Below are 111,646 nucleotides of genomic sequence, written 5' to 3' on the forward strand. Positions count from 1 at the left end.
GCCACCCGCTACGACAAGACCGCCGAGTCCTACCAAGCAGCCGTCACCCTCGCATCGCTCCTGATGTGGGCGTGACATTTGAAGACACCGCCTAGCCCCTCCTCCGCCCCCTTCTCCCCCGTACGACGCGTAAGACCCGTACGACCCGCACGACCCGCACGACCTCCAAGGAGCTGCACCCCCATGCGTATCGGCATTCTCGGCCTCGGCCGCATCGGCGCCTTCCACGCCGAGACCCTGTCCGGACTCGACGCCGTCGAGTCGCTCGTCGTCGCCGACCCGTTCGCCGAGGCCGCCAAGTCCGCCGCCGACCGGTTCGGTGCCGAGGTCGCGGACTCCCCGGAGGCCGTGCTGGCGGCCGGGGTGGACGGCATCGTCGTGGCCGCCGCCACCGACGCCCACCCGGCGCTGATCCTGGCCGCCGTCGACGCGGGCGTGCCCGTCTTCTGCGAGAAGCCCGTCGCGAGGACCATGCGGGAGGGCGTCGACGTGCTCCGGGCCGTCCGGGGCAGGGACGTGCCGATCCAGATCGGCTACAACCGCCGCTTCGACGCCGGGTTCGTCGCCGCGCGCGCCGCCGTGCGCTCCGGTGAGCTGGGCACCCTGCACACCGTGCGGTCGACCACCCTGGACCCGGCGCCGCCGCCGGCCGCGTACGTCGCCGCGTCGGGCGGCATCTTCCGGGACTGCTCGGTGCACGACTTCGACATCATCCGCTGGGTCACCGGCCGCGAGGTGCGCGAGGTGTACGCGGTCGGCGGGAACCGGGGCGCGGACTTCATCAGGGAGGCGGGCGACGCCGACACCACGGGCGCGGTCCTCACCCTGGACGACGGCACGATCGCCGTGGTCTCCAACTCCCGTCACAACGCCCGTGGTTACGACGTCCGCATGGAGATCCACGGCTTCCAGGACTCCATCGCGGTGGGCCTGGAGGACAAGCTGCCGCTGCGTTCGGTGGAGCCGGGTGTGACCTTCCCGGCCGGTGTCCCGCACGACTTCTTCATGGACCGCTTCACCGCCGCCTACCGGGCCGAACTCACCGCGTTCACCGAGGTGGTGGCCGGCACCCGGCCCTCGCCCTGCACGGTCGAGGACGCCCTGGAGGCCGGCTGGATCGCGGAGGCGTGCACGCTGTCGCTGCACGAGCACCGGCCGGTGACGATCGCGGAGGTGCGCGCCGCCTGACCGGCGTACGGGCGGCGGCGGGTACCCGGCTCACCGCCGCACACCTCCCTCGCCTCACCGCCGGCCCTCGCCTCACCGCCGGCCCTCGCCTCACCGCCGGCCGGCTCCCTCACTTCGGGACCGGCTGGGCCGGCAGGTCGAAGACGTGGTCCGGCGAGATGATCTTCGTGATGGCGTTGCCGAAGAGGGTGCTGGGCTCCTCGTTCTTGTAGTTGACGTCGGTGTTCAGCACGACGACGAGGGTGGTCCGCGCCGACGGCAGGTAGACGGTCAGGGACTGGTAGCCCGGCAGGGAGCCGTTGTGGCCGATCCAGCCCTGCACGTCGAAGATGCCGAGTCCGTAGCCCGAGCCGGGGACCGGCATGGACGGCGTGATCAGCCGCTGCTTCTGGGTGGCGGGGCTGATCATCCTTCCTCCGTCGGGGAATCGACCGGTGGCCACGGTCCGCGCCCAGACCCGCAGGTCCTCCAGCTTGGAGATCATCGCGCCGGCGGCCCAGCCCCAGGAGGGGTTCCAGTCGGTCGCGTTCTCGACCTTGCCGGTCGCGGTCTGGTTCGTGTAGCCCTGCGCGTGCGGCTGCGGGAACTCGTTGCCGGTGGGGAAACTCGTGTCGTCCAGGCCGGCCGGGTCGAGGACGTTCTCCTGGATGTAGTCCGCGAGGGTCTGCCCGCTGATCTTCTCGACGACCAGGCCGAGCAGGATCAGGTTGGTGTTGGAGTAGTTGAACTCCGCGCCGGGCTGGAACAGCACCGGGTGCTTGAAGGAGTAGCCGAGGAGTTCCCGCGGCGCGAACGGCCGCTCCGGGTCTGAGGTCAGCGCCTTGAAGAAGCCTTCGTCCATGGAGTAGTTGAACAGTCCGCTGCGCATGCCGGCCAGTTGGCGCAGGGTGATCTCGTCGCCGTTGGGTACGCCGTCGACGTACTTGCCGATGGGGTCGTCCAGGCCGATCTTCCCGTCGTCGACCAGCTCCAGCACGGCCGTGACGGTGAAGGTCTTGGTCTCGCTGCCGATCCGCATGAAGAGGTCCGGCGCCATCTTCCGGCCGGTGTCCTTGTCGGCGACGCCGAAGGACTTCACGTACTCGCCCTTGTCCGGCGTCCAGACGCCGACGGACACACCGGGGATGTTCGCCTGCTTCATGACCTGCTGGACGGCCTGGTCGAGTTGCTGCTTCACCTCGGGCGTGAGGTCGCGGACGTCGTCGCCGGAGGGGGTCGGGGAAGGTGCCGCGGCGACGGTGGTCCCGACGGGGGGCACCGCCCCCGCCGTACCGCCCGCGAGCGGCAGTACCAGGGCCGCCGTCGCGGCGGCGACCACGGCTCCCCTGCGCGCACGGACATGCGGATGGGTCATGGGCTCACTCCCGCCAGGAGACTTCGCCGCAGACCACAGCCGCACCAGGGGCACGGGCCGCGCGCGGCCCATCAGCACCAGGATAGGAGCGGCTGCGGGCCGTCGCCTGTCGGGCGGCCCGCACCCGCCGCCCGGGCGGGGCGGGGCCGGCCACCGGGTCGCTGTCATGACCGGTGCTTGTCCGCGCGGATCGCGCCCGCCCGGGGCGCCGGCGTCCGGGGAGGCCGGGAAGCCGTCCGGCCGGAGGAGGAGGGCAACGGCCCCGGTCGGCCACGGGCGGTGTTCACGCGGGGGTCCGCCCGGTGGCGGCCCGTATGTGGAGGTGGCCGACGGCCGGGAACTCCGGTGGTGCGGGAGGCATTTCGGCGTCGAAGCCGTAGCCGGCCTTCTCCGCGACCCGGCAGGAGGCGGTGTTGGCGGCGGTGTGCAGCAGTCGCAGACGGGTCACCTCGGGGAAGGCGGTGAAGGCCCAGTGCGTGAGCGCGCTCAGCGCGCGCGGGGCCACGCCCCGGCCGCGTACGGGGGCGGCGGTCCAGTAGCCGACCTCCGGCTCGGGACCGTGCGGCGCCTTGAGGACGACGTGTCCCGCCAACCGCCCTTCGCCGCCGTCGGGCCGGGCCTCCAGGACGGCGAAGGCGAGGCGCTCCCCCGTCTCCCAGCCGTCGTGCTGCGTCCGCAGCCAGCTCAGCGCCTCGGTCTCGTCCCGCACGGTCACGGTCGCCCAGCGGCGCAGCACCGGGTCCCGGTACGCCTCGGCCACCCCGGCGGCGTCCTCGGCGCACCACGGGCGCAGCAGGAGTGCGGGTGCCGACGCGGTGGCGCCGGCCTCCAGCCGTACGGCTCGCAGGGCGGTGTCGTCCGTCGTGTCCATGCCCGTCAGGCTAGGCGACGCACCCTCAGGTCTTCTCCCCGCCGCCCTCCGCCGGGGGCGGGGTGAGGTCCCGCTCCTCGGGGAGTTCGTCGACGTCGACGCCGCGCACCTGGGCCAGTTCGTGTTTGAGGGCGGCGAGTTCGGTGCCGCCGGCCATGTGGTGGGTGAGTTCTTCGAGGCTGACCTGGTCGCGGGAGGCGGAGAGTTCCATGGTGCCCAGGCGCAGGACGCTGAAGTGGTCGCCGACCATGTAGGCGTGGTGCGGGTTGTGGGTGATGAAGATGACGCCGAGGCCGCGGTCGCGGGCGGCGGCGATGTACTTCAGGACGACGCCGGACTGCTTGACGCCGAGGGCGGCGGTGGGCTCGTCGAGGATGAGGACGCGGGCGCCGAAGTGGACGGCGCGGGCGATGGCCACGCACTGGCGCTGGCCGCCGGAGAGGGTGCCGATGGGCTGTTCGAGGTCGTCGAGGACGATGCCCATGTTGCGCAGTTCCTCGTCGGCGGTCCGTTTCATCGTCTCGATGTCGAGGCGCCGCACGGGCCAGGGGCCCTTGGTGATCTCGGAGCCGAGGAAGAAGTTGCGCCACACCGGCATCAGGGGGACGGTGGCGAGGTCCTGGTAGACGGTGGCGATACCGCGGTCCAGGGCTTCGCGCGGGGTGGTGAAACGCACCGGCTCGCCGTCGACGAGGAACTCGCCCTCGGTGTGCTGGTGCAGCCCCGAGACGATCTTGATGAGGGTGGACTTGCCGGCGCCGTTGTCGCCCAGCACGCAGGCGACCTCGCCGGGGCGGACGGTGAGGTGCACGCCATGCAGGGCGCGGATGTTGCCGTACGACTTGCCCGCGTTGCGCAGTTCGACCAGGGGGCGGTCGGCGTCGGCCGGGGGGATGTCCGCGAGGACGGCACCGTGGGTGCCGGTCTTGTCGTTCGTCATGGGGTCACCTCCGGGTGGCCGTGCGCTGGACCCACAGATTGATCAGGACGGCGCCCAGGAGCATGACGCCGAGGAAGGCCTTGAACCAGTCGGGGTTCCAGCCGGCGTAGACGATGCCCTGCTGGACCATGCCGAACATGAAGGCGCCGAAGACCGGGCCGATCGCCGAGCCGTAGCCGCCGGTGAGCAGACAGCCGCCGATGACGGCCGCGGCGATGTAGATCAGTTCCTGGCCGACGCCCTCGCCGGACTGCACCGTGTTGAACGTGAACAGCTGGTGCATGCCGACGAACCAGGCGCCGAAGCCGACCAGCATGAACAGGGAGATCTTCGTGAACGTCACCGGGACGCCCACGGCCCGGGCGGACTCCTTGTTGCCGCCGACGGCGAAGACCCAGTTGCCGTACTTGGTGCGCAGCAGGACCCAGGTGGCGAGGGCGGCGAAGACCAGCCACCACACCACCGTGATCTTGACCTGGACGCCGCCGACGTCGAAGGACGAGGCGAAGACCTTCCTGGCCTGGCCGAAGCCGTCCATGTCGCTGATGTCGTCGGTGGCGACGTTCTCGGTGACCAGCTTGGTCACGGCGAGGTTGACGCCCTGGAGGATCAGGAAGGTGCCGAGGGTGACCAGGAAGCTGGGCAGGCCGGTCCTGACGAGCATCCAGCCGTTGAACGCGCCGATCCCGAGGGACACGACCAGCGCGACGACCACACCGACCCAGACGTTCATCGTGAGCTGGTAGCTGAGCATGCTCGCCGTGAGCGCCGAGGTGACGACGGCGACACCGGCCGACAGGTCGAACTCGCCGCCGATCATCAGCAGCGCCACCGGCAGGGCCATGATCCCGATGGTGGAGGACTGGTACAGGACGTTGGCCATCGAGCTGCCGTCGCGCACCGGCGGAGCCGTGACCAGGAAGAAGACGTACACCGCGACGGCACCGAGGAAGACCCCCACCTCGGGCCTGGCCAGCAGCCGCAGGGCCAGTGGGCGTCGGGAGGTCCGGCCGTCGGTCTCCTTCGGGCCGGGGGCCGGCGGTGTGGTCACCGCCGGCCCGGCGTGCTGGGTCATGCTCATCACCGGGTGCCCTTCGCGGCGTACGCGGCGACCGCGTCGACGTTGGACTTGTCGACGAAGGCCGGACCGGTGAGCACCGGCTGCTCCCCGCCGCCCAGGTAGTTGCCGTTGTTCTTGTAGAGCCACAGCGAGTCGATCGCCAGGTAGCCCTGGAGGTAGGGCTGCTGGTCGACGGCGAACTGGATGGTGCCCTGGTCGATGGCGCCCGTGAGGTTCTTGTTCAGGTCGAAGGTGGCGATCTTCGCCTTGCTGCCCGCCTCCGACACCGACTGGACGGCGGTCAGCGCGAACGGGGCGCCCAGGGTCACGACGTAGTCGACGGCGCTGTCCTGCTTGAGCTTGGCGGTGATCGTCGACTTCACCGAGGGCATGTCGGTGCCGTTGACGTACACGGTCTCCGTGGTGCCGGAGAAGGTCTTCTTCACCCCGTCGCAGCGCTGGGTGAGGCCGATGTTGCCCTGTTCCTGGATGACGCAGGCGACCTTCTTGGCGCCCTCGGAGTTCAGCCGGTTGCCGAGCGCCTCGCCGGCCACGGTCTCGTCCTGGCCGAAGAACTCCATCAGACCGAGGCTCTTCCACTCGCTGACACCGGAGTTGAGGCCGACGACGGGGATGTTCGCGGCCTTCGCCTTGGCGACGACGTCCTTGAGGGCGTCGGGTTTGGCGAGGGTGACGGCGATGCCGTCGACCTTCTGGTCGATCGCGTTCTGCACCAGGGTGGCCTGGTTGCCGGCGTTGGGGTCGGCGGAGTAGACCAGCTTGACGTTGTCCTTGGCGGCGGCGGCCTCGGCGCCCTTGCGGACGATGTCCCAGAAGGTGTCGCCGGGCGACTGGTGGGTCACCAGCGCGACGGTCATCCGGGGCGTGGTGGCCTTGCCGGCGGCGGCCTCGCCCCCTCCGTCCTCGGCCTTCTTGCCGCCGGAACTGCTGGAGCAGCCCGCGAGGGTCAGGGCGGCCGCGGCGGCCACGGCCACGACCGGGGCGATTCCGCGGGAACGGGAGGGACGGGAGGGGGAAGAGCTGTCCATCTTTCCTGCACCTCACTGTGCGACAGGGGAACGACGGCGAAAGGGGAGGCGATCACGAGGATCCGGGCCCGGACCGGAAGGTCGGGAACTGCGCGCTGCTGGGACGGGATCCAATCCCCTGGGGCGCCCACTGTCAATACTTTGTTAAGACATCATTTCACAAGCAGGTCCGAATGTAAGAACAAAGTAGGGGCAGGGGGGCGGGCGGGCCTACACCTGAGGGAGCGATCTCTACCCCGTACGGGGGAACGTCATCCGCCCCGAGGAGGCGCCGACACCGAAGCCCGGCGACCGGCGACCACGGTCCGGCCGACCGTTCGCCCGGCCGCCCAGCCGCCCGATACGGCATACAGCAGAACGGGACGCACGTTCACCGTGCGTCCCGTTCCTCCTCCGACTTCCGACGGCTTCCGGCGGCTTCCGGCGACTTCCGGGTGCCGGTCGGCCGGTCAGTGCCCGAGCGTCACCGCGGCGCCATCCGCAGCGCGCCGTCCATGCGGATGGTCTCGCCGTTGAGGTAGTCGTGGTCGACGATCGCCAGGGCGAGCCTGGCGTACTCCTCGGGTCGGGCGAGCCGGCGCGGGAAGGGCACGCCGGCGGCGAGCGAGTCGCGGAACTCCTCGGAGACGGTGGCCAGCATGGGGGTCTCGACGATGCCCGGGGCGATGGTGCACACCCGGATGCCGTACTGGGCGAGGTCGCGGGCGGCGGGCAGGGTCAGTCCGACGACGCCGCCCTTGGAGGAGGAGTAGGCGGCCTGGCCGATCTGGCCGTCGTAGGCGGCGATGGAGGCGGTGTTGACGATCACGCCCCGCTGGCCGTCGCCGTCGGCCTCGGTCTCGGCGATGGCCTCCGAGGCGAGCGCGAGCACGTTGAAGGTGCCGACCAGGTTGATCTGGATCACCTTCGCGTACAGGGCGAGGTCGTGGACGCCCTTCTTGCCGAGGATCCGCATCGACGGGCCGATGCCGGCGCAGTTGACGACGGTGCGCAGCGGCACGCCCGAGCCGGCCGCGGTGGCGACGGCGGCCCGCACCTGCTCGGGGTCGGTGACGTCGGCGGGCACGTAGCTCACGCCGGGCACCTCGGGCGCCTTGTCGATGCCGTCCTCGAGGTCGAGGGCGAAGACCCGCGCGCCGCCCTCGGCGAGCGCCTTCGCGGTGGCCGCGCCGAGGCCGGACGCACCGCCGGTGACAAGGGCGGCGGTGTTCTCGAGCTGCATCATCACTCCTTGCCGAAGACGGTGAGCGCACCGCCCTCGTTCCGGTCCAGCGCACGCGAGATGATCATGCGCTGGATCTGATTGGTTCCTTCGAAGATCTGCATGACCTTCGCCTCGCGCATGTAGCGCTCGACGGGGAAGTCGCGGGTGTATCCGTACCCGCCCAGGACCTGCACCGCGTCCGTGGTCACCTTCATGGCGTTGTCGGTGGCCACGAGCTTGGCGACGGACGCCTCCCGGGTGAAGGGCAGGCCGGCGTCCTTGAGCCGGGCGGCGGTGAGCGCCGTGGCGCGCGCCGACTCGGTCGCCGCCCCCATGTCGGCGAGGACGAAGGCCAGGCCCTGGTGCTCGATGATCGGCTTGCCGAAGGTCTCGCGCTCGCGGGCGTAGCGCACCGCGTGGTCCAGGGCGCCCTGGGCGAGGCCGGTGGCGACGGCGGCGATGCCGAGCCTGCCGCAGTCCAGGGAGGCGAGCGCGATCTTCAAGCCCTGCCCCTCCTCCCCGATCCGCCGTTCGACGGGCACCCGCACGTCGTCGAGGCGCATGGTGGCCGTCGCCGACCCCGTCAGGCCCATCTTCCGCTCGGGCGGGTCGGCGCTGAGCCCCGGGGTGTCCGCCGGGACGAGGAAGCAGGAGATGCCGCGGGCGCGGTCGTCGGAGGTGCGGGCCATGACCGTGTAGAAGTCGGCGTACCCGCCGTGCGTCGTCCACGCCTTGGCGCCGTTGAGGACGTACTCGTCGCCGTCGCGGACGGCGCGCGTGAGCATCGCCGCCGGGTCCGAGCCGGCGTGCGGCTCGGAGAGGCAGTACGCGCCGAGCAGGTCTCCGCCCAGCATCTCGGGCAGCCACTTGCGCCGCTGCGCCTCGGTGCCGAAACGGGCCAGCGGGAAACAGGACAGCGCGTGCACCGAGATCCCCACGGCCACGCTGGACCAGACCGCGGCGATCTCCTCCAGGACCTGGAGATACACCTCGTACGGCTGTCCCGCCCCGCCGTCCTCCTCGGCGAAGGGCAGCCCGAGCAGACCGCTGCGCCCGAGGGTGCGGAAGACGTCCCGCGGGAACGTCCCGTCCGCCTCCGCGTCGGCGACCCGGGGCGCGAGCTCCCTGGCGGCCAGGGTGCGCGTCAGCTCGACGAGGTCGACGGCCTCCTCGGTGGGCAGGGCGCGGGTGGCGGGCATGTCGGCCTCCACGGAGTGATACTGGAAGGAGTACGAAAGTATCATTCACAGTACTGCACGTGGGCGTGCCAGGGCATCCGCGGACGGGAGCGGAGATGCCGGAGCCGCCGGTCTCAGGAGGAGACGGCGTGCACGATGAGCGAGGCGAGCTGCTCGTACGCCTCGGCGTCGGTCAGCCCGGTGCGCGCCTTCAGCTCGCCCTGCTGGATCTGGCGCATGGTGGCGGCGGCGACCTCGCCGACGAAGGCGGTGTGCACCTCGCGGAAGGCGCCGTCGGAGACGCCCTCCGCGATCAGCCGGCGCACCCGCTCCGCCGCCATGCGCGTGTTGGCCTCGTACACCTCGCGCGCGGGCGGGAACTCGGCCACGTCGTCGAGGAAACGGCGGGACAGCGGGCGCAGCTGCTCGGCGACGGCCGTCAGGTAGACGCGGACGCGGTCGGAGGGGTCGTCGGTCTGCGCCACCCGCTTCTCCACGGCCTCGGTCGCCCCCCGGAAGTAGTGCTTGACCGCCTCCACGACCAGCCCCTGCTTGCTGCGGGCCAGCTGGTAGAGGGTGGTCTTGGAGCAGCGCAGCCGCTCGGCGAGATCGTCCAGGGTGAGGTCGGAGAACCCCTGTGCCGTCAGCAGCGCGACGAGTCGTTCCAGCAGGTCGGCCTGTCGGGCGGTGCGGCGGGGGGACGGCATGATCCCAGAATATCCGTGCCCTCGCCACGCCGGCCGCCCGGTCCGCGATCGGCGCGGCCGGACCTCGGGCGCGGCCGGGCCTCGCCGCACGGAATCCGGCCGCCGCGCCTCTCGGCCCCGGCGCGAGGAGCACCGCCCCTCACCGCGCCGGAACATCCCCCGAACGCACCGAAGCCGCCTTCTCACGGATGAGAAAGCGGCTTCCGACCTGCGATGACGCTGGTCGGGACGACAGGATTTGAACCTGCGACCCCTTGACCCCCAGTCAAGTGCGCTACCAAGCTGCGCCACGTCCCGGTGCGCTTCCCGCGGATGCCCGCGTGATCGCGCGAACAGCACTTTACCCCACACCGGGCGCTGCACCGAAAGGGGCACCGGCGCGGGACAATCGCCCCATGGGCAGCATGAGGAACGGCGGGGACGCGCGGGACCGGGACGAGGAGGGGCGGGCGCGCAGCGCGCGGCCCCGGGACGGGCTGGGGCGGCCGCTGCCGTACGGGGCGGCCGGGGTGGAGCGCCAGCCCGAGGGCGTCGTACGCCGTCCGCGGGAGAGCGTCGCCGAGGCGCAGGCGCTGCTGGACGCCGGGAAGCCGTTCCACGCCCACGAGGTGTTCGAGGACGCCTGGAAGTCGGGCCCGGAGGCGGAGCGCGCGCTGTGGCGGGGACTGGCCCAGCTCGCGGTCGGTCTCACCCACGCCGCCCGCGGCAACCTCACGGGCGGGCCGCGTCTGCTGCGGCGCGGGGCGGCGTCCGTGGAGGAGTGGGCCGGCGGCTCCGGGCGGTGGGACCCGTACGGGATGGACCTCGCCGCACTGGCCGACTGGGCGCGGCGGCTGGCGGGGGAGGTGGAGGAGTCGGGGACGGCGGTGGACGCGCGGGCCTCGGCGCCGCGGCTGCACTGACACCCGCCACCGGCACCGCCGGTGGCGTACGGCAGACTCGTGGCCGTGCGAACGATTCATGTCATCGGCATCGGCGCGGGCGACCCCGACCAGCTGACCCTCCAGGCGGTCCGGGCGCTGCGGAGCACGGACGTGTTCTTCGTCCTCGACAAGGGCGAGGTGAAGAGCGACCTCACGCGGCTGCGCCGGGACATGCTGGACACGCACCTGCCGGAGGGCGGTTACCGGGTCGTGGAGGCCCGCGACCCGGAGCGGGACCGCCGCGCGGGCGGCGCCGCCTACTCCCCCGCCGTCGGCGACTGGCGCAGCGCCCGTGCCGGGATCTACGAACGGCTGATCGCCGAGGAACTCGGCGAGGACGAGAGCGGCGCGTTCCTGGTGTGGGGCGACCCCGCGCTGTACGACAGCACGCTCGGCATCCTGGAGGAGGTGCTGGCACGGGGCGCGGTGACCTTCGCGTACGACGTGGTGCCCGGCGTCAGCAGCGTCTCGTCGCTCGTCGCCCGCCACCGCACGGGCCTGAACCGGGTGGCCGGGCCGGTGCAGATCACCACCGGGCGGCGGCTCGCCGAGGGGTTCCCGGAGGGGGTGGACGACGTGGTGGTGATGCTCGACGCCCACCAGGCCTTCCGCCGGTACGCCGACCAGGACATCGACATCTACTGGGGCGCCTACATCGGCACCCCGGACGAGATCCTGGTCTCCGGCCCGCTCGCCGAGGCCGGCCCCCGCATCGAGCGTCTGCGCGCCGAGGCACGCGAACGCAAGGGCTGGATCATGGACACGTACCTCCTGCGCCGCAACCGCCGGGGCGACTAGGGTCTTTCGTTGGGATCAGGCCGGATCAGGGAGCGGCACCGCGTCACGGCGCGTCGAGCCCCAGCCGCTCCAGTGCTCCGGCCACGTCCGGGACCGCCGTCACGCCGTCCGGCAGCGGCGGCCGCCGTACGACCACGACGGGCAGGCCCAGCCGGCGGGCGGCCGTCAGTTTCGCGGCCGTCGCCACTCCCCCGCTGTCCTTCGTGACCAGCACGTCGATGCGGTGCTCCCGCAGCAGCGCCAGCTCGTCGGTGACGGTGAACGGGCCGCGGGCCAGGACGAGTTCGGTGTCCGGCGGCATCGGCGGCGCGGGCGGCTCCACGGACCGGACGACGAAGTGCGGTCCGGTGAGGTGCGCGAAGGCCGCGAGGCCCAGGCGTCCCGTCGTCAGCAGGACGCGTCCGCCGAGGCGGGGCAGCAGTTCCGCCGCCTCCGCCAGGGAGCCCACGCGGTGCCAGCGGTCGCCGGGGCCGGGCCGCCAGCCCGGTCGGCGCAGCACGATCAGGGGCCGTCCGGCGGCGGTCGCGGCGTGCGCCGCGTTCGCGGTGATGCCGGCGGCGAAGGGGTGGGTGGCGTCGACCACGGCGTCCACGGCGTGCTCGGCCAGCCAGGCCGCGAGCCCGTCGGCCCCGCCGAACCCGCCGCTGCGGACGTCCCCCGCGAGGGCCGCGGGCCGGGACACCCGCCCCGCCAGTGACGAGGTCACCCGGACACCGGGGCGGGCCGCGAGGGCGGCGGCCAGTTCGCGGGCCTCGGTGGTGCCGCCGAGGACCAGGACGTGGGCGGACATGGCGTCGAGCGTACGAGGCGGGGGCGGCGGCGGACGCGCGGGGGCCGGTCCCGGACGGCACCCGGGCGCCCCCCCCATGATCCTCGCGGCGGACCGCCGGCCCCGGCGTTATCGTCCCCGTATGGGTGCTGTGCGTGCCGTGCTGATCGACGTCGACGGGGTCCTCACCGTCTCCTGGAAGCCGCTCCCGGGGGCGGTGGAGGCGCTGCGGGCGGTGCGGGAGGCCGGGCTCGGCGTCGTCCTCGTCACCAACACGACCTCGCGGACCCGGGCCTCGATCGCGGCGACGCTGGCGGACGCCGGTTTCCCGGTGGGCGCCGAGGACGTCCTCACCGCGCCGGCCGCGACCGCCGCCCACCTCGCCGAGCGGTTCCCGGGCGCCCGGTGCGCGCTGCTGAACAGCGGTGCCGTCGAGGAGGACCTCGCCGGCGTGAACCTGGTCGGCCTCGACGCGGACGACGTGGACGTGGTGGTCCTCGGCGGGGCGGGTCCCGAGTTCGGTTACGAGGCGCTGGACCGGGTCTTCGGGCACCTGCAGCGGGGTGCGCGGCTGGTGGCGATGCACCGCAACCTGTACTGGCGCACCGACGCGGGACTGCGGCTGGACGCCGGGGCGTTCCTGGCGGGGCTGGAGGCAGCCGCGGGAGTGGCGGCCGAGGTGACGGGGAAGCCGTCGCCGGCGTTCTTCGCGGCCGCGCTGAGGTGCCTCGGGGCGGGCGCCGGGGAGGCGCTGATGGTGGGCGACGACGTCGAGTCGGACGTCCTCGCGGCGCAACGGGCGGGGATCACCGGGGTGCTGGTCAGGACCGGCAAGTTCCTGCCGCGGGCGCTGGAGGCGGCCGACGGCACCCCGGACCACGTCGTCGACTCGTTCGCGGACCTGCCCGCCCTGCTGGCGGGGCCGCGGTCAGCGCAGTAGCAGCTGGAGGCCGCCCACCACGGTCGCCGCGATGACGAGCCGCTCGAACAGCCGCTGGTCGATGCGGTGCACCGCCCACCTGCCGAGCAGCGCCCCGGGGAGGACGAAGACGGCGAGCGCCGCGTCCAGGAGCAGCGAGCGGCCGTCGATCAGGCCGAGGCCCACGCTGAAGGGCACCTTGGAGACGTTGACGACGAGGAAGAAGAAGGCGGAGGTGCCGAGGAAGCCGAGTTTGCGGAATCCCGCCGACAGCAGGTACATCGACATCACCGGGCCGCCGGCGTTGGCGACCATCGTGGTGAAGCCGCCGAGGACGCCGTAGGCGCGGGCCTTGAGGCGGCCGGCGCGGGTCACCACGGCGTCGGGGTCGTCGGCCGCCTCGGCGGCGCGCCGCCGCCACACCGTGACCCCGGCCATGAACAGCAGGATCGCGCCGATGGATGTGCGCACGGCCGCGTCGTCGGCCCGCATCAGGAACAGCGTGCCGACGACGACACCGGCGGCCACCGCCGGGAACAGCCGCCACAGCGTGGGCCAGTGGGCGTGCCGCCGGTAGGTGAGGACGGCCAGGACGTCCCCGGCGATCAGGATCGGCAGCAGGACGCCGGTGGAGGCGCGGGCGGGCAGGACCGCGGCGAAGACCGCCAGGCTGACCGTGTTGGCCCCGCTGACGGCCGTCTTGGAGAAGCCGACCAGCAGGGCCGCGAGGGCGAGGGCGGCGAACTCCCAGCCGGTGATGTGCCACAACGTCATCGTGTTCATGCGGAAACCGATGCTACGCACACGTGACCGGGCCCGGTGAGGAGCCTCCCGCCCGGCGGCCGGGGCCGCCGGGCCGCCGCGTCGTGGTGCGTCAGTGCCGCTCGACCAGCACCGCGCTGCCCTGCCCCACCCCGACGCACATGGTCGCCAGGCCGCGCTCCGCGCCCGTGCGCCGCATCCGGTGCAGGAGGGTGGTGAGGATGCGGGCCCCGGAGCAGCCGAGCGGGTGGCCGAGGGCGATCGCGCCGCCGCTGGGGTTGACCAGTTCGGGGTCGATGCCCAGTTGGTCCACGCAGGCCAGCGCCTGTGCGGCGAACGCCTCGTTGAACTCGGCCTCCTGGAGGTCCTCGACGCTCCACCCGACGCGGTCCAGCGCCTTGCGGGTGGCGGGGACCGGGCCGATGCCCATCACGTCGGGGTGGACGCCGGCGGAGGCGCCCGCGACGTAGCGGCCGAGGGATTCCAGGCCCAGTTCGTTCAGGGCCTCCTCGCTGACGAGGAGGAGACAGGCGGCGCCGTCGTTCATCGGGGAGGCGTTGCCCGCGGTGACCGTGCCGCCCTGCCGGAAGACGGGCCGGAGCCGGGCGAGCTTGTCGTAGGAGGTGTCCTCCCGGACGCATTCGTCGGCGTCGACGACCGCGCCGTCCGGGAGCCGGACCGGCAGGATCTCGTCGTCGAAGTGGCCCTTCTCGCGGGCGAGCGCGGCACGCCGGTGGCTGCGGAGCGCGAAGTCGTCCTGGCGCTCACGGGGGATGCCGTACCGTTCGGCGACCTCCTCGGCGGTCTCGCCCATCGCCAGCAGGCCGTGCAGGTCCTTCATGGCGGGGTTGACCAGGCGCCAGCCGAGCCGGGTGTCGACGGTCTCCAGCCGGTGCGGGAGGGCCTCGTCGGGGCGGGCGAGCACGAAGGGGGCGCGGCTCATCGACTCGGAGCCGCCCGCGAGCACGATCTCGGCCTCGCCGGCGGCGATCGTGCGGGCGGCGGCGGTGACCGCCTCCATGCCCGAGGCGCACAGCCGGTTCACCGTGGCGCCGGGCACGGTCTCGGGGAGTCCGGCGAGCAGGGCGGCCATGCGGGCGACGTTGCGGTTGTCCTCGCCGGCCTGGTTGGCGGCACCCCAGTACACGTCGTCGATCCGGGCCGGATCGAGCGCGGGCAGGTCGGCGACCAGGCCGCGGATGACGCCCGCGGCGAGATCGTCGGGCCGTACGGCGGACAGGGCGCCGCGCAGCTTGCCGATGGGGGTGCGGCGGGCGGCCGCGAAGTGGACGGGACGCACGACTGGGGACTCCTGACCGACGACGACGCTGTGGTCCGACAGATTGATCAGCACGTTGACCAGCACCGCTTAATTAGCAGTGCTAGTTTCGGACTATAGACCGCCGCCGCGTCCCGTGGGAAGGTCACCGGAAGGCCACCGGGCGGCGGTGCCGGCCGCTCCGGAGTCCCGCACGCACCCGCTCCGGAGCCGCGGCCGCTCCCGTCGGAGGCCGCGTTTGCGCCGAATCGCCCTGGGCACCCGCGCCCCCATGGAGTGGTTGCGCAGTGCCGCCTGCATCGGCGAGGACCCCGAACTCTTCTTCCCCGTGGGCACGTCCGGACCGGCGTTGCGGGAGACCGCGGACGCCAAGCGGGTCTGCCGGCGGTGCCCGGTGGCCGCCGACTGCCTGGAGTACGCCCTCGCCGCCGGCCAGACGTCCGGCGTGTGGGGCGGCACCGACGAGGCGGAACGCGCCGACCTGCTCCGTACCGCACGAGACGACGTGAGAAGGAGGACCGCCGTATGACTGTCGTCAAGAGCCCTCTGCCCGAACCGGCCCGCCAGGTCACCTTCGACGCGCTGCAGGGCACGCTCGTCGATCTGCTGGGGATCTCCCTGATCGGCAAGCAGGCGCACTGGAACATCGTCGGCCCGCGGTTCCGCTCGATCCACCTCCAGCTCGACGAGGTCGTCACGACCGCCCGCGCCTTCGCCGACACGGTCGCCGAGCGGGCCGCCGCGCTCGGCCTGCCGCCGGACGGCCGCCCGGAGACGATCGCGTCGGCGTTCACGCTGCCGTCCCCGAAGGACGGCTGGCTGCGCGACGAGGACGTGGTGCGGGTGATCGCGGAGACCCTGGGCGCGGCCATCGACCGGCTGCGGGAGCGGATCGGGACCACCGAGAAGGCCGACCCGGTCACCCAGGACCTGCTGATCGGCATCACCGCCGAGCTGGAGAAGCAGCGGTGGATGTTCGAGGCGGAGAACTGGCCGCGCGAGGACTGACCGCCGGCACGGACCACGCGGGACACCGGCCACGCGGCAGGGGCACGACGCGGGCGCCCGGCTCACGCGCACGCCTCACGCGCACGCCTCACGCGCACGACGCAGTGGCACGACGGAAGGGCACGCCATGACCGACGTTCTCGAACTCGACGCGCTGTGGGAGGACTTCCACCGCGTGGTGAACATGACCTCGCAGGAACTGGCCGCCTGGCTCCGGGTGCGGGACTCCGGCGAGGACGCCGAGGCCCTGCCCGGGGAGGCGGGCACCCCGACCGGCCGCCATGTGCTGGCGATCCTCCAGAAGCGGCGCACCGACCTCACCGGGGACGACCTCCGCGTGATGCGGGAGGTGGTGGAGACGGTCGACGACGAGACGGACGCGGCGGACGAGCCCGCGGCGGAGGACACCGGCCTGCGCCACCGGCTCATGACGATCGGCCACGATCCGCTGAAGCCGTGAGCCGGTGAGGCCGTGAGCCGCTGAAGGCCCGGGCCGGAAGGAGCCCTGGGCCGGACGGAGCCCTGGGCCGGACGGAGCCGGGCGCCCGGGTCAGAGCCCGGTCACCGGCAGATCGAGAAGGCGGACCAGGGTGCGCAGCACCCCGTTGTCGTTGTTGGAGGGAGCCAGGTGGCGGGCCCGCCGGACGACCTCCGGGTGGGCGTTGGCCATGGCGAAGGACCAGTCGGCGGCGTCCAGCATCTCCAGGTCGTTGAGGTAGTCGCCGAACACCACGGTCTGCGCGGGCGTGACGCCCAGCTCGCGCTGGAGCCGGCGCAGGGCGGCACCCTTGTTGGCGGTGCGGTTCATGACGTCGACCCAGTGCTCGCCGGAGACGACGACCTGGTGGGTGTCCGCGAAGGCGGCCAGGGCGGGTGCGGTGGTCTCCGCCGCCGGCCCGAAGTCGAACAGGGCGACCTTGATGACGTCGTCCTCGACGGCGGCGACGTCCTCGACGACCCGGTGGCGCAGGTAGTAGCGGCCGACCTCGCCGAGGAAGGCCTCGTCGGCACGCTCGACGTACGCGGACCGCTTCCCGCAGACGACGGCCCCGACGTCCGCGCCGCCCGCCACGAGCCGCCGTACGGCGTCGACGACGCGGGCGACCACGGCGGGGTCCAGCGGGTCGGAGCTGAGCTCCTCGCCGTCGCGGACGACGTAGCTGCCGTTCTCCGCTATGAAGACCATCCCGTCGGCGACCTCGGCGAACTCCCGCGCCAGCGTCGCGTACTGCCGGCCGCTGGCGGGGCTGAACAGCACGCCCCGCTCCCGCAGCAGCGCGAGGACCTCCCAGAGCCCGTCGGGCGTCCGCTTGTCGTCGTCGAGCAGCGTGCCGTCCATGTCGGTGACGACGAGACGGATGTCGGCGCCGCCGGCCGACGGCTCGGGCGCGGTCAGCTGGGGGGCGTGCGAGTAGGGCATGTCCTGCTTCCTGAACGGGGGTGACCGGATTGTCACCCTACCGGGGGACCCTCGGCCGGCCCCGTGCCCGGGGTCGCGGGTGCGGCCGATCCCGGGACACCGGTGATCGCCCGACGGCACAATGGCGGACGACGGGCAGGGCGCGCGAAGGAGCGGTGACGTGGGCGAGGACCGCAGGCCGACGGGCGGGGCGGCGCGGGACATCGTGCGCCGGATCATGTCGGAGCTCCCGCCGGGCAGCCATCTGGTCCTCACGCACCCCACCCACGACAGCGCGCTGAGCGGCGAGGGCCAGATCCCGGCGATGAGGTTCTGGAACGAGAACGCCACCCCGCCGATCACCGCCCGCACCGGCGAGGAGATCGCCGCGTTCCTCACGGGCCTGGACCTGCTGGAACCGGGCCTGGTGTCCTGCTCCCGCTGGCGCGCGGAGGACGGTGGGGCCACCGTGGTGCCGCAGTACGGCGCGGTGGCCGTGAAACCCTGACCGGCACCGCCCGCGCGCGCCGACGCGACCCTGGAGGCCGACATGACCACCCTCGACGATCCCCTCCCCGGCGGCCGCCCCGGCGACGTCGAACGGGCCAGGGCCCTCAGCGGCGAACTGGCGGGCCGGGGCGTGCACGGGATCGTCCTGGCCTACGTCGACACCGCGGGCGTCGGCCGGGTGAAGACGGTCCCGACGGCCCAGCTGGCTTCCGCGGCCGCCTGGGGCGTGGGGATGTCCCCGGTGTTCGACACCTTCCTCGCCGACGACCGCAGCGTCACCACCGACGTCCTCGGCTCCCCCGACGGCGACCTGCGCCTCTACCCGGACCTGGACCGGCTGGTGGTGCTGGCCGCGCAGCCCGGCTGGGCGTGGGCGCCGGTCGACCGCATCACCCAGGACGGCGAGCCGCACCCGGGCTGTTCCCGCACCTTCCTGCGCCGCACCGTCGCCGGGGCGGCCCGCGCGCACGGTCTCGCCTTCAGGGCCGGCATCGAGATCGAGTGGTCCATGGGCCTGGACTCCGCGCCGCCCGGCGAGTTCGTCCCCGCCACCTCGGGGCCGGCGTACGGCGCGATCCGGCAGGTGGAGCTGAGCGACTGCGCCGCCGAGCTGCTGGCGGCGTGCGCGGCCCAGGGCGTGGACGTCGACCAGGTCCATCCCGAGTACGCGCCGGGCCAGTTCGAGATCTCGGTGGCCGCGCTGGACCCGGTGGCGGCGGCCGACCGCAGCGTGCTGGTGCGCCAGACGATCCGCGCGGTGGCCCGCCGGCACGGCCTGCGGGTCTCCTTCTCCCCCGCGGTGCTGGCACGCGGCGTCGGCAACGGCGGCCACGTCCACCTCTCCGCCTGGCGCGACGGCACCAACCTGCACAGCGGCGGCGACCGCCGGTACGGCATGACGGCCGACGCGGAGGCCTTCGCGGCGGGTGTCCTCGCCCATCTCCCGGCGCTCACGGCGGTGACCGTGCCCAGCCCCGCCAGCCGGCTGCGGCTGCGGCCCTCCCAGTGGGCGGGCGTGTTCACCGCCTGGGGCCTGGAGACCCGCGAGGCCGCGATCCGGCTGGTGCGGGGCACCGCGGGCCGGCGTGCCGAGCTGGCGAACCTGGAGGTGAAGCCGGTCGACCTGGCCGCGAACCCCTATCTCGCCCTCGGCTGCCTCATCGCCGCGGGCCTGGACGGGATCGTCTCGGCCGCGGTCCTCCCCGAGGAGACCACCGGCGACCCGGCCCGGCTGGCCCCGGAGGAGGCCGCGGCGCGGGGCGTGCGCCGGCTGCCGACCTCGTTGGGCGAGGCGGTGGCGGAGTTCAGCGCGGACGAGGTGCTGCGGGCCGCGCTGGGCCCGGTCCTCGCCGACGCGGTGACCGCCGTGCGGCAGGGGGAGATCGAGGGCGTGGCCGGGCTGGACGACGAGCGGGTGGCGGCGGCCTACCGCTGGGTGTACTGACATGGGCGGCGGACCGGTCCACGAGGCGCTCGCCGAGCTGGAGCTGGTCGACCACCACTGCCACGGCGTGGTCACCGCCTCTCTGGACCGGCCGGGGTTCGAGGCGCTGCTCACCGAGGGCGACCGCTGGCCGGGCAGCTCCCCCTTCGACACCCCGGCGGGCGTGGCCGTGCGCCGTCACTGCGCGCCCCTGCTGGACCTGGAGCGGCACGCCCCGGCCGACGCCTATCTGGCGCGGCGGGCCGAGCTGGGACCGCGGGAGGTGAACCGGCGGTTCCTGACGGCCGCCCGCACCGGCGTGTTCTGCGTGGACACCGGTCTGGCGCCGGACCGCCTCACCACTCCGGCCGCACTCGCCGACGCGGCGGGCGGGACGGCCCACGAGGTGGTCCGGCTGGAGACGGTCGCCGAGGCCGTGGCCGCGCGGGGCGTCGACGCGGACGGGTACGGCGACGCGTTCCGGGCGGCCGCGCTGGACGCGGTGCGCGCGCCCGGTGTGGTGGCGGTGAAGTCGGTGGCCGCGTACCGCACCGGCTTCGGCCTCGACCCGGTCCGGCCCGCGGACGCGGAGGTGACCCGCGCGGCCCGGCGCTGGCTGGCGCGCGGCGGACGCCTGGCGGAGCCCGTGCTCGTGCGGCACCTGCTGTGGACCGCCGTCGATCTGGGACTGCCGCTGCAGCTGCACACCGGCTTCGGCGACAACGACGTCCGCCTGCACCGGGCGGATCCGGCCCGGCTGACGGACTGGCTGCACCTCATCGCGGGCACGATCCCGGTGCTGCTCCTGCACTGCTGGCCCTACCAGCGGCAAGCCGCCTATCTGGCCGCGGTGTTCGAGCAGGTGTACCTGGACGTGGGGCTCACCCTGCACCACGTCGGCCCGGTGCGGGCGCGGACGGTCCTGGAGGAGGCGCTGGAGATCACACCGTTCCGCAAGTTGCTGTACAGCTCGGACGCCTACGGCGTGGCCGAGTTCTACGGGCTCGGCGCGCTGGCGTTCCGCCGGGGACTGGGGGATCTGCTCCAGGACCGGGTGGACGCCGACGAACTGGGCCTGCCCGACGCGCTGCGCCTGGCGCGGTGGGCCGGGGCGGACAACGCCCGCCGGGTCTACCGGCTTCCCGACGGACTGAAAGTATGATCAAGCAATGTCAGACTTGACCGATACCACGCCCGGCTGGCTGAGCCAGGACGAACTCGAACTCGCCCGCTCCCGCATGCCGATCCTGTACGTCGAGGCCGTGCCCGTGCGCGTCGACGACAGCGGCGAAGTCACCAAGATCGGCCTGCTGCTGCGGATAGGACCGGACGGCAACGTCAGCCGGACCCTGGTCTCGGGTCGGGTCCTGCACCACGAACGGGTCCGCGACGCCCTGCTGCGGCATCTGGAGAAGGACCTCGGCCCCATGGCGCTGCCCCGCGTCCCGGCGTCCCTGCAGCCCTTCACGGTCGCGGAGTACTTCCCCACGCAGGGCGTCACGCCGTACCACGACCCGCGTCAGCACGCGGTGTCGCTGGCGTACATCGTGCCGGTGACCGGTGACTGCCGGCCCCGGCAGGACGCCCTGGACCTGGTGTGGTTCGACCCGCAGGAGGCGGTCTCGCCCGCGGTGCAGAGCGAGATGCCGGGCGGGCACGGCTTCCTGCTGCGGCAGGCGCTGGCCCACGTCGGCCAGTCGGCGTCCTGACCGGCGTGGGGCCGCGTTCCGCCCCGCCCGTGCCGGCCGCCCGGCGCGTGGCGCTGGTCGGCGCCGCCGCGCGCCGGCCCTGCACCCTGGTGGTCTGCCGGGGCTGCTGCTGCGGCGACGCCCGCAAGCACCCCGGCTACGACCACGCCTGGCAGCTGGAGCGCCTGCGCGCGGCGGCCGCCGCGTCGGCGGGCGCCTTCGCGGTCCGTACGACGGACTGTCTGGGCCCCTGCGAGTCGGCCAACGTCATCGTCGTCCAGCCGTCCGGCGCGGGCCGCCGGGCGGGCGGCCGGGCCACCTGGATCGGTTTCGCGACGGACGACGACTGCACCGAGGAGATCCTGGCCTGGGCGGCGGCGGGCGGCCCGGGTGTCGCCGGGCCGCCGGCCGCCCTGGAGCTCCAGTTCATCAGCCCGCCCCGCCCGGCCCGCACCCGCCGGTGACGGGGCGGGCGGGCCGCCGGCGGCCCCCGGCCCGGCGGCGGCACGGTCAGCGCAGATCGGCCGCCCGGGCCTGGCTGTCGTCGAGGAAGCCGCCCGACTGGTGCTGCCACAGCTTGGCGTAGGCGCCGTCCGCGGCCAGCAGCTCCTGGTGGGTGCCCTGCTCGACGATCCGGCCGCGGTCCAGGACGACCAGCCGGTCCATCCCGGCGACGGTGCTCAGCCGGTGGGCGACGACCAGCGCCGTCCGCCCCTCCATGAGCCGCCACAGCGCCTCCTGGACGAGGATCTCGCTCTCGGAGTCGAGGGCGCTGGTCGCCTCGTCGAGCAGCAGGATCGGGGCGTCCCGCAGGATCGCCCGGGCGAGCGCGACCCGCTGGCGCTGACCGCCGGAGAGTTTGACGCCCCGCTCGCCGACCAGGGTGTCGAAACCCTCGGGCAGCGCGTCGGCGAACTCCGTGACGTGGGCCGCCTCGGCGGCGCGGCGGACCTCGGTCTCGGTGGCGTCCGGCCGGGCGAAGGCGATGTTGTCCCGCAGCGAGCGGTGGAACATCGCCGGGTCCTGCGGCACGTAGGCGATCAGGCTGCGCAGGTCGGCCTGGCGCAGCCGGGTGATGTCCTGGCCGCCGACGAGGATGCGTCCGCCGTCGATGTCCGTCATCCGCAGCAGGAGCCGCGTCAGGGTGGTCTTGCCGCCGCCGGACCGGCCGACGAGGCCGAGCTTCGTCCCGCCGGGCACGGCCAGGTCGAGCCCTTCGAAGAGCGGCCGCGCGCCGTCGTGGGCGAAGGTCACCCGCTCGAAGCGGACGTCGGCGGCGGCGGGCCGCAGCGGTTCCGGCACCCGCGGGTCGAGCACGGTCGGCGGCGACAGCAGCAGTTCGGTGAACTGCGCGGCCTCCGTCATCGAACTCTCCAGGCGGCGGTAGACCTGGTTGAACTCGAACATGATCCGGGTCGCGTTGGAGTAGTACGTGAAGGCCACCACGACCGCCTCCACGCCGTGGCCGCCCCCGCCGAGCGCGACCGCGAGCAGCAGGCCAAGGGCGTTGGTCAGCACGGACATCGGCGCCACCAGGGTGTCGATGCGCAGGTTGCCGTAGTCCCACGAGCGCAGGGTGAGCCGCCGGGACGCCGCGACCCGGGAGCGGTGCTCGGCGGCCTCGCGGTCCTCCGCCGCGAACGCGCGGACCGTGTCCATGTTCATCAGGCTGTCGGCGACGTGGCCGGCGACCCGGGCGATGGCCTCCTCGCGTTCGGCGACGAGCGCCTGCCGGCGGCGGATCAGCGGCACCGCGCACCACGCCGTGAGGGCGATCATCGTCAGCAGTCCGACGACGAGCAGCGGCTCGTAGTGCCACAGCACCACCGAGCCGAACAGCAGGGGCACGAAACGGCCCACGATCTGGAACGTGAGCGTGTCGACGAACTCCTCGTAGCGGGAGGCGAAACTCAGCACGCGCTTGGTCAGCGATCCGGCGAAGTTGTCGTGGAAGAACGCGGCGTCCTTGGCGAACAGCTCGTCCATGCCGATCACGTAGAGATGCTCGATGCCGAGCGCGTCGAGGCGGTTCAGGCAGTGCAGCCCGACCCGCCACAGCGTCTCCGCGAGCAGCAGCACCCCGGCGAAGCCGAGCACGTACGGCAGCGCCGGGCCGACACCGATGCCGGGCTCGCCGGCCAGCCGCCCGACGAGCTTGGCGACGACCAGCGGGGCGATGTAGTTGATGCCGATGTTGCCGAGCGCCGGCAGCAGCAGGGCGGGAGCGGCCAGCCACCGGAGGCGGCCCAGCTCCCGTCCGTAATAGTGCAGTGCCAGCAGTACGGAGCCCTTCCCGGGCCTGACCTCGCGCGCTTCAGACGATCCCATCCCCACCCCGTGCGGTCGTCCGGCAACCGGCCGGGCCGGCCCTCGCAGTGTCCCGCGACGGCTCCGACGGAGTCCAAGGAATAACGCGCCGGACGCCCCCGGTGCTCCCGTGCGCCCCCGGAGGGCGACCGGGACCGCCCCCGGCCGCGGACACGGCGAAGTCCGCCTTCCGGGACGCCTGCCCGGTCGGCGAGGGTCTTTCGGTTGGATCAGGCCGGACCCCGCGAGCCCGGCATGATCACCACGAGAGGCCCTGGGACCAGCCGCCTCTCGGGTGGCCGGGTACACGGACGCGGATCGCGTCCTGTGCGGCGAGTCGTCAGTGCGCCCTCACCGGATGCGTGAGGTTCGCTCCGGTCGCCGGGTCGAACACGTGGGCCTTGGCCATGTCGACCCGCAGCTCCACCGGTTCGCCCTCGCGGGCACGCGTGGCGGCGGCCAGGCGGGCCACGATCTGCTGGGTGTCGGTGCCGGTGTCGCGCAGGCCCGAGTCCTTGGCGAGCTCCTCCAGTTCGGTGCTCGTGGCGGGCCCGCCCTCGGCGGTGAAGTAGACGTACGCGTCGGAGCCCAGCGACTCCAGTACCTCCACGGTGACGGTGCAGACCGGACCCGTCCGGTCCGGGTCGTGGGACAGGGCCACGTCCTCGAACGCCTCCGGCCGCAGCCCGACGATGACCTCGCGGGGCGCGTTCTGGCGTTCCAGCGCCTGCCGCGTACGGTCGTCGAGGGTCAGGTCGCCGAGCGGCGAGCGCAGGGCGCCGTGCTCCAGCGTGGCGTTCAGGAAGTTCATCGCCGGGGAGCCGATGAAGCCCGCGACGAAGATGTTGCGCGGCAGGTCGTACAGTTCGGCAGGCGTGCCGATCTGCTGGACCAGGCCCTGCCGCATGACCACGACGCGATCGCCGAGCGTCATCGCCTCGGTCTGGTCGTGGGTGACGTACACGGTGGTCGTGCCGAGGCTCCGCTGCAGCCGGGAGATCTGGGTGCGCATCTGTACCCGGAGTTTGGCGTCCAGGTTGGACAGCGGCTCGTCCATCAGGAACGCCTTGGGATCACGGACGATCGCCCGCCCCATGGCCACCCGCTGGCGCTGACCGCCCGAGAGGTTGGCGGGCTTGCGGTCCAGGTGCTCGGTGAGGTCGAGGATCCGGGCGGCTTCCGTCACCTTGGCGTCGATGGTGTCCTTGTCCACCTTGGCCAGGCGCAGCGGGAAGCCCATGTTCTCCCGGACGTTCATGTGCGGGTACAGGGCGTAGCTCTGGAACACCATGGCGACGTCGCGTTCCTTGGGAGCCAGGTCGTTGACGACTCGGCCTCCGATGCGGAGGGTGCCCTCGGTGATGTCCTCGAGTCCGGCGATCATGTTCAGGGTGGTGGACTTGCCGCATCCCGACGGACCGACCAGGATCACGAACTCGCCGTCGGCGATGTCGAGGTCCACGCCCTTCACGGCGAGGGACCCGTCGGGAAAGCGCTTGGTGACTCCCTCAAGGATGATCTCGGCCATGGTGGTGCCTCCTTGCCTTCATGCCTTCCGGGTCCGCGCGCCGCGGTCGGTGTCCCGGACCGGTGGCCCGTCCGCCGCGGTCGGTCCGCTCACCCCTTGACCGCCCCGGAGGTCAGTCCGGCGACGATCCGCCGCTGGAAGAACAGGACGAAAACGATGATCGGGATGGTGATGACCACAGCGGCGGCGGCGATCGACCCTGTGGGCTGCTGGAACTGGGAGCTGCCGGTGAAGAACGCGATCGCGGCCGGCACCGTGCGCGCGGACTCGGTGGACGTCAGCGAGATCGCGAACAGGAAGTCGTTCCAGCAGAAGATGAACACGAGAATGGCCGTGGTGAACACGCCCGGCGCGGCCAGCGGCACGATCACCATCCGGAAGGCCTGCGCGGGCGTCGCCCCGTCGACCTTGGCGGCCTTCTCCAGATCCCAGGGGATCTCCCGGAAGAACGCCGACAGGGTGTAGATCGCCAGCGGCAGGGAGAAGGTCATGTACGGGATGATCAGCCCGACCCAGGTGTCGAAGATCCCGATGATCCGCTCGATGTTGAACAGGGGTGACACCAGGGAGATCGGGGGGAACATGGCGATCAGCAGTGACATGCCGATGAGCACCCGCTTGCCGGGGAAGCGCAGCCTGGCCACCGCGTAGGCGGCCATGGTGCCCAGCGCCACCGCGATCACGGTGGCGATCAGGGCGATGCCGATCGAGTTGATCAGTGCGCGGGTGAACTCGGAGGTCTCGAAGATGCCCCGGTAGTTCTCAAGGGTCCAGTCCCTGGGGATGTAGTCGCCGTCCGTGAGGGTGCCGGGGTCCTTGAACGACAGCGCGGCGATCCACCACACCGGGAACAGGGCGTACAGCACCACCACCACGTTCAGGACGCCCCATCGGGCGGCATGCGTCTTTCCCGCCTCGGCCATCAGCGCTTCACCTCCGCGCCGGGTGCGGCGGTGCCGAACAGTTTGACGAAGGTGAAGGCGATGATCCCGACGCAGAGGAAGATCAGGACCGAGATCGCCGACCCGATGCCCAGGTTCAGCGCGGTGAACAGGTTGTCGTACCCGAGGATCGACAGGGAGCCGGTCCCGTGGGCGCCCGCGGTCAGGATGTAGATGTTGTCGAAGATCCGGAACGCGTCCAGTGTGCGGAAGAGCAGTGCCACCAGGATGGCCGGTTTCATCAGCGGCAGCATGACCTTGGTGAACCGCTGCCAGGCGGTGGCACCGTCCACCATGGCCGCCTTCAGGGTCTCCTCGGGGACCAGCGCGAGGCCCGCGAGCAGCAGCAGGGCCATGAACGGCGTCGTCTTCCACACCTCGGCGAGGATGATCAGCCAGAGGGCGGGCCACTGTTGGGTCAGCGGAGCCTCTCCGCTGGGCAACAGCTCGGCGAGGTATCCGAGTTCCGGGGTCCAGGCGTACTGCCAGGAGAAGGCGGCGACCACGGTGACGATCCCGTACGGGATGAGGACCGACGTGCGGACGGCGCCGCGCCAGAAGATCGTGCGGTGCATCACCAGGGCGAGCCCCATTCCGAGGACCAGTTCGATCGCCACGGACACGGCGGTGAGGAAAAGCGTGACCCAGAAGGCGTCCCACCAGAACGGGGAGGACAGCACCGCCCCGTAGTTGCTCAGGCCCACGAACTCCGCTCGTCCGGGAAAGCGCAGGTCGTACCGCTGGAGGGACAGATAGACGGCGTACCCGACGGGGTAGGCGGTCACCGCGATCATGACGACGACCGCGGGCGCGCAGAGCAGCCAGCCGAGCCGCCGCTCCTGCCTGGCACCCGCCGAGAGTGCCGCCCGGTGCGGCTCCGCCTGCTCCGTCTCCGGCTCGGGGGGTGGCGGTGCTCCGGCGGGTCGCGCCCGCGTGCTCATCTCGGGCCCTCCGAGGACGAGGCCCGCGCGCTGCGGCGCCGGCCGGCAAAGTGGTGCGGGAGGAGGTGGTTCACGGGATCACACCCTCGGATCGCAGGGCATCGTCGATCTGCTCCCTGATGGTGTCGACGGACTTCTCCGGTTTGATCCCGGACGGCGGAGACAGCGTGTGGGAGACCGCGATCGACACGTTCTGGTAGACCGGAGTGATCGGGCGCACGCTCGCCGACTCCAGGGCGGCCAGCACGTCCTTGGAGAAGGGGTACTCCTTCATGAACGCGGGCTCGTCGTACAGGGCGCGCAGGGTGGGCGGCAGACCGCCCTCGAGCGCGGCGGTGAGCTGGTTCTCCCGGTTGCGCAGGCACAGCGCCGCCTCGAAGGCCAGGGCGGGGTGGCGCGAGTAGGCGCTCACCGCCAGGTCGATGCCGCCGATGGTGGGCCGTGCCGGGCGGTTCGCGTCGACCTGAGGGTACGGCGCCCAGCGGAAGTCCTTGAACAGCTCGGGGTTGTTCGCCTTCATCGACGGATAGACGAACGGGTAGTTGAGCTCGAACGCCGCCGCCCCCGACTCCATGGCGAGGCGGTTCTGGTCCTCCATCTGGTTGGACAGGGAGGGATCCGCGGCCGGGGACTTCGCCAGATCACGCATGATCCCGGCGGCCCGCACGGCAGGAGGACCGAGGGAGGGCTCGGTCGCGCTCGCGTTGAGGATGGAGCCGCCCGCGCTGTTGATCAGCGTGTTGAACCAGACGGTCAGGCCCTCGTACTGGGCGCCCTGGATCTCCACGAAGTGCGGTTTGCCCTGCCGGGCGAGGGCGCCGGCCATGTCCAGCATCTCGGCCCAGGTCCTGGGTGGGGTGGGCACCAGGTCCTTGCGGTACCACAGGAGCTGGGTGTTGGTGTTGTACGGGACGGCGTACAGCTTGCCTTTCCAGGTCGAGGTCTGCAGCGGTACGCGCAGGGTGCCCTCCACGGCCTGCCGCCTCGCCGTCCCCGTCCATTCCCGGATCCAGCGTGCCTCGGCGAACTCCGCCGCCCAGGTGACGTCCAGGCCCAGGATGTCGAGCGAGTCGTCCTCGGCGGCGAGTCTGCGGACAAGCTGCTGGCGCTGGCCGTCCGCGGCACGCGGGAGCTTGTTGTAGCTGATCCTGTAGCGACCGCCCGACGCCTGGCTGCACCGGTCGGCCGCCTTCTGGAGCGCGCCGGAGTCGTCGGGGAAGTTGTACCAGTTGAGGGTGGGCCTGCCCGAGCCCTCGTCACTGCCACAAGCGGCGAGCACCGACGCCAGCAACGGCAGTACGGCGAACGCCCGCAGCCATCGCGTCCCTCTGGTACGTCCCTTGTGAACCGAAACGGGCCGGCAGCCACACCTCGCGCGCACGGGCTCCACACCTCGCTTCCGGACGGTGACACGGGACTCGAACCTCGCAGCGTTTCCCCCGGCGAACGCTAAAGACCATATAAGTAAAGATCAAGCACATACTGCATCGAATCGCCCAGAACGGACCTCGACGGGCGCTGTTCCGCCTCCGGCCGGCCGACGGGCAGGACGGCCCCACCACCCGGCCTGACCGTGTTCGGCCGGCCCGCGCAGGTCGCCGAAGTGGAAACCCACCCGCGGCAGTCCGGCGCCAGGGCCGCGAGAGCCGGCGGCCGGTGGAGGTGTTCGACGGGGTGAGTCGGCGTCAGGCCGCGCCGGCCACGTCGGACGGCGTGCGCGATGCCCGTCGGAATCAGCTGGTTGCGACGGGCGCGATGGGCGAGCCACCGGCAGGACGGGGGGGACCCAGGCGGCCGCGCGGATGCCGCTCTCCGGAAAGCGGGCGAGGACACGGGGCGCAGGGCGCATGCCGACCGGGTCGAGGTGCGCTTCAGCCCGGTCAAGTGCGCCGGACCCCAGCCGGTCCCCAAAAACGATCAAGAGGCCGTTTCAGATCTCCTCTGAAACGGCCTCTGACCCGCGACTTCGAAAAGTCGGGACGACAGGATTTGAACCTGCGACCCCTTGACCCCCAGTCAAGTGCGCTACCAAGCTGCGCCACGTCCCGTTGCCCGCCTGACCTGGGGTTTCGCCCGGCCGGACGTGCAGGGAAACAATACCGCACTCGGGTCGGTGATCGCGCACGCCTTTGTCGGAGCCGCACTCGCCGAGCGCCCGTCAGCCCTGCGCCGGCACCCCCAGTCGCGGGTGCGCCTCCAGCAGGTGCGCCGGGGCGGCCTGGCGCCAGGAGTCGGCGAGGATGTCCCGCAGCTCGGCCTCGTCCTCCAGGGCGGCCAGCCGGACCCGGACCCAGGCGAACTGGGCCTCGTGGTCGGCGATCCAGAACTTCCCCGGCTCGGCGAGGGCCAGCTCGTCGCGCTCCTCCTTGGGGCAGCGCACGGCGAGGGAGGTCTCGTCCTCGGGCAGGGTGGCGAACATCTTTCCCGCGACCCGGAACGTGGGCATGTTCCAGGCGGTCTTCTCGGCCGTGTCCGGCAGGGACAGGGCGACACGGCGTACGTCTTCGGCGTCCGGCATGCTGCGCAGGTTAGCGGCAGGCACTGACAGTCACACCGGGGCGAGGTGTTTGTAGTACAGGGTCGTCGGCCGCAGGACGCCGGACGGGTCGGCCGCGTAGTCGGGGATGACCCCCGCCCTGGTCCAACCCCCGGTGCGGTAGAGGTGTTCGGCGGGGCTGTCGGTCTCGGTGTCGAGGTGGAGGAGGGTGACACCGGCAGCGGCGGCGGCCTCCTCGGCGGTGGTCAGCAGCCGGCGGCCCAGGCCCTGCCCCCGGGCGTCCCGGTGGACCATCAGTTTGACGAGTTCGGCGCGGTGACGGCTGTTGGGCTTGTCGGGGAGGGCCAGGGTGACGGTGCCGGTGACCCGGCCGTCGTCGTCGAGGGCCGCCCAGACCGCCAGTTGCCCGGCGGCGACCCCCGCCGCGCGCCCCTCCCACCAGGCGAGGGCCTCCGCGCGGTCGAGCGGGGCGAGGAAGCCCACGGAGGCGCCGCCGTGCACCGTGTCGACCAGCAGGTCGGCCAACCGGCCCGACAGGTCCAGGAGCCGGGAGGCGTCGAGCCTGATCGTCGTCACGGCAGCACCACCGCCAGCACGTACCGCGTCTCCTTCCCGCCCGCGCACCGGAACCGCGTCGGCCCCCACACCCGCAGCCGCAGGCAGTCGCCGGCGGCCAGGTGGTGTCCGGTGTCCTCGGCCGTCACCTCCAGGGCACCCTCCAGGACCCAGATGTGCTGTTCCAGGCCCGGCACGGGCGGGCGGTCGTAGGCGAGGTCGGCGCCCGCGGCGAGCCGGCCCTCGACGAGTTCGCCGCGCAGCGCGGGGTGCGGCGGCGACACGGAGCGCCGGACGAACCCGGAGGCCCGGTCCTGCCAGACGGGCTGTTCGCCGGCCCGCACCAGCGGTGCCGGCCCGGCCCCGGCCTCCACCTCGCCGAGCAGCCGGGACATGGTCCGGCCGTAGACGTGGCACAGGCGGTTGAGCAGGGCGGCGGTCGGGCTGATCTCGGCGCGCTCGGCGCGGGACAGGGTGGAGCGGCTCACCCCGGTGCGCTCGGCCAGTTCCCCCAGCGACCAGCCGCGCTCGGCGCGCAGCTCGGCCAGCCGGGCGGCCAGCCGGGCATCGGCCTCTCCCTCGGCGAACTGTTTCATATTTGGGATGCTATCCCAGATATGAAAATCTCAGGCCGGGGTGACCTCCTCCAGCGCCTCCAGCACCGGACGGATCAGCGGATGCTCCTCGGCACCGCGGCGTACGGCCGCGAAGACGCGGCGGGTCGGGGCCGCCCCGTCGACCGGGCGGACGACCACGCCGGTCAGGTCCATGCCGCGCAGGGCCGAGCGCGGGACGAGCGCCACGCCCGCGTCGGCCGACGCCAGCGCCACGACCGCGCGGAAGTCGTCCGAGGAGTGCTCCAGGCGGGGCTGGAACCCGGCGTGTTCGCAGGCCAGCACGACCACGTCGTGGCACGGGTTGCCCGGGTACGGGCCGATCCAGGGGTCCTTGGCCAGCTCGGCCAGCGGCACCTCGGCGCACTCGGCGAGGCGGTGGGTGACCGGTACGACCGCGTCGAAGGGCTCGGCGTAGAGCGGTACGTGCGCGAGGCGCGGGTCGTCGGCGGCGGGCGCCCCCCGGTACTCGACGGCCACGGCGACGTCGACCTGCCGGTCGAGGACCATCGGCAGGCTGGCGTCGCCCTCGGCGTCCTGGACGCGGATCCTTATCCCCGGGTCGGTGCCGGCGAGCCGGGCCACGGCGGGCGCGACGACCAGGGCGATGCCGGTGGCGAAGGCGGCCACGGTGACCGTGCCGGCCGCGCCCGAGCGGTAGGCGGCCAGTTCCGCCTCCGCCCGCTCCAGCTGGGCGAGGACCGCGTGGGTGTGGGCGAGCAGGATCTCGCCGGCCGGGGTGAGCCGTACGCCCCGGGCGCCGCGTTCCACCAGGTGGTGGCCGGTCTCCTGCTCCAGGGCGGTGAGCTGCTGGGAGACGGCGGACGGGGTGAGGTACAGCGCGGCGGCAGCCGCCGTCACCGTGCGGTGGTCGGCCACCGCACGGAGGATGTGGAGCCGCCGCGCCTCGATCATGGGGCGATTATCGCAAGGTGTCCGGCCGGGTCAGGCCTCCAGTTCCGCCCGCGCCGCCACGAAGGCGTCCACCGCACGGTCGACGTCGGCCGTGGAGTGCGCGGCGGAAAGCTGGACCCGGATGCGGGCCTGTCCCTGCGGGACGACCGGGTAGGAGAAGCCGATCACGTACACCCCGCGCTCCAGCAGCAGTTCGGCCAGCCGGCTCGCCCGCGCCGCGTCGCCGATCATCACGGGCGCGATGGCGTGGTCGCCCGGGAGGACGTCGAAGCCCTCGTCGGTCATGCGGCGGCGGAAGCGGGCCGTGTTCTCGGCGAGCCGGACGCGCAGGTCGTCGGCCGACTCCAGCAGGTCGAGGACCTTGAGGGAGGCGGCGGCGATGACCGGGGCGAGGGTGTTGGAGAACAGGTAGGGGCGGGAGCGCTGGCGCAGCAGGGCGACGATCTCGGCGCGGGCCGCGACATAGCCGCCGGAGGCGCCGCCGAGGGCCTTGCCGAGGGTGCCGGTGATGATGTCGACGCGGTCCATCACGCCGTGCAGCTCGGGGGTGCCGCGGCCGCCGGGGCCGACGAAGCCGACGGCGTGGGAGTCGTCGACCATGACCATCGCGTCGTAGCGGTCGGCGAGGTCGCAGATCTCGGCGAGGGGGGCGACGTAGCCGTCCATGGAGAAGACGCCGTCGGTGACGATCAGCCGGCGGCGGGCGCCCCCTTCGACGGCCTCCTTCAACTGCCGCTCCAGGTCGGCCATGTCGCGGTTGGCGTAGCGGAAGCGGCGGGCCTTGGACAGGCGGATGCCGTCGATGATGGAGGCGTGGTTGAGGGCGTCGGAGATCACCGCGTCCTCGGGGCCGAGCAGCGTCTCGAAGACGCCGCCGTTGGCGTCGAAGCAGGAGGAGTACAGGATCGTGTCCTCCTGGCCGAGGAAGGCCGACAGCCGCGCCTCCAGCTCCTTGTGGACCTCCTGGGTGCCGCAGATGAACCGCACGGACGCCATGCCGTAGCCCCAGCGGTCCAGGGCCTCGTGGGCGGCGGCGATCACCTCGGGGTGGTCGGCGAGGCCGAGGTAGTTGTTGGCGCAGAAGTTGAGGACCTCGCCGGGCCGGCCGCCCGCGGTGACGGCGACGGTGGCGGACTGCGGGGTGCCGATGACCCGCTCGGGCTTGTGCAGGCCGGCGGCGCGGATCTCGTCGAGGGTGGCGCGCAGATCGTCGCGCACGGAGTCGAACATCGGGAAGCTCCAGGCTCGTAGAAGGCGGATGGCTTACGCGGTCCAGTCGAGGATGACCTTGCCGCCCCTGCCGCTCGCCGCGTCGGCGAACGCCGCCTCGAAGTCGCGGTAGCCGTAGCGGCCGGTGATCACCGGGGCGAGGTCGAGGCCGCCCTCCAGCAGCACGGACATCGCGTACCAGGTCTCGAACATCTCACGGCCGTAGATGCCCTTGATGGTGATCATCGAGGTGACGATCCGGGCCCAGTCGACCGGGAACTCCTCGGCGGGCAGGCCGAGCATGGCGATCCGGCCGCCGTGCGTCATGTTGGCGATCATGTCGCGCATCGCCTCGGGGCGGCCGGACATCTCCAGCCCGACGTCGAAGCCCTCGCGCAGGCCCAGTTCGCGCTGTCCGTCGGCGATGGTCGCGCCCGAGACGTTCAGGGCGAGGCTCGCGCCGATCTTGCGGGCGAGTTCCAGGCGCTCCTCGCTGACGTCGGTGACGACGACGTTGCGGGCACCGGCGTGCCGGGCGACGGCGGCGGCCATCAGGCCGATCGGGCCGGCCCCGGTGATCAGCACGTCCTCGCCGACCAGCGGGAAGGACAGGGCGGTGTGGACGGCGTTGCCGAACGGGTCGAAGATCGCCGCCACGTCGAGGTCGACGGGGACGCGGTGCACCCAGACGTTGGCGGCGGGCAGCGCCACGTACTCGGCGAACGCGCCGTCGCGGCCGACGCCGAGCCCGACGGTGGCCCGGCACAGGTGGCGGCGCCCGGCGAGGCAGTTGCGGCACCGGCCGCAGACGAGGTGCCCCTCGCCGCTCACCCGGTCGCCGGCCTTGATGTCGCCGACGTCCCGCCCGGTCCCGACGACCTCGCCGACGAACTCGTGCCCGAGGACGAGCGGGGTGCGGATCGTCTGCCGGGCCCAGCCGTCCCAGGACCGGATGTGCAGATCGGTGCCGCAGATACCGGTGCGCAGCACCTTGATCAGTACGTCACCGGGTCCGACGACGGGCTCCGGCACGTCCGCGAGCCACAGTCCCGGCTCCGCCTTCTCCTTGACCAGCGCCTTCAACGCTACGGCTCCTGACGGTGAGACCCCCGCGCCGGGCATGCCGAAGGAGGCCCGCGGCGGGGGAAGGGGGTGGAATCCGGTAGCAATCTGCCGTACGGCGGCGGCGTGGTCCATCGAGACTTTCTTAAGCGGAGCCACAGCTCCGCTTCACACCCCCGCCCCCCGTGCCACCCTGGAGGGAACCGACCGAGGGGGAACAGCCCATGACCACGGCGCAGGACCTGCTGATCGTCTCGCTGGACGTGCCGCCCGCGCGCCCCGTGGAGCGGGGTGAACTCTCCCTCGCGCTCGCGGGGGCCGAGCTGATCGACCTGGTGGAGGCGGGCGTGCTCGTCCTCGCCGACGACCGGGTGACGCCCGGGACGGCGCCGGCGCCGGCCGACCGGCTCCTCGCCGAGGCCGCGGCCTCGGTGGTGCGGCGGGAGCCGTACGAGTCGGTCGAGGAGTGGCTGTGGCGCCGCGGCCGGGGGCTGACCCAGGCCTACACCGCCCGGATGGAGGACGACGGCGTGCCGGCCCGCCCGCGCGGCCGCCGGCTCGCCGGGCGGAGCGGGGCCGCGGACTCACCGGCCCGGCGCCGCGCCGCCGAACGCTGGGCCGCGGGCGAGCCCGTCCTGGCGGGCCTGGCCACCACCACCGGCATCCGCGAGGAGGAGGGCGACGGCTTCCCCGGCCCGCTGACCGACGAGGTGGCGACGGTGCTGGTCGCGGTCGGCGACGCGGTGACGGAGCTGACCGCCGTACGGCAGCGGCGGTCCGTGGAGGACGCCGCCTTCGACAACGTCTGGCGGGGCTTCTGACGGACCCCGGCCGGACCGGCTCACCGGGGCGGACCGGCTCACCGGGACGGTCCTCCCGTCTCCCGGTGTTCCAGCCGTCCGGCGAGGTCCGCGGCGGTCGCCTTGATGGTCGCCAGCCCCGCCCTGCCCCAGGGCCGGGGCGTCAGGTCGGCCACGGACACCGTGCCGAGCACCATGCCGGCGGTGTCGATCAGCGGGGCGCCGAGGTAGGAGTGGATGCCGTACTCCTCGACGACCGGATTGCCCGCGAACCGCGGATAGTCGCGGACGTCCTCCAGGACCAGTGCCTTGCGCCGCGCGACGACGTACGGGCAGTAGCCGTACTCGCGGGCGAGCCGGCGGCCCAGTTCCGGCTTGCCGCCGCGGGCGGCCCGGCCGCCGGGCGGTGTGTGCAGACCGGCGAAGAACTGCCGTTCCACGTCGATGAAGTTGACCATCGCGTACGGCGCGCCGGTCATCTCGGCGAGGCGGTCCGCGAAGGCGTCCAGACCGGGCTCGGCCCGCTCTCCCAGGCCGAGGCCGCGCAGCCTGAGGGTGCGGGCGGGAGCCTCCTCGTCCTCGGGGGTGAGCAGCAGTCGACCGGCCGGGCGGGGCGGGTCGTAGCTCATGGGCGGGCTCCGTCGCTGTGGACGTACGGCATGTGCGGCTCCGGTAGGGGGTGGTGCGGGGTCACCTGTGGGCGCCGTGGCTCGGCCGGGGTACCGCCGGCGCGTGGGCGATGAGGTGGCGGACGAGGGTGAGCAGGGTCTGCACGCCCGAGGCGGAGATGCGGGCGTCGCAGCGCACTATGGGGATGGCCGGGTCCAGGTCTATCGCGGCACGCACCTCCTCGGGGTCGTAGCGGTGGGCGCCGTCGAACTCGTTGACGGCCACGATGAAGCCCAGGCCGCGCTCCTCGAAGAAGTCGACGGCCGCGAAGCACTGCTCCAGGCGACGGGTGTCGGCGAGGACGACGGCGCCGAGGGCGCCCTCGGACAGCTCGTCCCACATGAACCAGAACCGTTCCTGTCCGGGGGTGCCGAACAGGTACAGGACGTGCTGCGGGTCGAGGCTGATGCGGCCGAAGTCCATGGCCACGGTCGTCTCGACCTTGTTCTCGACGCCGTCGAGGTCGTCGGTCGCGGCGCCGGCGGTGGTGAGCAGTTCCTCGGTGCTCAGGGGCGCGATCTCGCTCACCGCGCCGACGAACGTGGTCTTGCCGACCCCGAACCCGCCCGCGACCAGGATCTTCAGCGCGGTCGGGAAGGGGTCGGAGCCGTCGTGGTCAGAGCTGTCGTCGTAGTCCATCGAGCACTGCCTCCAGTAGGGCCCGGTCGGTGGGGTGGTGGTGGAACTCGGGGGGCCCGGTGGTCAGCGCCCCGCAGTCGACGAGGTCCGCGAGCAGCACCTTGGTGACGGCCGCCGGCAGCCTCAGGTGGGCGGCGACCTCGGCGACCGGCACGGGAGCACGGCACAGGTCCAGTGCCTGCGCGTGCTCGGGTCCGAGATGGCCGAAGGGGGTCGTCCCGGTGGTTCTCACCTGTGACATGAGGTCCAGGGCGACGGTGGGTCTGGTGCGGCCGTTGCTGACCGTGAACGGGCGCACCAGCCGTCCGGCCGCGTCGTCGAGCCAGGGCCCGTCGCCGGCCGCCGCCGTCCTCAAGGTTTCATCACCGAGGGTTCGACGGTGTGCTGCCGGGGCGCGGTCACCAGGTAGGGCCGCACGCTCTTGACGAGCATCGCCATCTCGTAGCCGAGCACGGCGGCGTCGGCCTCGCGTCCGGCCAGCACCGCGAGACAGGTGCCCGACCCCGCGGTGGTGACGAACAGCAGCGTCGAGTCGAGTTCGACGACGACCTGCCGCACCTCCCCGCCGTCGCCGAAGCGGAGCCCGGCGCTGCGGCCGAGCGAGTGCAGCCCGGAGGCCAGGGCCGCCATGTGGTCGGCGCTGTCGTGGTCGAGGCCGTGAACGGACTTCACGAGGCCGTCGCAGGAGAGGAGGACCGCACTCCGCGTGTGCGGTACGCGCTGCACGAGGCCGCTCATCAGCCAGTCGAGATCGGATACCTGGCCGGTCGGCGCATCGCTCGCCATGGTGGATCGACTCCTTGGGGTACGAAGGTCAGCGGGAGCGGTGGAGGTGGGGGCAGGGGTGGTGAGGGGGGTGCTCATCCGGCTGGTGCGCTCCCGTCGTGCCGGGTGGTGGACTGGTGGTCGACGCCGCCGGGCCGGCCCTGCGGGGTGTGCGCCCCGGCGTCGGGCCGGGGCGAGGCGGCCGTCGCGTGCGGTACGTCGGTGGCGGCGGGGCCGCCCTGGACCGGCAGGACGTCCGCCTCCCGGCTCTGCTGGGCCTCGGCGAGGCCGACGCCGCGCTGGAAGGCGGCCATCAGACCGGGGTCGTGCCCGGCGGGCCGCTCGGCGTCCGGGCGGGGGGCGGGGCCGCCGCGCAGCTGGGGGGCGATGTGCTCCCGGGCGCGGCGGCGGGGCAGTCGCGGCTTGCCCATGGTGCCGCGCACCGCGCTCGCGCGCGGGGTGGGCACGAGGCCCGCGACCTCCTCCACGGCGGCCCGGTCGGCGGGCCGGATCCCGGGCACCGCCTCGGCCGGATTGGGCCGCTCCTCGTGCGCGCCCCGGACGGGCAGCGGGGCCGGGCGGCCGCCGTTCGGGGCGGCGGTGTCGTGCTGGACGGAGGGCGGGACGGGGAGGTGGTCCTGACGAGACGCCAACGGCACTTCCTGTGAAGCGACTTGATGTGGCATCAATGACTGCGCTCGGGGCAGAAGTTGGGGCTGAGGTTGCGTGCCCGGCCGGGGCTGCATGCCCGGCTGAGGCTGCATGCCCGGCTGAGGCTGCATGCCCGGCTGGGGCCGCGTGCCCGGCTGGGGCTGGTCCTGGGGCCGTGCGCCGGCCTGCAGGGCCAGAGGCGGCCGCTCCCCGCCCTGCAGCACCTGTCCGACCGCCGCACCCGCCGGCACCGCGCCCGCGCCGCTCTCCCCGGCCTGCGGCGACGGTCCGGCCGCACCCAGAAGGGCCTGCGGGACGACGAGTACGGCCTGGACGCCGCCGTAGATGTTGTTCTGGAGCCGGACCCGGATGCCGTGGCGGCGGGCCAGCTGCGAGACGACGTAGAGGCCTATGCGGCCGTCGGCGAGCAGGCGGCCCACGTTGACCTGGTCGGGGTCGGCGAGCAGGGCGTTCATCCGGCCCTGTTCGTCGACGGGCATGCCGAGGCCGCGGTCCTCGACCTCGACGGCCAGCCCGGAGGTGACCAGGTTGGCGCGCAGCAGGACCTGGGTGTGCGGGGCGGAGAACACCGTGGCGTTCTCGACGAGTTCGGCGAGCAGGTGGATGACGTCGGCGACGGCGTGCCCGCGCAGTTCGCCGTCGACCGGCGGGACGAGTCTGACCCGCGAGTACTGCTCGACCTCGGCGATGGCGGAACGCAGCACCTCGGTCATGGGGACGGGGTTGCTCCACTGCCGCCGGGAGACGGCGCCGCCGAGGACGGCGAGGTTCTCGGCGTGCCGGCGGATCCGGGTGGCGAGGTGGTCGACGTGGAAGAGGCCCTTGAGGAGGTCGGGGTCCTCGATCTCGTTCTCCAGCTCGTCCAGGGTGGAGATCTCGCGGTGCACGAGGGACTGAAGGCGCCGCGCGAGGTTGACGAACACCTCCAGCTTCTGTTCGCTGCCCGTCCGGCTGGGGAGCTGGGCGGCCCGGACGACGGCGGTGACGGCCCCGTCGTGGGCGCGGGACAGGTCGGCGGCGAGCAGCTCGAACTCGTCGGCGTCGCCGGGCGGGCCGCCGCGCGGCTTGCGGTGCGGCGGGGTCTCGCCGCGGCGCAGCGCGTCGAGCAGGGCGCGCAGGTCGGCCTCGCCGCGCGCGGTGCTGCGGCGCAGGGCGGTGACGCGTTCGCTGACGGAGCGGGCGGCCCGGTCGGCGGCCACGGCGGCGACGACGATGCCGACGCCGGTCACCGCGACGGCCCCGGCGAGGACGGCCCACAGGGTCGGTCCCGGCCTGGCGCCGGTGGAGCGCACGGTGAACAGGACGGCCGCGCAGGCGCTGAGGGCGACGGCGGTCGGGGGCAGCACGGCGAGTCGCATCAGCTGGGGCCGTATGTGCCTCTCGGCCGGTGCGGGTGCGGTGCCGGCGGCCGGCCTTCCGTGCCGTCCGCCCTCACGGCGGTCTGCGCGTGCGGCCGGTGCGCGGAGGTGAGACATCGGTGTCCTCGTACTGTCCGTCGGGCCCGGGGCTCGCGTGGGGTGCGTTCCTCGGGCTTGCGCCATCGCGGTGCCGGTCGGGAGGGCCGAGGGATTTCGGCACCTTCCCACCCGACGGCGACTCACAGTAGTCGCCGATCCGACAAGCGCGATGGTCAGTTGGCGAAGTCCCCCGGTGAGGGTCCCGCTCTGGTATGAGGCTTCGTACGACAGACCGATAAGCCCGTGAGGTGTCCGGACAGTTGAGGTGAGGGAATCGGTCAGACCTGGTCAGAGGCGTTCACGAACGGTCGACGGGGGCCGGGGGGCAGATGGCTCCCCGGCCCCCGCCGACCGGTGCCCCGGCCCCTCCCGGCGGGCCGGGCCGGGCGGCCGGGACGACCTCCGGGACACCCCACCCTCCGGTGACACCTTCCGGAATGTCACTCACCGTATCGGCCGTGGCCTTGACTTCCGGGTGCGGGCCGGGCCGTCCGCCCGCCACACCGCGCCACACCCCGCCACCGGACCGCGCCACCACGGCTCGGCGGGCACCCTCCCCGCGGTCGGCTAGGGCCTGTTGCGAAAGTGGCGCGGTCGCCCGAAGGGCGGCCACGCGGCAGGCGCCGCTTCGTATCAGGTTCCGGAGGACCGCTGTCCCTGGGAGCCGTGGACTGCGAGCGGAAGACTGCGCAGCGACAGTGCGCTCGGCGCTGGCAGCGCTCCGTGGGCCGCCTCGGCGCGGAACGACTGGAGCAAGTACGCCACCAGACGCCGGGACGCGGCACGGTCATCCGGCAATGCGGTGACCAGACCGCAGTGGGACAACAGGGCCACGGCAATGTCGGAGGGGTGGAAGTCGGCCCGCAGCACGCCCGCCGCCTGAGCCCTGCGGACCAGGGTCATGAAGTCCCGCTCGGCCTGTTCCCGTACCCGCGCGTGTTCTCGCGTGCTGTCCGGGAAGGCCGCGACGAATGCGGCCGGGAAGCCCCGTTCCTCCCGTTGCAGTTCGCAGACCGTCTCGACCAGTCGCTGGAAGCCCTGCCACGGATCGGGGTCGGCCAGCGCCTCGGTGAGCGTCCGGGCACAGGTGTCCATCTGGTGCGCGAACGCGGCCCGCACCAGGGCGTCCCGCGTCGGGAAACGCCGGTACAGCGTCGCCACGCCGACCCCCGCCCGCCGGGCCACGGTCGCCATGGGCGCGTCGATGCCGTGCTCGGCGAAGACCACGCGGGCAGCCGAAAGGATGCGCTGCCGGTTGCGCCGGGCGTCCGCCCGCAGACTGTCCTGCCCCGCGATCCGAGAGGATTCCCCCACCGCTGTCTCTCACCTCCGGTCAAATGGACGATCTCGTCCGCTTGCCAGCCTACGCTCGGCGCCACGATCCCCCGCACGGCCACTGGTGGCGAAGGTGAGAACGCAACGATGGACGACCGCACGATGAAAGCCGTACTGTTCGACCGCTTCGGCGGCCCCGAGGTGCTGTATGTGGGCCGGGTGCCACGTCCCGGACCGGCACCCGGCGAGGTCCTCGTGCGCGTGCGCGCGTTCAGCGTGAACGGCGGCGAACTGGCGGCCCGTTCCGGTCGGGCCCGCCTCGTCACCGGCCGGAAGTTCCCGCAGCGCATCGGGCTGGACTTCACTGGCGAGATCGCCGCACTCGGCACCGGCGCGACCGGCGTAGCGGTCGGCGACCAGGTGTGGGGCGTCCTGGGCCGCAGCTCCGGATTCGGCAGCGCCGCCGAGTACGTGACGGTACGGCCCGAGCGGCTCGGCCGGGTCCCGGACGGACTGGACCTCGTGGCCGCTGCCGCGCTGCCGGTGGCCACCACGGCCGTCACGGCCCTCCGCGACAAGGCCGCACTGCGCCCCGGCGAACGGCTGCTTGTACGGGGCGCGGCGGGCGGCGTCGGCAACGCCGCCGTCCAGCTGGGACAGGCGTACGGTGCCGAGGTCACGGCCCTGGCCCGCGCTGCCAACCTCGACTTCGTCCGTACGCTCGGTGCCCACCACGCCGTCGACCACCGGACCGTGTCCCCTGCGGAACTGGGACTGTTCGACGTGGTCCTCGACACGGCGGGCACCGACCTGCGTACCGTACGGCGGATGCTGAAGCCGGGCGGACGCATGGTCACCATCGCCTTCGACCTGACGCGGCCCGCCGCCTCGCTGGGCTACATCGCGGCCAGCGCCGTCCACGGACGCGGCCGGGTGCGCTTCTTCAGCGGCAACCCCGAACGTGCGCTCTTCGACGACCTCGCCCGCCAGGTGACAGAGGGGAAGCTGCGGCCGGCGGTGGACACGGTCTTCCCGCTGAAAGAGACAGCGGCCGCACACCGGGCGCTGGAGGCGGGCGGTGTGCGGGGCAAGTACGTGGTCAGGGTCGACTAGGGTTTGTTGGGAAGGTGCTGGTCACAGCCACTCGTTGAGGACTGCAACCAACACGGTCGCCTCGTAGCGGACGGCGAGCTTGTCGTATCTCGCTGAGTGACGAACCTGGCCCAGGTGCCATCGCGCTGCCAGCGCCGGAACAGGTCGTAGACCCGCTCCCAGGGCCCGTAGCGTTCCGGCACATCACGCCAGGGAGCACCGGTACGGGTCCGCCACCGAATGCCGTCCATCAGCTGCCGTCGCGTCCACACCGGCGGACGGCCCGGCTTGATGCCCTGCGGCAACAACGGCTCAAGCCGGGCCCACTGTCCATTCGTCAGATCACCACGCCCCACAGGGCGTGATCATCCACGACCAAGATCCACTTTCGCAACAGACCCTAGAAGGACTCGCCGGGGCGGGGCAGGCGCCGCGGGCGGCGGCTCGGCTCCCGCCTCCTCTGCCACGCGGCACACGGCACACGGCACACTCACCGATGTGAGGCCCCGGAAGGAACGGACGGACGGCCCGGCTCGGTCCGGAGAGCACCGCCGTCGGGTCGGGCCGCGTGACCCGGCGGCATGATAGGCCCCGTGTCGGTACGAAGCAGGGAATTCGGAGATTCCTGGCGAACGGCACGGCTGTTGGGTAACCTGCCGCGCACGCGTCATGGCCGGATGTAGCCGTGAGCGAGCACAGGGGAACCCGGCTGTACGAACTGCCCGTCGGCCGGGAGTCGGGGGGCACAGCGATGGACCAGCACACCGGAGACGGCGTGGCGGAGGAGTCCGTACCAGGCCTGGACGGACTCGAGGAACTGCAGCGCCGGTTCTCCCGGCTCACGGCCGGCGCGGACGAACTGGCCGGACTCCTGGAGCACACCGCCGCCGTCGTACGGACCGGGACCGTGCCCGACCAGCGGGTGGACGAAGCCCTGCAGGCGTTCCGCGCGGGATTCCGTGAACTCCGGGAGGCCATCGCCGCTCTGGGCGGGACGACGCTCCCGGCCGGCTCCGCCGCGAGGTCCCTCGCCGGACTGAGCGCGGCCCTCGGCCGTCGTGTGGATGCCGAGGCGGAGGCCGTCCGTGCGGAGATCGCCGATCTCACGGCACAGCTCGAAGAGGCCAGGTTGGACAGGAGCCGCGTCGCACTGAGCACGTTGATCGCGGAGTTGCGCGCGGACCTCGCCCGCCTGGAGGCCTTCCCGGACCTGGATTCCGCGGCCCGGGGTCGTACGGGTGCGGTGCCGCCGCGGCCGCCTGGAACACAGGACGACGACACCGGCGGCACCGACGGATCTGACGGCACCGACGACACGGACGGCACCGCCGAAGCCGGCGGTGCCCGGTCGGCGGAGGAGGCGCCCGAGGAGCGCTCCGGTGTCACGGAGGAAACCCCGCCCGCCGGGGAAGACGCACCGGCCGACACCGCACACCCCTCGCAGGACGGCGACGGCGGCGCGCCCCGTCACCCCGGCGGCGACACCCGGCCGAAGGACGGCCAGCGCAGAACTCCGGTGATCCTGCCCGCACAGGTGGGCGGCAGTTACGTCCTCGGCGGGATGTCACCCGGATTCGCGAGGGCTCCGAAGATCTCGGGTTCGTTCGCTTCCGTCCCGGTCACCGGTGCCGGAGGACAGGGCGGGCAGGCTTCCGGTCCGTCCCCCGCCCCCGTCCCGGCGCCGCCCGCGCCCACGCCCACCCCGGAGCCCGATCCCCTTCCCCCCGGCCGCACGGCGGAGGGCGGCGCGGACGACGCCCCGCGCCGGCCCCGTAACGGCAGCCTGCGCAAGCGCAGAACCGCGGGGGTGCCGGACGCGGACGCGACGGAGGGGGAAGCGGCCGGGGAGGAGCCCGAGCACGACCGCTGCCCGTGGCAGGAGGACCGGGTGACGCGCCTGGTCCGGGCAGGGCGACTCGACAGGGCGTACTGGCTGACCCGCTGTTCGGACGAGCCGGAGGGACGGGCGCAGGCCCTGGCCTATCTGGCGGCGGCCTTCGCGGCCGAGCAGGAGCCGTGGCAGGTGCAGTCCGTCTTCGAAGCGCAGCTGACCGGCACCGGCGACGGCGACCCGGCCCTCCCCGACGGCCCGGCGTGCGCGACCGCGCTCGTCGCCCACCTGAGGTGCTCCCTCGCCCAGGGATGGGGCACCGATCTGCGCCGCGACCTACTGCAGCGGGTCACGCTCGACGAGCCGTGGCAGGAGTTCATGCACAAGGCGTGCGAGGCGCTGAACAGCGGCCGCCCGCTCTTCACGACGGGGGAGCCCGCCGAGGCGGACTCCGTCCTGGCCAGGCGTACGGAGCTGGGGGAACAGGCGCAGGCGCTGATCGAGGACTTCGCCGTACGGAGCACCCCCTACCCTCGCGCCACCAATGTGCTGCACCACCTGCTCGACCAGAAGACCGTGCTCGGTGCCGGGGTGCGGGCGGTGGTGGACTGGGGCGCGCTGGACGACGGCGCGGAATGCGTCGAAGCCATCAGGAAGGCCGCCGCGGGGCTGGCCAAGCCGCGGCAGGTCGACAGCGTCATCGAGGAGACCGACCGGCGCTACCGGTCCAGCAGCCAGGCCCGCAAGCCGATCGAGGCGAAGGCGCTGGTCGCGCTGCAGGACGCGGTGCGGGAGGTCGCCGCGCTGCTGCGTGCCTCGGTCACCGAGATCGAGACGGCGACCTCGCAGCCGTCCCGGACCACCCCGCACACCGACCTGTTCCGGCTCGCGGGGCAGATCACGGCCCAGGACCCCCTCTGCGTCGAGGAGGCGGCCTTCGCGCTGCTGGCCGACTGGATCCAGAGCCCCTCGCGCGACGGCGACGGCCAGGAGCCCGTGCGCCCGGCGGGGGACGGCGGTCGGCCCGCCACCGAACCGGACGCCTCCTGGCTGCTCCTCGCGCCCGAACTGCCCAGGAACGCGGACGGCGGACCGGCGTACGCGGACCCCGCGGCGTACCCGACGGTCGTACGGCTGCTGGACAGTCCGCCCTCCCAGGAGGAGGCGTTCGAGGCGTACGCCGCCGACGGGCGTCTGGACCTGGCGCGGAAACTGCTCGACGCCGGGCTCGCGAGGCCGGGCTCGCAGGACCTGCCCGCCGCGGACCTCATGGGCCGTCTGCGGGAGCAGTGCGCCCTGTGGAACAAGAGGCTCGGCCGCCGGATCGAGATCGCGATCGCGGACTTCGAGACCGCTCGGCGGCAGAACCTCACCCACGTCGACGACGAGCGGATCCGCGCCAGCCTGGACGCGCTGTCCAGCCGGCACCAGGCGCTGAGGGCCTCGGGAACCGCCGTCGACTACGGTGCGATGCTGCGCCGGGCGGACGAACTGGGCCGGCCGTCGGTGGACCGGATCAGGGCCCACCAGGCCGCGCTGGAGGACCGGCTGGACAAGACCCGGCTGGGCGAGGAGGACAAGCAGCGGGTCCGCCGGTTGCTGGAGCGCAAGGACTGGGCGACGGCTTCGGAACTGATCACCGAGGCGGAGCAGAAGAACCGGCTCCCTCAGGAGCGCGACCTGGTCGCCGAGGATCTGCGCGGCTTCGTCGACCTGCTCAACACGGACACCTCCCGCATGGCCAAGGAGAACGCGGACGCACGCTATCTGGCACGACGCGCGTCCCGTCGTGACCGTCAGAGCGCGGAGGCCGAGGTCGCCCTGGAGGCCTGGGAGAGAATCCACGACCGGCGGCCCGGGGCCGCCCGGCAGCGCAGCACCGACCTCAAGAGCGTGCTGCGGCTGCTGGGCCTGAACGCGCACAGCATACGTGCCGACCAGGGCACCAACGGGCTCCAGGGAGTCCTGCGCTACGAGGTCTCCTGCGACATGAACCGGGTCGCCTCCCATGTTCCGGAGTTCGGCTCCGGATCGGGAGGCGTGTTCCAGGTCCTGCTCGCCACCCGGCCCCTCATCGGTCAGAGCCCCGCCGACCTGCTCACCGGACAGGATCAGCTCAGGCCCACCCTGCTGCTCTGCCCCCAGACCTTCACGCTGGCCCAGCGCTTCCGGTTCGCCGACGCGCTGGCCCAGCACGTCACGCCCACACTCGTCGTCGACCACGCCGTCATCGGCTGGATGGCCGCACGGGCGTACGGCTCGTTCCAGCGTTTTCAGCGCGTCACCCTGCCCTGGGCCCGCACCAACCCCTACCAGGACGCCGGTGTCGTCCCCCGGGAGATGTTCTACGGACGCACCGCGGAGGAGGCGACCGTCCTCGACCCCCGCGGCGGGATGTTCCTGTACGGGGGCCGGCAGCTGGGCAAGTCGGCCCTGCTGCGCCGGATCGAGGCGGAGTGGCAGGGCAGGGAGAACGAGATCGCCGTCTACATGGACCTGCGGGGCCTGGGCATCGGCGAGTCCCAGGGGCCCGACCGCATCTGGCAGCAGTTGCGCACCGCGCTCGACCGGCACCCCGGTTTCGCCCGCCTCGGCCGTAACGCCGGGCCGGAGGTCATCGCCCACTCCATCAAGAACTGGCTCGACGCCAACAGTGTGCGCCGGGTGCTGCTGCTGGCGGACGAGGCCGACCCCTTCCTGACGGCGGACTCCAACAAGGTGGCCACCCGCGGCGGCACCTCCGACTTCGTGGTGCTGCGCGCGCTGCGTCAGCTCCGCGACGACACGTCCGGCCGGTTCAAGCCGGTCTTCGCCGGCCTGCACCAGGTGCAGCGGTTCGGCACCATGTCCAACACCCCCACCGTGCAGGGCGGCGTGGACGTGCTCATCGGCCCCCTCGACCCTGATTCCGCGCGGTCCCTGGTCGTCGAGCCGCTCGCCGCGCTCGGCTTCGTCTTCGGACCGTCGGAGGAGGAACGCAACCTGGTCTGGCGGCTGCTGGCGGCGACCAACTACTACCCGCCGCTGATCCAGCTCATGTGCCGCACGCTCGTCACCACGCTGCGGCAGCGGCTGGAGCGCACCGAGTCCCACCCTCCCGTGCTCATCACCGAGGAGGACGTGGAACAGGTGATCACCGCCCGGGCGGTCCTGGACGGCCTGCGGGACAAGCTGCGGATCACCGTCAACCTGGAGGACCGTTACCGGGTGCTCAGTCTGGTGACCGCCCGGATGGCGATCCAGGACAGCTACGCGGCCACCTACTCGGCCCGGACCATCCACGACGAGGCCGCAGCCGTGTGGGAGCCGGGGTTCCCCGAGCACACCGAGCAGGTGACGGCCGGCTACCTCCGGGAGATGGTGGGCCTCGGCATCCTGGTCGAGGGCCCGGAAGGGCCCGAGGGCCGCGGCTACACCATGCGCAGCCCGAACATGGTGAACCTGCTGTGGGCCGTGGACGACATCGAGCGTGAGCTCAAGACCGCCGAGTTCGACGCCCCCTACGAGTACAACCCGCTCCAGGCCCGGCGCACGCTGGAACTGGAAACCGGCGGGTTGCGCCGGTTCAGCCCGCTCACCGACGGCCGGATCGCCGTGCTGACCCAGGGCGCGGGCCCCGTCACCGTGTTCGGCAGCCCGGCGCTCGGCAGCGCCCGGCTGGCCGACGCCCTGCGCTCCAAACTCGCGGCCGACCAGGTCAGCGAGATCAGGACCCGCCGCGGCACCGCCGAGGACCGGGCGCACGACAGCACCGTTCAGGTGGAGTGCGTGCGTCCCGGCGAGCTGGGTGAGTGGATCACCCGCAACTCCGCTCCGGGTGCGGAGACGCGCAAGCCGTCCCTGCTGGTGGTCGACCTGCTCGACGCCGACGAGGCGGAGTGCGCCGAGGTGGAGGCCCGCCTCGGACGGCGCGAGCTGGCCGAACGGTTGCGGTCCGTCCTGCTGCGTTCCAACCGTCAGGACGACCTGCGGTCCGACACCGGCCAGGTGGTGCGCATGGAGCGCTGGACGGTCGAGTCGCTGCGGGCGTGGCCCGAATGCGTCTACGACACGCCCGATCAGCGCAGCCGGCTCATCGCCGCCACCGGCGGCTGGCCGGAGTTGGTGGAGGACGTGGTCGCCCGGGCGGCCTCGCATTCCATGCAGCGCACCGACGCCTGCGCCTGGGGACGCGACCGTCTGACCGATCCGCTGCTGGCCCGGGCCTTCATCGACGCCGTTGGTCTCACCGAACGCCAGGTGGAGGTCCTGCGCGACTGGGTCGAGTACGCCTGCCTCGACGACCGGAGCGAAGGGCTGCCGCTGACGGACGTCGCCGAGCTCCTCGCCGAACGCGTCACCCCCGAGGAGGGCTCTCCGCTGGAGGCCGCCGAGCGCCTGCAGCGAGAACTGAGCGCCCTGCAGGTCCTCGACCCGGTCAAGGACGGAGGGCTCCTGCTGGACTCCGCCGTCTGCACGGCACTTCACACCCTGCACACCGCGGGCACCGGTGGCGCCGCGGGGTGACGCGCCGGATCCGCGTGCGGCACCCGTGGATCCGGAAGACGCGCGGACGGCGGTGCCGGGGCCCGGTGCGAGCGTCGGCCATCCGCTGACGGCGGGGTTGCCCGGCGTCCGGGACCACGTGGGCGCCGTCGCCCACGACCTGCACCACGGCCGCAGCTGCCTGTGGCTCTTTCCCGACCATCTGGTCGAGAACGGCACCGCGGACCGGCTCTTCACCGAGGTGGTCGCCGGTACGGCCGGCGCCCGCGTCGAGAACGTGCACGCCGAGCTCGCGGAGGCGGGGGTTCCCGGGCCGCGGACCGGGGCCCGCCCACCGCGCCGCAGCATCTGGGGTCCGCCCGCTCCGGACGGCTCGCGCGACCTCGCCGCGGTCCCGTCGTTCGGCGCACGTCTCCAGCACGCCCTGGAGGCACGGATGCCGGCGGAGGACGAGGACCCGCTGGAGCGCGTACTGGAGACGCTGCTCACCGGGGGCCGGACAGGAGCCCGCTGGTTCGTCAGCGCGCGCTCCTGGCTCGAACCCGATCTCGACGGCCTGGTGGCGCTGTACCAGCGGCTCACCCACCAGGTACGGGCGGAGCCGCCGCCCGCCGAGTGCACTCCGCGTCTGCTGCTCGCCGCCCGGTACCGGGACATTCCCGCGGACCTCCCCGCCCGGTCGGATCCGGACACGGCACGGATCCACTGGTGGTGGGGCGTCCTGGGACGGCTCGACGGTCTGACCGCGGCCGCGCACACCGAAGCGGTCCGGCCCTCCCCCGAGCCTCTGTCCGAGCGCGACGCCACCGGCGGCGACGGGCCGCCGGCCGCCGGCCTGCGGGCCATCCCCCCTGCCTCACCGGCTGAAGCCGCCTATGCCCGCGCCGTGCGGACGCAGCTGCGCAGAGAGGCCGCGGCCGAGCTGGCCGGCCCGGACCTCGCCCTGCTGCCCGCCCTGCTCGCCGTACCCGGTCTGGGTGTGTGGGAGAACGACGAGGCCGCGGTCAAGTCGATCCGGGACGCCCTGTGCTGTTCCCCGGAAGGCCTCGCGGCCGCCCCGGTCGGCCGCCACCTCGGGCCCGTCACCCCCGCTCCCGCCCAGGACCTCCGGGACGCCTGGGCCGACGGTGCCGTCGACGCCTGGGAGGGGCGACTGCACGTCCGCATCACCGACCGGTTGCGCTCCCCGGGCGGCGGGACGGCGGAACACCAACTGACCGAGGACCTGCGCACCGCGGTGTGGCGGGCCCAACTGCGCGTCGTCTACCCGCTGCTGGCCTCGGGCCGCGGCCAGCTGCAGGACGCGTATCTGCGGCTGAACCGGATGAGTGTGCAGAGTCTGCGCGACCGCGCCCGCCATCGGCTGCGCGGCCAGGGCAGGGACTACCGCGTGCCCTCCTCCCCGTCCCTGATGGAGCTCTCCGAACTGAGCTTCCTCATGAAGCTCTTCGCCGGCTCCTCCACCGATCTGCTCGGCACGCTGTGCGAGGCTCTGCACAAAGCCCGCAACCGTCTGGCGCACCACCGGTGCCTGGGCCTGCAGGACGTCGACAGGGTGTGCGGGGCGCTCGCCCGCCTCGACGGCATCGACGCGGCCCGCCCGCGCCCCCTCCCCCTGCCCGGCCCGCGACCTCCCGCTCCTGGTCCCTGAGGCGTCCCGGCGGGGCCGGCCGGCGGCAGCGGCCCCGCTCCACCGCACCGCCGCCACCGCCACCGCCGGTCCGACCGGGGCGCCCCGGTCGGACCGGCGGTCGAGCGGCTTCTCGCTCGCCGAGCTCGTCCCCGACCGACGTCACCGCTCACCAGCGAGGTCGAGATCCCCCCTGCTCGTCCCGGCCGCACTCTCAGCACCCCGTGGACGCCGCCACGGGTGCGCAATCGGATGGGACATCCCGCGCCACCACGGCTCGGCCGGCAGCTTCCCCCCTGGCTCGAACGGCTCGCCGGGACGGGGGAACGCCACCGCCTGGCCGGCCTCCTCGGCCGCGTCCTTCGTCCACTCCCCCGGTTCCGCCCACGCGTGCAGCGCCAGGTTGAAAGTCCCCCAGTGGATCGGCAGCAGAACCCCGCCCGGACTGCCGCCCTGGAGGTCGAGATGGGCGCGCAGTCCCTCCTCGGGGGTCATGTGGATGTCCGGCCACATGTCCGAGTACGCCCCGATCTGGATCATGGTGGCGTCGAACGGGCCGTGCTCGGCTCCGATGTCCTTGAAGCCGTCGAAGTAGCCGGTGTCCCCGCTGTGGAAGATCCGGTGCTCGTCGCCGGCGACGGACCAGGAGGCCCACAGGGTGTGCTGGCTGTTGCGCAGGCCCCGGCCGCAGAAGTGACGGGCCGGGGTGGCGGTGAGGGTGAGGCCGCCGATCCGGGTCGCCTCGTGCCAGTCCAGCTCGCGCAGCCGGTCGGCGGACACGCCCCAGTGTTCGAGATGGGCGCCGACGCCGAGCGGCACCGCGAACAGGGTGTCCGTGCCCGCCAGCGCCTTGACGGTGGGCAGGTCGAGGTGGTCGTAGTGGTCGTGCGAGATGACGACGACGTCGACCGGGCCGAGCGCGGCCAGCGGCAGGGGGGCCGGGTGCAGGCGCTTGGGGCCCGCGAAGGGGAGGGGGGAGCAGCGCTCGCCCCAGACGGGGTCGAACAGCACCCGGTGCCCGTCGATCTCCGCGAGCACGCTGGAGTGCCCCATCCAGGTCAGGCGCAGGCCCGTGGCGGGCGGCCGGGCCAGGTCGGCGAGGGTGGTGGGGTGCACCGGGACCGTGCCGGTGGGGGCGCGGCGGGGGCGGGTGTCCTTGTCGAAGAAGGCCTTGGCGAGGTCGAGCGGGGAGGCCGAGGGCCGGGTCCTGGCTTCCCCGCCGGGGTTCTGGAAGACCCCGTTCGCGAAGTGGGGTGATCTGCGGATGCGCGCCATGCGCTCACCGCTCGGGTCCGCGCCGAAGGCCTCGGGCTGCAGTGCGCGGAGCCCGGGGCTCAGGGAACGGAATCCGGCCACGGTACCTCCAGGTGGGGTCGCTGAGGTTTCCCATTATGGTCGGCCGGTCCGACAAACCCCCGCTCACCCGTTCAGGGGGGTGGCCGCGGCGCGTTGACACGGCGCCCGCAGGTTCCCGATACTGACCCACTGTTCAGTAAAGGTCCCCGGCGAGGAGCCCGTATGACCGCCCCCCTGTTGTCCCTCACCTGGACCGACCACCTCACCGGCCGCCAAGGTCACCTGGTCGTCGACCGGCTGGTGCGCGGCGTCTGCAGCGGCGGCCTGCGGATGCGGGAGGGCTGCACCCTCGACGAGGTGACCGGCCTCGCCCGCGGCATGAGCCTCAAGGAGGCCCTGCACTACGACCCGGAGGCGCGCTACGTCCCGCTGGGCGGGGCGAAGGGCGGCATCGACTGCGATCCCCGGGACCCGGAGGCGTACGGGCTGCTGGTGCGGTACCTGCGGGCGGTACGGCCGTACGTCGAGAGCTGCTGGACCACCGGTGAGGACCTGGGACTCAGCCAGGACGTCGTCGACCGGGCCGCCGCCGAGGCCGGGCTGGTGTCGTCGATCCAGGCCGTCTATCCGCTGCTCGACGACGAGCACGCGGCCCGCGCACGGCTCGCGGACGCCTTCGCGGTCGAGGTGGACGGCATCGGCCTGGACGAGCTGGTGGGCGGCTGCGGGGTCGCCGAGTCCGTGCTCACGGCCCTGGACCGGGCCGGGGTGCCGTACGCCGGCACCCGGGTGGCCCTCCAGGGGTTCGGCACCATGGGCGGGGCGACGGCGCGCTTCCTCGCGCGCGCGGGGCTGACGGTGGTGGCCGTCGCCGACGTCAAGGGCACGATCGCCGACCCGGCGGGCCTCGACGTGGAGGCGCTGCTGGCCGCGCGGGACGCCCACGGCACCGTCGACCGCGGCGCGCTGCGCCCGGGCTTCGCCGAACTCCCGGGCGACGCCTGGCTGTCGGCCGAGGCGGAGGTGCTGGTGCCGGCCGCCGTGTCGTACGCGATCGGGCCGCGGGAGCAGGAGCGGATCACCGCGCGCTGGATCGCCGAGGCGGCCAACATGCCGGTCCTGCCCGAGGCGGAGGCGCTGCTGCACGCGCGCGGGGTGAGCGTGCTGCCGGACGTCGTCGTCAACTCCGGGACGAACGCCTGGTGGTGGTGGACGCTGTTCGGCGACATCGGCGCGGACGCCGGGGAGGCGTTCGCCCACACGCGCCGCTCGATGCGCGCGTTGGTGGAACGCGTACTGGCGCGCGCGGAGTCCGACGGAACGACCCCCCGCCAGGCCGCGCACGCCATCGCCGGACAGCGGCTGCCGGTCATCGCGGAACGCTTCGGCCACCACCGCTGACGGCGTCCGCGCAGGTCGCAGGCCCTGTGTAGGGTGACGGCGTGGCAAGGGTCCGGTTGAGTGTGGCCGAGCGGCGCGAGGAACTGCTGCGGGCGGCCATCGAGCAGATCGAGGCGCGGGGCGTGGCGGCGGTCAGGATCGCCGACGTGGCCTCGGCGCTCGGCGTGAGCAACGCGCTGGTGCTCTATCACTTCTCCACCAAGGAGCGGCTCGTCGCCGACGCGTTCGCCTACGCCGCCGAGGGCGACCTGGCCCATCTGCGCAAGCTGCTCGGCCGCCGGACGACGGCGCTGCGCCGGCTGCGGTCGGCGGTGCGCTGGTACGCCCCCACCGGGCCGGCCAAGGGCTGGCGGCTGTGGATCGAGGGCTGGGCGGTGTCGCTGCGCGAACCCGCGCTGCGGGAGGTCGCCCGCGATCTCGACCGGCGGTGGAAGGCGGCGCTCGCCGAGGTGATCGCGGAGGGGGTGGCCGCGGGCGAGTTCCGCTGTCCCGACCCGGCCGGGACGGCCCTGCGCCTGACGGCCCTCCTCGACGGCCTCGCCGTACAGCTCACGTCCTACGACGGCGCGGTGTCCCGGAGCCGTGCGCAGGAGTGGGTGGAGGAGGCGCTGACCCGGGAACTGGGGCCGGCGGGACCGTCGGACGCCCGGGGGCGCTGAAGCCGGACCGGCCGGGTCCGCGCACCGTCGCGGGCAGCGCCGGTCCCCCGGTGCCGGTGCCCCGGCACGGGCCACCGGCGGGCCCGTACGCGCGCCCGCCTCGCTCGTGGCACGCCCGCCTCGCTCGTGGCACGCCCGCCTCGCTCGTGGCGCGGCCGGCCGCTCCCCGGGAACGGCCGGCCGCGTCGGCCGGCTCACGCCACCGCGGCGATCCGCATCTTGATGTCGTCGGGCGAGAGGATGCCCTTGGCGGTCACGTGGTCGCCCGAGGACTCCCCCCGCAGCCGGCGCCCGATCCACGGCACCAGGTACTCGCGCGCCCACTGCACGTCGTCGCGCCGGATCTCGAGGGTGCCGCGCGGCGGGAGCTGCGGCCAGGGCTGCTCCGGGTCGGCGGGCACCTCCAGGCCGAGGACCTGACCGGCGCGCAGCGCCACCCGCGTGTGGCCCTCCGCCCCGAGGTGGAGCCGGTCGCCGTCCCAGGCCCGCCGGTCCTGGATGGACTTCAGGGACCACAGGTCGAGGACCGGGCAGCCGTACCGGTCGGCGACGGCGCGCACGTGTCCGTTGTAGGTGGCGATCTTGCCGCGCAGGTGCTTGAGCACGGGGACGCCACGGGTGTCGAAACCGGTCGTCACCATCACGGTGCCGGCCACCGCGGCGAGGGCCGCGATCGCCCGCTCGAAGCGTTCGGCGACCTCGTCGGGGTCGGTGCCGGGCCGGAGGATGTCGTTGCCGCCCGCGCAGAAGGAGACCAGGTCCGGCGCCAGCTCGACCGCTCGCGGAAGCTGGTCCTCCACGATCTGGTCGAGCAGCTTGCCGCGCACCGCGAGGTTGACGTACCGGAAGTCACCTTCGGGCCGCCGGTCCGCGAGGAGTACCGCGAACCGGTCGGCCCAGCCGACGAACCTCCCGTCGGGACCGGGGTCGCCGACGCCCTCGGTGAAGCTGTCCCCCACCGCCACGTACGACCCGATCACTGAGCTGTTGTCATTCTTCGAATCGTCTGCCACAGCCGTTCATGATTCACCTTCGAATGTGACCTACGCGACCGTAGGCAGGGGTTGACGGGCGGTGAGATAAGCCACTCCTAAAGACTTGGCCAATGCGGGAATAAGGCCCTCGTCGCTCGCGCCGCGCGACGACCGCGTCCGGAAGCCGTCGATCCGGAAACGGCTCCGGGGGGCAAGGGAACGCCGAAGGCCGGCCCCGGGGATCGGGGGCCGGCCTTCGGCGGCGCGTCGGACAGCAGGTCGGACGGTGCGTCAGCCGACGGAGACGCCGTGCGAGCGGAGGTAGGCGACCGGGTCGACGTCCGAGCCGTAGTCGGGACCGGTACGGATCTCGAAGTGCAGGTGCGGGCCGGTCACGTTGCCGGTGGAGCCGGAGAGGCCGACCTGCTGGCCGGCGGAGACGGACTGGCCGGCCGAGACGGAGAGCGAGGACAGGTGGGCGTACTGGGCGTAGAAGCCGTCGGCGAGCTTGATGACGACCTGGTTGCCGTACGCGCCGCCCCAGCCCGCGGAGACGACCGTGCCCGCGCCGACGGCCTTGAGCGAGGTGCCGGTGGGGACGACGAAGTCGACACCGGTGTGGTACCCGCTGGACCACATGCTGCCGGACATCTTGTACGGGGTGCCGACGGTCGCGCCGGAGACCGGGAGGGCGAAGCCGGTGGCGGCGGCGGTGTTCTCGGCGGCCTGCGTGGTGGACGCCTTCGAGGAGGACGGCTTCGTGGAGTCCGAGGAGGACGACTTCGAGGACGCCGACGACTTCGCGGTGGAGCCCGAGGACTGCTTCGAGGAGGAGGAACCAGACGAACCGGACGAACCGGACGGCGATTTGGTCGTGCCCGTCGCGCCCGTCGCGGCCTTCTCGCCGATCGACAGCTTCAGACCCGGGTGGATCAGCGAGGGGTCGTCCCCGACGGCCTCACGGTTGTCCGCGTAGAGCCGGGTCCAGCCGCCGCTGACGTTCTGCTCGTCCGCGATCCTGGAGAGGTAGTCGCCGGAACGCACCGTGTAGGTCGTGGCGGACTTCGCGGACTTCTGCGTCACGGGAACGGCCTGGACGGCCTTCTCCGGAGCGGCGGAGAGCGCGGAGGCCGCGGAGACCGCCTGCGTCGCCGACTGCGACGGTGCGGCGTGCGCACCGGTGGCCCCTATGAGCGGGAGGGCGAGCGCGGCGCCGCCGGTTCCGGCGGCGGCGATGGAGCGGGTGAAGCGCTGGGGCTTCGGACGGCGGTGCTTACCCTTGGCGGGCATGGCGAATTCCTCTCCGGCGCCTGCGAGGTGAGCTGTCGGGTGCGGACTGGAGATGTCCGGCCGCGCCGGGGCGCGGCTGTACCCCTAGCCGTTCCGGAGACCGGAACAGGCGGTACTGCCTGTGGGTCCCCCGCTCCTGCCGTTCACGGGTGAGTGTGCGGGCTCCGGGCGGCGGCAGGATTGGGCGTCCGTCCGGATTGGTCTGGAACGTAAGCGACCACGACGCACAGGGACAAGCGAAGGTTGTACTCGTCGAGGCTTTCTCTTGATCCCCGGCGGGAATTCCCGGTCACTTTCCGTGAATCGAGGGGCCGGTTTTCCGATGAACAGCCTTGGAAAACCACCGTATTACGTGAGCATGACAGGCGACTCACGGTCACGGATATGACGCTGCTCACGTGACAGGTCCCCAGAGCCCCTTATTCCACAGCGAGTTGGAATGAAGGATTCAATTCGGACAGAACGCCCAGATGCGGCGTGAATGGACAACCAGCGCGTCAGGGTCACCATGTGCCGGGTGCGCACCGATCGGCCCTCCAGGAGGGACCTCCGCCGGCGGACCGCGCGCCGGACCCTCGGTTCGAACAGGCTCGGCGCAGGTCTCGAACAGGGTCGGCGGCGGTCTCGAAGGCCTGGTCGAGGACCCGTTTGCCCCAGGCATCCATGTCGTATGGTCAGGGAAGTGTTCCGGTGGCCACGTCGAGCCGCGCCGGCCGGGACCGACGACCGGGAGGAGCCCCCGTGACGCAGCAGATCCCGTCGACCGAGCCCGAGCTGGCCGGAGTGCGCAACTTCCGGGACGTGGGCGGCCTGCCGACCGTCGACGGCCGACGGGTCCGCCACGGTGTGCTGTTCCGCAGCGGACATCTCGCGCACGCCACCGACGAGGACGCCGCGTTCCTGGCCTCGCTGGGCCTGCACACGGTCTTCGACTTCCGCAACGCGGCGGACCAGAGGCTGGAGGGCCCGGACGTCGAGCTGCCGGGCGTGCGCAACGTGAACCTGCCGCTCTCCGACCCGGCGGACGGGGCCGAGTTCTGGAAGATGGTCCGCGACGGCGACATCGAGCAGCTGAGGGAGATCCTCGGCGACGGCAAGGCGGCCGGCCGGATGATCGCCTCCTACCGCTCGATCGTGACGGAGCGCACGGGCGAGCACTCGCGCGTGCTGCACTCCCTCGCCGAGGACAGCGTCCCGGCGCTCATGCACTGCGCGGCGGGCAAGGACCGGGCCGGCCTGTCCATCGCCGTGACGCTGCTCGCGGTGGGCGTGGAGGAGGAGGCGATCCTGGCCGACTACCTGGAGTCCAACGCCAAGCACCGCCGCTACAAGGTGCGCCGCAACGGCACCTCCCCCGAGGCGTACTCCGCCGAGGTCATGGAGCTGCTGAGCCCCCTGTTCGACGCCCGTGCGGAGTACCTCGCGGCCGCGTTCCACACCATCGAGGACACCTGGGGCGGTGTCGAGGCCTATCTGGAGCAGGGCCTCGGTCTGGCCCCGGAGACCCGCGAACGGCTCCGGGAGCGCCTGCTCGACTGAGCGGGCACCCCCGGCGTCCGGTCCCCCGCCGCCTACTGCTTGGCGCCGACCTCGAACAGCAGCCAGAGGAACCCGGCGAAGAGGTGCCCCACCGCGATGTAGATGATCAGCCGGATCCACAGGCTCCGGGGGAACTTCTCCTCCATGTCGGTCATGGCGTCTCTCCAGGGGTGGGGCCGAGGCACAGGGCGGCCGTCGGGCTCTGCAACAGGGTGTGGACGAACAACAGGTCGACCCCGTCGGGGTCCTGGGCGGCGATGCGGTGCGGGGTCAGCGAGTCGAAGTGCGCGCTGTCGCCGGGCCCGAGCAGGTGGGTGGCGTCCCCGAGGCGCAGCCGCAGCCGCCCGCGCAGGACGTGCAGCCACTCCTCGCCGGGATGCACCCGCACGATGTCGCCCTGCGAGCCGTGGGGCACCTGCACGTGCAGCGCCTGCATGCCCCGCCCCGGCGCGCCGGACTGCCGGTAGGTCCAGCCGCCCGCGTGGGTGGGCTCCATGTCGGCGGCGCGCACGACGGCGTCCCGGTCGGCGACCCTCTCGCCGAGCAGTTCCGAGACGGTCGTACCGTAGACACGGGCGAGCGCGAGCAGCATCGGCAGCGAGGGCTGGCGCTGCCCGGTCTCCAGCCGGGAGAGGTGGGCCGGCGACAGCCCGGCCGTGCGGGCCGCGGCCTCCAGGGTGAGGGAGGCGCGCCGGCGCAGGGCGCGCAGCTGCGGCGCGACGACGCCGAGGTCGTCCACCGGCCCGGGAGCGGGCCCGGCCTCCTCGGAAGTGGGGTGGCTCATACCTTCATTCAGCCGGAACTTTGCCTCTGCGGCAAATTTATTGCCTGAGAGGCAAAGAGCCCTCGGGGAGGGTCCACCGATCGCTCCACCGGTTTCCCTACCGGTTGGCCACCGCCTGTTTGATCAGCGTCCGGCCGAAGTCCCAGACGAGTCCCCCACCCGTGTGCGCGTCGTCCATCACCTCGGTGAAGGCGTCCACGAACCGGTCCACCTCCCGCTCCCCCACGACCAGCGGCGGGATCAGCTTGATCACCTCCAGATGGTCGCCGGAGACCTGGGTGAGGATGCGGTGCCGCTGGAGCAGCGGGACGACCACCATCTGCGCGAACAGGCCCTTGCGGGCCGCCTGGAGCATGGTCCAGCGGCTGCGCAGCTTCAGCGAGCGGGGCTTGCCGAACTCGATGCCGATCATCAGGCCCCGCCCGCGCACGTCGGCGAGCAGCTCGTACCTGTCGGTCAGCGCCGCGAGCCGGGATTTCAGCAGCTCCCCGGTCACGCGGGCGTTCGCGACGATCTGCTCGTTCTCCATCACGGACAGCACGGCCAGCCCGGCCGCCATGGCCTGCGCGTTGGACCCGAAGCTCGCCGAGTGCACCAGCACCCGGTCCATGGACGAGTAGACCTTCTTGAAGATCCAGTCCTTGCCGAGCGTGGCGCCGACCGGCACATAGCCGCCGGAGAGCGCCTTGGCGACGCAGACCAGGTCGGGTTCGACCCCCTCCTCGTGCTGGTGGGCGTAGAAGTCGCCGGTCCGGCCGAGGCCGGTCTGCACCTCGTCGGCGATGAGCAGCGCCTTGTGGCGGCGCAGCAGCTCCTGGGCGGAGCGCAGGTAGCCGGGCGGGGTCTCGTACACCCCCTTGCCCTGGATCGGCTCGACGATCAGCGCGGCCACATCGCCCTTGCGCAGCTCCCGCGCCAGCGCGTCGAGGTCGCCGAGGGGTACGGCGGTGTCGGGCAGCAGCGGCGCGAAGCCGTCCCGGAACCCGCCCTCGCCGTTGACCGACAGGGAGCCCGTGGTCAGCCCGTGGAAGGCGTGGTCGCAGTACAGGACCCTGGGCCTGCCGGTGGCGTACCGGGCGAACTTCAGCGCGGTCTCCACGGCCTCGGTGCCGCTGTTGCCGAAGAAGACCCGGTCCAGGTGCGGGCTGTGGGCGAGGAGCTTCTCGGCCAGCAGTCCGGGCAGCGGCTGGCAGTCGAAGCGGGTGAGGTCGGCGAGCGAGGCGTCGAGGACGTCGTGCAGCGCCTTGCGGACGACGGGGTGGTGGCGGCCGAGGCCCATCACCCCGAACCCGGCGAGCATGTCCAGGTAGTCGTTGCCGTCCGCGTCCCAGAAGTACGCGCCCTCGCCCCGCTCGTAGACCTTGTCGAAGCCGATGGTGTGCAGCATGCGCGGCAGCTGGTGGTTGAGGTACCTGCCGTGCAGCTCGTAGCGTTCGGCTCCGCGCTCGGCCAGCAGCGCGCCGAGGTCGAACTCCGTGGTCATTCCGCTGTCTCCTCGCCGGGGCCGTCGGTGGTCTTGTCGGAGGTGCCGCCGGCCGTCGCCGTCCCCTCGGCCGGGCCGCCGGCCGGGTTCCCGACGGTGCCGCGCACCGTCTCCCCGGCCGGACCGGCAGCCGCCTCCTCGGCCGGACCGGCAGCCGCCTCCCTGGCCGGGCCGGCAGCCGCCTCCTCGGCCGGGCCGGCAGCCGTCTTCCCGACGGCGCCGTGCGCGTCGGGCGCGTCGCGGGTGTCGGGCGCATCGCGGGTGTCGCGGGTGTCGGGCGCGTCGCGCGCGTCGCGGGCGGCCAGGCTCGCGCTGATCCGTCCGGCGACCTCGACGGGCGTGAGGCCGATGTCGGCGAGCACCTCGGCCCGCTTGGCGTGGGCGAGGAACTGCTCCGGGATCCCGAAGCGCCGGACGGGCACGTCGACCTCGGCGTCCCCCAGGGCCAGGGCGACGGCCGAACCGACGCCCGCGGCACGGCTGTTGTCCTCCACCACGGCGACGAGGCGGTGCCCGGCGGCCAGGGCGGGCAGCGCCGGGTCGACCGGTTTGACCCAGCGGGGGTCCACCACCGTGCAGCCGACGCCCCGGGCCTGGAGCAGTTCGGCGGCGCCGAGGCAGACCGGCGCCATGACGCCGACGGCGACGAGGAGGACCTCCGGCGCCGGGCCGCGGTGCAGGACGTCCATGCCGCCGACGTGGCCGACGGCCGGGATCCCGGGGCCGACCGACTCCTTCGGGAAGCGGACCAGGGTGGGCGCGTCGTCCACGGCGACCGCCTCGCGCAGTTGCGCGCGCAGCTGGTCGGCGTCCCGCGGGGCCGCGATCCGGAGTCCGGGGACGACCTGGAGGACGGACATGTCCCACATGCCGTTGTGGGAGGCGCCGTCGACTCCGGTGACCCCGGCGCGGTCGAGGACGAACGTCACCCCGCAGCGGTGCAGCGCCACGTCCATCAGCAGTTGGTCGAAGGCCCGGTTGAGGAAGGTGGCGTAGACGGCGACGACGGGGTGCAGGCCTGCGGTGGCCAGCCCGGCCGCGGAGACCGCCGCGTGCTGTTCGGCGATCCCGACGTCCCACACCCGGTCGGGGAAGCGGGCGGCGAACGCGGCCAGGCCGACCGGGTGCAGCATGGCGGCGGTGATCGCCACGACGTCGTCGCGCTCCTCGCCGATCCGCACGATCTCGTCGCCGAACACGGACGTCCAGGAGGGGGCGCCGGGCGGGGCGAGCGGCGCGCAGGTCAGCGGGTCCATCACCCCGACCGTGTGGAAGTGGTCCTCCTCGTGCGCGAGGGCGGGCTCGTAGCCGCGGCCCTTCTCGGTCAGGCAGTGCACCAGCACCGGCCCGTGGAAGCGTTTGGCCCGCCGCAGCGCCGACTCCACGGCCCCGACGTCGTGGCCGTCGACGGGCCCGACGTACTTCAGGCCGAGGTCCTCGAACATGCCCTGCGGGGCGAAGGCGTCCTTGAAGCCCTTCTTCGCGCCGTGCAGCGACTCGTAGACGGTGTGGCCGACGACGGGCGTGCGCAGCAGTACGCCCTTCCCCCAGGCCAGCACCTTCTCGTAGCCGTCGGTGGTGCGCAGGGTGGCGAGGTGGTCGGCGAGGCCGCCGATGGTCGGGGCGTAGGAGCGTTCGTTGTCGTTGACGACGATGATCAGCGGCCGGTCCTTGGCGGCCGCGATGTTGTTCAGCGCCTCCCAGGCCATGCCACCGGTGAGCGCGCCGTCGCCGACGACCGCGACGACGTGGCCCTTCCCGCCCTGCACCTGGCGGGCCTTGGCGAGGCCGTCGGCCCAGCCGAGGGCGGTGGAGGCGTGACTGTTCTCGATGACGTCGTGCTCGGACTCCTCGCGCGCGGGATAGCCGGACAGACCGCCCTTGCCGCGCAGCTTGGAAAAATCCTGACGACCCGTCAGAAGCTTGTGCACGTAGCTCTGGTGACCGGTGTCCCACAGGATGCGGTCGACCGGTGACTCGAAGACCCGGTGCAGGGCGACGGTCAGTTCCACCACCCCCAGGTTGGGCCCGAGGTGTCCGCCCGTCCTGGCGACCGCGTGCACCAGGAACTCCCTGATCTCGCCGGACAGTTCGCCGATTTCCGCCTCGGACAGCGCCTTCAGGTCGCGTGGTTGCCGAATCTTCTCCAGGATCGTCACGCTCGGGCCCCCTCTCGGTCCGTGCTGCTCAACTCACGGTGACGGCCGGCTCCCCCGGGGCGACGCCGTCCTGTTCCATCCGTTCGGCGATCTTCATGGCTTCTTCGACGAGGGTCTCGACGATCTTGGACTCGGGGACGGTCTTGATGACCTCGCCCTTGACGAAGATCTGCCCCTTGCCGTTGCCGGAGGCCACCCCCAGGTCGGCCTCGCGGGCCTCGCCGGGACCGTTGACGACACAGCCCATGACCGCGACCCGCAGCGGCACCTCCATGCCCTCCAGGCCCGCCGTGACCTCCTCGGCCAGCTTGTACACATCGACCTGCGCGCGGCCGCAGGACGGGCAGGAGACGATCTCCAGACCGCGCTGCCTGAGACCCAGCGACTCCAGGATCTGGCTGCCGACCTTGACCTCCTCCACCGGCGGGGCCGACAGGGAGACCCGGATGGTGTCGCCGATGCCCTGCGAGAGCAGCGCGCCGAACGCCACCGCCGACTTGATGGTGCCCTGGAACGCCGGGCCCGCCTCGGTGACGCCGAGGTGCAGGGGGTAGTCGCACCGCGCGGCGAGCTGGCGGTAGGCCTCGATCATCACGACCGGGTCGTTGTGCTTGACGGAGATCTTGATGTCGCGGAAGTCGTGCTCCTCGAACAGCGACGCCTCCCACAGCGCCGACTCCACCAGCGCCTCCGGGGTGGCCTTGCCGTACTTCTGCAGCAGCCGCCGGTCCAGCGAGCCCGCGTTCACCCCGATCCGGATCGGGGTGCCGTGCTCGTTGGCGGCCTTCGCGATCTCCTTGACCTTGTCGTCGAACTGCTTGATGTTGCCCGGATTCACCCGCACCGCCGCACAGCCCGCCTCGATCGCGGCGAACACGTACTTGGGCTGGAAGTGGATGTCCGCGATCACCGGCAGCTGCGACTTGCGCGCGATCGTCGCCAGCGCGTCCGCGTCGTCCTGCGTCGGACACGCCACCCGCACGATCTGACAGCCCGCCGCCGTCAGCTCGGCGATCTGCTGCAACGTCGCCCCGACGTCCGACGTACGCGTCGTCGTCATCGACTGCACCGACACCGGAGCGTCACCGCCCACCGCCACGGACCCGACCTGGATCCGCCGCGACACGCGCCGTGCGGCGACCGGCCGGACCGGGACCTCGGGGACGCCCAGGGAGACGGCGGTCATGGCGTCACTCCCGGTTCCCGGAGACCGTCTCGCGCAGGGCGCGCAGCGACTCCTTGAGCGATCCCATGGTGGCGAGGACGGCGGTGGGCTCGTAGCCGCAGTGCGCCATGCAGTTGGCGCAGCGCGGGTCCTTGCCGCGGCCGTACTTGTCCCAGTCGGTCTCCTCGATGAGTTCGCGGTACGTCGGCACGTAGCCGTCGCTCATCAGGTAGCAGGGGCGCTGCCAGCCGAAGAGGGAGTAGTTCGGGATCGCCCAGGCCGTGCACGGGAAGTCGACCTTGCCCTCCAGGAAGTCCAGGAAGAGCGGCGAGTGGTTGAGCCGCCAGCGGCGCCGGTTGCCGCCGGAGAAGGCCTTCTTGAACAGCTCGCGGGTCTGCTCCACGCCGAGGAAGTGCTCCTGGTCGGGAGCCTTCTCGTAGGCGTAGGCGGGCGAGATCATCATCTCGTCGACCTTGAGGTCGTCGTTGAGGAAGTCGAGCACCTCGACGATGGTCTGCGGGGTGTCGGTGTTGAAGAAGGTCGAGTTGGTGGTGACGCGGAAGCCGCGCCGCTTGGCCTCCTTGATCGCCTCCACGGCCTCGTCGAACACACCCTCCTTGGCCACCGACTCGTCGTGCCGTTCGCGCAGCCCGTCGATGTGCACGGCGAACGCGAAGTAGGGCGAGGGCGTGAACTTGTCCATCTTCTTGCGCATCAGCAGGGCGTTGGTGCAGAGGAAGACGAACTTCCTCTTCGCCACCAACTGGCGCACGATCTCGTGGATCTGAGGGTGCATCAGCGGTTCGCCGCCGGCGATCGACACCATGGGCGCACCGGATTCGAGCACCGCGCCCACGGCCTGGGCGACCGGCATACGCTGTTTGAGCACTCCCGCCGGATGCTGGATCTTGCCGCAGCCCTCGCACTTGAGGTTGCAGGCGAAGAGGGGTTCCAGCTCGACGATGAGCGGGAACTTCTCCCGCTTGCGGAGCTTTTGTTCAGCCAAGTAAGTAGCGACCTTGATGGACTGGCGCAGCGGCATGGCCATCTGGCTCACCTCCGGGGGAGCAACACGTTGCGGTGCCATTCGAAGAATGCGGGCAGGACGGAACGAAGGACGCGGAAAGCCGATATTCCACCGCGCACCGTGCCGATCCGGACGAGTTCATGTTCAGGAGCGTCCACGACCACCCGGACGGCCGCAACCGGGCGCGTGCCGGCGCGGACGGCGCTCAGGAGCGTGGCCGCCGACTCCATGTCGACCGCGATCGCGCCGGTGGCAAGCAGGTCGGACCGCTCCGGTCCGCGCACCACGTGGTCGGAGCCGGTCAGGGGGCCGGTGTGGACGGTGCGCCCGGGCAGGGTGCGCACGAGTTCCTTGACGAGCAGTTCGGTGTTCACGCACGGCACGGTGCCGCGCGGGTCGCGGGTCTCCTCGGCGACCACCAGGTCGCCGGGGTGCATCCCGGGGGCCAGTCCCGCGCAGAAACCGGTGGCGAGCACGACCGCCCCGGCGAGCACCGGGTCGGTGAGGACCCGGGTGACGGAACGCTCGGCAGCCTTCGGCCCCATCCCGGTGCGCAGGACCGTCACCGGCCCGCCCGCCCCGCCCCGGTCCCCCATGCGCAGGGCGAGGTGCTCGATGCCGAGCGCGCAGGCGATCAGCAGCGGGGCGGAGGCGGGCCGCGCGTCCATCAGCTCCCCTCGGCCTCGACGGGAACCGGCGCCTTCGGGGCGACGGGCTCGCCGTGGACGTACCGGCCGAGCGCGGTCAGCGGGAAGACCTGCCGGTACAGGTGGTAGTTGATGGAGAAGTCCCAGGGGAAGCCGGTGCCGGTGAACTGGGGCTCGTCCCAGGAGCCGTCCTCGTGCTGGGTCTCGGCGAGCCAGGCGATGCCCCGCTCGACGGCCCCGGAGTCCTTCTCCCCGGCCGCGAGCAGCGCCATCAGCGCCCAGGCGGTCTGCGAGGCGGTCGAGGTGCCCCGGCCGCTCCAGCCCGCCCGGTCGTCGTAGGAGCGCAGGTCCTCGCCCCAGCCGCCGTCGTCGTTCTGCACGCGCTCCAGCCAGGCGACCGCCCGCCGGATCGCCGGGTGCCGGGCGGGCAGTCCGGCGGCGGTGAGCGCGGGCACCACCGAGCCGGTGCCGTAGAGGTAGTTGACGCCCCAGCGTCCGAACCACGAGCCGTCCGGCTCCTGTTCGGCGAGCAGCCAGGCGATGCCGCGCCGGGTGCGCGGGTCGTGGGAGAGGCCCTCGAAGGCGAGCATCTCGACGACGTGCGCGGTGACGTCCGCCGACGGCGGGTCGATCACCTCGCCGAAGTCGCAGAACGGCAGCCGGTTGGGGAAGGGGCTGGTGTTGTCGACGTCGAACGCGCCCCAGGCGCCGTTCCTCGACTGCATGCCGAGGTTCCAGCGCACCCCGCGCCCGATCGCCTTCTCCACCCGCTCCGGGTCGTGGTGGCGGACCCGGCGCAGCGCGAGGACCACCTCGGCGGTGTCGTCGATGTCGGGGTAGTTGTCGTTGTGGAACTCGAACGCCCATCCCCCGGGCGGGAGTCCGGGCCGTCGCACGGACCAGTCGCCGGGCCGCACGATCTGCTCGCCCAGCATCCAGTCGGCGGCCTTGACCAGTTGGGGGTGGTCGGCCGGCACCCCCGCGTCGGCCAGCGCGATGGTGGCCAGGCAGGTGTCCCACACCGGGGACTGGCAGGCCTCGATCATCCGGGATCCGTCCTCGCGCCACACCGCGTACCGGTCCAGCGACTTCAGGCCCTCCCGCATCACGGGGTGTTCGAGGTCGTAGCCGAGCAGGTACAGGGCGATGACCGAGTACACGGCGGGCGGCTGGATGCCGCCCCAGCAGCCGTCGTTCTCCTGCCGCTCGATGATCCAGCGGGCCGCCGAGTTCAGGGCGGCCTTGCGCAGTCTGCGCACCGCGACCGTGCGGTAGCCGCGCACGACCTTGTCCAGCCGCTGGAACAGCCCGTCCCAGCTGGCCGGCGGTGCCGGCGGGGTGGGCGGGTTGGGCTCGGCCGGGTCGGTGTGCAGCTCGTCGAGGGGGAAGGGCGCCGGACGCACCGGGCGCTTCGCCGAGACGACGGTGAGGGGCACGATGGTCTGCCGGGCCCAGCAGCCGAAGTTGTAGATGCTGAGCGGGAACCACTTCGGGAAGTACAGCAGTTCCGGGGGGAGTTCGGGCAGGTCCTCCCACTTCCACCAGCCGAACAGCGCCAGCCAGATCCGGGTGAAGACCCGGGCGGCGGCGATCCCGCCCTGGTCGCGGACCCAGGCGGAGGCCTTCGCCATGTGCGGCGCGTCGGGCTCGTCCCCGGCCAGCCGCAGGGCGACGTACGCCTCGACGGTGGCGGACAGGTCGCCGGGGCCGCCGTAGAAGGTGGCCCAGGTGCCGTCCTCGCGCTGCCGGCCGCGGACGAACAGGGCGGCGGCGCGGGTGGTCGCCTCGTCCTGGATGCCCAGGAACTGGCGGAGCAGCAGGTCCTCGGCGTCCATCGTGACGTTCGTCTCGAGGTCGCCCTTCCACCAGCCCTCGACGTCCTGCCGGGCGAGCAGGAAGTCGGTCGCGCGCCGCATCGCGCGCGCGGCGGCTTCTTGTCCCCCGGCCGCCGCGGGGATGTCGATGTCGATACGGGTTTCGCTGGCCGCGGCAGCGCGGGGCGGGAGGGCCCCGGTGCTTCCGTCGGTCGTCGCTGTCATGGCTTCCCCTTCGTGCAGTGTGCATGGCGTTGCGTCTGCTGTGGGTCCGCCGTCGGCCGGTGCGTCTCTTCCCGCGACACCGGCCGGCGACTACGCGAGGGTTATTCGACCGATAGTGATCATCTCTTTCGTACGACGACGAAGTCGGCGAGCGCCGTGAACCGTTCCCGCACCTGCTCGGGCATGTCGACGGCGTTCAGGGCTTCGATGGCGATGGTGTGCTGACGGCGTGCCTCCTCGGCGGTCCACTCACGGCCGCCGGCCTGCTCGATGAGCGCGGCACGGGCCGCGAACTCCTCCTCGGAGAAGTTCGCGAAGTCGCTGCGCTTGGCGTCGGCGGCGAGCATCTCCCCGAGCCGTTCGGAGGCGGGGCCGCCGGCGTCGAGCGCGGCCACGACCGGCAGGGACTTCTTGCGCTGGCGCAGGTCGCTCCAGGTCTGCTTGCCGGTGGACTCCGGGTCGCCCCAGATGCCGAGGAGGTCGTCGACGGCCTGGAAGGCCAGGCCGAGGTGGTGGCCGTACCGCTCCAGGGTGTCGGCGGTGTGCGCGTCGGCGCCGCCGAGCACGGCGCCGACGGAGCTGGCGCAGGCCAGCAGGGCGCCGGTCTTGTTGCCCTCCATCTCCAGGCACTCCGCGACGCTGACGCGGTCGCGGTGCTCGTAGGAGATGTCCTGGGCCTGGCCGTCGATCAGGGCGCGGCTGGCGGTGGTCAGCCGCCGGGCGGCCCGGCCCGCCTCGACCGTGCCGAGTTCGAGCAGGACCTCGTTGGCCAGCGCGAACAGGGCGTCGCCGACCAGGATGGCCTGGGCGGGGCCGTGGACCTTCCAGACGGTGTCGCGGTGGCGGCGCTGCTCGTCGCCGTCCATCAGGTCGTCGTGCAGGAGCGAGAAGTTGTGGACCAGTTCGACGGCGACCGCGCCGGGCACGCCCACCTCGGGCGCGGCACCGGTGACCTCGGCGGAGAGCACGGCGAGCGCGGGACGCACGGCCTTGCCGCCGTCCCCGTCGGTCGGGTTGCCCTGGGCGTCGATCCAGCCGAAGTGGTAGGCGGCGACCGTGTCCATGGGAGACGCCAGTCGGTCGACGGCCGCGCGCAGGACCGGTGTGGCCAGGGTCCGGCCGCGCTCCAGCAGCGCGGTCACGTCCACCGCGGTCCTCCTTGCGGCCTTCTCGGCCGGGGGCACAGTGGGCACAGTTTCTCCTCTTGTCGCGGTACCGGAGGGGGTGCGGGGGTGTGCCGAGCCGTGCTGATCGAACGTCACCGGGTCCCACCTCGCAGGGGGACACCGGGGCCCTCCGGTTCTCGGCCGGGGTTCCGGCCCGCGGCGCTGCCGCTGCCGGCTGCGGCGTCTCCCGGGACGCCGCGGCGGGCCGCCTCCTCGAACGCGAAGAGGCGGCGGGGGCGGGGCCGTCCGAGGGCGGCGAGGGCGGCGTCCGCCGCGCTCACGCCGCTGCGGACCGCACTCTCCATGGTCGCGGGCCACCCGGTGGCGGTCCACGCCCCGGCCAGGTACAGGCCGGGTGACTTGGTGCGGGCGCCGGGCCTGAGCCGTCCGACGCCGGGGGCGGGAGCGAAGGTGGCCGTGCGCTCCCGGGTCACGAAGAAGTCCCGCACGGTGGCGCCGCGGGTGCCCGGCAGCAGCCGTTCCAGCTCGGGCAGGTAGCGCTCGCGCAGGGCGGCGACGGGTGCGTCGATGTCGTCCTGCGCGGCGGACTGCGACAGGGCGAGGTACTGGCCCTCGCGCAGCCCGGAGGCGTCGGTGCGGTCGAACACCCACTGCACGGGGGTGCCGAGCGCGGCGAGGAAGGGGGCGTCGAGCACCTTGCGGTCGTAGACGACGTGCACGTTCAGGATCGGCGCCGTGCCGATCTCCAGGAGCCGCTCGGGGGCGTCGAGCGCCCCGTCCGGCAGCAGGTCGTGGGCCTCGCGCTGCGGTACGGCGAGCACGACGGCGTCCGCGCGGAGCGTCTCGCCGGGCACGCCGGAGGCGCGGACGGTCCACGTGCCGTCGGCGGCGGCGGAGACGGCGGAGACGCGGGCCCGGACCTCGGTGCGCACGCCCGCCGAGTCGAGTGCCCTGCGGGCCAGCCGGTCGTGGAGTTCGCCCAGCGGGACGTGGGCCCAGCCGATGTCGGCGGCGCCCGGGTCGGACAGCAGGCCGGTCTTGAACACCATCGCGGCCAGGGCCAGGGAGGTGTCGCCGGCGACCGCGTTGAGGGTGGCGACCCCGACCAGGTCCCACAGGGCCTCGACGGCTCGCGGCGACTGCCCGTGGGCCGCCAGCCAGCTGCCGAAGTCCTGCGCGTCCAGGGCCGGATCGGCGAGGTCGAGGCGCTTGAGCGCGAGCGCGGCCCGGCCGACCGAGGCGCGTTCGGCGAGCGAGAGGTGCGGATACGTGGCGAGGCTGCGGCCCAGGTGGAGGGGGACCGGCAGCGCGTCGCGCCGCAGTCTGCCGAGCCGTCGCCCCTCGGGCCTGGCGAGGTCGACGACGGGCACGTCGAGACGGTCCTGGAGCGGCGCCAGCGCGGTGCCCTCGATGCGGTCGAGGAACCAGCGGTAGGCGGTGCAGCAGCGCAGGTAGACGTGCTGGCCGTTGTCGACGGTGAGCCCGCCGCGCCGGAAGGAGAAGGCCAGGCCGCCGAGCCGGGGCCGGCCCTCGAGCAGGGTGACGCGGACGCCCGCGTCGGCGAGTGCGAGCGCGGCGGTGACGCCGGCGAGCCCGCCGCCGATCACGACGGCGTCCCGCCCGGAGGTCTCCGGGACGCCGGAGCGCGGTTCGTCGTTCATCGTGCGCCCTCCCCCGCGGGCCCGCCGTGACGGTCGGACTCCGCACGGCGGTCCGTCGCAGTCAGGGACGCGGCGCCGCGGCGGAGGGTTGCGTGCCGTTCCTCCCCGGTGACGTCACCGGGGTCCGCGTGGTCACCCCGTGGGTCCATCAGATCTGCCTCCTGCCGGTCAGCCGGGACACGTGGCGGGTGTCCAGACCGGAGAGGCCGCGGACGGCGACGTACGCCTTCTCCCGGCCGGGCAGGGAGACCCGGCCGCGCAGGACGGCCTCGGGGTCGCGCTCGATGCGGTCCAGCAGGCGGCGGTAGATGCCGGCCATGGCGGCGACGCAGGCGCCGCTGCGCCGGTCGAGCAGGGGCAGCAGCCGGTAGCCCTCGGCGAACAGGGCGCGGGCGCGCCGCACCTCGAAGTGCACGAGGCCGGCGAAGTCGGAGCCCTCCGGCGGTGTCGGCCCGTCGAAGCCGGCCGAGCAGCCGAACTTGGCGAGGTCGTCGGCGGGCAGGTAGGTGCGCCCGCCGGCGGCGTCCTCGCGGACGTCCCGGAGGATGTTGGTCAGCTGGAGGGCGAGGCCGAGGGTGTCGGCGTACTCCGGCGCCCGTTCGGCGCCGCGCGCTCCCGGTTCGGTGCCGAAGACGCCGAGGGAGAGCCGTCCGATGGCGCCCGCCACACAGCGGCAGTACGTCTTCAGGTCGTCCCAGGTCTCGTAGGTCTCGCCGCGGACGTCCATCAGGACGCCGTCGATCAGCTCGTCCAGGCCGCCCAGCGGGATCGGGAAGGTCCTGGCGGCGTGCGCGAGGGCGACCGCGACGGGGTCGGTGTCGTCCTCCTCGACCTCGCCCGCGCGGACCCGGGTGAGCAGTGCCCGGGTGTCCTCCAGCCGGGCGCTCTTGACCTCGCCGTCCAGCGCGCCGTCGCCGATGTCGTCGACGCGGCGCGAGAACGCGTACAGCGCCGACATGGCGCGGCGCTTCGCGGTGGGCAGCAGCCGGATGCCGTAGGCGAAGTTGCGCGCCTGCTGTCCGGTGACGGTCTCGCAGTAGCCGTAGGCGGCGAGTACCGGTGCGGACACGGGTGGCGGAGAGTCCACGGTCCGGATCACCCCTCTCCTCGCAGGGTCACGCCCACCTCGCGCAGCAGCCGGAGCTTGCCGGGCTTGGGCGGGCCGGGAAGAACGTCGTGGTGGGCGGCGGCGATCGCGTGGAGCGCCGCCCTTCCTCCCGCCACGAAGCCCGCGAGCAGCAGCCTCAGCCTTCCGTGGACGCTGCCCACGAGGGGGGCGCCTTCGTCCAGGAGGTCGCGGGCGCGCTCGGCCTCGAAGGCGACCAGGGCGCGCACCGACGCCCCCGCGGTCGCCGCGGCGAGATCCGCCTCCTGGACGTGGAAACGCTTCATGTCCGTGGCGGGGAGGTAGACGCGGTCGCGGCCGAGGTCCTCGGCCACGTCCTGGAGGTGCTCGACGATCTGGAGGGCGGTGCAGACCGCGTCGGAGCGGCGGACGCGCTCGGGGGTCGTGGTGCCGGTGACGGCGAGGACCAGCCGGCCCACGGGGTTGGCGGACAGCTCGCAGTAGGCCAGCAGGTCGTCGTAGGTCTCGTACCGGGTGACGAGCTGGTCCTGGCGGTTGGCGGCGATCAGGCCGAGGAAGGGCTCGGGGGTGAGCGAGCGGCGGCGCACGGCCGGCTGGAGGCGGCGCAGCAGGGGGTGGCGGGGCGTGCTGTCGAAGACGCGCCGCAGGTCGGCCTCGAAGGCGTCGAGGAGGACCAGCCGGTCCTCGGCCTCGGCGGCCGGCACGCCGAGCAGGCGGGCGTCGGCGCCGCCGGGCGCGAGGTCGCCGTCACCGATGTCGTCGACGAGGCGGGCGAAGCCGTACACGGCGACCAGGTCCTCGCGCCAGTCCCGGGGCAGGAAGAAGGGTGCCACGGGGAAGTTCTCGTGCGCGGCCTTGGCGAGGGTGGAGCGCTCCGTGTCCGCGACGTCCGGCGCCGTCATCGTCGGCTGCCCGGGGCAGGGACGGCGCATGCTGCGTTGAGCAGGGGAGTTTCCGTAGCCATCGCCGTCACATCTCCCGTTCTACACCGACAACCCGACACCCACTATTTCGGACACGCCGCCCGGCCGCCCGCGCGGCGTCGGCGCTCGAGGGTGTCGCGCATTATGGCCCCACTTGCCGCGTTTCGGGACCGGTACAGCTTACGTTGTACAACGCACCGGGGCCCGCGCGGGTGTCCCGGACATCACAACAACACACCGATCGGCGTCAAGATTCCTACGACCGGCGGGAGTTGACGCTTCCTTTGCAGACGCGGGGCCCCGCCGGAGGGTTCCGGCGGGGCCCCGACGGCACCGGTTCACTTCCCGGTGAACTTCTCGTACTCCCGCAGGACCTCTTCGGTCGGTCCGTCCATGCGCAGTTCGCCGCGTTCCAGCCACAGCACGCGGTCGCAGGTGTCGCGGATCGACTTGTTGCTGTGGCTGACCAGGAACACCGTCCCGGCCTGCCGGCGCAGCTCGCGGATCCGCTCCTCGGAGCGCTTGCGGAACTTCGCGTCGCCGGTGGCCAGCGCCTCGTCGATCATGAGGACGTCGTGGTCCTTGGCGGCGGCGATGGAGAACCGCAGGCGGGCCGACATGCCGGAGGAGTAGGTGCGCATGGGCAGGGTGACGAAGTCGCCCTTCTCGTTGATGCCGGAGAAGTCGACGATCTCCTGGTAGCGCTCCTTGATCTGCTCCCGGGACATGCCCATGGCGAGTCCGCCGAGGACGATGTTGCGCTCGCCGGTGAGGTCGTTCATGAGGGCGGCGTTGACACCGAGCAGGGAGGGCTGGCCGTCGGTGTAGACCTTGCCGCTCTCCGGCGGCAGCAGGCCGGCGATGGCGCGCAGCAGCGTGGACTTGCCGGAGCCGTTGGAGCCGATCAGGCCGATCGCCTCGCCGCGGTGAGCGACGAAGGAGACGCCGCGCACCGCGTGCACCTTGCGCACGCCCCGGTCCTCGCTGCGCCTGACGATGCGGCTGAGGGCGGCGGTGGCGCTCCCCTTGCCCGTCCGGGCGCCGTTGACGCGGTAGACGATGTGCACGTCGTCGGCGATGACGGTGGGGACCCGGGTGCCCGGCTGCTGGTCAGCCACGGCCGTACCTCTCCTCCGCCTGCCAGAAGTAGACGAAGCCGCCGATCGCGAACAGCGCGGCCCAGCTACCGGCGACCGCCCAGACGTGGTCGGGGAGGTTCTCGGCGCCGTACTCGTCGATGAGGGCGAAGCGCATCAGGTCCATGTAGATGGCCGCCGGGTTCCACTGGAGGACGTTGGCCACCCAGGCCGGCTTGTCGGCGAGGAAGACCGGGATGGAGAACATCACGCCCGAGGCGTACATCCAGGTCCGCATCACGAACGGCATCAGCTGCGCCAGGTCCGGGGTCTTCGCGCCGGCCCGCGCGAAGATCAGGGCCAGACCGGTGTTGAAGCAGAACTGGAGCACCAGCACCGGGACGATCAGTGCCCAGGAGGCGTCCGGGTAGCTGCCGAAGCCGATCACCACCAGGAACAGTACGACCATCGAGTACAGCAGCTGCTGGAGCTGCTGGAGGGCGAAGGAGATCGGCAGCGAGGCCCGCGGGAAGTGCAGGGCGCGGACCAGACCGAGGTTCCCGGAGATCGCGCGGACCCCGCTCATCACCGAACTCTGCGTGAACATGAAGACGAACACGCCCGTGACGAGGAACGGGATGTAGACGTCCTTCGGCATGCCCTTGCTGGCGTTGAGGATCACGCCGAAGATCATGAAGTACACGGCGGCGTTCAGCAGCGGGGTGGCCACCTGCCACAGCTGCCCCAGCTTGGCCTGGCTGTACTGAGCCGTCAGCTTCGCCTGCGAGAAGGCCAGGATGAAGTGACGGCGCCCCCAGAGCTGGCGGACGTACTCCCGCAGAGTGGGCCGGGCACCGCTCACGGCCAACCCGTACTTGGCGGCCAGCCGCGCCGCCGTGAGGCCCTCGTCGGGCGACGGCGGCGCGCTCACCGCGACTGCGCCGTCATGCGTTGTCTCACTCACCAGTAGGAAACTTTCGTCTTCGGGATGCGCGGCCTGAACCGGGCCGGCACGTGCCGGGGGGCCGCAGAACGGCCCGGGCCCTCGGGGACGAGCTTGTCAGATGACGGGAGGCCGGCCCAGTCGGGTCAGCCGCCACACCGTACGCCACTTCATGGGCCTGCGCGGCCCGCACGATGTGGTCCACCCTTCCCGGAAACCACCGAACCACGCCTTCAGGGCCGGGCGCGAGGGGCGGCGCAGTAGAGTGAGCAGCAGCCACACGCCGAGATAGACCGGGACGAGGGGCGCGGGGAGGTTGCGCCGGGCCAGCCAGACCCGGTTGCGGGCGACCATGCGGTGGTAGACGGCGTGCCGCGAGGGCGCGGTCGTCGGGTGGTGCAGCACCATGTCGGACCGGTAGTCGATCATCCAGCCCGCGTCGAGGGCCCGCCAGGCCAGGTCGGTCTCCTCGTGGGCGTAGAAGAACGCGTCCGGGAGGGCGCCGACCTCGGCGAGGACCTGGGTGCGCACCGCGTTGGCGCCGCCGAGGAAGGTGGTGACGCGGGAGGAGCGCATCGGGTCGGAGGCGCGCAGCCGGGGCACGTGGCGGCGCTGGGTGACGCCGGTCTCCGGGTCGGCGATGCGGAAGCTGATGATGCCGAGCCCGGGGTCCTCCTCGAAGGCCCGGCGGCACAGCTCGGCGGTGTCGTGGTGCGCGAGGAGGCCGTCGTCGTCGAGGAAGAGCAGGACGTCGACGTCGCGGCCGCTCGGGCCGAACGCCTCGATGCCCACGTTGCGGCCGCCGGGGATGCCGAGGTTCTCGGGCAGCTCGATCGTGCGGACGCCGTCGGGGACGTCCGGGACGGGCGAGCCGTTGCCGACGACGACCACCTCGACCCGGTCGCCGTCCTGCTTGGCGATCGAGTCGATCAGGGCGCGCAGTTCGTCGGGGCGGTTGCCCATGGTGATGATCACCGCGCCGACCTTCACCGGGGTGCTCATCGCAGCCTGCTCGACGCGAGGATGGACACCAGGTGCAGCACGGTCTGGAGCAGCGCGATGCCCGCGAGGACGGCGACCCCGAGCCGGGTGAAGAAGAGGTCGCCGCGCGCCTGGTCCACGATCGCCAGGACCAGGATGAGCAGGGAGGCCTCGATGCCGAGGATCAGGCGGTGGAACTTCAGCATGGCGGCGGCCCTGCGGGCCAGTGCCATGCCGGAGGAGCGCATCTCCGAGGCCGCCTCCTGCACCGGCGGCTTGCCCGTCTGGTGGCGGGCGACGCCGACGAGGTCGGTCTCCGCCTTGATCAGGATCGCGCCGAGCGCGGCGAGCGTGCCGAGGAAGGCCCACAGCCAGTCGATGCGCCCGGTGCCCCACGGGTCGGCGGCGCGCAGGCCGAAGCCGGTGAGCACGGCGGCGTCGGTCAGGTAGGCGCCGACCCGGTCCAGGTAGACGCCGCCGAGCGAGTACTGCTTCTTCCAGCGGGCGATCTCGCCGTCGACGCAGTCCAGCAGCAGGTACATCTGGACGCAGACCACGCCGAGCACCGCGCCCGTGATCCCCGGCACCAGCAGGGCCGGGGCCGCGAGCACGCCGAAGACGGTCATCAGGTACGTGAGCTGGTTGGGCGTGACCCTGGTGTTCACCAGATAGCGGTCGACCCGCAGGGACACCTCACGCATGTAGAGGCGTCCCATCCAGTGCTCACCGCTGCGCCGGTCCTTCACCCCCGCGGGGTGGACGACCGGTCTGAGTTCAGCTACTGATGGCCTTGACATAGTCGGCGTAGGTGTCCTTGATCTGTTCGGTCTTGAGGTCGAGGTGTTCGAGGATCGTGTAGCGGCCGGGGCGGGTCTGCGGGGCGTACTCCACGACCTTGACGAACTCTTCCGTCGTGAAGCCGATCTCGTCGGGCAGCACCGGCAGTCCGTGCCGGCGCAGCACCTCGGCCATGTACGCCGACTCCTCGTGGGCTCCGCGCAGGTACATCGCGAAGGCCGCGCCCAGTCCGCACTGCTCGCCGTGGGCGGCGGCGCGTCTGGGGTACAGCAGGTCGAAGGCGTGGTTGATCTCGTGGCAGGCGCCGGACGAGGGGCGGGAGTCGCCGGACACCGACATCGCGATGCCGCTGAGGACGAGCGCCTCGGCGAGCACCTGGAGGAAGCCGGTGTCGCCGACGCCGCCCGGGTGCCGCAGGACCGCCTCGCCGGCCTGCCGCGCGATGGCGGCGGCCAGTCCGTCGATCTTCTCGCCCTTGACGCGGTGGGCCAGCTCCCAGTCCGCGATCGCGGAGATGTTGGAGACGGCGTCACCGATGCCGGCCCGCACGTAGCGGACCGGCGCGTCCCGGATGACGTCCAGGTCGATCACGACGGCGATCGGGTTCGGCACTCCGTAGGAGCCGCGGCCCGCGTCGTTGTCGAGGGTGGCGACCGGGGAGCACAGCCCGTCGTGCGCGAGGTTCGTCGGTACGGCGACCAGCGGCAGGCCCACCCGTGCCGCGGCGAACTTGGCACAGTCGATGATCTTGCCGCCGCCCAGGCCCACGACGGCGTCGTAGTGGCCGGCCTTTATGTCACCGGCGAGCCGCACGGCGTCGTCGAGGGTGCCGCCGTCCACCTCGTACCAGGTGGCGCCGGACAGGGCGGGGGTGAGGCGCTCGCGCAGCCGGGCGCCCGAGCCGCCGCTGACGGCGACGGCGAGCTTGCCCGAGTGCGAGATGCGTTCGTCGGCGAGGACCCCGACGAGGTCGTCGAGGGCACCCGGACGGATGTCGACGACGACCGGCGAGGGGATCAGCCGGGTCAGTAGTGGCACGCGATCTCCCGTCCACGGGCGAGATCGTCGTGGTTGTCGATCTCGACCCACTCGACGTCGCCGATCGGCGCCACGTCGATGCGGAAGCCGCGGTCGGCCAGCTCCTGGTAGCCGTGCTCGTAGAACTGCTGGGGGTCCTTCTCCCAGACGGTCTTCAGCGCGTCGGCCAGGTCGGGGGCGGCGTCGCCCTCGATGAGGGTGACGCCGATGTACTCGCCGGTGGCCTCGGCGGGGTCCATGAGCTTGGTGATCCTCGTCATGCCCTTGGCGGGGTCGACGACGACCTTCATCTCCTCGTCGGCGAGGGACTTCACCGTGTCGAGCGCGAGGATGATCCGCTTGCCGTCGCCGCGGGCGGCGAGCAGGGTCTTCTCGACGGAGACCGGGTGCACGGTGTCGCCGTTGGCGAGGATCACACCGTCCTTGAGGGCGTCACGTCCGCACCACAGGGAGTAGGCGTTGTTCCACTCCTCGGCCTTGTCGTTGTCGATCAGGGTGAGCTTGAGGCCGTACTTCGCCTCCAGGGCCGCCTTGCGCTCGTACACGGCTTCCTTGCGGTAGCCGACGATGACCGCGACCTCGGTCAGACCGATCTCGGCGAAGTTGCCGAGGGTCAGGTCCAGCACGGTGACCGCATCGGGTCCGCCCTCTATGCCCGCGGGCCCCACCGGCACCAGCGCCTTGGGAAGGCTGTCGGTGTAGGGGCGCAGACGCCGTCCGGCGCCGGCCGCCAGCACGAGGCCGATCATGCGGGTTCTCCTTCGTCGTGTACGGACGGGGCGCCTGCCCGGTGGGCGGCGACCCAGAAGTGGATGCTCTCGGCGAGCACCACGAGGGCGACGGCCACGGCGAGGACCGTGAGCGCGACCGTGAACTGCCCGGCGGTGAGCACCGCGGCGAGCACGGCCACGAGCAGCGTCCGCCCCTCCTGCCCCCCGACGGCGCGCACCAGCCAGGCCGGCGGCGCTCCGGCGTTCCCGCGGATGCGGTACACCGTGTCGTAGTGATGGTAGGCGACGGCGGCAACCAGCCCGAAAGCGGCAGGCAGCGCTCCGTTCACGTCGGCCTTCGCCGCGAGGAGCAGCACCGTGCCGTACTCGGCGGCGCGGAAGAGCGGGGGGACGAGCCAGTCGAGGGCGCCCTTGAGGGGGTGGGCGACGGCCTCGGCGGACAGCAGGACGTAGGCGCCGGCCATCAGCACGACCCACCAGCTCGGTCCCCACAGCCAGGCGCCGAGGGTGACGAGGACGGCGCCGACGGCGGCGCTCAGGGGCGCCGTGGGACGGGGCCTGCCGGGCAGGAAGCGGACGAGCGCGCCGGTCAGCGGCCCGCTGTCCGCGAGGTCGGCCAGGGCCTGCGCGGCCCGGTCGGTACGGCTGGCCCTGCGGGTCAGCGAGCGCAGGACGCGGCCCGCGGTCGTGTACGTCGCGGCCAGGGCGCAGCCGACGAGCAGGACGGAGAGGGTGACGCGCGGGGTGGTGGCCGCGGTCAGGACGGCGATCATGGCCCATCGTTCGCCGATGGGCAGCACTATCATCCGGCGCGCCCAGACCGTCCAGCCGACGCTGTCCAGCTTGCCGGAGAGGGCGGCGGTGGGGCTGGTGTTCGCGGTGGCGTCGTGATTGGCCTCGTTGAAGGAGAAGTCCACGACGTGCCGGCAGGTCTGCAGGATCATCGCGCCGAGGGCGAGCGCCCATACATCGTCATGGCCGCCGCCGCGGGCCGCCCCGAGGGCGAGGCCCGCGTAGTAGGCGTACTCCTTGGCCCGGTCGAAGGTGGCGTCCAGCCAGGCCCCGAGGGTGGAGTACTGGAGCGAGTAGCGGGCGAGCTGGCCGTCGGTGCAGTCCAGGACGAAGGAGAGGATCAGCAGCAGTCCGGCGGCGACGTAGCCGGCGCGGGTGCCGGTGGCCGCGGAGCCCGCCGCGATCAGCGCGGTGACCAGCGAGGCGGTGGTGACCTGGTTCGGGGTGAGGCCCCGGCGGGCGCACCAGCGGGCGAGGTAGCGCGAGTAGGGGCTGATGCAGAACGTCGTGAAGAAGCCGTCGCGGGCCTTCACGGCCGACTTCAGGCGTACGGCCTCGTCGTCGACGGCGCCGACGGCCTGCCGCGCCTCGTTGCGGGCCTGCGGGTCGGCGGGGACGGCGGCGACCAGGCTGCCCAGCTCGGGCCGGTGGACCTCGCTGCCGTCGGCGTCGAGGGCGGTGGCGATGCGGTCGGCGAGGCTGTCCGCATCCCCCGCGTTGCCCACGCTCGGCTTCGCTCGCGCGGGGGCACCCCCCTCCGCGGTGCCGCCGCTCGCGGAGTTCTCGCGGGCCATCGCGCGGGTCAGGGCCTGGCGGCCGGCCGGCTGGGCGGTGACGGCGCCGGGGACCGCGGCGAGCGGGAAGCGGGGGTCGGTCAGACCGAGGCGCAGCGCGTGCTGATGGCCCACGAAGCGGGTGTCGACGACGGCGACCCGCTGGTCCGCCGGGACGGCGGCGAGAAGCGTCTCCGTGTCGGCGGCGTCGGCGGCGGTCCGGACGTCGAAGCCGAGGGACCGCAGGTCGGCCTCGATCGACGAACCGGGGACCGGCTGACCGGTGAGGATGGCGGTCGACAACCGAACTCACTCCCTGGTCCGGCGCGTGTGCGCCGGTCTTCTGCATGGTGGGCTCTGCATGGCGGGCGCCCCTGTACGGCACCGGTGACGGCACCGGGCGCGCGGCATTCGGCAGAGGTTATCGGATGCCGGGAAGGCCGCGTTCACCGGCCGTTCAGGTCGGATCCACGCGGCCCGGACCGGCCTTCGCCGAGATCATCATGTGCGATCGGCGGCCCCGCCCACAAACCGCGTTCCCCCACGGCAGACATCCGGGACATTGCGCGCGGACCCGGGACCTCGGCATAGGGTGGGCGGCCATGACGTGGCTGATCACCGGCGGGGCCGGATACATAGGGGCACATGTGGCGCGGGCCATGACCGGCGCCGGCGAACGCGTCGTCGTGCTGGACGACCTGTCGGCCGGCGTGCCCGCGCGGCTCCCGGCGGACGTGCCCCTCGTCGCGGGTTCGGCGCTCGACGCCGGCCTGCTCGAGCGGGTCCTGGCCGAGCACGCGGTGACCGGGGTGGTGCACCTGGCGGCACGCAAGCAGGTCGCCGAGTCGGTGGCGGAGCCCACGCGCTACTACCGGGAGAACGTCGGGGGCCTGGCCACCCTGCTGGAGGCGGCAGCCGGGGCCGGTGTCCGGCGGTTCCTGTTCTCCTCGTCCGCGGCCGTCTACGGCAACCCGGACGTGGACCTCATCACGGAGGACACCCCCTGCGCCCCGGTCAACCCGTACGGCGAGACCAAGCTCGCCGGGGAGTGGCTGGTGCGGGCGGCGGGCGAGGCGCACGGCATGGCGACGACGTGCCTGCGCTACTTCAACGTGGCCGGGGCGGCCGAGCCCGGACTGGCCGACACGGGCGTCTTCAACATCGTCCCGATGGTCTTCGACCGACTCACCCGCGGCGAGGCCCCGCGCATCTTCGGCGACGACTACCCGACCCCGGACGGCACCTGCGTACGGGACTACATCCACGTCGCCGACCTGGCCGAGGCGCATCTCGCGGCGGCCCGCCGGCTCGGCGCGCCGGACGCGCGCGGCGATCTGACGGTGAACATCGGCCGCGGCGAGGGTGTCTCGGTGCGCGAGCTGGTCACCCTGATCGGCGAGGTCACCGGCGACACCCGGCCGGCCGTGGTCGAGGGGCGCCGCCCCGGGGACGCGCCGCGCGCGGTGGCGTCGGCCGCGCTGGCCGCCCGGGAGCTGGGCTGGACCGCCTCGCGCGGGATGCGCGAGATGGTCGGGTCGGCCTGGCGTGGCTGGCAGCTGCGCCAGTCGGCCGAGCTGCCGTAGGGCGCGCCTGACCTGGACTTCGTTTCCGCAGGTCAGGGCAGATGACAACGGTGTTCAGTGCCGCGTTGCCGGATACCCCCCGCCCGTAGTTCACTGGGTTCCCGGGCCGATCACAGGAGGCTGTTTCCCATGGGGGCTGGGCACGACCACGGGCACGGTCACACGCACGTGCCGGCCACGGGTACGGCCGCGGCGGCGTACCGCGGCCGGCTGCGTGCCGCGCTGGCGATCACGCTCACCGTCATGGTGGTGGAGATCGTCGGCGGTGTGGTCGCCGACTCCCTCGCCCTGATCGCCGACGCCGCGCACATGGCGACCGACGCGCTCGGGCTGGGCATGGCGCTGCTCGCGATCCACTTCGCGGGCCGCCCGCCGACCGGGAACCGCACCTTCGGGTACGCCCGCGCCGAGATCCTGGCCGCCCTCGCCAACTGTCTGCTGCTGCTCGGCGTGGGCGGGTACGTGGTGTACGAGGCCGTCCAGCGGTTCCTCACACCGGCCCCCACCGAGGGCGGACTGATGATCGTGTTCGGCGGGATCGGCCTGGTCGCCAACATGATCTCGCTGACGCTGCTGATGCGCGGGCAGGCCGACAGCCTCAATGTGCGGGGCGCGTTCCTGGAGGTGGCGGCGGACGCGCTGGGCTCGGTCGCGGTGATCCTGTCGGCGGTGGTGATCCTGACGACGGGCTGGCGGGCCGCCGACCCGGTCGCCTCGCTCGTCATCGGTCTGATGATCGTGCCGCGGACCGTGAAGCTGCTGCGCGAGACGCTGGACGTGCTGCTGGAGGCGGCCCCGAAGGGCGTCGACATGGCCGAGGTGCGGGCCCACATGCTCGCCCTGGACGGGGTCGAGGACGTGCACGACCTGCACGCCTGGACGATCACCTCGGGGATGCCGGTGCTGTCGGCGCACGTGGTGGTGCGCTGGGACGTGCTGGACGCGATCGGCCACGAGAAGATGCTGCACGAACTCCAGGGCTGCCTGGGCGACCACTTCGACGTGGCGCACTGCACCTTCCAGCTGGAGCCGCACGGCCACGCGCAGCACGAGGCGCGGCTCTGTCACTGAGGGCCCGGGCGGCTCGGCGTTCGCACATCCGTTCCGGACGGTTCCGTGCGCGCGGCGCCGGGCAAGATCACCCACCGGGCCCCGTTTCCGGCGACGGAGCGGCGACGGCCGCGGTCACGCCGTGCGGCAGGACATGCGGGCGTTCGCGGGGAAGTGCCGGGAGCGCCGTGCGCGTACGGCAGACTGGGGGCGCGAGGACCGATGTTAAGGATGGGTATGCCGATCACACCTGCCACCGCGACGACCGGCTCGTCGAACGGCACCGCGGACGCGATTTTGCTGGAACTGGTCGATGAGGACGGCGTGACCATCGGTACCGCGGAGAAGCTCGCGGCCCATCAGGCGCCGGGGCGGCTGCACCGGGCGTTCTCGGTGTTCCTCTTCGACGAGCGGGGCCGGCTGCTGCTTCAGCAGCGGGCGCTGGGCAAGTACCACTCCCCCGGTGTCTGGTCCAACACGTGCTGCGGTCACCCCTACCCGGGTGAGGCGCCGTTCGCGGCGGCCGCGCGGCGCACGTTCGAGGAGCTGGGGGTGTCCCCCTCGCTGATGGCGGAGGCGGGCACGGTCCGCTACAACCACCCGGACCCGGCGTCGGGCCTGGTGGAGCAGGAGTACAACCACCTGTTCGTGGGGATGGTGCAGTCCGCGCTGCGGCCGGATCCGGAGGAGGTCGGCGACACGGTCTTCGTGACGCCCGCCGAGCTGGCGGAGCGGCACGCGAAGGACGTGTTCTCCTCCTGGTTCATGACCGTGCTGGACGCGGCCAGGCCGGCGGTGCGGGAGCTGACGGGTCCCTCGGCCGGCTGGTGAACCGGCGCCGGCTGGTGAGCTAGCGGTTCCCCGCGGGTTTGAGCGGCAGGGCGGCCCAGATCACCTTGCCGCCGCTCGTGGTGTGTTCGACGTCGCACACCCCGCCCGCCTCCCGGGCGATCTCCCGCACCAGCAGCAGTCCCCGGCCGCCCGTCCGGCCGTGGTCGGCCTCCAGGGCGGTCGGGCGGTAGGGATGGCTGTCCTCCACGGACACCCGCACCCACTCGGCCCCGACGGCCACCTCCACCGCGAGGACCGGCGACAGCAGCGCCGCGTGCCGTACGGCGTTGGTCACCAGCTCGGAGACGATCAGCAGCAGGCCCTGGAGCAGGTCGTCCGAGGCCGGCACCCCCTGCCGGTGCAGCAGGTCCCGCACGGCGTGTCTCGCCTGCGGGACCGAGGCGTCCACAGCGGACGCGGTGAACCGCCAGACGCCCTCGTACGGCAGCGGCAGCGGTTGCGGTTGCGGTTGCGGCACTCTGCCGGCCGGGGGGTCCTCCGGCGTTCCGGGGGGCGCACCCGCCTCGCCCTCCGGGCGTGGGCCGGGCCCGCACCCCTGGTTCTCCATCGTCCGGTCGCCGTCCTTGCGCTCGATTGTCACCACACGTCGAGTGTTGGTAACGCGACGCTTCCCCTCGGATGCCTGAACAGAAGTCAGCCGATATAGAGCGTTCCCGACCGCCTCGGCCTCCTTCTGCCGGAAAACCGACCACTTTTGTTGTGCTCACGTCGCCTTCGCTCACTCTTCGGGTTGTACGGGTTCGGCGGGGCGCCCGCCCGGTGCGTCCCCGGCGCCGGTCCCGTCGGCGACGCGCTCGGAGACCGTGCGTTCGGAGACCATGCCCACGATGCGCCGGCCGCCGAAGCCGGTGGCGAGCAGGCCGAGGCCGTCGAAGAGCAGGGCGAGGGAGAAGAAGCAGCCGATGACGTACTGGCTGCTGCTCGGCCAGTCGATCAGCACCAGGACGCCCAGCAGCAGGTCGAAGGCGCCCAGCAGGAGCGTCCAGCCGAACTGCGGGCCCCGTACGACCATGCTGCCGACCAGTCGGAAGAGGCCGCCGGTGAGGAACAGCAGGGCGGCGAACATGGTGAGCGCGGCGGCGGCCTCGTCGGGCTTGCGGATGATCACGACACCGGCGGCGATGTTCAGGGCGGCCACGATCACGCCGAGCCAGAAGAAGTTGGTGCCCCGGGCCTGGGTCGCGTGCAGCAGGCCGACGACGCCGCCGATCAGGAGCAGCCAGCCGAACAGCAGCATCGACGTCAGGGTGGCGATACCGGTGTAGACGAGCCCGACGAGCCCGGCCACCACCAGGATCACCCCGAGCACGGTGAGCCGGCTGAACTCCCTGCGCAGTCTGGCCGCCTCGCCTCGGGGCCGGGTGGACGTGTCCATGGGCGCCTCCTCGTGCCGTCCCCCTTTTGGTCACCTTTGCCCCCGATGCCGTGACGCTCACCCCACCGGGCTCGATCGGGTGCGCGGCCGCACGGTTAGCATCCGGGCCATGGAGCCCGAACTGCTGCACGGTGTCACCGACGCCGTCGCCACCGTCGTCCTGCACCATCCGGCCAAGCGCAACGCCATGACGGCCGCGATGTGGCGGGCGCTGCCGCCGCTGCTGGCGAAGCTGGCCGCCGATCCCGGCGTGGGGGCGCTGGTGCTGACCGGGGCGGGCGGCACGTTCTGCGCGGGGGCCGACATCTCCACGCTCCAGGGCTCGCCGGACGAGGCCCAGGCGCTGGCCGTGCGGGCCGAGGAGGCCCTCGCCGCCTTTCCCAAGCCGACGCTGGCCGCCGTGAAGGGGCACTGCGTGGGCGGGGGCGCGCAGCTGGCGGCCGCCTGCGACCTGCGGTTCGCCGAGGAGGGCGCGCTGTTCGGGGTGACGCCGGCCAGGCTCGGGATCGTCTACCCCTCCTCCGCCACCCGGCGGCTGGTGACGCTGGTGGGGCCGTCCGCCGCCAAGTACCTTCTGTTCTCCGGCGAGTTGATCGACGCGACGCGGGCGCTGCGCACAGGCCTGGTCGACGAGGTGCTGCCGGCCGGCGAACTCGACGGCAGGGTGCGGGAGTTCACGCGCGTGCTGGTGTCCCGTTCGCGGCTGACGCAGGCCGCGGCGAAGGAGTTCGCCGACGGCCGCACGGACCGCGACGCCCACTGGGCGGCGCAGGCGCGCGGCAGCGGCGACACCGCGGAGGGGGTCGCCGCCTTCCTGGAGCGCAGGGAGCCGCGCTTCACCTGGACTACGTCAGGATGAACCGGCTCTTGGCGCGGAACTCCTCGACGAGGTGGGCCGGTGCCTTGTGCGGTGATCCGGCGTCGTAGGGCGGCCGCGGGTCGTACTCGGTGAGCAGCTGGACGGCCTGGGCGTGTTCGTCGCCGGCGATCCGGCCGAGCAGGGTGAGGCCCATGTCGATGCCCGCGGAGACGCCGGCCGCGGTGACGTACTTGCCGTCGGTGACGACCCGCTCCCCGGTCGGTTCGGCGCCGTACCGCCGCAACTGTTCCAGGGCGAGCCAGTGCGAGGTGGCCCGGCGGCCCTCGAGGAGTCCGGCGGCGGCCAGGAGCAGGGAGCCGGTGCACACCGAGGTCGTCCAGGTGCTGGTGGCGTCGGCGGCGCGCAGCCAGTCCAGCAGCAGGGGGTTGTCCATCTGCGGGCTCTGGCCGGGGCCGCCGGGCACGACGACGATGTCGGGGCGCGGCACCTCGGCGAGGGCCCGGTCGGCGGTGAGGGCGAGGTTCCCGGTGTCCGCGCGCACGGGGCCGGGGCGCTCGGCGACGAAGACGGTCCGCGCGTCGGGGAGGCGGCCGAGGGTCTCGTAGGGGCCTACGGCGTCCAGGGCGGTGAAGCGGTCGAAGAGGACGATGGCGATCTGCATGCGCTGCCTTCCGGAAGGGCCGGTGGACTTTCAGGTTCAGGGGTCGGGGACGGAGGCCGGGACGAGGGCGGAGGCCGCGGCGGGGACGGGAACCGGTGAGGCAACGGGGTCCGGCGCGGGAGCGGGAGCAGGGCCGGAGGCGAGGTCCGCGGCGGGGCGGAAGCGGCGGCGGTACTCGGCCGGGGAGACGGCGAGCGCCTTGACGAAGGCCCGCCGCATGGCCTCGGGGGTGCCGTAGCCGCTGGCGCGGGAGACTTCCTCGACGCCCTCGCCGGTGTCCTCCAGCAGCCGGCGGGCGTGCTCGAGGCGGACCCGGTCGACGTAGCGGCCCGGGGTCGTGCCGGTCTCCGCGCGGAAGACGCGGGCGAAGTGGCGGGGCGACAGCGCGGCGCGGGCGGCCAGCGCCTCGACGCCCAGGTCGGCCTCCGGGTGCTCGGTGATCCAGTGCTGGACCTCCCGCAGCGGCTCGCGGCGGGCGGTCTGCGCGGCGAGCTGGGCACTGAACTGGGCCTGGTTGCCGGGCCTGCGCAGGAAGACGACCAGGTGGCGGGCGACGTCGAGCGCCACCTCCCGGCCGAGGTCCTCCTCGACCAGGGCGAGGGCGAGATCGATGCCCGCGGTGACGCCGGCCGAGGTGGAGACCCGCCCGTCGCGCACGTAGACGGGGTCGGGGTCGACCTCGACCGCCGGGTGGTCACGGGCGAGGGTGGCGCAGTAGGCCCAGTGGGTGGTGGCGCGGCGGCCGTCCAGCAGGCCCGCGCGGGCGAGCAGGATCGCGCCGGTGCACACGGAGACCAGCCGCGGGGCGTGCGGGCCGTGCTCGCGCAGCCAGTGGGTCAGCCGCGGGTCGGGCCGGCGGGTGCCCTGCCCGCCCGGCACGAGGAGCGTGTGCGGTTCGGGCGCGTCGGCGAGAGCCGTGTCGGGCACCAGGGCCAGGCCGCTGGAGGTGCGCACGGCACCGCCGTCCAGGGACGCGGTCCGCACGCGGTACGTGCCCGGAGCGTGCCGGTCGGCCCCCGCGAAGACCTCCACGGGGCCGGTGACGTCGAGGCTCTGGACGTCGTCGAAGAGGACGACGAGGACGGTTCGCTGGGCCATGCGGTCGATTCTTCGCGGGCCGCGCGACGGCCGCAACGACGAGTTCCCCACCTTTCCTGCCATGGGCGGCCGGCCGCCCGTGGACAGCCGCGCGGGCGATCAGGGACGAAAAGGGACGAACACCCTGGTCGCGAGGACGGCGGCAGCCGGACACGCATGATCGGCCGCGGCCGAGGTAGACGGAGGGTCCGGCCGCGACGGCCGGGAGACGACAGGGTCCGGCCGTCGCGGCCGGGGACGAGAGGAGACTTCCGTGTTCCGTGCGATCGCAGATGTACTGCGGCAGATCGGTGGAGCCATCGCCACGGTGGTGACGCTGCCCTTCCGGGCCGTGGCCCGGCTGTTCGGCGGGGCCTCCGCGAGCACGCGGCACGGCCGGGCCTGAGACCCGCCCGGACCCGCCCCGATCCCCGGGTGTCGGCACCGCCTGCCACAATTGCCGCGCAACCCCAGTGGAGAAGGCGGTACGGGATCGTGACGACACCCGGGTCCATCGAAGTAGGGTCCATCGAAGGCAGGATCGCCGAGGAACTCGGCGTACGGGAGCGGCAGGTGAAGTCCGCCGTGGAGCTGCTCGACAGCGGCTCCACGGTGCCCTTCATCGCCCGCTACCGCAAGGAAGCGACCGAGATGCTCGACGACGCGCAGCTGCGCACGATCGAGGAGCGGCTGCGCTACCTGCGGGAGCTGGAGGAGCGCCGGACGGCGATCCTGGAGTCCGTGCGCGAGCAGGGCAGGCTCAGCGACGAGCTGGAGGCGCGGATCCGGGGCGCCGAGACCAAGGCGCGGCTCGAGGACATCTACCTGCCGTTCAAGCCGAAGCGGCGGACGAAGGCGCAGATCGCGCGGGAGGCGGGCCTGGTGCCGCTCGCCGACGGACTGCTGGGCGACCCGTCCGTGGAGCCGCTCGCCGCGGCGGCCGCCTTCGTCGACGCCGACAAGGGCGTCGCCGATCCGCAGGCCGCCCTCGACGGCGCCCGGGCGATCCTCACCGAGCGGTTCTCGGAGGACGCCGACCTGATCGGCGAGCTGCGCGAGCGCATGTGGGTGCGGGGCCGGCTCACCGCGCGGGTGCGGGAGGGCAAGGAGGAGACGGGCGCCAAGTTCGCCGACTACTTCGACTTCGCCGAGCCGTTCACCGAGCTGCCCTCGCACCGCGTCCTGGCGATGCTGCGCGGGGAGAAGGAGGAGGTCCTCGACCTCGTCCTGGAGCCCGAGGAGCCGACGGACGGACCGTCGTCGTACGAGGGGATCGTGGCGCACCGGTTCGGCATCGCCGACCGGGGGCGGCCGGGCGACAAGTGGCTGAAGGACACGGTCCGCTGGGCCTGGCGCACCCGCCTCCTGGTGCACCTCGGCATCGACCTGCGGCTCAGGCTGCGCACGGCCGCCGAGGACGAGGCGGTGAACGTCTTCGCGGCGAACCTGCGCGACCTGCTGCTCGCCGCCCCGGCGGGCACGCGCGCGACGCTCGGCCTGGACCCCGGCTTCCGTACGGGCGTGAAGGTGGCCGTCGTCGACGCGACCGGCAAGGTGGTGGCCACCGACGTCATCCATCCGCACGTCCCTGCCAACAGGTGGGACGAGGCGATCGCCAGGCTCGCGCGGCTGGCGAAGGAGCACGCGGTCGAGCTGATCGCGATCGGCAACGGCACCGCGTCCCGCGAGACCGACAAGCTGGCCGGGGAACTCATCGTCAAGCACCCGGAGTTGAAGCTCACCAAGGTGATGGTGTCCGAGGCCGGGGCCTCCGTGTACTCGGCGTCCGCGTTCGCCTCGCAGGAGCTGCCCGACATGGACGTGTCGCTGCGCGGCGCGGTCTCGATCGCACGCCGGCTCCAGGACCCGCTCGCCGAGCTGGTGAAGATCGACCCGAAGTCGATCGGCGTCGGGCAGTACCAGCACGACCTGTCCGAGGTGAAGCTGTCGCGTTCGCTGGACGCGGTGGTGGAGGACTGCGTGAACGGCGTCGGGGTCGACGTCAACACCGCCTCGGCCCCGCTGCTCGCCCGCGTCTCGGGCATCACCTCCGGCCTCGCCGAGAACATCGTGGCGCACCGGGACTCCAACGGGCCGTTCACGTCACGGCAGTCCCTGAAGAAGGTGCCCCGGCTGGGCCCGAAGGCGTACGAACAGTGTGCGGGCTTCCTGCGGATCCGCGGCGGCGACGACCCGCTGGACGCCTCCAGCGTGCACCCCGAGGCCTACCCGGTGGTGCGGCGGATGGTGAAGACGTCCGGTCAGGAGGTGGCCTCGCTGGTGGGCAACACGGCGGTGCTGCGTTCGCTGCGGCCGGCCGACTTCGTGGACGAGACGTTCGGTCTGCCGACCGTGACCGACATCCTCAGGGAGCTGGAGAAGCCGGGGCGCGACCCGCGGCCGGCGTTCAGGACGGCCTCGTTCAAGGAGGGCGTGGAGAAGATCTCCGACCTGGAGTCCGGGATGGTCCTGGAGGGCGTGGTCACGAACGTGGCGGCCTTCGGGGCGTTCATCGACGTCGGCGTCCACCAGGACGGACTGGCGCACGTCTCCGCGTTGTCCAGGACGTTCGTCAAGGACCCGCGGGACGTGGTCAAGCCCGGTGACATCGTCAAGGTGAAGGTCCTGGACGTCGACATCCCGCGCAAGCGGATCTCGCTGACGCTCCGGCTGGACGACGAGGCGGCCCCGAAGGGCGATCCGTCGGGCGAGGGCCGGCCGCAGCGCGGCGGTCGTCCGCCGCAGCAGCGCCGGCAGGGCGGGCAGGGCGGGCAGCGCGGCGGGGGTGGACGGGCCGACGGCTCGCGTCAGGCGCCGCCGCCGGCCAACAGCGCGATGGCGGACGCCCTGCGCCGGGCGGGCCTGACCGACGGCCCGAAGGGCAAGCGGTAGGACGCGTGTGCCGGGCCCGGTCCTCCGCGCTGCGCGGGGGCCGGGTCCGGCGCCGGGTGAGCCGGTCCAGTGCCGCGGCAGGCGACGTCTGCCCGTCGAGGAGCGGCGTCCGGTGCGTGCTCTGGGGGTGCCCCCGGCCGAAGGGCGGGGGACGTCGGCAACCGACGACAACGCCGCTGGGGGCACCCCCTCCGGGGGAGGGCGTGCCGGATCCCGCGTCTGCGGCATGATCCGCCGGACAGGCCCTAGCGTTCCGTCACCTTGCCGTCGGTGACCTCCAGGCGCCGGGTGACGTGGACCGCGTCCAGCATGCGGCGGTCGTGGGTCACCAGCAGGAGGGTGCCCTGGTAGGCGTCGAGGGCCGACTCCAGTTGCTCGATGGCCGGCAGGTCGAGGTGGTTGGTGGGCTCGTCGAGGACGAGGAGGTTCACCCCTCGGCCCTGGAGGAGCGCGAGCGCCGCGCGGGTGCGTTCCCCCGGTGACAGGGTGGCCGCCGGGCGCAGCACGTGCTCCGCCTTCAGGCCGAACTTGGCCAGCAGCGTGCGCACTTCCGCCGGTTCGGTGTCGGGGACGGCCGCGCCGAACGCGTCCAGCAGCGCCTCGGGTCCGTGGAACAGCTTGCGGGCCTGGTCGACCTCGCCGACCAGGACGCCCGAGCCGAGGGCGGCGTGTCCGGCGTCCAGCGGGACCCGGCCGAGGAGCGCGCCGAGCAGGGTCGACTTGCCCGCGCCGTTGGCGCCGGTCACCGCGACCCGGTCGGCCCAGTCGATCTGGAGGGTCACCGGGCCGAGGGCGAAGTCGCCGCGCCGCACCTCGGCGTCGCGCAGGGTCGCCACGACGGCGCCGGAGCGCGGGGCGGACGCGATCTCCATGCGCAGCTCCCACTCCTTGCGCGGCTCGTCGACCACCTCCAGGCGTTCGATCATGCGCTGGGTCTGGCGGGCCTTCGCGGCCTGCTTCTCGCTGGCCTCGCTGCGGAACTTGCGGCCGATCTTGTCGTTGTCGTTGGCCGCCTTGCGGCGGGCGTTCTTGACTCCCTTGTCCATCCAGGAGCGCTGGGTCTGCGCGCGGTCCTGGAGGGCGGCCTTCTTGTCGGCGAACTCCTCGTAGTCGTCGCGGGCGTGCCGGCGGGCCACCTCCCGCTCCTCCAGGTAGGCGTCGTAGCCGCCGCCGTAGAGCCTGATCTGCTGCTGGGCGAGGTCGAGTTCGAGGACCTTGGTGACGGTCCGGGTGAGGAACTCGCGGTCGTGGCTGACGACGACGGTGCCGGCGCGCAGACCGGTCACGAAGCGCTCCAGGCGCTCCAGGCCGTCCAGGTCGAGGTCGTTGGTGGGCTCGTCGAGGAGGAAGACGTCGTAGCGGGACAGGAGCAGGGAGGCCAGGCCCGCGCGGGCCGCCTGGCCGCCGGACAGGGAGGTCATCGGCTGGTCCAGGTCGACGCCGAGGCCGAGGGAGTCGGCGATCTCCCCGGCGCGCTCGTCGAGGTCGGCGCCGCCGAGGTCGAGCCAGCGCTCCAGGCTGGTCGCGTACGCGTCGTCGGAGCCCGGCGCCCCCTCGACGAGGGCCTGGGTGGCCTCGTCCATGGTCCGCTGGGCCTCGGCGACGCCGGTGCGGCGGGCCAGGAACTCCCGCACGCTCTCGCCGGGGCGGCGCTCGGGCTCCTGGGGCAGGTGGCCGACGGTCGCGGTCGGCGGGGACAGGCGCAGCTCGCCCTGCTCGGGTGCGGTGAGCCCGGCGAGGAGCGTCAGCAGGGTGGACTTGCCCGCGCCGTTGGCTCCGACCAGCCCGATCACGTCACCGGGGGCGACGACGAGGTCGAGCCCGGAGAAGAGGGAGCGGTCGCCGTGGCCGGCGGCGAGGTTCTTGGCGACGAGGGTGGCAGTCATCAGACGGTAGATCCTAGTCGGCGGCCGGTGCCGGGATCGCACCGCACCGTCGCCGGTGGGCCGGGCATCGGCTACCGTCCGGGCGTGGAGACTCAGCGCGGTGGCGAGGTGGTCGTGGTCGGGGGCGGGGTCGTCGGGCTGGCGACGGCGGTCGTCCTCGCCGAGCGGGGCCGGCGGGTCCGGGTGTGGACGCGGGACCCGGTGGAGCGGACCACCTCGGCGGTCGCGGGCGCGCTGTGGTGGCCGTACCACATCGAGCCGGTGGCGGCGGCGCGGACGTGGGCGCTGCGCTCGCTGGAGGTGTACGAGGAGCTGGCGGAGCGGCCGGAGTCGACCGGGGTGCGCCTGGTCGAGGGGGTGATGGGCGAGACCGACCTGGACGACGTCGAGGGCTGGGCCGTCGGCCGGCTGGCCGGGCTGCGCCGGGCGACGGCCGCGGAGTACCCCGGCGGCACCGCCGTCCGGGCCCGGCTGCCGCTGATCGACATGGCGGTGCACCTGCCCTGGCTGCGGGAGCGGCTGCGGCGGGCGGGCGGCACGGTCGAGGAGCGCACGGTGCGGGATCTGACGGAGGCCGACGCGCCGGTGGTGGTGAACTGCACCGGCCTGGGCGCGCGCGATCTGGTCCCGGACCCTTCGGTACGGCCCGTGCGCGGGCAGCTGGTCGTCGTGGCGAACCCGGGGGTGCGCACCTGGCTCGTCTCCACCGCGCCGGACGGCGGGACGGCCTACCTCTTCCCGCAGCCGGGGCGGCTGCTGCTGGGCGGCACGGCGGAGGACGGCGTGTGGTCCCTGGAGCCGGACCCGGCGGTGGCGGCGGCGATCGTGCGGCGGTGTGCGGCGCTGCGGCCGGAGGTGGCCGGGGCGCGGGTCCTGGAGCATCGGGTCGGGCTGCGGCCGGTCCGTCCGGCGGTGCGGCTGGAGCGGGAGGTGCTGCCGGACGGCCGGGTGGTGGTGCACCACTACGGGCACGGCGGTGCCGGGGTGACCGTGGCGTGGGGCTGCGCGGAGGAGGCGGCCGGGCTGGCCGCCCCCTCCTGAAGCCGCTCCCCCGGGGTCCGTCCGGGCACGACGTCCCTTCCTGAAGCCGTTCCCCCGGGGTCCGTCCGGGCACGACGTCCCTTCCTGAAGCCGCTCCCCCGGGGTCCGTCCGGCACGATCCGCCGGACAGGCCCTACGGGACTACGGGACCGCGGGACTACGGGACGCGCTGTGCGTGCCGCGGGGCCGCGGCGCCGTCCAGCGGCCCGGAGGGCGCGGCGGCCGCCGGCGTGCCGGCCGTGGGGCGGCCGCGAAGGCCCGGGCGCCGCCGCCGACGACGAACGGGATGTTGGCGGTGGTGCGGGACAGGTCCGGGGTGAGGGTCGGGGTGTCGGCGGGCGGGTCGCCGAGGTCCTTGTCGGGGCCCGCGACGATCGGCGCCAGGCGGTGGCCCGCCGGGACGACGTGGTCGGTGGCGGCCGGGTCGAGAGTGATCGTGTACGCCCCGCCCGGTGTGAGCGGGACGGTGCAGCGGCCAACTCCCCTGCGGAAGAAGGCGATGGGGCAGCGGCCGGTGCGGGCGGCTCAGCGGGCGGGGCTCTCCCGGTCCGCCCCGGCGAGGAGTTCGTCGCGGCCGATGGCGGCCGCCTGCGTGGAGGGGACCGTGCAGGCGTACGCCCCCGCGACCGCGCCGTACCGGGCGCACCGGTGCGGGGGTTCGCCGGTGAGGCGGCCGTAGAGGAAGGCGGCGGCGAAGGCGTCGCCGGCGCCGTTGCTGTCCACCACCGGGGCCGGGGGCGTCACGGGCGGTACGTGGGTCAGCTCGCCGTCGGCCAGCAGGTACGCGCCCTCGGCGCCGGCCGTGGCGACGACCGCCTCGGCGCGGCCCCGTTCGGCGATGCGGCGCATGGTGCGCTCGGGGTCGGCCAGGGCGGTCGTGGAGAGGAAGACGACGTCGGCGGTGTGCGCGAACGACTCGTGGTAGGGGTTCTCGCCGTCCCAGTTGTGCAGGTCGGTGGAGAGGCTCACGCCGCTCTCGCGCAGGGCGGGCAGGGCGTGGGCGCAGGGCTGGGTGATGGACACGTGCGCGTGCCGGCTGGCGCCGGCGAGGGTCCGCAGGGTGTCGTCCGGGAACCGGTCGTCGGGGTGGGCGCGGCTGGTGTCGTACAGGGAGAGGCGCCTGCCGTCCGGGCCGACCAGGTTGACCGCGCGCTTGGTGCCGGCGGGCTGCGGGACCGCGGTGAGGGCGATGTCCCGGTCCTCGTGCAGGGCGCGCACCAGGTCGCCCTCGGGGTCGTCGCCGAGGAAGTCCAGGTGGTGGGTGCGCAGGCCGAGGCTGCTCAGCCCCAGCGCGACGAAGTCGCCCGTCTGTCCCGCGCGGGTGCGGACCCCGCTGTCGATCATGTAGCTGTCGGCGTACGGGAGCGGCAGCTCCGGCACGTGCACGATGGTGTCCACCCCCGCGCCGCCCAGCACGAGCACGTCGATGTCCCGACTGTCCCGGCTCACTTCTGCCCCTCCCCGTGGTCGTGGACCGTGGCGGCGGTCCCTCGTGCCGGGAGCCGCCCGGCGACGAGCGGCTCCACGCGGGACCGCTTGCCGGCGGCCGGACCGCAGCCTAGCGTTCCGCCGGGCGTAAGGGGGTTGAGTGATCGCCCTGTTCCGGGCCCGCGGCCGTGGTGCTCCGTGGGCCGGTGCGGCCGTTCGACGGCACGCGTCGCGGAGGGTCCCCGCGCACGAGGTGGTCTCCGGGGCGTGGGCACGGGTTTCACAGCACTGGTGTGACAGCGATACTGCTGCACATGACGATCGAGACCGAGGAGCCGGCCCTCACGGTCGACGAGCTGGCCGCTCGTGCGGGGGTCACCGTGCGGACGGTGCGGTTCTACAGCACCAAGGGGCTGCTGCCGCCGCCGGTGATCGGTCCGCGCCGGGTGGGGCGGTACGGGCAGGAGCACCTCGCGCGCCTCGCGCTGATCGAGGAACTTCAGCGGCAGGGCCTGACGCTGGCGGCGATCGAGCGCTACCTGGACCGGCTGCCGCCCGGCCTCGACGCCCGTGACCTGGCCGTGCACCGGGCGGTGGTGGCGTCCTGGGCGCCGGACGCCGTGGAGACGGTGTCGCGGGAGGAGCTCGAGCGGCGGGCGGGGCGGGCGCTGGACGACGAGGACGTGGCGCGGCTGACCGCCATGGGCGTGCTGGGCGAGCGGGCCGGCGACGGCGCGTACCGCGTCGACGCCGGGCTGCTCAGGCTGGGCGTCCGCCTCCTCGACGTAGCGCTGTCGCAGGAGGCGATCCTCGCGGCCCGCACCGTCCTGGTGGACCATGCGCGGGCGGCGGCCCACGAGCTGTCGCGGCTGCTCCGCGAGGACGTGGCGGAGCGGGACGCGCGGGCGGTGCGGTCGCTGTCGGCGCACATGCAGCCGCTGGTCGTGCAGGCGCTGCTGACGGCCTTCCAGCGGTCGCTGACCGAGGAGGTGCGGGAGTGGCTCGGGGAGCCGCCGGAGACCGACGGCTCCCCGTGACCGGCGGATCCCCGCGAGGTGCGGCTCCCCGTGACGGGCGGACCGCTCAGCGGGCGTCCGTGAAGGTCTCGCCCTTCTCCGCCTTGGCCACCAGCAGCGCGGGCGGGGTGAAGCGGTCGCCGTAGCGCTCGGCGAGTTCACGCGCGCGTGCCACGAATCCGGGCAGGCCGCCGTCGTAGCCGTTGATGTACTGCAGGACGCCGCCGGTCCAGCCGGGGAAGCCGATGCCGAACAGGGAGCCGATGTTGGCGTCGGCGACGGACGTCAGGACGCCCTCCTCCAGGAGGCGGACGGTGTCGAGGGCCTCGGAGAACAGCATGCGTTCCTGCATGTCCTCGAAAGGCACGGTCGCGGAGGGGCTCCGCGCGCCGTCGCGGGTGAAGTGCTCGCGCAGGCCCGGCCACAGTCCGGTCCGCTTCCCGTCCTCGTCGTAGTCGTAGAAGCCCGCTCCCCCGCTGCGGCCGGTGCGGCCGAACTCGTCGACCATGCGGTCGATGACGGCCTCGGCGGGGTGGCCGGGCCAGGTGCCGCCGGCCTCTTCGACGGCCCGCTTCGACTCGTTGCGGATCTTTCGCGGCAGGGTGAGGGTCAGCTCGTCCATGAGGGACAGGACCTTGGCCGGGTAGCCGGCCTGGGCGGCCGCCTGCTCCACGGACGCGGGCTCGATGCCCTCGCCGACCATGGCGACGCCCTCGTTGATGAAGTGGCCGATGACCCGGGAGGTGAAGAAGCCGCGCGAGTCGTTGACGACGATCGGCGTCTTCTTGATCTGCCGGACCAGGTCGAAGGCACGGGCGAGGGCCTCGTCGCCGGTGCGCTCGCCCTTGATGATCTCGACGAGCGGCATCTTGTCGACGGGCGAGAAGAAGTGCAGCCCCACGAAGTCGCCCTGCCGCTCGACGCCCTCGGCGAGGACGGTGATGGGCAGGGTGGAGGTGTTGGAGCAGAGCAGGGCGTCGGGCTCGACGATGTGCTGGATCTCCTGGAACACCTTGTGCTTGAGCGAGGTGTCCTCGAAGACGGCCTCGATGACGGCGTCGCAGCCGGCCAGGTCCTGCGGGTCCGCGGTGGGCGTGATGCGGGCGAGGAGGGCGTCCGCCTTCTCCTGGCTGGTGCGGCCGCGGGAGACCGCCTTGGCGCAGAGCTTCTCGGAGTACGCCTTGCCCTTGAGGGCCGCTTCGAGGGAGACGTCCTTGAGGACGACGTCGATGCCCGCGCGGGCGCACGCGTAGGCGATGCCGGCGCCCATCATCCCGGCGCCGAGGACGGCCGCCCTGCGGACCTGGCGGGGCTCGACGCCCCGGGGCCGGCTGACCCCGGAGTTGACGGCCTGGAGGTCGAAGAAGAACGCCTGGATCATGTTCTTCGACGTCTGTCCGGCGGCCAGTTCCACGAAGTAGCGGGCCTCGATGACCTGGGCGGTCTCGAAGTCGACCTGGGCGCCCTCGACGGCGGCGGCGAGGATGCCCCGCGGCGCCGGGTAGGGGGCGCCGCCGGTCTGCTTGCGCAGGGTGGCGGGGAAGGCGGGCAGGTTCGCCGCGAACTTGGGGTGGGCGGGGGTGCCGCCGGGGATGCGGTAGCCGGGCCGGTCCCAGGGCTGCTGCGACTCGGGGTGGGCGTCGATGAAGGCGCGGGCCTTGTCGAGCATCTCCTCGTGGGTGTCGGCGACCTCGTCGACCAGGCCGTTCTCCAGGGCGCGCCGCGGGCTGTACTGGGTGCCCTGGAGGAGGACCTTGAGGAGGGCGTCCGCGATGCCGAGCAGGCGGACCGTGCGCACGACGCCGCCGCCGCCGGGGAGCAGTCCGAGGGTGACCTCGGGGCAGCCGATCTTCGAGCCGGGCGCGTCGAGGGCGACGCGGTGGTGGCAGGCGAGGGCGAGTTCGTAACCGCCGCCCAGGGCGGCGCCGTTGAGGGCGGCGACGACGGGCTTGCCGAGGGTCTCGATGCGGCGCAGGTTGCGCTTGATCTCCAGGCCGCCGTCGAACAGCTCCTGGGCGGTGTCGGGGGTGACGCGGATCAGGTCGCGCAGGTCGCCGCCCGCGAAGAAGGTCTTCTTCGCGGAGGTGACGATGACGCCCCGGACGGTGTCCTTCTCGGCCTCCAGACGGTCGGCGACCCGCGCGAGCGAGGCGCGGAACGCCTGGTTCATGGTGTTGGCGGACTGGTCGGGGTCGTCGAGGACGAGGGTGACGAGGCCGGTGCGGTCCTGTTCCCAGCGGATGGTGGTGCTCTGTGTCATGACAGGGTCTCCGTAGCAGTCTCTTGGTTCCGCCGGGGTGGTCAGACGCGTTCGACGATCGTGGCGATGCCCATGCCGCCGCCGACGCAGAGGGTGGCGAGGCCGTAGCGCTTGTCCTGGCGTTCCAGTTCGTCGACGAGGGTGCCGAGGATCATGGCGCCGGTGGCGCCGAGGGGGTGGCCGAGGGCGATCGCGCCGCCGTTGACGTTGACCTTGTCCAGGGACAGCCCCATGTCCCGGGCGAAGCGCAGGACGACGGCGGCGAAGGCCTCGTTGATCTCGACGAGATCGATGTCGTCGATGGTCAGTCCGGCCTTGGCCAGCGCCTTGCGGGTGGCGGGCGCGGGCCCGGTGAGCATGATGGTGGGCTCGGAGCCGGAGACGGCCGCGGAGACGATCCGGGCCCGCGGGGTGAGGCCGTTGCGCTCGCCGGCCGCCTTGCTGCCGACGGCGACGAGCGAGGCGCCGTCGACGATGCCGGAGGAGTTGCCCGCGTGGTGGACGTGGTCGATCTTCTCCACCCAGTGGTACTTCTGCAGCGCCACCGCGTCGAAGCCGCCCAGTTCGCCGATGTCGGCGAAGGAGGGCTTCAGCCGGGCGAGGGAGTCGGCGGTGGTGCCGGGGCGCGGGTGCTCGTCGTGGTCGAGGACGACGAGGCCGCTGCGGTCCCTCACCGGCACGAGCGAGCGGTCGAAGCGACCCTCCTTGACGGCGGTGGCCGCCCGCTCCTGGGAGAGGGCGGCGTACTCGTCGACGTCCCGGCGCGAGAAGCCCTCGATGGTGGCGATGAGGTCGGCGCCGATGCCCTGCGGCACGAAGTTCACGGCGAGGTTGGTCATCGGGTCGTTGAACCAGGCGCCGCCGTCGGAGGCCATCGGCACCCGCGACATGGACTCCACGCCGCCCGCGAGGACGAGGTCCTCCCAGCCGGAACGGACCTTCATGGCGGCCAGGTTGACGGCTTCGAGACCGGAGGCGCAGAAGCGGTTCTCCTGCACGCCCGCCACGGTGTCGGGCAGTCCGGCGGCGATGGCGGCGATCCTCGCGATGTCGGAGCCCTGGTCGCCGACCGGCCCGACGACGCCCAGCACGATGTCGTCGATCGCCGCCGGGTCCAGGTCCGGGAAGCGCCCGCGCAGCTCGTGGATGAGCCCGACGACGAGGTCGATGGGCTTCGTGCCGTGCAGGGCGCCGCCTGCCTTGCCGCGCCCGCGCGGGGTGCGGATCGCGTCGTACACGTACGCTTCGGTGCTCACGGGGAGGCCTTTCGGTGAGGGTCGGGGGGCTGGGTGTCTCGGGGGTCGGTGAGCCGGGGCACGCCCCAGTCGCGGGCCACGGCGGCGGTGTCGGCGCCGGGCCGCGCGGGCCCGCTGCGCACGGCCGTCGGGGTGGCGGAGAAGCGGGGGGCGGGAGCGGGCTGGGTGAGGCCGCCGTGGTCGGTGAAGGTGCCGCGGGCGGCCAGGTGCGGGTGGTGCGGGGCCTCGTGCAGCGACAGCACGGGCGCCACGCACGCGTCGGTGTCCGCGAAGACGGCCGTCCACTCCGCGCGGGTGCGGGAGGCGAAGCCGGCCGCGACGGCCTCGCGCAGCTCGCCCCAACGGGTCCAGTCCGTGCGGGCGTCGGCGAAGTCGTCGAGGCCCAGGAGCCGGACGAACTCGTCGTAGAAGCGCGGTTCCAGCGCGCCGACGGCCATGTGGCCGCCGTCGGCGGTCTCGTAGGTGCCGTAGTAGGGGCAGCCGCCGTCGAGGAGGTTGGCGGCGCGGCGGTCCTGCCAGCTGCCGGCGGAGAGCATGCCGTGGATCATGGCGGAGAGGTGGGCGGTGCCGTCGACGACGGCGGCGTCGACGACCTGTCCGGTGCCGGTGGCGCGCGCGTGGTGCAGCGCGGCGAGGACGCCGACGACGAGGTAGAGGGAGCCGCCGGCGTAGTCGCCGAGGAGGTTGGCGGGGGCGGGCGGGGGCGTGCCGGGGGTGCCGATCATGCCGAGGGTGCCGGTGAGGGCGATGTAGGTGATGTCGTGGCCGGCGCGCCGGGCGAGGGGGCCGTCCTGGCCCCAGCCGGTCATCCGGCCGTAGACCAGCCGGGGGTTGCGGGCGTGGCAGGCCTCGGGGCCGACGCCGAGGCGCTCGGCGACGCCGGGGCGGTTGCCCTCGATGAGGACGTCGGCGCGGGCGGCGAGGTCGAGCACGCGCGCGGGGCCGTCCGGTGCCTTGAGGTCGACGAGCACCGAGCGCTTGTTGCGGTTGGTGACGTCGTGGTCCGGGTCGATGCCGAGGGAGGGGCCGCCGGGGCGGTCCACGCGGACGACGTCGGCGCCGAGGTCGGCCAGCAGCATGGCCGCGAAGGGACCGGGCCCGATGCCGGCCAGCTCGACCACGCGCACCCCGGCGAGCGGGCCGGGCCCCGCTGTGTCTGCCGTCGTCGTCATCCGGCTCCCTCGCTGTGACACAACCGATGTAACACCAGTGATGCTAAGAACGTGTTCCAGCGGACACAAGACATGGCGAGCAAGCGCTTGGCCAGTTTCCGGGGGCCGGCGTCGTTCCCCGGCACCGCGGTCGGCGGGCCCCGCCGTCCTCACGCTAGCCTCAGCCGGCGACAGCGGCACGGGCTGCGGGACCAAGGAGTGTCATGAGCAGGCTGAAAACGACGGACCGTCCCTACGACATCGTGCTCTTCGGGGCCACCGGCTTCGTCGGGACGCTCACCGCGGAGTACCTGGCCGCCCACGCGCCCGGGGACCTGCGCTGGGCGATCGCCGGCCGCGACGAGGAGCGGCTGCGGCGGCTGCGCGACCGGCTGCCGGGCGGCGCGGAGCCCGGTGTGCTGCGCGCTGACGTGTCCGACCCGGCCTCGCTGCGCGCGCTCGCCGGCCACGCGCGCGTGGTCGCCACGACCGTCGGCCCCTACGTGACGTACGGCGAGGAGCTGGTGGCCGCCTGCGCGGACGCCGGCACCGACTACCTCGACCTCACCGGCGAGCCGGAGTTCGTGGACCTGACGTACGTGCGGCACGACGCCCGCGCACGGGAGACGGGCGCCCGGCTGGTGCACGCGTGCGGGTTCGACTCGGTCCCGCACGACCTGGGCGCGTACTTCACCGTCCGGCAGCTGCCGGAGGGCGTGCCCCTGACGGTGGACGGCTACGTCACCGTCGACGCCGCGTTCTCGGGCGGGACGTTCGCCTCCGCGCTCGGTCAGTTCGCCCGCGGCCGGCAGCTGGCGGCCGCGGCCCGCGAACGGCACCGGCACGAGCCGCGGCTGATGGGCCGCCGGGCCACGGCACCGCTGGGGACGCCCCGGTTCGCGCCGGAGGTCGGCGCCTGGGCGCTGCCCCTGCCGACGATCGACCCGCAGATCGTGCGCCGGTCGGCGAGGGCCCTGGAGCGCTACGGCCCCGACTTCCGCTACCGCCACTACGCGGCCGTACGACGGCTGCCCGTCGCGCTGGGCGGGACCGCGGCCGTCGGCGCGCTGCTCGCCGCCGCACAGGTGCCGCCCGCCCGGCGGTGGCTGTCGGACCGGCTGAAGCCCGGGAAGGGCCCGAGCGCCGAGAAGCGGGCGCGCAGCTGGTTCTCCGTCCGGTTCGTGGGCGAGGGCGGCGGCCGGCGGGTGTGCACGGAGGTCTCCGGCGGGGATCCCGGCTACGACGAGACGGCGAAGATGCTCGCCGAGGCCGCGCTGGCCCTGGCCCTCGACGACCTGCCGGAGACGGCCGGGCAGGTCACGACGGCGGTGGCGATGGGCGACGCGCTGACCGGGCGGCTGCGCGCGGCGGGCATCCGCTTCCGGGTGGCGGCGAGCCGCTGACGGCGGGCCGGTCCCCGGCCTTCCGGTACCGCTCCCGGGCCGTCCGCTCCCGGGCCTTGCGGTCCGGAGCCTTCCGGTTCGGAGCCTTGTGGTCCGGATCCTTGCGGTCCGGGGCCTTTCGACGGGTCGTGCGCTAGACCGGCCACTCCACCAGCGTGTAGATCATCCCGGCGATCCAGCCGAGTCCGGCCAGGACGGCGAGGACCAGCGCGGCGTTCACGGCGCGCTCGACGGGCCGGTCGGGGTCGGCGAGGGGCTTCGGGGCTCGGTGTGTCGTCATATGGTCAGACTGCCCGGAGTCCGCCGGACCTCACATCCGTACGGGTACTCAGTTCGATGCGCACGGACCTCATGGACCCCGACCACCCCGCGCCGACCCCCGGTTGAGGCTTCCGGCGCATCCCTCCCCTCGCCTCCTGGGCCGTCGGGCGGCCAGGTTTCACAGGGCGGTTCAATGAAACGATGGAAGGGCGCGAGCGGAGGGAGGTGAGCGGCGTGAAGTTCGTTCTCGAAGTCGCCGTCGACGAGGGGGCGTCGGCCGAGGAGCGGGCCCGTGAACTGGGCCGCGTTCTGAGGTACTGGGGCGGGAACCTCGGTCACTACGCCCTGGATCCCGGCGACGGGTCGCCGGTGTACGACTCGGAGTACCGCGAGGTCGGTCAGTGGCGGGTGGTCGCCTCCTGAAGCGCCCTGCGGCACAGCGCGTCCGCCCGCCGGGTCGACTCCGGCAGGCGGAACTCCGGTGTCAGGGCCAGGACGTGGGCGCAGGCGTTGTCCAGGCTCACCCGGTGGCCGACCGAGACGAAGACCGGCTTGACGCCCGCGCGCGTGCGCAGGGCCCGGCCCACCTCCTCGTCACCGGCCAGCAGCGGCGCGGCGGATCCGCGCGCGGCGGCCGGATCGGCGTACGAGAAGGCGAACGGGTTCTTGGCGACGCCGATCGTGGGCAGGCCGGTGAGGACGCCGAGATGGCTGGCCAGGCCGAAGCGGCGCGGGTGGGCGAGGCCGTAGCCGTCGCAGACGACCAGGCCGGGCTCGCGGGGCAGGGCGTCCAGGGCGGCGAGCACGGTGGGGATCTCGCGGAAGGCGAGCAGGCCGGGGACGTAGGGGAAGGAGATCCTGCCCACGGCGGTGGCCTCGGCGATCACGTCGAGGCTCGCCGCGTCCAGCACGACGGCCGCCGCCGCGACGACGTCCCGCTCGTCGTCGTAGGCGACGTCGACGCCGGTCACCCGCCCGGTGCCGGGCGGCGGCCCCGCCTCGCCGAGCACCACCCGGGCCCGCAGCTCGTCCTGGACGGCGCGGGCCTCCTCCTCGGTCGCGGGCCAGCCCGCCGGAACGCTTACGGTCGTCATGGTGGGGACGAGCCTACGCGGGCTCCCCCGGACGGCGTAGGCTCGCGATCATGTTCGTACTGGAACTGACCTACACGGCACCCCTGGATGCCGTGGACGCCGTCCTGCCGGACCACGTGGCCTGGCTCGACGAGCAGTACGCGCGCGGGGTGTTCCTGGCGTCCGGGCGCAAGGTCCCCCGCGAGGGCGGCGTGATCCTCGCCGTCGCGGAGGACCGCGCCACGATCGAGGGGATCGCCGCGGGCGACCCCTTCGTCCTGGCCGGTGTGTGCGCGTACCGCGTCACGGAGTTCGCGGCGACCAGGACGGCTCCCGAGCTGGAGCGGCACCGGGAGACGCCGGGCTGACCGCGTCGGCCGCGTCCTCAGTCCTTGCCCAGGGCGCGCTGCAACTGGCTCTTGTTCATGTCCGAACGGCCGTGCACGCCGCGGCGCTTGGCCTCCTCGTACAGCTGGTCGTAGGTGGGACCCCCGGAGCCCTTGCCGGACCGCTGTCCGCCCCGCTCGCCGGACGACACGTCCTGCGTGGAGGTGCGGCTCGCGGTCTTCGACTCGCCGGACCGGGCACGCTCCTTGTTCACCGTGCGGGCGGCGATCTCCTCCGCCCGGCCGGCGCTCTCCCCCCGTTCCCGCGCGCTCTCCTTGATGTGCTCGTACTGCCGCTCCCGCTCGGGGCTGGAACCGCGTGGCATGTGCGCTCACTCCTCTCGTGTCCGTACCACCCGGGTACCCCCCGAACCGCTCATCTCTCCAGGCGTGCCGCCCGCCCCTGTTCACCGGCGGCCCAGCAGCCGTGGTCCGGGGCGCAGTCGACGGTGTCGTACGAGCCGGTGTCGAGGGTGCGCCAGGTACGGCCGGCGTCGGTGGTCAGGTCGGTGCCGGTGGGGCCGACCGCGAGGGCGGCGGTGCGGCTGTGCGGCAGCCAGGCGACGCCGGAGCGGTAGGCGGGCGGGGGCGTGCCGGCGGGCCGCCAGGTCCGGCCCGCGTCGCCGGTCGTGGCGGCGGCCGACGGGGAGGGCTGGTCGGCGCGGTAGTCGCCGCCGACCGCGAGGCCGTGACCGCGGTCGCGGAAGGCGAGCGCGAACACCCCGCGCGCGGGGTCGCCCGCCGGGATCGGGGCGTCGGCGACCGTCCAGGTCCGCCCCCGGTCCGCGGAGTGCAGCACGCGCGCGCGTGCGGCGCCGCCGGTGGCCAGCCACACGTCCCGGGGACCGGCCGAGACCAGGCACTGGCCGCTCGCCGCGAAGCCCGCCTCGCCCGGCAGGGCGGGCGGCATGCCCGCGTCCGGCAGCACCGTCCAGGAGCGGCCTCCGTCGCTGGTGGACAGGATGCGGAACCTGCCGTCCACCGGGTCGCTCATCGCGAGGCCGTGGCGGCGGTCGAAGAAGGTCAGGCAGTCGTAGAAGGCCCGTGCGTCGGTGTTGCGGAAGGACTCCGTCCAGGTCGTCCCGCCGTCGGCGGTGCGATAGACCCGGGAGGCCTCGCCCTCGCCGATGGCCAGCACCACGGCGTGCCGCGCGTCGAAGGCCTCCACGTCCCTGAACTGGAGGTCGGCGGCGCCGGGCGGGGAGACGTTCCGCCAGCTCGCGCCGCCGTCGGTGGTGCGCAGGACGGTGCCCCGCGTACCCGCCAGCCAGGCGGTGTCCCGGTCGACCGCGGCCAGCCCGCGGAAGCGGACGGCCGGGGTTCCGGTGTCCTTGGGCGCCCAGGCGGGCGCGTGGCCGGCCCGCCCGGTGGCGTCCGCCTGCCCGGTGGCGTGCGCCTGCCCGGTGGCGTCCGCCTGCCCGGTGGCGTCCGCCTGCGCGGGTACGGCCGTCAGCACGGCCAGCACCGCCGCGCAGGCCGCTCCCACCGCCGCCGTCCGCCCCGCGCGCCTCGCCGGTGCCGTGCGTGCCATGCGAATCGTGGGTGCCGTGCGGATCGTGCGTGCCGTGCGGATCGTGTGTCGCGTCTTCCCCGAGGGCCTCATGGCGGGGGAAGCTAGTCCACGGTCCCGGTGGCGTCCAGATGCCCTCCGTCGCCTCACCGGTCCGCGGGGCCACGGCAGGAGAGGTGGGTCACTCGTGTGCATGAAAGGCGGTGACCGAGGTCACCCGGACTGTGTGTGCACGCATCGGCCGGTTCCGGCGTCTCTTCCAGTGTCCGGCCCCACCCACCCGGTAGTCCGCCCCGCCGTCACAAGGGAGCAAGGCGTTGTCCATCGTCATCGAGCAGCCCGTCGAGGCGCGCCTGGTCGCCGCCGCGCCGCGGATGCAGAGCATCCCCGCCACGCTGCACTACGACCGTCGTGACCCCTTCGCCGTCCGCATGACCTTCCCGGCCCCGGCCACGCTGGAGGGCGTGGACGTCTGCTGGACCTTCGCCCGCGACCTGCTCACCGCGGGTCTGCACGACGCCGAGGGCGACGGGGACGTACGCGTGCGGCCGTACGGGTACGACCGGACGGTGCTGGAGTTCCACGCGCCGGAGGGCACGGCGATCGTGCACGTGCACTCGGCGGAGATCCGGCGCTTCCTCGAGGCCACCGGCGAACTCGTGCCGGCCGGTCTGGAGCACCTGCAGCTCGATCTGGACCGCGACCTGGCGGAGCTGATGGGGGACGCCCTTTAATCCGTTGACAGCCCCTCCCGGCGCCTCCTACGGTCTGTCACGCATCTGTTGCCGCCGATAGGAGAAGGACGTTGCTCGTCTGAGGTCCTGAGACACCACGCCGCACACCCCACGGGTGTGGGCGTCGCGTGCGACCTCGGCGTTCGAGCCGTCCTTGCGGAGCAGGGCCTTCCCACGGGTTCCCGTGGCGTTCTCCACGGCCCCGCTCCCCCGCTCCCGCGGTGGTCGCCGCCCTCCGGTGTCTCGACACGCGTCGTCCTGACCGCACACGCGACCGCGAGGCCCCCTTGTCACCTTCGATCACCTGTACGTCCCTCTCCTTCGCCTGGCCCGACGGCACCCCCGTCCTCGACGGGCTCGACGTCGCCTTCGGTCCCGGCCGGACCGGACTCGTCGGCGTCAACGGCGCCGGCAAGTCGACCCTGCTGAAGCTGATCGCCGGCGAACTCACCCCCTCCGACGGCACCGTCCGCACGGCGGGCGAGATCGGCCACCTCCCGCAGAACGTCACGCTCGACACCTCCCTCCGCGTCGACGAGGTCCTCGGCATCGCCGCCCGCCGGGCCGCGCTGCACGCCATCGAGGGCGGCGACGGGGCCGAGGAGCACTTCGAGACCCTCGGCGACGACTGGGACGTCGAGGAACGCGCCCTGGCCACCCTCGGCGAACTCGGACTCGGCCGCATCGGCCTGGACCGCACCGTCGGCGAGGTGTCCGGCGGCGAGTCCGTCCTGCTGCGGCTGGCCGCGCTGCTGCTGCGCCGGCCGGACGTCCTGCTGCTCGACGAACCGACCAACAACCTCGACCTGTACGCCCGACGGCGGCTGTACGCGGCCGTCGAGGGCTGGCCGGGCGTGATGGTCGTCGTCAGCCACGACCGGGAACTGCTCGAACTCGTCGACCAGATCGCCGACCTGCGCGCCGGGGAGGTGGCCTGGTACGGCGGCAACTTCTCGGCCTACGAACAGGCGCTCGCCACCGAACAGGAGGCCGCCGAGCGCATGGTGCGCGCCGCGGAGTCCGACCTGCGCAAGCAGAAGCGCGAACTGTCCGAGGCCCACATGAAACTGGCCCGGCGCAAGCGGTACGGCCAGAAGATGTGGGACCAGAAACGCGAGCCGAAGATCGTGATGGGGGCGCGCAAGCGGGCGGCGCAGGAGTCCGCCGGCAAGCACCGCATCCTGCACGAGGAGAAACTCGCCGAGGCCAGGGACCGCCTCGACGAGGCCGTCGAGGCGGTCCGCGACGACGACGAGATCCGCGTCGACCTGCCCCACACGGCCGTGCCGCCGGGCCGTGAGGTGCTCACCCTGCTGGACCTGCGGCTCGCGTACGGCGCGCGCGTGGAGGGCGGTCTCGACCTGCGCGGGCCCGAGCGGGTGGCGCTGGTGGGGCGCAACGGCGCGGGCAAGACGACGCTGCTGCGCACGATCGCCGGGGAGCTGGACCCGGTGGCGGGCGAGGCACGCGCGCACGTGCCGCTGCGTTTCCTGCCGCAGCGGCTGGACGTCCTCGACGACGGGCTGACGGTCGCCGAGAACGTGGCCCGCTTCGCGCCGGACGCCACCAACAACCGGATCCGGGCCCGGCTGGCCCGGTTCCTGTTCCGGGGCGCCCGCGCCGACCAGAGGGCGGCGACGCTGTCCGGCGGCGAACGGTTCCGGGCGACGCTCGCGGCGCTGATGCTGGCCGAACCCGCGCCGCAGCTGCTGATGCTCGACGAGCCGACGAACAACCTCGACATGGCGAGCGTGCGGCAGCTCACCTCCGCCCTGGAGTCCTACGAGGGCGCGCTGATCGTGGCCGGCCACGACCTGCCGTTCCTGGAGTCGATCGGGATCACCCGCTGGCTGCTGCTGGACGGGGAACTGCGCGAGACCTCGGCACAGGAGCTGGCGGACCCGGCGTAGTGCCGCGGCAAGCAACGTCTGCCCGTCGAGGAGCGGCGTCCGGTGCGCGCTCTGGGGGTCCCCCGGCCGAAGGCTGGGGGAGTGCCGGCCGGAAGCCCTCGTACCGGACGTACTCGGGCTTTCGGCCGGTGCGGCGAGCGGGCGTGCCGGGCGCCGCGACGGGGCAAACGTTGCCTGTTGCGACACCAGCCGCGGCGGGTCTCAGGAGGGCCACAGCCCGGTGGCGAGGGTTTCGCCGTGGCGGAGCGGCCCTGCATGATGGCTGACCGGCGCCCCTCACCCGGCGCCGGTCAGCCACCGCCGATTCGGAGATCTGGACGTGCCCAGCAAGAAGGCCCTCATCCGCCGCCCCGGCCCGCGCCTCGCCGAAGGTCTGGTGACGCACGTCGAGCGCGGGACGGTCGACGTGGACCTCGCCCTGGAGCAGTGGGAGGCCTACGCCGAGGCCCTGCGGTCGACGGGCTGGGAGACCGTCGAGGTCGACCCCGCCGACGACTGCCCGGACGCCGTGTTCGTCGAGGACACGGTGGTGATGTACCGCAACGTCGCCCTGATCGCGCGGTCCGGCGCCGAGTCCCGGCGCGCGGAGACCGCCGGGGTCGAGGAGGCCGTGGCCCGGCTGGGCTGCTCGGTCAACTGGATCTGGGAGCCGGGCACGCTGGACGGCGGCGACGTCCTCAAGTGCGGCGACACGGTCTACGTCGGCCGGAGCGGCCGCACCGACGCGGCCGGCGTCCAGCAGGTGCGGGAAGCCTTCGAACCGCTCGGGGCGCGGGTCGTGGCCGTCCCCGTGAGCAAGGTGCTGCACCTGAAGTCGGCGGTCACCGCGCTGCCCGACGGCACGGTGATCGGCCACATCCCGAAGGTGGACCGGCCGGCGCTGTTCCCGCGGTTCCTGTCGGTGCCCGAGGAGGCCGGCGCCCACGTGGTGCTGCTCGGTGGGCCGAAACTGCTCATCGCCGCGAGCGCGCCGAAGACGGCGGACCTGCTCTCCGACCTCGGGTACGAGCCCGTCGTGGTCGACATCGGCGAGTTCGAGAAGCTCGAGGGATGTGTGACGTGCCTCTCGGTGCGGCTGCGGGACCTGTACGCCTGACCGGGTGAACGCGTCACCGGTTCGGCCCCGCGACCTGCGTGTCCCGGGGCCCTTCGGGGTACCCGGAAACCTCCCTGGGCGTCCGGTGGGACAGGTGCTGATCAGCAGTCTTTACGTGGAACTTAACCTACGGCTACGTAACCTACGGTTTCGTAGCCTACGATCCCGTAAGTTCTAGGTTCCGGCACCGCTCGCCGGACGCAGTCCGCTTCACATCACGTCCCCCTGGAGTACCCGTGACGCTCACCTCCCCGCACCTCGGCAGCCCCTCCGCCGTCTGGACCGACGCCCGGCTGCTGTACGCCCTGGAGGAAGTGGTCGAGACGGAACTGAACCGGCACCTGAAGGTCGCCAAGGACTGGATGCCGCACGAGTACGTGCCCTGGAGCGACGGCCGCAACTTCCCCGGCCTCTTCGAGGACGGCGAGGCCTGGGAGAAGGAGCAGTCGAAGGTCACCGAGATCGGCCGGATCGCGCTGGTCGTGAACCTGCTCACCGAGGACAACCTCCCCAGCTACCACCACGAGATCGCCTCGCTGTTCGGCCGTGACGGCGCCTGGGGCACCTGGGTGCACCGCTGGACGGCGGAGGAGGGTCGGCACGGCATCGTGATGCGCGACTACCTGCTCACCTCGCGCGCGGTCGACCCGGACAAGCTGGAAGCGTTCCGGATGTCCCACATGAGCGAGGGCTTCGAGTCGGACAACCGCCACTCGATGCTGCACTCGGTGGCCTACGTCGCCTTCCAGGAGCTGGCGACCCGCATCTCGCACCGCAACACCGGCCACCAGTCCGGCGACCCGGTCTGCGACCGCATGCTGGCGCGCATCGCGACCGACGAGAACCTCCACATGGTCTTCTACCGCAACCTGCTGAAGGCCGCCTTCGAGCTGGCGCCCGACCTGACCATGCAGGCGGTGCGCGACGTGGTCGTCAACTTCCGCATGCCCGGCCACGGCATCCCCGGCTTCGAGCGGGCGGCGGCGCAGATGGCGATCGGCGAGGTCTACAACATGCGCATCCACCACGACGACGTGCTCCAGCCCGTCCTGCGCCACCTGAAGGTCCTGGAGCTGGACGGCCTCGGCCCGGAGGGCCTGAAGGCGCAGGAGGAACTCGGTCTGTTCATGGGCGGCCTGGACGCCGAGGCCCTGAAGTTCGACGAGAAGCTGGCGGCCCGCAAGGCCCGCATGGCGGCCCGCGCCGCCGGCTGACCCACCGCCACCGCGGCACCCCGCGAACGGCCCGCACCGGGAAGCACGCCCCCGGTGCGGGCCGTTCGCCGTCCGCGGCCTCCCGCCGCCACCGCGTCGGCGTCCGGCCCCTCGGCGTCGGGTGACGTCGGCGCCGCGGCCGCCCGTCGCGGGCAAAGGACGCGGCGGCCTCGGCACACTCCCCTCGACCACACCCCCGCGATGCGGTCGTACGGATGCGCCGGCTCCCCACCACCCGCCCGTTCAGCGCGAGGCACGGCGCAGGTGCAGGCGTTCCTTCTCGGACAGGCCGCCCCACACGCCGAAGCGTTCGTCGTGGGCGAGTGCGTAGTCCAGGCACGCGGACCGCATCTCGCACATGCCGCAGATGCGCTTGGCCTCCCGTACCGAGCTGCCCGGTTCCGGGAAGAAGAAGTCCGCCCCGGTCTGTGCGCACAGGGCCTGCCGCTGCCAGGCGAGTTCGGGGGAGGGAATCGTGTCGGTGTACATGGACAGCATCGTGACGCGCGGCGGAAAACGTTCCCTCAACGGCGGATATACGCGCTCCGGCAGGGCCCCGGCCGCACTGATGGTGCCCCGGGGACACGCGGCGGCGCACGGCGGCGCGCCGGGCCCGCCGTCCCGGCTCCGGCGGCGGTTGTCGGTGGGCGGTGCGAGACTCGGCAGAGCACAGTGGCAGCGCACGCAAGCAGTGCGGAGAACGGGCTTCCGAGGAGGAGGGCGAAGATGCTCACCACCCGTTTCGTCAACGGCGCTCCGAGCTGGCTCGACATCGGCACGCCCGACGTCGACCGCGCGGCCGCCTTCTACGGCGCCCTCTTCGGCTGGCGGTTCCGGTCGGCGGGGCCCGACGCCGGCGGCTACGGCTTCTTCCAGCTGGACGGAAGGACCGCGGCGGGCGGCATGCAGACCGCTCCGGAGCAGGGCCCGCCGGCGTGGACGGTCTACTTCCGGACAGCCGACGCGGACGCCACGTGCGAGGCGGCCGTGCGGGCGCACGGCAGGGTGCTGTTCCCGCCGCTGGAGGTCATGGACCGGGGCACGATGGCGCTCATCGCCGACCCGGCGGGGGTGCCCTTCGGCGTCTGGCAGCCGGGCCGGCTCGAGGGCGTGGACGTGGCGGGTGAGCCGGGCTCGCTGTACTGGGTCGAGCTGTACACCCCGGACATCGCCGCGGCGGCCGCCTTCTACCACGCCACCCTGGGCCTGGAGACCGCGGGCGTTCCCTTCCCCACCGGCACGTACACCAGCGTGAACCCGGCCGGGGCGGGCGAGGAGTCCATGTTCGGCGGGTTCGTGCCGCTGGCCGACGACCCCGCGGAGGCGCCGTACCCGGCGTACTGGCTGCCCTACGTCGAGGTGCCGGACGTCGACGCGGTCGCGGCGCGGGCCGAGGAGCTGGGCGGCGGTGTCCGGACGGCCCCGGCGGACGTGGCGGGCGTGGGCCGGATCGCCAAGCTGGCCGATCCGGACGGGGCACGCTTCGCGGTGATCAGGAGCGAACCACGGGTCGGGTGAGGGCGCGGGGCGGCGTGCCGTGAGCCTGCCGTCCGGAGCCGGCCCGTACTACGCGGAGGCGCGGCGCACCAGGGTGGTCGGCAGGACCAGGCCGTTCGGGGCGGCGGGCTCCCCGGTGTCGCGGCGGTCGAGGCCGCGCAGGCCGCGCAGCAGGAGGCGGGTCATGGCGCGGCCCATCTCCTCGATGTCCTGACGGACCGTGGTCAGGGGCGGGTCGGTCTGTTCGGCCAGCGGCACCATGTCGTCGAAGCCGACCACGGCGACGTCCTCGGGCACCCGCAGTCCGCGTTCCCGCAGCACGCGCAGGACGCCCGAGGCGGTGAGGTCGTTGGCGGCGAACACGGCGTCGACGTCCGGGCAGCGGTCGAGGAGCTCGCGCATGGCGCGTTCACCACCGCCGGGGGTGAAGTCGCTCTCCACCACGAGCCGCGGGTCGGCGTCCCCCCTCACGTCCCGGAAGCCCTGGAGCCGGTCCGCCGCGGAGGTCTGGTCCAGTGGCCCGGTGATGTGCGCGACGCGGGTGCGGCCGAGTCCGACGAGATGCCGTACGGCCTCCCGGGCGCCGCCCCGGTTGTCGCTGTCCACGTACCTGACGTCGTGCGTGCCGTCGCCCCAGCCGGGGCGGCCGCCGAACACCGTCGGCACCCCGGCGCCCCGGATCAGTCCGGGGAGCGGGTCGTCGACGTGGAGGGAGAAGACGAGGGCGCCGTCGACGTGGCCCCCGGCGAGATAGCGGGCGACCCGGACGTGGTCGTCGCGGCCCTCGGTGAGCAGCAGCACGAGTTGGTTGTCGTGAGCGGTCAGCTCCTTGCTGATGCCGCGCAGTTGCAGGGCGAAGAAGGGGTCGGCGAAGACCCGGGTCTCGGGCTCGGCGATGACGACGGCGACGGCGTCGTGCCGCCGTGTCACCAGGCTGCGCGCGGCCTGGTTGGGGACGTACCCGAGTTCGTCCACCGCGCGCCGGACCCGCTCGACGAGCGGCTCGCGGACCCCGTCACCGCCGTTGACGACCCGTGAGACGGTCGCCCGCGAGACCCCCGCCCGCGCGGCCACTGCCTCCAGCGTGGGACGGGGCGCTGTGTCGCTCACTTCGGGGCTCCTCCTCGGTGCGGTGCGGCTCAGGATAGCCGCGGCGCGCGGGGAGGAGGCGGGAGCGCTCTCGCTGCCGGGGGCGGCGGGCCGCCGCCCGGGGTCCGTCAGTGCTCGTGGGGCTCGTGGGGGTGGTGGGGCTCGTACCCGGGGATCGTGCCGTCCGGTTTGCGCACCAGGAACAGGCCCACCATCCCCATGTCGGAGTGGCTCTGCACATGGCAGTGGTACATCCACGCGCCGGCGCCCACGCCCTCCCCCGCGATCACCTGGAAGCCGAAGGAGTCGGCCGGGCCGACGATCTTGTTGTCGACGACCTGACTGGGGTCGTCCGGGCCGGTGAGCATGCCGGTGCGGTTGTCGGCCCAGCGGTGTCCGTGCAGGTGGAAGGTGTGGTAGTACTCGCCGTGCGTGATCATCACGAACTCGACGCGGTCGCCCACGACGGCCTCGAAGTCCGGGCCGCCGTGGGCGGGCCTGTTGTTGATCGTCATGTCGTTGAAGACGATCGTGTGGGTGGCGTCGGGCAGGACGTCGCCCTTGCGCCGGACGATCACCGGTCCGTAGAGGCCCTTGCGGATGCCGCCGGTGCCGTGTTCCGTGCCGACGACGTGGTCGTGGTAGTGCCAGTAGCCCGCGCTGCCGGCCCGCCAGGTGCCGTCCGCGCGGCGGCCGGGCAGGTGGGTGCGCCAGGTGTAGGTGCGCGAGCCGCCCGGTTCCACGTCGCTGTGGTTCAGCGCCGTGCCGTCGCTGGAGGTCTCGTAGTCGAGGCCGTGCACGTGCAGGCTCGCCGGCACGTCCAGGGTGTTCTCGAACTCGATGTGGACGGTGTCGCCCTCGTTCACCTCGATCAGCGGGCCCGGGATCGTGGCCCGGCCCTTCTCGAACCCGTAGCCGAGCTGCCCGTCGGGGAGCTTCTCGGCGTACAGCCTGAGGTGCCGCACCTGGCCGCCGGCCGGGGCCGTCGCGGCCGGGGTGCCGGCACCGGCGGCCCGGGAGGCGGCCAGTGACAACGATGTCGCCGCCGCGGCGCCGCCGAGCAGCACCCGCCGGTTGAAACCGCGTCTGTCCATGCGGAACTCCCCATCCTGACGAGGGACTTGTGGAGGCGTACCGGTGACGTCCGTGATGAGCCCGTGTGACGGTACCGGTCGCCGCGCCGTTCATCCACACCCAGGACAAAGTTCGTGCCATTGCGGTCATTGGTATTGGCGGGCCGGGCAAAGGGGTCTAGCTTCCTTGGCGCTGTCGCTGTGACCAGGGAGGTGCCCATGCACTTACGAGGGTTGAGCACGACGAGGGTGAGCGGTGCGCGCCGGGCCGGACGCCGCGGGAGACGGGCCAGGGTGGCCGCCGTGGCCGCCGGGGCCGTCACCGCCGGGCTGCTGTCGGGTCCCGCCGCGCAGGCGCGCCCGGCGCCGGAACCGCCGCTGACAACGATGTCCGTGAAGTCGCCGCCGGGCGGTCCGGGGGTGAACGTCCTCGTCTTCCACGGCTCCGCGGCCGCCGGGGAGGAGTCGCCGGTCGTCGACGCCGGCATCGAGGCGATCGAGGACATCGGCCTCACCGGTGCGGCGGACCAGCGCTTCGAGGTCGAGGCCACCGACGACGCCTCGGTCTTCACCGACGGGGCGCGGCTGGGCGGCTACAACGCCGTCGTGTTCCTGACCGGGGGCGGCGACGTGCTCGATCCCGAGCAGGAGGCGGGCCTGGAGGCCTACATGGAGGCGGGCGGCGGTTTCGTCGGCCTCCATGACGCGGCGCGCGCGGAACCGTACTCGGACTGGTTCACCGGTCT

Annotated in this window: 103 protein-coding genes, 2 tRNA genes, 3 pseudogenes and 1 riboswitch (1 of these 109 cut by a window edge); of the genes and pseudogenes, 36 read left to right on the plus strand and 72 right to left on the minus strand. The window is 73.1% G+C overall.

From position 1 onward, the window contains the following. Positions 1-183: 183 nt before the first annotated feature. Positions 184-1,188 carry a Gfo/Idh/MocA family oxidoreductase gene (locus ACH4N1_RS07590; protein WP_398095280.1) on the plus strand — a complete coding sequence of 335 codons (1,005 nt, stop codon included), beginning with the start codon at positions 184-186 and terminating at the stop codon, positions 1,186-1,188. 109 nt (positions 1,189-1,297) lie between these two features. Here ACH4N1_RS07590 and ACH4N1_RS07595 read toward each other — a convergent pair whose 3' ends face one another. The 9 genes from ACH4N1_RS07595 to ACH4N1_RS07635 all read right to left on the minus strand — a co-directional run bounded on the left by ACH4N1_RS07595 (position 1,298) and on the right by ACH4N1_RS07635 (position 9,848). Next, positions 1,298-2,542 carry a serine hydrolase domain-containing protein gene (locus ACH4N1_RS07595; RefSeq protein WP_398095282.1) on the minus strand — a complete coding sequence of 415 codons (1,245 nt, stop codon included), beginning with the start codon at positions 2,540-2,542 and terminating at the stop codon, positions 1,298-1,300. Positions 2,543-2,825: 283 nt separating this feature from the next. Next, a complete protein-coding gene (locus tag ACH4N1_RS07600; RefSeq protein ID WP_398095283.1) occupies positions 2,826-3,413 on the minus strand; it encodes a GNAT family N-acetyltransferase in 588 nt (195 codons plus the stop codon). A gap of 25 nt (positions 3,414-3,438) precedes the next feature. Then, the gene (locus ACH4N1_RS07605; protein WP_398095285.1) at positions 3,439-4,353 is read right to left on the minus strand and encodes an ATP-binding cassette domain-containing protein; all 915 of its coding nucleotides are present in this window, start codon (positions 4,351-4,353) and stop codon (positions 3,439-3,441) included. A gap of 4 nt (positions 4,354-4,357) precedes the next feature. After that, complete coding sequence (locus tag ACH4N1_RS07610) at positions 4,358-5,434, minus strand: ABC transporter permease (protein ID WP_398095286.1); 1,077 nt, start codon at positions 5,432-5,434, stop codon at positions 4,358-4,360. After that, the gene (locus ACH4N1_RS07615; protein ID WP_398095287.1) at positions 5,434-6,462 is read right to left on the minus strand and encodes a sugar ABC transporter substrate-binding protein; all 1,029 of its coding nucleotides are present in this window, start codon (positions 6,460-6,462) and stop codon (positions 5,434-5,436) included. The genes ACH4N1_RS07610 and ACH4N1_RS07615 overlap by 1 nt, the downstream gene beginning before the upstream one ends. A gap of 463 nt (positions 6,463-6,925) precedes the next feature. Further along, positions 6,926-7,684: an SDR family NAD(P)-dependent oxidoreductase gene (locus ACH4N1_RS07620; RefSeq protein ID WP_398095289.1), complete on the minus strand. Its 759-nt coding sequence runs from the start codon at positions 7,682-7,684 to the stop codon at positions 6,926-6,928. 2 nt (positions 7,685-7,686) lie between these two features. Then, entirely contained in the window at positions 7,687-8,865 is a 1,179-nt protein-coding gene (locus tag ACH4N1_RS07625) for an acyl-CoA dehydrogenase family protein (protein ID WP_398095290.1), read from the minus strand. Positions 8,866-8,978: 113 nt separating this feature from the next. Continuing rightward, positions 8,979-9,551: a TetR/AcrR family transcriptional regulator gene (locus tag ACH4N1_RS07630; protein ID WP_363090636.1), complete on the minus strand. Its 573-nt coding sequence runs from the start codon at positions 9,549-9,551 to the stop codon at positions 8,979-8,981. A 220-nt stretch (positions 9,552-9,771) separates the two neighbouring features. Continuing rightward, positions 9,772-9,848, minus strand: a tRNA-Pro gene (locus tag ACH4N1_RS07635). Positions 9,849-9,946: 98 nt separating this feature from the next. Between ACH4N1_RS07635 and ACH4N1_RS07640 the strand changes: the two genes are divergently transcribed. Together ACH4N1_RS07640 and cobF are read left to right on the plus strand one after the other, a co-directional pair. Continuing rightward, entirely contained in the window at positions 9,947-10,453 is a 507-nt protein-coding gene (locus tag ACH4N1_RS07640; protein ID WP_398095293.1) for a DUF309 domain-containing protein, read from the plus strand. 45 nt (positions 10,454-10,498) lie between these two features. Continuing rightward, positions 10,499-11,272 (plus strand): precorrin-6A synthase (deacetylating), encoded by a 774-nt coding sequence (cobF, locus tag ACH4N1_RS07645; RefSeq protein WP_398095295.1) that lies wholly within the window; start codon positions 10,499-10,501, stop codon positions 11,270-11,272. 43 nt (positions 11,273-11,315) lie between these two features. On the opposite strand, the gene ACH4N1_RS07650 is transcribed toward cobF, so the two are convergent. After that, on the minus strand, positions 11,316-12,062 hold the full coding sequence (locus tag ACH4N1_RS07650; RefSeq protein ID WP_398095296.1) for a cobalt-precorrin-6A reductase: 747 nt from the start codon (positions 12,060-12,062) through the stop codon (positions 11,316-11,318). A gap of 121 nt (positions 12,063-12,183) precedes the next feature. On the opposite strand from ACH4N1_RS07650, the gene ACH4N1_RS07655 reads away from it, so the two are divergent. Then, positions 12,184-12,981, plus strand: coding sequence for an HAD-IIA family hydrolase (locus ACH4N1_RS07655; RefSeq protein WP_398095297.1), 798 nt, complete (start codon positions 12,184-12,186; stop codon positions 12,979-12,981). On the opposite strand, the gene ACH4N1_RS07660 is transcribed toward ACH4N1_RS07655, so the two are convergent. After that, complete coding sequence (locus ACH4N1_RS07660; protein ID WP_398095298.1) at positions 12,970-13,743, minus strand: sulfite exporter TauE/SafE family protein; 774 nt, start codon at positions 13,741-13,743, stop codon at positions 12,970-12,972. The genes ACH4N1_RS07655 and ACH4N1_RS07660 overlap by 12 nt on opposite strands. A gap of 91 nt (positions 13,744-13,834) precedes the next feature. Beyond that, positions 13,835-15,022: a thiolase family protein gene (locus ACH4N1_RS07665; RefSeq protein ID WP_398095950.1), complete on the minus strand. Its 1,188-nt coding sequence runs from the start codon at positions 15,020-15,022 to the stop codon at positions 13,835-13,837. Positions 15,023-15,239: 217 nt separating this feature from the next. Between ACH4N1_RS07665 and ACH4N1_RS07670 the strand changes: the two genes are divergently transcribed. From ACH4N1_RS07670 to ACH4N1_RS07680, 3 genes are all read left to right on the plus strand, one after another. Continuing rightward, a complete protein-coding gene (locus tag ACH4N1_RS07670) occupies positions 15,240-15,530 on the plus strand; it encodes a WhiB family transcriptional regulator (protein WP_398095299.1) in 291 nt (96 codons plus the stop codon). After that, positions 15,527-16,009: a Dps family protein gene (locus tag ACH4N1_RS07675; RefSeq protein ID WP_398095300.1), complete on the plus strand. Its 483-nt coding sequence runs from the start codon at positions 15,527-15,529 to the stop codon at positions 16,007-16,009. Before ACH4N1_RS07670 ends, ACH4N1_RS07675 begins: the two co-directional genes overlap by 4 nt. A 127-nt stretch (positions 16,010-16,136) precedes the next feature. Further along, the gene (locus tag ACH4N1_RS07680; RefSeq protein WP_398095302.1) at positions 16,137-16,469 is read left to right on the plus strand and encodes a DUF3140 domain-containing protein; all 333 of its coding nucleotides are present in this window, start codon (positions 16,137-16,139) and stop codon (positions 16,467-16,469) included. Between the two features lie 90 nt (positions 16,470-16,559). Here ACH4N1_RS07680 and ACH4N1_RS07685 read toward each other — a convergent pair whose 3' ends face one another. Beyond that, positions 16,560-17,429, minus strand: coding sequence for a Cof-type HAD-IIB family hydrolase (locus ACH4N1_RS07685; RefSeq protein WP_398095304.1), 870 nt, complete (start codon positions 17,427-17,429; stop codon positions 16,560-16,562). Positions 17,430-17,622: 193 nt separating this feature from the next. Between ACH4N1_RS07685 and ACH4N1_RS07690 the strand changes: the two are divergent. The 5 genes and pseudogenes from ACH4N1_RS07690 to ACH4N1_RS07710 form a co-directional block, all read left to right on the plus strand. After that, positions 17,623-17,916, plus strand: a pseudogene (locus tag ACH4N1_RS07690) (SAM-dependent methyltransferase); the annotation flags it as partial. Between the two features lie 42 nt (positions 17,917-17,958). Further along, on the plus strand, positions 17,959-19,362 hold the full coding sequence (locus ACH4N1_RS07695; protein ID WP_398095306.1) for a glutamine synthetase: 1,404 nt from the start codon (positions 17,959-17,961) through the stop codon (positions 19,360-19,362). Between the two features lies 1 nt (position 19,363). Continuing rightward, positions 19,364-20,503 carry an amidohydrolase family protein gene (locus tag ACH4N1_RS07700; protein WP_398095308.1) on the plus strand — a complete coding sequence of 380 codons (1,140 nt, stop codon included), beginning with the start codon at positions 19,364-19,366 and terminating at the stop codon, positions 20,501-20,503. Between the two features lie 7 nt (positions 20,504-20,510). Beyond that, the gene (locus ACH4N1_RS07705; RefSeq protein ID WP_382795575.1) at positions 20,511-21,050 is read left to right on the plus strand and encodes an NUDIX hydrolase family protein; all 540 of its coding nucleotides are present in this window, start codon (positions 20,511-20,513) and stop codon (positions 21,048-21,050) included. Between the two features lie 5 nt (positions 21,051-21,055). After that, positions 21,056-21,493 carry a (2Fe-2S) ferredoxin domain-containing protein gene (locus tag ACH4N1_RS07710; protein ID WP_398095310.1) on the plus strand — a complete coding sequence of 146 codons (438 nt, stop codon included), beginning with the start codon at positions 21,056-21,058 and terminating at the stop codon, positions 21,491-21,493. A gap of 46 nt (positions 21,494-21,539) precedes the next feature. Here ACH4N1_RS07710 and ACH4N1_RS07715 read toward each other — a convergent pair whose 3' ends face one another. The 12 genes from ACH4N1_RS07715 to tdh all read right to left on the minus strand — a co-directional run bounded on the left by ACH4N1_RS07715 (position 21,540) and on the right by tdh (position 33,619). After that, complete coding sequence (locus tag ACH4N1_RS07715) at positions 21,540-23,357, minus strand: ABC transporter ATP-binding protein (RefSeq protein ID WP_398095312.1); 1,818 nt, start codon at positions 23,355-23,357, stop codon at positions 21,540-21,542. A 319-nt stretch (positions 23,358-23,676) separates the two neighbouring features. Next, positions 23,677-24,864 (minus strand): ABC transporter ATP-binding protein, encoded by a 1,188-nt coding sequence (locus ACH4N1_RS07720; protein ID WP_398095313.1) that lies wholly within the window; start codon positions 24,862-24,864, stop codon positions 23,677-23,679. 89 nt (positions 24,865-24,953) lie between these two features. Further along, positions 24,954-25,787 (minus strand): carbohydrate ABC transporter permease, encoded by an 834-nt coding sequence (locus tag ACH4N1_RS07725; RefSeq protein WP_398095315.1) that lies wholly within the window; start codon positions 25,785-25,787, stop codon positions 24,954-24,956. After that, positions 25,787-26,746: a carbohydrate ABC transporter permease gene (locus ACH4N1_RS07730; RefSeq protein WP_398095317.1), complete on the minus strand. Its 960-nt coding sequence runs from the start codon at positions 26,744-26,746 to the stop codon at positions 25,787-25,789. Before ACH4N1_RS07730 ends, ACH4N1_RS07725 begins: the two co-directional genes overlap by 1 nt. Before the next feature lie 70 nt (positions 26,747-26,816). Next, complete coding sequence (locus ACH4N1_RS07735) at positions 26,817-28,025, minus strand: ABC transporter substrate-binding protein (protein WP_398095319.1); 1,209 nt, start codon at positions 28,023-28,025, stop codon at positions 26,817-26,819. A gap of 695 nt (positions 28,026-28,720) precedes the next feature. After that, a tRNA-Pro gene (locus ACH4N1_RS07740) sits at positions 28,721-28,794 on the minus strand. Positions 28,795-28,904: 110 nt separating this feature from the next. Beyond that, positions 28,905-29,264: an MmcQ/YjbR family DNA-binding protein gene (locus ACH4N1_RS07745; RefSeq protein WP_398095320.1), complete on the minus strand. Its 360-nt coding sequence runs from the start codon at positions 29,262-29,264 to the stop codon at positions 28,905-28,907. Positions 29,265-29,294: 30 nt separating this feature from the next. Then, a complete protein-coding gene (locus ACH4N1_RS07750; RefSeq protein ID WP_398095322.1) occupies positions 29,295-29,819 on the minus strand; it encodes a GNAT family N-acetyltransferase in 525 nt (174 codons plus the stop codon). Next, positions 29,816-30,394 carry a helix-turn-helix domain-containing protein gene (locus ACH4N1_RS07755; RefSeq protein WP_398095323.1) on the minus strand — a complete coding sequence of 193 codons (579 nt, stop codon included), beginning with the start codon at positions 30,392-30,394 and terminating at the stop codon, positions 29,816-29,818. The genes ACH4N1_RS07750 and ACH4N1_RS07755 overlap by 4 nt, the downstream gene beginning before the upstream one ends. Positions 30,395-30,424: 30 nt before the next feature. Continuing rightward, positions 30,425-31,327: a LysR family transcriptional regulator gene (locus tag ACH4N1_RS07760; RefSeq protein WP_398095325.1), complete on the minus strand. Its 903-nt coding sequence runs from the start codon at positions 31,325-31,327 to the stop codon at positions 30,425-30,427. 30 nt (positions 31,328-31,357) lie between these two features. Then, positions 31,358-32,557 carry a glycine C-acetyltransferase gene (locus ACH4N1_RS07765; RefSeq protein ID WP_398095327.1) on the minus strand — a complete coding sequence of 400 codons (1,200 nt, stop codon included), beginning with the start codon at positions 32,555-32,557 and terminating at the stop codon, positions 31,358-31,360. A gap of 33 nt (positions 32,558-32,590) precedes the next feature. Further along, entirely contained in the window at positions 32,591-33,619 is a 1,029-nt protein-coding gene (gene tdh, locus ACH4N1_RS07770) for an L-threonine 3-dehydrogenase (RefSeq protein WP_398095952.1), read from the minus strand. 203 nt (positions 33,620-33,822) lie between these two features. Between tdh and ACH4N1_RS07775 the strand changes: the two genes are divergently transcribed. Beyond that, positions 33,823-34,419: a GPP34 family phosphoprotein gene (locus ACH4N1_RS07775; protein WP_398095328.1), complete on the plus strand. Its 597-nt coding sequence runs from the start codon at positions 33,823-33,825 to the stop codon at positions 34,417-34,419. 38 nt (positions 34,420-34,457) lie between these two features. Here ACH4N1_RS07775 and ACH4N1_RS07780 read toward each other — a convergent pair whose 3' ends face one another. From ACH4N1_RS07780 to ACH4N1_RS07805, 6 genes are all read right to left on the minus strand, one after another. Beyond that, a complete protein-coding gene (locus ACH4N1_RS07780; RefSeq protein ID WP_398095330.1) occupies positions 34,458-35,027 on the minus strand; it encodes a GAF domain-containing protein in 570 nt (189 codons plus the stop codon). 61 nt (positions 35,028-35,088) lie between these two features. After that, positions 35,089-35,706, minus strand: a complete 618-nt coding sequence (locus tag ACH4N1_RS07785; protein WP_398095331.1) for a GTP-binding protein — start codon at positions 35,704-35,706, stop codon at positions 35,089-35,091. Beyond that, entirely contained in the window at positions 35,684-36,061 is a 378-nt protein-coding gene (locus ACH4N1_RS07790) for a DUF742 domain-containing protein (protein WP_398095332.1), read from the minus strand. Before ACH4N1_RS07790 ends, ACH4N1_RS07785 begins: the two co-directional genes overlap by 23 nt. Beyond that, the gene (locus ACH4N1_RS07795) at positions 36,058-36,492 is read right to left on the minus strand and encodes a roadblock/LC7 domain-containing protein (RefSeq protein ID WP_398095333.1); all 435 of its coding nucleotides are present in this window, start codon (positions 36,490-36,492) and stop codon (positions 36,058-36,060) included. The genes ACH4N1_RS07790 and ACH4N1_RS07795 overlap by 4 nt, the downstream gene beginning before the upstream one ends. 74 nt (positions 36,493-36,566) lie before the next feature. Further along, positions 36,567-38,618, minus strand: coding sequence for an ATP-binding protein (locus ACH4N1_RS07800; RefSeq protein ID WP_398095334.1), 2,052 nt, complete (start codon positions 38,616-38,618; stop codon positions 36,567-36,569). Between the two features lie 615 nt (positions 38,619-39,233). After that, positions 39,234-39,914: a TetR/AcrR family transcriptional regulator gene (locus tag ACH4N1_RS07805; protein ID WP_398095335.1), complete on the minus strand. Its 681-nt coding sequence runs from the start codon at positions 39,912-39,914 to the stop codon at positions 39,234-39,236. Positions 39,915-40,022: 108 nt separating this feature from the next. Between ACH4N1_RS07805 and ACH4N1_RS07810 the strand changes: the two genes are divergently transcribed. Then, positions 40,023-40,988: an NAD(P)-dependent alcohol dehydrogenase gene (locus ACH4N1_RS07810; protein ID WP_149551449.1), complete on the plus strand. Its 966-nt coding sequence runs from the start codon at positions 40,023-40,025 to the stop codon at positions 40,986-40,988. Positions 40,989-41,080: 92 nt separating this feature from the next. Here the strand turns inward: ACH4N1_RS07810 and ACH4N1_RS07815 are convergent. Further along, positions 41,081-41,323 (minus strand): annotated as a pseudogene (locus ACH4N1_RS07815) (transposase); the annotation flags it as partial. Between the two features lie 329 nt (positions 41,324-41,652). Here ACH4N1_RS07815 and ACH4N1_RS07820 point away from each other — a divergent pair. Both ACH4N1_RS07820 and ACH4N1_RS07825 read left to right on the plus strand, forming a co-directional pair. Continuing rightward, positions 41,653-47,304, plus strand: coding sequence for a hypothetical protein (locus tag ACH4N1_RS07820; protein WP_398095337.1), 5,652 nt, complete (start codon positions 41,653-41,655; stop codon positions 47,302-47,304). Between the two features lie 25 nt (positions 47,305-47,329). Beyond that, positions 47,330-48,934, plus strand: a complete 1,605-nt coding sequence (locus ACH4N1_RS07825; RefSeq protein WP_398095339.1) for a hypothetical protein — start codon at positions 47,330-47,332, stop codon at positions 48,932-48,934. 141 nt (positions 48,935-49,075) lie between these two features. Here the strand turns inward: ACH4N1_RS07825 and ACH4N1_RS07830 are convergent, their stop codons facing one another. Next, entirely contained in the window at positions 49,076-50,269 is a 1,194-nt protein-coding gene (locus ACH4N1_RS07830) for an MBL fold metallo-hydrolase (RefSeq protein WP_398095341.1), read from the minus strand. 162 nt (positions 50,270-50,431) lie between these two features. On the opposite strand from ACH4N1_RS07830, the gene ACH4N1_RS07835 reads away from it, so the two are divergent. Both ACH4N1_RS07835 and ACH4N1_RS07840 read left to right on the plus strand, forming a co-directional pair. After that, entirely contained in the window at positions 50,432-51,610 is a 1,179-nt protein-coding gene (locus ACH4N1_RS07835; RefSeq protein ID WP_398095342.1) for a Glu/Leu/Phe/Val dehydrogenase dimerization domain-containing protein, read from the plus strand. A 41-nt stretch (positions 51,611-51,651) separates the two neighbouring features. Further along, positions 51,652-52,269: a TetR/AcrR family transcriptional regulator gene (locus tag ACH4N1_RS07840; RefSeq protein WP_398095345.1), complete on the plus strand. Its 618-nt coding sequence runs from the start codon at positions 51,652-51,654 to the stop codon at positions 52,267-52,269. Between the two features lie 194 nt (positions 52,270-52,463). Here ACH4N1_RS07840 and ACH4N1_RS07845 read toward each other — a convergent pair whose 3' ends face one another. Continuing rightward, the gene (locus ACH4N1_RS07845; protein ID WP_366058810.1) at positions 52,464-53,249 is read right to left on the minus strand and encodes an SGNH/GDSL hydrolase family protein; all 786 of its coding nucleotides are present in this window, start codon (positions 53,247-53,249) and stop codon (positions 52,464-52,466) included. Positions 53,250-53,534: 285 nt separating this feature from the next. After that, on the minus strand, positions 53,535-54,533 hold the full coding sequence (locus ACH4N1_RS07850) for a peptidoglycan DD-metalloendopeptidase family protein (protein WP_398095346.1): 999 nt from the start codon (positions 54,531-54,533) through the stop codon (positions 53,535-53,537). A 4-nt stretch (positions 54,534-54,537) separates the two neighbouring features. Further along, a riboswitch (cyclic di-AMP (ydaO/yuaA leader) is annotated at positions 54,538-54,695 on the minus strand. A 579-nt stretch (positions 54,696-55,274) separates the two neighbouring features. Between ACH4N1_RS07850 and ACH4N1_RS07855 the strand changes: the two genes are divergently transcribed. Further along, the gene (locus tag ACH4N1_RS07855) at positions 55,275-56,072 is read left to right on the plus strand and encodes a tyrosine-protein phosphatase (protein ID WP_398095349.1); all 798 of its coding nucleotides are present in this window, start codon (positions 55,275-55,277) and stop codon (positions 56,070-56,072) included. A 32-nt stretch (positions 56,073-56,104) separates the two neighbouring features. Here ACH4N1_RS07855 and ACH4N1_RS07860 read toward each other — a convergent pair whose 3' ends face one another. The 20 genes and pseudogenes from ACH4N1_RS07860 to ACH4N1_RS07955 form a co-directional block, all read right to left on the minus strand. Continuing rightward, a complete protein-coding gene (locus ACH4N1_RS07860; RefSeq protein WP_363090670.1) occupies positions 56,105-56,227 on the minus strand; it encodes a DUF6126 family protein in 123 nt (40 codons plus the stop codon). After that, positions 56,224-56,856 (minus strand): helix-turn-helix domain-containing protein, encoded by a 633-nt coding sequence (locus ACH4N1_RS07865; protein WP_398095350.1) that lies wholly within the window; start codon positions 56,854-56,856, stop codon positions 56,224-56,226. The genes ACH4N1_RS07860 and ACH4N1_RS07865 overlap by 4 nt, the downstream gene beginning before the upstream one ends. A gap of 97 nt (positions 56,857-56,953) precedes the next feature. Next, positions 56,954-58,339, minus strand: coding sequence for an aspartate aminotransferase family protein (locus tag ACH4N1_RS07870; RefSeq protein WP_398095351.1), 1,386 nt, complete (start codon positions 58,337-58,339; stop codon positions 56,954-56,956). Positions 58,340-58,626: 287 nt separating this feature from the next. Beyond that, positions 58,627-60,498 (minus strand): annotated as a pseudogene (gene dxs, locus ACH4N1_RS07875) (1-deoxy-D-xylulose-5-phosphate synthase); the annotation flags it as partial. 28 nt (positions 60,499-60,526) lie between these two features. After that, a complete protein-coding gene (gene ispG, locus ACH4N1_RS07880) occupies positions 60,527-61,684 on the minus strand; it encodes a flavodoxin-dependent (E)-4-hydroxy-3-methylbut-2-enyl-diphosphate synthase (RefSeq protein ID WP_398095353.1) in 1,158 nt (385 codons plus the stop codon). Between the two features lie 4 nt (positions 61,685-61,688). Beyond that, positions 61,689-62,711 (minus strand): adenosyl-hopene transferase HpnH, encoded by a 1,023-nt coding sequence (gene hpnH / locus ACH4N1_RS07885; RefSeq protein WP_398095355.1) that lies wholly within the window; start codon positions 62,709-62,711, stop codon positions 61,689-61,691. A 5-nt stretch (positions 62,712-62,716) separates the two neighbouring features. Then, positions 62,717-63,358: a 1-hydroxy-2-methyl-2-butenyl 4-diphosphate reductase gene (locus ACH4N1_RS07890; protein ID WP_398095357.1), complete on the minus strand. Its 642-nt coding sequence runs from the start codon at positions 63,356-63,358 to the stop codon at positions 62,717-62,719. Next, positions 63,358-65,376: a squalene--hopene cyclase gene (gene shc, locus ACH4N1_RS07895; RefSeq protein WP_398095358.1), complete on the minus strand. Its 2,019-nt coding sequence runs from the start codon at positions 65,374-65,376 to the stop codon at positions 63,358-63,360. The genes ACH4N1_RS07890 and shc overlap by 1 nt, the downstream gene beginning before the upstream one ends. Before the next feature lie 119 nt (positions 65,377-65,495). Then, positions 65,496-66,560, minus strand: a complete 1,065-nt coding sequence (locus ACH4N1_RS07900; RefSeq protein WP_398095954.1) for a polyprenyl synthetase family protein — start codon at positions 66,558-66,560, stop codon at positions 65,496-65,498. A 74-nt stretch (positions 66,561-66,634) separates the two neighbouring features. Then, entirely contained in the window at positions 66,635-68,164 is a 1,530-nt protein-coding gene (gene hpnE, locus ACH4N1_RS07905; protein WP_398095359.1) for a hydroxysqualene dehydroxylase HpnE, read from the minus strand. After that, positions 68,161-68,313 carry a DUF6380 family protein gene (locus ACH4N1_RS07910; protein WP_398095361.1) on the minus strand — a complete coding sequence of 51 codons (153 nt, stop codon included), beginning with the start codon at positions 68,311-68,313 and terminating at the stop codon, positions 68,161-68,163. The genes hpnE and ACH4N1_RS07910 overlap by 4 nt, the downstream gene beginning before the upstream one ends. Then, a complete protein-coding gene (hpnD, locus tag ACH4N1_RS07915) occupies positions 68,313-69,263 on the minus strand; it encodes a presqualene diphosphate synthase HpnD (RefSeq protein ID WP_382792262.1) in 951 nt (316 codons plus the stop codon). Before hpnD ends, ACH4N1_RS07910 begins: the two co-directional genes overlap by 1 nt. Beyond that, positions 69,260-70,153, minus strand: coding sequence for a squalene synthase HpnC (gene hpnC / locus ACH4N1_RS07920; protein WP_398095364.1), 894 nt, complete (start codon positions 70,151-70,153; stop codon positions 69,260-69,262). The genes hpnD and hpnC overlap by 4 nt, the downstream gene beginning before the upstream one ends. Positions 70,154-70,512: 359 nt before the next feature. Continuing rightward, positions 70,513-71,292, minus strand: coding sequence for an ABC transporter ATP-binding protein (locus tag ACH4N1_RS07925; protein ID WP_398095366.1), 780 nt, complete (start codon positions 71,290-71,292; stop codon positions 70,513-70,515). Next, positions 71,285-72,214, minus strand: a complete 930-nt coding sequence (locus ACH4N1_RS07930; protein ID WP_398095368.1) for an ABC transporter permease — start codon at positions 72,212-72,214, stop codon at positions 71,285-71,287. The genes ACH4N1_RS07925 and ACH4N1_RS07930 overlap by 8 nt, the downstream gene beginning before the upstream one ends. A 96-nt stretch (positions 72,215-72,310) precedes the next feature. Then, on the minus strand, positions 72,311-73,195 hold the full coding sequence (locus tag ACH4N1_RS07935) for a glycosyltransferase family 2 protein (RefSeq protein WP_398095369.1): 885 nt from the start codon (positions 73,193-73,195) through the stop codon (positions 72,311-72,313). After that, entirely contained in the window at positions 73,192-73,971 is a 780-nt protein-coding gene (locus tag ACH4N1_RS07940) for a CDP-alcohol phosphatidyltransferase family protein (protein WP_398095371.1), read from the minus strand. Before ACH4N1_RS07940 ends, ACH4N1_RS07935 begins: the two co-directional genes overlap by 4 nt. Further along, positions 73,949-75,010, minus strand: coding sequence for an iron-containing alcohol dehydrogenase family protein (locus tag ACH4N1_RS07945; RefSeq protein WP_363090683.1), 1,062 nt, complete (start codon positions 75,008-75,010; stop codon positions 73,949-73,951). Before ACH4N1_RS07945 ends, ACH4N1_RS07940 begins: the two co-directional genes overlap by 23 nt. Next, complete coding sequence (locus ACH4N1_RS07950; RefSeq protein ID WP_398095373.1) at positions 74,998-75,759, minus strand: sugar phosphate nucleotidyltransferase; 762 nt, start codon at positions 75,757-75,759, stop codon at positions 74,998-75,000. The genes ACH4N1_RS07945 and ACH4N1_RS07950 overlap by 13 nt, the downstream gene beginning before the upstream one ends. After that, the gene (locus tag ACH4N1_RS07955; RefSeq protein ID WP_398095375.1) at positions 75,756-77,609 is read right to left on the minus strand and encodes a DUF5941 domain-containing protein; all 1,854 of its coding nucleotides are present in this window, start codon (positions 77,607-77,609) and stop codon (positions 75,756-75,758) included. The genes ACH4N1_RS07950 and ACH4N1_RS07955 overlap by 4 nt, the downstream gene beginning before the upstream one ends. A gap of 299 nt (positions 77,610-77,908) precedes the next feature. Here ACH4N1_RS07955 and galE point away from each other — a divergent pair, with 299 nt between their 5' ends. The 3 genes from galE to idi all read left to right on the plus strand — a co-directional run bounded on the left by galE (position 77,909) and on the right by idi (position 80,770). Next, positions 77,909-78,889: a UDP-glucose 4-epimerase GalE gene (gene galE / locus ACH4N1_RS07960; RefSeq protein WP_398095377.1), complete on the plus strand. Its 981-nt coding sequence runs from the start codon at positions 77,909-77,911 to the stop codon at positions 78,887-78,889. A 129-nt stretch (positions 78,890-79,018) separates the two neighbouring features. Further along, a complete protein-coding gene (locus ACH4N1_RS07965; RefSeq protein WP_398095379.1) occupies positions 79,019-79,960 on the plus strand; it encodes a cation diffusion facilitator family transporter in 942 nt (313 codons plus the stop codon). 216 nt (positions 79,961-80,176) lie between these two features. After that, on the plus strand, positions 80,177-80,770 hold the full coding sequence (gene idi / locus ACH4N1_RS07970) for an isopentenyl-diphosphate Delta-isomerase (protein WP_366059568.1): 594 nt from the start codon (positions 80,177-80,179) through the stop codon (positions 80,768-80,770). A gap of 19 nt (positions 80,771-80,789) precedes the next feature. Here idi and ACH4N1_RS07975 read toward each other — a convergent pair whose 3' ends face one another. After that, positions 80,790-81,374 carry an ATP-binding protein gene (locus ACH4N1_RS07975; protein WP_398095380.1) on the minus strand — a complete coding sequence of 195 codons (585 nt, stop codon included), beginning with the start codon at positions 81,372-81,374 and terminating at the stop codon, positions 80,790-80,792. A 135-nt stretch (positions 81,375-81,509) separates the two neighbouring features. Continuing rightward, positions 81,510-82,166 (minus strand): HdeD family acid-resistance protein, encoded by a 657-nt coding sequence (locus tag ACH4N1_RS07980; RefSeq protein WP_398095381.1) that lies wholly within the window; start codon positions 82,164-82,166, stop codon positions 81,510-81,512. 109 nt (positions 82,167-82,275) lie between these two features. Here ACH4N1_RS07980 and ACH4N1_RS07985 point away from each other — a divergent pair, with 109 nt between their 5' ends. Further along, complete coding sequence (locus ACH4N1_RS07985; protein ID WP_398095383.1) at positions 82,276-83,025, plus strand: enoyl-CoA hydratase/isomerase family protein; 750 nt, start codon at positions 82,276-82,278, stop codon at positions 83,023-83,025. Here the strand turns inward: ACH4N1_RS07985 and ACH4N1_RS07990 are convergent. Together ACH4N1_RS07990 and ACH4N1_RS07995 are read right to left on the minus strand one after the other, a co-directional pair. Further along, a complete protein-coding gene (locus tag ACH4N1_RS07990; RefSeq protein WP_398095385.1) occupies positions 83,012-83,647 on the minus strand; it encodes a DJ-1/PfpI family protein in 636 nt (211 codons plus the stop codon). The two genes, ACH4N1_RS07985 and ACH4N1_RS07990, sit on opposite strands and share 14 nt — an antisense overlap. A 36-nt stretch (positions 83,648-83,683) precedes the next feature. Beyond that, positions 83,684-84,745 (minus strand): GlxA family transcriptional regulator, encoded by a 1,062-nt coding sequence (locus ACH4N1_RS07995; RefSeq protein ID WP_398095387.1) that lies wholly within the window; start codon positions 84,743-84,745, stop codon positions 83,684-83,686. Between the two features lie 253 nt (positions 84,746-84,998). Here ACH4N1_RS07995 and ACH4N1_RS08000 point away from each other — a divergent pair, with 253 nt between their 5' ends. Both ACH4N1_RS08000 and ACH4N1_RS08005 read left to right on the plus strand, forming a co-directional pair. After that, complete coding sequence (locus tag ACH4N1_RS08000) at positions 84,999-85,130, plus strand: LPFR motif small protein (protein ID WP_392000544.1); 132 nt, start codon at positions 84,999-85,001, stop codon at positions 85,128-85,130. Between the two features lie 89 nt (positions 85,131-85,219). After that, the gene (locus ACH4N1_RS08005) at positions 85,220-87,616 is read left to right on the plus strand and encodes a Tex family protein (RefSeq protein WP_398095388.1); all 2,397 of its coding nucleotides are present in this window, start codon (positions 85,220-85,222) and stop codon (positions 87,614-87,616) included. Between the two features lie 245 nt (positions 87,617-87,861). Here ACH4N1_RS08005 and ACH4N1_RS08010 read toward each other — a convergent pair whose 3' ends face one another. Continuing rightward, entirely contained in the window at positions 87,862-89,502 is a 1,641-nt protein-coding gene (locus ACH4N1_RS08010; protein WP_398095390.1) for an ABC-F family ATP-binding cassette domain-containing protein, read from the minus strand. 84 nt (positions 89,503-89,586) lie between these two features. Between ACH4N1_RS08010 and ACH4N1_RS08015 the strand changes: the two genes are divergently transcribed. Then, positions 89,587-90,543: an FAD-dependent oxidoreductase gene (locus ACH4N1_RS08015; RefSeq protein ID WP_398095392.1), complete on the plus strand. Its 957-nt coding sequence runs from the start codon at positions 89,587-89,589 to the stop codon at positions 90,541-90,543. Positions 90,544-90,684: 141 nt separating this feature from the next. Here ACH4N1_RS08015 and ACH4N1_RS08020 read toward each other — a convergent pair whose 3' ends face one another. Continuing rightward, positions 90,685-91,044, minus strand: coding sequence for a CocE/NonD family hydrolase C-terminal non-catalytic domain-containing protein (locus ACH4N1_RS08020; protein ID WP_398095956.1), 360 nt, complete (start codon positions 91,042-91,044; stop codon positions 90,685-90,687). Positions 91,045-91,068: 24 nt separating this feature from the next. Beyond that, entirely contained in the window at positions 91,069-91,992 is a 924-nt protein-coding gene (locus ACH4N1_RS08025; RefSeq protein WP_398095393.1) for a PfkB family carbohydrate kinase, read from the minus strand. Positions 91,993-92,285: 293 nt separating this feature from the next. Between ACH4N1_RS08025 and ACH4N1_RS08030 the strand changes: the two genes are divergently transcribed. Further along, on the plus strand, positions 92,286-93,008 hold the full coding sequence (locus tag ACH4N1_RS08030) for a MerR family transcriptional regulator (RefSeq protein ID WP_398095395.1): 723 nt from the start codon (positions 92,286-92,288) through the stop codon (positions 93,006-93,008). Positions 93,009-93,054: 46 nt separating this feature from the next. On the opposite strand, the gene ACH4N1_RS08035 is transcribed toward ACH4N1_RS08030, so the two are convergent. From ACH4N1_RS08035 to ACH4N1_RS08045, 3 genes are read right to left on the minus strand one after another with little or no spacing between them, the layout of a single operon-like run. Next, the gene (locus ACH4N1_RS08035; protein WP_398095397.1) at positions 93,055-95,247 is read right to left on the minus strand and encodes a 3-hydroxyacyl-CoA dehydrogenase NAD-binding domain-containing protein; all 2,193 of its coding nucleotides are present in this window, start codon (positions 95,245-95,247) and stop codon (positions 93,055-93,057) included. A 41-nt stretch (positions 95,248-95,288) separates the two neighbouring features. Further along, the gene (locus ACH4N1_RS08040; protein ID WP_398095398.1) at positions 95,289-96,503 is read right to left on the minus strand and encodes an acetyl-CoA C-acetyltransferase; all 1,215 of its coding nucleotides are present in this window, start codon (positions 96,501-96,503) and stop codon (positions 95,289-95,291) included. Further along, positions 96,500-97,675: a CaiB/BaiF CoA transferase family protein gene (locus tag ACH4N1_RS08045; protein ID WP_398095399.1), complete on the minus strand. Its 1,176-nt coding sequence runs from the start codon at positions 97,673-97,675 to the stop codon at positions 96,500-96,502. Before ACH4N1_RS08045 ends, ACH4N1_RS08040 begins: the two co-directional genes overlap by 4 nt. A gap of 203 nt (positions 97,676-97,878) precedes the next feature. Here ACH4N1_RS08045 and ACH4N1_RS08050 point away from each other — a divergent pair, with 203 nt between their 5' ends. Next, positions 97,879-99,057, plus strand: a complete 1,179-nt coding sequence (locus tag ACH4N1_RS08050; protein ID WP_398095400.1) for a saccharopine dehydrogenase family protein — start codon at positions 97,879-97,881, stop codon at positions 99,055-99,057. Between the two features lie 133 nt (positions 99,058-99,190). Here ACH4N1_RS08050 and mmpA read toward each other — a convergent pair whose 3' ends face one another. Next, positions 99,191-99,337 carry a morphogenic membrane protein MmpA gene (mmpA, locus tag ACH4N1_RS08055; protein ID WP_094102551.1) on the minus strand — a complete coding sequence of 49 codons (147 nt, stop codon included), beginning with the start codon at positions 99,335-99,337 and terminating at the stop codon, positions 99,191-99,193. 215 nt (positions 99,338-99,552) lie between these two features. Here mmpA and ACH4N1_RS08060 point away from each other — a divergent pair, with 215 nt between their 5' ends. Continuing rightward, a complete protein-coding gene (locus tag ACH4N1_RS08060) occupies positions 99,553-99,741 on the plus strand; it encodes a hypothetical protein (protein WP_398095402.1) in 189 nt (62 codons plus the stop codon). Here the strand turns inward: ACH4N1_RS08060 and ACH4N1_RS08065 are convergent. After that, positions 99,717-100,412 carry an endonuclease V gene (locus tag ACH4N1_RS08065; RefSeq protein ID WP_398095404.1) on the minus strand — a complete coding sequence of 232 codons (696 nt, stop codon included), beginning with the start codon at positions 100,410-100,412 and terminating at the stop codon, positions 99,717-99,719. The genes ACH4N1_RS08060 and ACH4N1_RS08065 overlap by 25 nt on opposite strands. Before the next feature lie 50 nt (positions 100,413-100,462). On the opposite strand from ACH4N1_RS08065, the gene ACH4N1_RS08070 reads away from it, so the two are divergent. Next, positions 100,463-100,759: a YciI family protein gene (locus ACH4N1_RS08070; RefSeq protein WP_398095406.1), complete on the plus strand. Its 297-nt coding sequence runs from the start codon at positions 100,463-100,465 to the stop codon at positions 100,757-100,759. A 17-nt stretch (positions 100,760-100,776) separates the two neighbouring features. Here ACH4N1_RS08070 and ACH4N1_RS08075 read toward each other — a convergent pair whose 3' ends face one another. Together ACH4N1_RS08075 and ACH4N1_RS08080 are read right to left on the minus strand one after the other, a co-directional pair. After that, positions 100,777-101,103, minus strand: coding sequence for a plasmid stabilization protein (locus ACH4N1_RS08075; RefSeq protein ID WP_398095408.1), 327 nt, complete (start codon positions 101,101-101,103; stop codon positions 100,777-100,779). Between the two features lie 50 nt (positions 101,104-101,153). Further along, positions 101,154-102,308, minus strand: a complete 1,155-nt coding sequence (locus ACH4N1_RS08080; protein WP_398095410.1) for a WD40/YVTN/BNR-like repeat-containing protein — start codon at positions 102,306-102,308, stop codon at positions 101,154-101,156. Between the two features lie 296 nt (positions 102,309-102,604). On the opposite strand from ACH4N1_RS08080, the gene ACH4N1_RS08085 reads away from it, so the two are divergent. From ACH4N1_RS08085 to ACH4N1_RS08100, 4 genes are all read left to right on the plus strand, one after another. Beyond that, positions 102,605-103,021, plus strand: coding sequence for an SsgA family sporulation/cell division regulator (locus ACH4N1_RS08085; RefSeq protein ID WP_382793372.1), 417 nt, complete (start codon positions 102,605-102,607; stop codon positions 103,019-103,021). A 287-nt stretch (positions 103,022-103,308) separates the two neighbouring features. Beyond that, a complete protein-coding gene (locus tag ACH4N1_RS08090; protein ID WP_398095411.1) occupies positions 103,309-104,931 on the plus strand; it encodes an ABC-F family ATP-binding cassette domain-containing protein in 1,623 nt (540 codons plus the stop codon). 319 nt (positions 104,932-105,250) lie between these two features. Beyond that, complete coding sequence (gene ddaH, locus ACH4N1_RS08095; RefSeq protein ID WP_398095413.1) at positions 105,251-106,027, plus strand: dimethylargininase; 777 nt, start codon at positions 105,251-105,253, stop codon at positions 106,025-106,027. 236 nt (positions 106,028-106,263) lie between these two features. Then, positions 106,264-107,241 (plus strand): acyl-ACP desaturase, encoded by a 978-nt coding sequence (locus ACH4N1_RS08100; protein ID WP_398095415.1) that lies wholly within the window; start codon positions 106,264-106,266, stop codon positions 107,239-107,241. 243 nt (positions 107,242-107,484) lie between these two features. Here the strand turns inward: ACH4N1_RS08100 and ACH4N1_RS08105 are convergent, their stop codons facing one another. Continuing rightward, positions 107,485-107,730 (minus strand): WhiB family transcriptional regulator, encoded by a 246-nt coding sequence (locus ACH4N1_RS08105; RefSeq protein WP_398095417.1) that lies wholly within the window; start codon positions 107,728-107,730, stop codon positions 107,485-107,487. A gap of 237 nt (positions 107,731-107,967) precedes the next feature. Between ACH4N1_RS08105 and ACH4N1_RS08110 the strand changes: the two genes are divergently transcribed. Then, entirely contained in the window at positions 107,968-108,759 is a 792-nt protein-coding gene (locus tag ACH4N1_RS08110; protein ID WP_398095419.1) for a VOC family protein, read from the plus strand. Positions 108,760-108,807: 48 nt separating this feature from the next. On the opposite strand, the gene ACH4N1_RS08115 is transcribed toward ACH4N1_RS08110, so the two are convergent. Then, positions 108,808-109,848, minus strand: coding sequence for a LacI family DNA-binding transcriptional regulator (locus tag ACH4N1_RS08115; RefSeq protein WP_398095421.1), 1,041 nt, complete (start codon positions 109,846-109,848; stop codon positions 108,808-108,810). Positions 109,849-109,955: 107 nt separating this feature from the next. Beyond that, positions 109,956-110,921 carry a multicopper oxidase domain-containing protein gene (locus ACH4N1_RS08120; RefSeq protein ID WP_398095422.1) on the minus strand — a complete coding sequence of 322 codons (966 nt, stop codon included), beginning with the start codon at positions 110,919-110,921 and terminating at the stop codon, positions 109,956-109,958. Positions 110,922-111,119: 198 nt separating this feature from the next. On the opposite strand from ACH4N1_RS08120, the gene ACH4N1_RS08125 reads away from it, so the two are divergent. Further along, on the plus strand, positions 111,120-111,646 hold the 5' portion of the coding sequence (locus ACH4N1_RS08125) for a ThuA domain-containing protein (protein WP_398095424.1). It continues 1,987 nt past the right edge of the window; 527 of the gene's 2,514 nt are visible here — the first part of the coding sequence; it begins with the start codon at positions 111,120-111,122; its stop codon lies beyond the right edge, outside the window.

The organism is Streptomyces sp. NPDC017202, assembly GCF_044331705.1.
In the GTDB taxonomy this organism is placed as follows: domain Bacteria; phylum Actinomycetota; class Actinomycetes; order Streptomycetales; family Streptomycetaceae; genus Streptomyces.

Bases quoted from the DNA above. Each gene is read 5' to 3' on its own strand.
- ACH4N1_RS07590 (WP_398095280.1), top strand. From the start codon at position 184: ATGCGTATCGGCATTCTCGGCCTCGGCCGCATCGGCGCCTTCCACGCC.
- ACH4N1_RS07595 (WP_398095282.1), bottom strand. From the start codon at position 2,542: ATGACCCATCCGCATGTCCGTGCGCGCAGGGGAGCCGTGGTCGCCGCC.
- ACH4N1_RS07600 (WP_398095283.1), bottom strand. From the start codon at position 3,413: ATGGACACGACGGACGACACCGCCCTGCGAGCCGTACGGCTGGAGGCC.
- ACH4N1_RS07605 (WP_398095285.1), bottom strand. From the start codon at position 4,353: ATGACGAACGACAAGACCGGCACCCACGGTGCCGTCCTCGCGGACATC.
- ACH4N1_RS07610 (WP_398095286.1), bottom strand. From the start codon at position 5,434: ATGAGCATGACCCAGCACGCCGGGCCGGCGGTGACCACACCGCCGGCC.
- ACH4N1_RS07615 (WP_398095287.1), bottom strand. From the start codon at position 6,462: ATGGACAGCTCTTCCCCCTCCCGTCCCTCCCGTTCCCGCGGAATCGCC.
- ACH4N1_RS07620 (WP_398095289.1), bottom strand. From the start codon at position 7,684: ATGCAGCTCGAGAACACCGCCGCCCTTGTCACCGGCGGTGCGTCCGGC.
- ACH4N1_RS07625 (WP_398095290.1), bottom strand. From the start codon at position 8,865: ATGCCCGCCACCCGCGCCCTGCCCACCGAGGAGGCCGTCGACCTCGTC.
- ACH4N1_RS07630 (WP_363090636.1), bottom strand. From the start codon at position 9,551: ATGCCGTCCCCCCGCCGCACCGCCCGACAGGCCGACCTGCTGGAACGA.
- ACH4N1_RS07640 (WP_398095293.1), top strand. From the start codon at position 9,947: ATGGGCAGCATGAGGAACGGCGGGGACGCGCGGGACCGGGACGAGGAG.
- ACH4N1_RS07650 (WP_398095296.1), bottom strand. From the start codon at position 12,062: ATGTCCGCCCACGTCCTGGTCCTCGGCGGCACCACCGAGGCCCGCGAA.
- ACH4N1_RS07655 (WP_398095297.1), top strand. From the start codon at position 12,184: ATGGGTGCTGTGCGTGCCGTGCTGATCGACGTCGACGGGGTCCTCACC.
- ACH4N1_RS07660 (WP_398095298.1), bottom strand. From the start codon at position 13,743: ATGAACACGATGACGTTGTGGCACATCACCGGCTGGGAGTTCGCCGCC.
- ACH4N1_RS07675 (WP_398095300.1), top strand. From the start codon at position 15,527: ATGACTGTCGTCAAGAGCCCTCTGCCCGAACCGGCCCGCCAGGTCACC.
- ACH4N1_RS07680 (WP_398095302.1), top strand. From the start codon at position 16,137: ATGACCGACGTTCTCGAACTCGACGCGCTGTGGGAGGACTTCCACCGC.
- ACH4N1_RS07685 (WP_398095304.1), bottom strand. From the start codon at position 17,429: ATGCCCTACTCGCACGCCCCCCAGCTGACCGCGCCCGAGCCGTCGGCC.
- ACH4N1_RS07695 (WP_398095306.1), top strand. From the start codon at position 17,959: ATGACCACCCTCGACGATCCCCTCCCCGGCGGCCGCCCCGGCGACGTC.
- ACH4N1_RS07700 (WP_398095308.1), top strand. From the start codon at position 19,364: ATGGGCGGCGGACCGGTCCACGAGGCGCTCGCCGAGCTGGAGCTGGTC.
- ACH4N1_RS07705 (WP_382795575.1), top strand. From the start codon at position 20,511: ATGTCAGACTTGACCGATACCACGCCCGGCTGGCTGAGCCAGGACGAA.
- ACH4N1_RS07715 (WP_398095312.1), bottom strand. From the start codon at position 23,357: ATGGGATCGTCTGAAGCGCGCGAGGTCAGGCCCGGGAAGGGCTCCGTA.
- ACH4N1_RS07720 (WP_398095313.1), bottom strand. From the start codon at position 24,864: ATGGCCGAGATCATCCTTGAGGGAGTCACCAAGCGCTTTCCCGACGGG.
- ACH4N1_RS07725 (WP_398095315.1), bottom strand. From the start codon at position 25,787: ATGGCCGAGGCGGGAAAGACGCATGCCGCCCGATGGGGCGTCCTGAAC.
- ACH4N1_RS07730 (WP_398095317.1), bottom strand. From the start codon at position 26,746: ATGAGCACGCGGGCGCGACCCGCCGGAGCACCGCCACCCCCCGAGCCG.
- ACH4N1_RS07745 (WP_398095320.1), bottom strand. From the start codon at position 29,264: ATGCCGGACGCCGAAGACGTACGCCGTGTCGCCCTGTCCCTGCCGGAC.
- ACH4N1_RS07755 (WP_398095323.1), bottom strand. From the start codon at position 30,394: ATGAAACAGTTCGCCGAGGGAGAGGCCGATGCCCGGCTGGCCGCCCGG.
- ACH4N1_RS07760 (WP_398095325.1), bottom strand. From the start codon at position 31,327: ATGATCGAGGCGCGGCGGCTCCACATCCTCCGTGCGGTGGCCGACCAC.
- ACH4N1_RS07765 (WP_398095327.1), bottom strand. From the start codon at position 32,557: ATGTTCGACTCCGTGCGCGACGATCTGCGCGCCACCCTCGACGAGATC.
- ACH4N1_RS07775 (WP_398095328.1), top strand. From the start codon at position 33,823: ATGACCACGGCGCAGGACCTGCTGATCGTCTCGCTGGACGTGCCGCCC.
- ACH4N1_RS07780 (WP_398095330.1), bottom strand. From the start codon at position 35,027: ATGAGCTACGACCCGCCCCGCCCGGCCGGTCGACTGCTGCTCACCCCC.
- ACH4N1_RS07785 (WP_398095331.1), bottom strand. From the start codon at position 35,706: ATGGACTACGACGACAGCTCTGACCACGACGGCTCCGACCCCTTCCCG.
- ACH4N1_RS07795 (WP_398095333.1), bottom strand. From the start codon at position 36,492: ATGGCGAGCGATGCGCCGACCGGCCAGGTATCCGATCTCGACTGGCTG.
- ACH4N1_RS07800 (WP_398095334.1), bottom strand. From the start codon at position 38,618: ATGTCTCACCTCCGCGCACCGGCCGCACGCGCAGACCGCCGTGAGGGC.
- ACH4N1_RS07810 (WP_149551449.1), top strand. From the start codon at position 40,023: ATGGACGACCGCACGATGAAAGCCGTACTGTTCGACCGCTTCGGCGGC.
- ACH4N1_RS07835 (WP_398095342.1), top strand. From the start codon at position 50,432: ATGACCGCCCCCCTGTTGTCCCTCACCTGGACCGACCACCTCACCGGC.
- ACH4N1_RS07850 (WP_398095346.1), bottom strand. From the start codon at position 54,533: ATGCCCGCCAAGGGTAAGCACCGCCGTCCGAAGCCCCAGCGCTTCACC.
- ACH4N1_RS07860 (WP_363090670.1), bottom strand. From the start codon at position 56,227: ATGACCGACATGGAGGAGAAGTTCCCCCGGAGCCTGTGGATCCGGCTG.
- ACH4N1_RS07865 (WP_398095350.1), bottom strand. From the start codon at position 56,856: ATGAGCCACCCCACTTCCGAGGAGGCCGGGCCCGCTCCCGGGCCGGTG.
- ACH4N1_RS07870 (WP_398095351.1), bottom strand. From the start codon at position 58,339: ATGACCACGGAGTTCGACCTCGGCGCGCTGCTGGCCGAGCGCGGAGCC.
- ispG (WP_398095353.1), bottom strand. From the start codon at position 61,684: ATGACCGCCGTCTCCCTGGGCGTCCCCGAGGTCCCGGTCCGGCCGGTC.
- hpnH (WP_398095355.1), bottom strand. From the start codon at position 62,711: ATGGCCATGCCGCTGCGCCAGTCCATCAAGGTCGCTACTTACTTGGCT.
- ACH4N1_RS07890 (WP_398095357.1), bottom strand. From the start codon at position 63,358: ATGGACGCGCGGCCCGCCTCCGCCCCGCTGCTGATCGCCTGCGCGCTC.
- shc (WP_398095358.1), bottom strand. From the start codon at position 65,376: ATGACAGCGACGACCGACGGAAGCACCGGGGCCCTCCCGCCCCGCGCT.
- hpnE (WP_398095359.1), bottom strand. From the start codon at position 68,164: ATGAACGACGAACCGCGCTCCGGCGTCCCGGAGACCTCCGGGCGGGAC.
- ACH4N1_RS07910 (WP_398095361.1), bottom strand. From the start codon at position 68,313: ATGGACCCACGGGGTGACCACGCGGACCCCGGTGACGTCACCGGGGAG.
- hpnC (WP_398095364.1), bottom strand. From the start codon at position 70,153: ATGACGGCGCCGGACGTCGCGGACACGGAGCGCTCCACCCTCGCCAAG.
- ACH4N1_RS07935 (WP_398095369.1), bottom strand. From the start codon at position 73,195: ATGAGCACCCCGGTGAAGGTCGGCGCGGTGATCATCACCATGGGCAAC.
- ACH4N1_RS07940 (WP_398095371.1), bottom strand. From the start codon at position 73,971: ATGTCAAGGCCATCAGTAGCTGAACTCAGACCGGTCGTCCACCCCGCG.
- ACH4N1_RS07950 (WP_398095373.1), bottom strand. From the start codon at position 75,759: ATGATCGGCCTCGTGCTGGCGGCCGGCGCCGGACGGCGTCTGCGCCCC.
- galE (WP_398095377.1), top strand. From the start codon at position 77,909: ATGACGTGGCTGATCACCGGCGGGGCCGGATACATAGGGGCACATGTG.
- ACH4N1_RS07965 (WP_398095379.1), top strand. From the start codon at position 79,019: ATGGGGGCTGGGCACGACCACGGGCACGGTCACACGCACGTGCCGGCC.
- idi (WP_366059568.1), top strand. From the start codon at position 80,177: ATGCCGATCACACCTGCCACCGCGACGACCGGCTCGTCGAACGGCACC.
- ACH4N1_RS07980 (WP_398095381.1), bottom strand. From the start codon at position 82,166: ATGGACACGTCCACCCGGCCCCGAGGCGAGGCGGCCAGACTGCGCAGG.
- ACH4N1_RS07985 (WP_398095383.1), top strand. From the start codon at position 82,276: ATGGAGCCCGAACTGCTGCACGGTGTCACCGACGCCGTCGCCACCGTC.
- ACH4N1_RS07990 (WP_398095385.1), bottom strand. From the start codon at position 83,647: ATGCAGATCGCCATCGTCCTCTTCGACCGCTTCACCGCCCTGGACGCC.
- ACH4N1_RS07995 (WP_398095387.1), bottom strand. From the start codon at position 84,745: ATGGCCCAGCGAACCGTCCTCGTCGTCCTCTTCGACGACGTCCAGAGC.
- ACH4N1_RS08010 (WP_398095390.1), bottom strand. From the start codon at position 89,502: ATGACTGCCACCCTCGTCGCCAAGAACCTCGCCGCCGGCCACGGCGAC.
- ACH4N1_RS08030 (WP_398095395.1), top strand. From the start codon at position 92,286: ATGACGATCGAGACCGAGGAGCCGGCCCTCACGGTCGACGAGCTGGCC.
- ACH4N1_RS08035 (WP_398095397.1), bottom strand. From the start codon at position 95,247: ATGACACAGAGCACCACCATCCGCTGGGAACAGGACCGCACCGGCCTC.
- ACH4N1_RS08045 (WP_398095399.1), bottom strand. From the start codon at position 97,675: ATGACGACGACGGCAGACACAGCGGGGCCCGGCCCGCTCGCCGGGGTG.
- ACH4N1_RS08050 (WP_398095400.1), top strand. From the start codon at position 97,879: ATGAGCAGGCTGAAAACGACGGACCGTCCCTACGACATCGTGCTCTTC.
- mmpA (WP_094102551.1), bottom strand. From the start codon at position 99,337: ATGACGACACACCGAGCCCCGAAGCCCCTCGCCGACCCCGACCGGCCC.
- ACH4N1_RS08065 (WP_398095404.1), bottom strand. From the start codon at position 100,412: ATGACGACCGTAAGCGTTCCGGCGGGCTGGCCCGCGACCGAGGAGGAG.
- ACH4N1_RS08070 (WP_398095406.1), top strand. From the start codon at position 100,463: ATGTTCGTACTGGAACTGACCTACACGGCACCCCTGGATGCCGTGGAC.
- ACH4N1_RS08075 (WP_398095408.1), bottom strand. From the start codon at position 101,103: ATGCCACGCGGTTCCAGCCCCGAGCGGGAGCGGCAGTACGAGCACATC.
- ACH4N1_RS08080 (WP_398095410.1), bottom strand. From the start codon at position 102,308: ATGGCACGCACGGCACCGGCGAGGCGCGCGGGGCGGACGGCGGCGGTG.
- ACH4N1_RS08105 (WP_398095417.1), bottom strand. From the start codon at position 107,730: ATGTACACCGACACGATTCCCTCCCCCGAACTCGCCTGGCAGCGGCAG.
- ACH4N1_RS08110 (WP_398095419.1), top strand. From the start codon at position 107,968: ATGCTCACCACCCGTTTCGTCAACGGCGCTCCGAGCTGGCTCGACATC.
- ACH4N1_RS08120 (WP_398095422.1), bottom strand. From the start codon at position 110,921: ATGGACAGACGCGGTTTCAACCGGCGGGTGCTGCTCGGCGGCGCCGCG.